This is a genomic window from Streptomyces sp. NPDC014907 (assembly GCF_055562975.1).
This window is the reverse complement of sequence record NZ_JBVHEG010000001.1, coordinates 113,913-229,255: the sequence shown is the minus strand read 5'-3', so window position 1 is coordinate 229,255 and position 115,343 is coordinate 113,913. Positions and strand designations below refer to the sequence as shown.

The 115,343-nt window shown below is 72.8% G+C and carries 99 protein-coding genes and 5 tRNA genes (1 of these 104 only partly in view); 79 read left to right on the top strand and 25 right to left on the bottom strand.

The window, feature by feature from the left end:
* Window positions 1–46: 46 nt before the first annotated feature.
* The 7 genes from gatC (at window position 47) to ACZ3IL_RS00990 (ending at window position 9,038) form a co-directional block, all read left to right on the top strand.
* Complete coding sequence (gatC, locus tag ACZ3IL_RS01020) at window positions 47–343, top strand: Asp-tRNA(Asn)/Glu-tRNA(Gln) amidotransferase subunit GatC (RefSeq protein WP_467385457.1); 297 nt, start codon at window positions 47–49, stop codon at window positions 341–343.
* A gap of 6 nt (window positions 344–349) precedes the next feature.
* Entirely contained in the window at window positions 350–1,849 is a 1,500-nt protein-coding gene (gene gatA / locus ACZ3IL_RS01015) for an Asp-tRNA(Asn)/Glu-tRNA(Gln) amidotransferase subunit GatA (RefSeq protein ID WP_467385456.1), read from the top strand.
* Between the two features lie 5 nt (window positions 1,850–1,854).
* Window positions 1,855–2,088, top strand: coding sequence for a hypothetical protein (locus ACZ3IL_RS01010; protein WP_467386748.1), 234 nt, complete (start codon window positions 1,855–1,857; stop codon window positions 2,086–2,088).
* Between the two features lie 16 nt (window positions 2,089–2,104).
* Window positions 2,105–3,616 (top strand): Asp-tRNA(Asn)/Glu-tRNA(Gln) amidotransferase subunit GatB, encoded by a 1,512-nt coding sequence (gene gatB, locus ACZ3IL_RS01005; protein WP_467385455.1) that lies wholly within the window; start codon window positions 2,105–2,107, stop codon window positions 3,614–3,616.
* A gap of 361 nt (window positions 3,617–3,977) precedes the next feature.
* Complete coding sequence (locus tag ACZ3IL_RS01000; protein ID WP_467386746.1) at window positions 3,978–6,068, top strand: phosphocholine-specific phospholipase C; 2,091 nt, start codon at window positions 3,978–3,980, stop codon at window positions 6,066–6,068.
* Window positions 6,069–6,253: 185 nt separating this feature from the next.
* Window positions 6,254–8,491 (top strand): MMPL family transporter, encoded by a 2,238-nt coding sequence (locus tag ACZ3IL_RS00995; protein ID WP_467385454.1) that lies wholly within the window; start codon window positions 6,254–6,256, stop codon window positions 8,489–8,491.
* A complete protein-coding gene (locus ACZ3IL_RS00990; RefSeq protein WP_467385453.1) occupies window positions 8,469–9,038 on the top strand; it encodes a GNAT family N-acetyltransferase in 570 nt (189 codons plus the stop codon). The genes ACZ3IL_RS00995 and ACZ3IL_RS00990 overlap by 23 nt, the downstream gene beginning before the upstream one ends.
* A 126-nt stretch (window positions 9,039–9,164) precedes the next feature.
* Here ACZ3IL_RS00990 and ACZ3IL_RS00985 read toward each other — a convergent pair whose 3' ends face one another.
* The 3 genes from ACZ3IL_RS00985 to ACZ3IL_RS00975 all read right to left on the bottom strand — a co-directional run bounded on the left by ACZ3IL_RS00985 (window position 9,165) and on the right by ACZ3IL_RS00975 (window position 11,675).
* Window positions 9,165–9,383: a DUF6191 domain-containing protein gene (locus ACZ3IL_RS00985; protein WP_467385452.1), complete on the bottom strand. Its 219-nt coding sequence runs from the start codon at window positions 9,381–9,383 to the stop codon at window positions 9,165–9,167.
* Between the two features lie 14 nt (window positions 9,384–9,397).
* Window positions 9,398–10,525, bottom strand: a complete 1,128-nt coding sequence (locus tag ACZ3IL_RS00980) for a PQQ-dependent sugar dehydrogenase (RefSeq protein WP_467385451.1) — start codon at window positions 10,523–10,525, stop codon at window positions 9,398–9,400.
* A 139-nt stretch (window positions 10,526–10,664) separates the two neighbouring features.
* Window positions 10,665–11,675 carry an aldo/keto reductase gene (locus ACZ3IL_RS00975; protein WP_467385450.1) on the bottom strand — a complete coding sequence of 337 codons (1,011 nt, stop codon included), beginning with the start codon at window positions 11,673–11,675 and terminating at the stop codon, window positions 10,665–10,667.
* Between the two features lie 74 nt (window positions 11,676–11,749).
* On the opposite strand from ACZ3IL_RS00975, the gene ACZ3IL_RS00970 reads away from it, so the two are divergent.
* From ACZ3IL_RS00970 to ACZ3IL_RS00940, 7 genes are all read left to right on the top strand, one after another.
* The gene (locus ACZ3IL_RS00970; RefSeq protein ID WP_467385449.1) at window positions 11,750–12,712 is read left to right on the top strand and encodes a 2-hydroxyacid dehydrogenase; all 963 of its coding nucleotides are present in this window, start codon (window positions 11,750–11,752) and stop codon (window positions 12,710–12,712) included.
* A gap of 694 nt (window positions 12,713–13,406) precedes the next feature.
* Window positions 13,407–16,277 (top strand): putative bifunctional diguanylate cyclase/phosphodiesterase, encoded by a 2,871-nt coding sequence (locus ACZ3IL_RS00965; RefSeq protein WP_467385448.1) that lies wholly within the window; start codon window positions 13,407–13,409, stop codon window positions 16,275–16,277.
* Window positions 16,278–16,505: 228 nt separating this feature from the next.
* A complete protein-coding gene (locus ACZ3IL_RS00960; RefSeq protein ID WP_467385447.1) occupies window positions 16,506–18,353 on the top strand; it encodes an acetolactate synthase large subunit in 1,848 nt (615 codons plus the stop codon).
* A 38-nt stretch (window positions 18,354–18,391) separates the two neighbouring features.
* Window positions 18,392–18,919 carry an acetolactate synthase small subunit gene (gene ilvN / locus ACZ3IL_RS00955; RefSeq protein ID WP_388689154.1) on the top strand — a complete coding sequence of 176 codons (528 nt, stop codon included), beginning with the start codon at window positions 18,392–18,394 and terminating at the stop codon, window positions 18,917–18,919.
* A gap of 115 nt (window positions 18,920–19,034) precedes the next feature.
* The gene (gene ilvC / locus ACZ3IL_RS00950) at window positions 19,035–20,036 is read left to right on the top strand and encodes a ketol-acid reductoisomerase (RefSeq protein WP_467385446.1); all 1,002 of its coding nucleotides are present in this window, start codon (window positions 19,035–19,037) and stop codon (window positions 20,034–20,036) included.
* Between the two features lie 235 nt (window positions 20,037–20,271).
* Window positions 20,272–21,861 (top strand): phosphoglycerate dehydrogenase, encoded by a 1,590-nt coding sequence (gene serA / locus ACZ3IL_RS00945; RefSeq protein ID WP_467385445.1) that lies wholly within the window; start codon window positions 20,272–20,274, stop codon window positions 21,859–21,861.
* Between the two features lie 80 nt (window positions 21,862–21,941).
* Entirely contained in the window at window positions 21,942–22,517 is a 576-nt protein-coding gene (locus ACZ3IL_RS00940; protein WP_467385444.1) for a TetR/AcrR family transcriptional regulator, read from the top strand.
* A gap of 33 nt (window positions 22,518–22,550) precedes the next feature.
* Here the strand turns inward: ACZ3IL_RS00940 and ACZ3IL_RS00935 are convergent, their stop codons facing one another.
* From ACZ3IL_RS00935 to ACZ3IL_RS00925, 3 genes are read right to left on the bottom strand one after another with little or no spacing between them, the layout of a single operon-like run.
* Window positions 22,551–23,720: a DUF1266 domain-containing protein gene (locus ACZ3IL_RS00935; RefSeq protein WP_467385443.1), complete on the bottom strand. Its 1,170-nt coding sequence runs from the start codon at window positions 23,718–23,720 to the stop codon at window positions 22,551–22,553.
* On the bottom strand, window positions 23,717–24,865 hold the full coding sequence (locus ACZ3IL_RS00930) for a DUF1266 domain-containing protein (RefSeq protein WP_467385442.1): 1,149 nt from the start codon (window positions 24,863–24,865) through the stop codon (window positions 23,717–23,719). Before ACZ3IL_RS00930 ends, ACZ3IL_RS00935 begins: the two co-directional genes overlap by 4 nt.
* 38 nt (window positions 24,866–24,903) lie before the next feature.
* On the bottom strand, window positions 24,904–26,016 hold the full coding sequence (locus tag ACZ3IL_RS00925; protein ID WP_467385441.1) for a PucR family transcriptional regulator: 1,113 nt from the start codon (window positions 26,014–26,016) through the stop codon (window positions 24,904–24,906).
* Window positions 26,017–26,200: 184 nt separating this feature from the next.
* Here ACZ3IL_RS00925 and ACZ3IL_RS00920 point away from each other — a divergent pair, with 184 nt between their 5' ends.
* From ACZ3IL_RS00920 to ACZ3IL_RS00860, 13 genes are all read left to right on the top strand, one after another.
* Entirely contained in the window at window positions 26,201–27,127 is a 927-nt protein-coding gene (locus ACZ3IL_RS00920; RefSeq protein ID WP_467385440.1) for a proline dehydrogenase family protein, read from the top strand.
* 32 nt (window positions 27,128–27,159) lie between these two features.
* On the top strand, window positions 27,160–28,791 hold the full coding sequence (pruA, locus tag ACZ3IL_RS00915; RefSeq protein WP_467385439.1) for an L-glutamate gamma-semialdehyde dehydrogenase: 1,632 nt from the start codon (window positions 27,160–27,162) through the stop codon (window positions 28,789–28,791).
* 182 nt (window positions 28,792–28,973) lie between these two features.
* Entirely contained in the window at window positions 28,974–29,510 is a 537-nt protein-coding gene (locus tag ACZ3IL_RS00910; RefSeq protein ID WP_467385438.1) for a GNAT family N-acetyltransferase, read from the top strand.
* Window positions 29,511–29,875: 365 nt separating this feature from the next.
* Window positions 29,876–30,007 (top strand): hypothetical protein, encoded by a 132-nt coding sequence (locus ACZ3IL_RS00905; RefSeq protein ID WP_467385437.1) that lies wholly within the window; start codon window positions 29,876–29,878, stop codon window positions 30,005–30,007.
* Between the two features lie 80 nt (window positions 30,008–30,087).
* The gene (locus tag ACZ3IL_RS00900) at window positions 30,088–31,128 is read left to right on the top strand and encodes a 3-isopropylmalate dehydrogenase (RefSeq protein WP_467385436.1); all 1,041 of its coding nucleotides are present in this window, start codon (window positions 30,088–30,090) and stop codon (window positions 31,126–31,128) included.
* Window positions 31,129–31,388: 260 nt separating this feature from the next.
* On the top strand, window positions 31,389–32,477 hold the full coding sequence (locus tag ACZ3IL_RS00895; RefSeq protein WP_467385435.1) for a branched-chain amino acid aminotransferase: 1,089 nt from the start codon (window positions 31,389–31,391) through the stop codon (window positions 32,475–32,477).
* Between the two features lie 253 nt (window positions 32,478–32,730).
* Window positions 32,731–33,450, top strand: coding sequence for an urease subunit gamma (ureA, locus tag ACZ3IL_RS00890; RefSeq protein ID WP_467385434.1), 720 nt, complete (start codon window positions 32,731–32,733; stop codon window positions 33,448–33,450).
* Window positions 33,450–35,132, top strand: a complete 1,683-nt coding sequence (locus tag ACZ3IL_RS00885) for an urease subunit alpha (protein WP_467385433.1) — start codon at window positions 33,450–33,452, stop codon at window positions 35,130–35,132. The genes ureA and ACZ3IL_RS00885 overlap by 1 nt, the downstream gene beginning before the upstream one ends.
* Before the next feature lie 11 nt (window positions 35,133–35,143).
* Window positions 35,144–36,160 (top strand): agmatine deiminase family protein, encoded by a 1,017-nt coding sequence (locus tag ACZ3IL_RS00880; RefSeq protein ID WP_467385432.1) that lies wholly within the window; start codon window positions 35,144–35,146, stop codon window positions 36,158–36,160.
* Window positions 36,161–36,287: 127 nt separating this feature from the next.
* Window positions 36,288–36,833, top strand: coding sequence for a TetR/AcrR family transcriptional regulator (locus tag ACZ3IL_RS00875; RefSeq protein WP_467386744.1), 546 nt, complete (start codon window positions 36,288–36,290; stop codon window positions 36,831–36,833).
* Between the two features lie 75 nt (window positions 36,834–36,908).
* Window positions 36,909–38,237, top strand: coding sequence for an MFS transporter (locus ACZ3IL_RS00870; protein ID WP_467385431.1), 1,329 nt, complete (start codon window positions 36,909–36,911; stop codon window positions 38,235–38,237).
* Window positions 38,238–38,519: 282 nt separating this feature from the next.
* Window positions 38,520–40,136 (top strand): citramalate synthase, encoded by a 1,617-nt coding sequence (gene cimA / locus ACZ3IL_RS00865; protein ID WP_467386742.1) that lies wholly within the window; start codon window positions 38,520–38,522, stop codon window positions 40,134–40,136.
* Window positions 40,137–40,188: 52 nt separating this feature from the next.
* On the top strand, window positions 40,189–41,541 hold the full coding sequence (locus tag ACZ3IL_RS00860) for a hypothetical protein (RefSeq protein ID WP_467385430.1): 1,353 nt from the start codon (window positions 40,189–40,191) through the stop codon (window positions 41,539–41,541).
* 196 nt (window positions 41,542–41,737) lie between these two features.
* Here the strand turns inward: ACZ3IL_RS00860 and ACZ3IL_RS00855 are convergent, their stop codons facing one another.
* On the bottom strand, window positions 41,738–42,349 hold the full coding sequence (locus ACZ3IL_RS00855; protein WP_467385429.1) for a YceI family protein: 612 nt from the start codon (window positions 42,347–42,349) through the stop codon (window positions 41,738–41,740).
* Window positions 42,350–42,564: 215 nt separating this feature from the next.
* On the opposite strand from ACZ3IL_RS00855, the gene ACZ3IL_RS00850 reads away from it, so the two are divergent.
* From ACZ3IL_RS00850 to ACZ3IL_RS00835, 4 genes are all read left to right on the top strand, one after another.
* Entirely contained in the window at window positions 42,565–43,074 is a 510-nt protein-coding gene (locus ACZ3IL_RS00850; protein WP_467385428.1) for a hypothetical protein, read from the top strand.
* A 131-nt stretch (window positions 43,075–43,205) separates the two neighbouring features.
* Window positions 43,206–47,072: an endo-alpha-N-acetylgalactosaminidase family protein gene (locus ACZ3IL_RS00845; RefSeq protein WP_467385427.1), complete on the top strand. Its 3,867-nt coding sequence runs from the start codon at window positions 43,206–43,208 to the stop codon at window positions 47,070–47,072.
* A 282-nt stretch (window positions 47,073–47,354) separates the two neighbouring features.
* Window positions 47,355–48,938: an acyl-CoA carboxylase subunit beta gene (locus ACZ3IL_RS00840; protein WP_467385426.1), complete on the top strand. Its 1,584-nt coding sequence runs from the start codon at window positions 47,355–47,357 to the stop codon at window positions 48,936–48,938.
* Between the two features lie 68 nt (window positions 48,939–49,006).
* Window positions 49,007–49,204 (top strand): acyl-CoA carboxylase subunit epsilon, encoded by a 198-nt coding sequence (locus tag ACZ3IL_RS00835; protein WP_467385425.1) that lies wholly within the window; start codon window positions 49,007–49,009, stop codon window positions 49,202–49,204.
* 165 nt (window positions 49,205–49,369) lie between these two features.
* On the opposite strand, the gene ACZ3IL_RS00830 is transcribed toward ACZ3IL_RS00835, so the two are convergent.
* The 8 genes from ACZ3IL_RS00830 to ACZ3IL_RS00795 form a co-directional block, all read right to left on the bottom strand.
* A complete protein-coding gene (locus ACZ3IL_RS00830) occupies window positions 49,370–49,951 on the bottom strand; it encodes a GTP-binding protein (RefSeq protein WP_015036414.1) in 582 nt (193 codons plus the stop codon).
* Window positions 49,932–50,483 carry a DUF742 domain-containing protein gene (locus ACZ3IL_RS00825; RefSeq protein WP_467385424.1) on the bottom strand — a complete coding sequence of 184 codons (552 nt, stop codon included), beginning with the start codon at window positions 50,481–50,483 and terminating at the stop codon, window positions 49,932–49,934. The genes ACZ3IL_RS00830 and ACZ3IL_RS00825 overlap by 20 nt, the downstream gene beginning before the upstream one ends.
* 130 nt (window positions 50,484–50,613) lie before the next feature.
* Window positions 50,614–51,027, bottom strand: a complete 414-nt coding sequence (locus tag ACZ3IL_RS00820) for a roadblock/LC7 domain-containing protein (protein WP_026057603.1) — start codon at window positions 51,025–51,027, stop codon at window positions 50,614–50,616.
* A gap of 7 nt (window positions 51,028–51,034) precedes the next feature.
* Window positions 51,035–54,283: a nitrate- and nitrite sensing domain-containing protein gene (locus ACZ3IL_RS00815; protein ID WP_467385423.1), complete on the bottom strand. Its 3,249-nt coding sequence runs from the start codon at window positions 54,281–54,283 to the stop codon at window positions 51,035–51,037.
* 338 nt (window positions 54,284–54,621) lie between these two features.
* A complete protein-coding gene (locus ACZ3IL_RS00810) occupies window positions 54,622–55,203 on the bottom strand; it encodes a GTP-binding protein (RefSeq protein WP_116158662.1) in 582 nt (193 codons plus the stop codon).
* Entirely contained in the window at window positions 55,184–55,588 is a 405-nt protein-coding gene (locus ACZ3IL_RS00805) for a DUF742 domain-containing protein (protein WP_384120824.1), read from the bottom strand. The genes ACZ3IL_RS00810 and ACZ3IL_RS00805 overlap by 20 nt, the downstream gene beginning before the upstream one ends.
* 165 nt (window positions 55,589–55,753) lie before the next feature.
* A complete protein-coding gene (locus ACZ3IL_RS00800; RefSeq protein ID WP_030496942.1) occupies window positions 55,754–56,167 on the bottom strand; it encodes a roadblock/LC7 domain-containing protein in 414 nt (137 codons plus the stop codon).
* 9 nt (window positions 56,168–56,176) lie between these two features.
* Window positions 56,177–59,983: a sensor histidine kinase gene (locus tag ACZ3IL_RS00795; protein ID WP_467385422.1), complete on the bottom strand. Its 3,807-nt coding sequence runs from the start codon at window positions 59,981–59,983 to the stop codon at window positions 56,177–56,179.
* Between the two features lie 570 nt (window positions 59,984–60,553).
* Here ACZ3IL_RS00795 and ACZ3IL_RS00790 point away from each other — a divergent pair.
* The 9 genes from ACZ3IL_RS00790 to ACZ3IL_RS00750 all read left to right on the top strand — a co-directional run bounded on the left by ACZ3IL_RS00790 (window position 60,554) and on the right by ACZ3IL_RS00750 (window position 64,572).
* Window positions 60,554–60,757, top strand: a complete 204-nt coding sequence (locus ACZ3IL_RS00790) for a hypothetical protein (protein ID WP_467385421.1) — start codon at window positions 60,554–60,556, stop codon at window positions 60,755–60,757.
* 110 nt (window positions 60,758–60,867) lie between these two features.
* Entirely contained in the window at window positions 60,868–61,653 is a 786-nt protein-coding gene (locus tag ACZ3IL_RS00785; protein ID WP_467385420.1) for a fumarylacetoacetate hydrolase family protein, read from the top strand.
* Window positions 61,646–63,121: a glutamate--tRNA ligase gene (gltX, locus tag ACZ3IL_RS00780; protein WP_467385419.1), complete on the top strand. Its 1,476-nt coding sequence runs from the start codon at window positions 61,646–61,648 to the stop codon at window positions 63,119–63,121. Before ACZ3IL_RS00785 ends, gltX begins: the two co-directional genes overlap by 8 nt.
* Before the next feature lie 87 nt (window positions 63,122–63,208).
* On the top strand, window positions 63,209–63,931 hold the full coding sequence (locus ACZ3IL_RS00775) for an HAD family hydrolase (RefSeq protein ID WP_467385418.1): 723 nt from the start codon (window positions 63,209–63,211) through the stop codon (window positions 63,929–63,931).
* A 91-nt stretch (window positions 63,932–64,022) separates the two neighbouring features.
* A tRNA-Gln gene (locus ACZ3IL_RS00770) sits at window positions 64,023–64,094 on the top strand.
* 39 nt (window positions 64,095–64,133) lie between these two features.
* Window positions 64,134–64,206 (top strand) — tRNA-Glu (locus tag ACZ3IL_RS00765).
* Window positions 64,207–64,290: 84 nt separating this feature from the next.
* Window positions 64,291–64,366, top strand: a tRNA-Glu gene (locus ACZ3IL_RS00760).
* 19 nt (window positions 64,367–64,385) lie between these two features.
* Window positions 64,386–64,457 (top strand) — tRNA-Gln (locus tag ACZ3IL_RS00755).
* Between the two features lie 42 nt (window positions 64,458–64,499).
* A tRNA-Glu gene (locus tag ACZ3IL_RS00750) sits at window positions 64,500–64,572 on the top strand.
* 127 nt (window positions 64,573–64,699) lie between these two features.
* Here the strand turns inward: ACZ3IL_RS00750 and ndgR are convergent.
* Window positions 64,700–65,416, bottom strand: a complete 717-nt coding sequence (ndgR, locus tag ACZ3IL_RS00745; protein ID WP_189981172.1) for an IclR family transcriptional regulator NdgR — start codon at window positions 65,414–65,416, stop codon at window positions 64,700–64,702.
* Between the two features lie 140 nt (window positions 65,417–65,556).
* On the opposite strand from ndgR, the gene leuC reads away from it, so the two are divergent.
* The 4 genes from leuC (at window position 65,557) to ACZ3IL_RS00725 (ending at window position 68,772) form a co-directional block, all read left to right on the top strand.
* Window positions 65,557–66,981 carry a 3-isopropylmalate dehydratase large subunit gene (gene leuC / locus ACZ3IL_RS00740; RefSeq protein ID WP_467385417.1) on the top strand — a complete coding sequence of 475 codons (1,425 nt, stop codon included), beginning with the start codon at window positions 65,557–65,559 and terminating at the stop codon, window positions 66,979–66,981.
* 5 nt (window positions 66,982–66,986) lie between these two features.
* Window positions 66,987–67,580 (top strand): 3-isopropylmalate dehydratase small subunit, encoded by a 594-nt coding sequence (leuD, locus tag ACZ3IL_RS00735; protein ID WP_467385416.1) that lies wholly within the window; start codon window positions 66,987–66,989, stop codon window positions 67,578–67,580.
* Between the two features lie 104 nt (window positions 67,581–67,684).
* Complete coding sequence (locus ACZ3IL_RS00730) at window positions 67,685–67,912, top strand: SCO5555 family protein (protein WP_467385415.1); 228 nt, start codon at window positions 67,685–67,687, stop codon at window positions 67,910–67,912.
* A gap of 143 nt (window positions 67,913–68,055) precedes the next feature.
* Window positions 68,056–68,772: an HU family DNA-binding protein gene (locus ACZ3IL_RS00725; RefSeq protein WP_467385414.1), complete on the top strand. Its 717-nt coding sequence runs from the start codon at window positions 68,056–68,058 to the stop codon at window positions 68,770–68,772.
* Between the two features lie 75 nt (window positions 68,773–68,847).
* Here the strand turns inward: ACZ3IL_RS00725 and ACZ3IL_RS00720 are convergent, their stop codons facing one another.
* Both ACZ3IL_RS00720 and cofC read right to left on the bottom strand, forming a co-directional pair.
* Complete coding sequence (locus ACZ3IL_RS00720) at window positions 68,848–69,057, bottom strand: hypothetical protein (protein ID WP_467385413.1); 210 nt, start codon at window positions 69,055–69,057, stop codon at window positions 68,848–68,850.
* A 10-nt stretch (window positions 69,058–69,067) separates the two neighbouring features.
* Window positions 69,068–69,715 carry a 2-phospho-L-lactate guanylyltransferase gene (gene cofC / locus ACZ3IL_RS00715; RefSeq protein ID WP_467385412.1) on the bottom strand — a complete coding sequence of 216 codons (648 nt, stop codon included), beginning with the start codon at window positions 69,713–69,715 and terminating at the stop codon, window positions 69,068–69,070.
* A 125-nt stretch (window positions 69,716–69,840) separates the two neighbouring features.
* On the opposite strand from cofC, the gene ACZ3IL_RS00710 reads away from it, so the two are divergent.
* The 3 genes from ACZ3IL_RS00710 (at window position 69,841) to ACZ3IL_RS00700 (ending at window position 72,808) form a co-directional block, all read left to right on the top strand.
* Window positions 69,841–70,593 (top strand): lysophospholipid acyltransferase family protein, encoded by a 753-nt coding sequence (locus ACZ3IL_RS00710; RefSeq protein WP_467385411.1) that lies wholly within the window; start codon window positions 69,841–69,843, stop codon window positions 70,591–70,593.
* A complete protein-coding gene (locus tag ACZ3IL_RS00705; RefSeq protein ID WP_467385410.1) occupies window positions 70,590–71,591 on the top strand; it encodes an NAD(P)H-dependent glycerol-3-phosphate dehydrogenase in 1,002 nt (333 codons plus the stop codon). The genes ACZ3IL_RS00710 and ACZ3IL_RS00705 overlap by 4 nt, the downstream gene beginning before the upstream one ends.
* Before the next feature lie 77 nt (window positions 71,592–71,668).
* On the top strand, window positions 71,669–72,808 hold the full coding sequence (locus ACZ3IL_RS00700) for a D-alanine--D-alanine ligase family protein (RefSeq protein WP_467385409.1): 1,140 nt from the start codon (window positions 71,669–71,671) through the stop codon (window positions 72,806–72,808).
* Window positions 72,809–72,875: 67 nt separating this feature from the next.
* Here the strand turns inward: ACZ3IL_RS00700 and ACZ3IL_RS00695 are convergent, their stop codons facing one another.
* Window positions 72,876–73,373 carry a DUF3515 domain-containing protein gene (locus ACZ3IL_RS00695; protein ID WP_467385408.1) on the bottom strand — a complete coding sequence of 166 codons (498 nt, stop codon included), beginning with the start codon at window positions 73,371–73,373 and terminating at the stop codon, window positions 72,876–72,878.
* A 20-nt stretch (window positions 73,374–73,393) separates the two neighbouring features.
* A complete protein-coding gene (locus ACZ3IL_RS00690; protein WP_467385407.1) occupies window positions 73,394–73,627 on the bottom strand; it encodes an Lrp/AsnC family transcriptional regulator in 234 nt (77 codons plus the stop codon).
* Window positions 73,628–73,860: 233 nt separating this feature from the next.
* Between ACZ3IL_RS00690 and ACZ3IL_RS00685 the strand changes: the two genes are divergently transcribed.
* Together ACZ3IL_RS00685 and thiD are read left to right on the top strand one after the other, a co-directional pair.
* Complete coding sequence (locus ACZ3IL_RS00685) at window positions 73,861–74,823, top strand: thiamine-phosphate kinase (RefSeq protein ID WP_467385406.1); 963 nt, start codon at window positions 73,861–73,863, stop codon at window positions 74,821–74,823.
* Entirely contained in the window at window positions 74,820–75,614 is a 795-nt protein-coding gene (gene thiD, locus ACZ3IL_RS00680; protein WP_467385405.1) for a bifunctional hydroxymethylpyrimidine kinase/phosphomethylpyrimidine kinase, read from the top strand. The genes ACZ3IL_RS00685 and thiD overlap by 4 nt, the downstream gene beginning before the upstream one ends.
* A gap of 136 nt (window positions 75,615–75,750) precedes the next feature.
* On the opposite strand, the gene rpmB is transcribed toward thiD, so the two are convergent.
* Window positions 75,751–75,936, bottom strand: coding sequence for a 50S ribosomal protein L28 (gene rpmB, locus ACZ3IL_RS00675; RefSeq protein WP_003957616.1), 186 nt, complete (start codon window positions 75,934–75,936; stop codon window positions 75,751–75,753).
* Window positions 75,937–76,079: 143 nt separating this feature from the next.
* On the opposite strand from rpmB, the gene ACZ3IL_RS00670 reads away from it, so the two are divergent.
* From ACZ3IL_RS00670 to mutM, 9 genes are all read left to right on the top strand, one after another.
* Window positions 76,080–77,786 (top strand): DAK2 domain-containing protein, encoded by a 1,707-nt coding sequence (locus ACZ3IL_RS00670; protein WP_467385404.1) that lies wholly within the window; start codon window positions 76,080–76,082, stop codon window positions 77,784–77,786.
* Between the two features lie 69 nt (window positions 77,787–77,855).
* Window positions 77,856–81,059 carry a helicase-related protein gene (locus ACZ3IL_RS00665; RefSeq protein WP_467385403.1) on the top strand — a complete coding sequence of 1,068 codons (3,204 nt, stop codon included), beginning with the start codon at window positions 77,856–77,858 and terminating at the stop codon, window positions 81,057–81,059.
* Between the two features lie 67 nt (window positions 81,060–81,126).
* The gene (rsmD, locus tag ACZ3IL_RS00660) at window positions 81,127–81,711 is read left to right on the top strand and encodes a 16S rRNA (guanine(966)-N(2))-methyltransferase RsmD (protein WP_467385402.1); all 585 of its coding nucleotides are present in this window, start codon (window positions 81,127–81,129) and stop codon (window positions 81,709–81,711) included.
* A 26-nt stretch (window positions 81,712–81,737) separates the two neighbouring features.
* Window positions 81,738–82,217 (top strand): pantetheine-phosphate adenylyltransferase, encoded by a 480-nt coding sequence (gene coaD / locus ACZ3IL_RS00655; RefSeq protein ID WP_467386740.1) that lies wholly within the window; start codon window positions 81,738–81,740, stop codon window positions 82,215–82,217.
* Between the two features lie 111 nt (window positions 82,218–82,328).
* Entirely contained in the window at window positions 82,329–83,390 is a 1,062-nt protein-coding gene (locus ACZ3IL_RS00650) for an ATP synthase F0 subunit B (protein WP_467385401.1), read from the top strand.
* 170 nt (window positions 83,391–83,560) lie between these two features.
* Window positions 83,561–84,181: a YceD family protein gene (locus tag ACZ3IL_RS00645; RefSeq protein ID WP_467385400.1), complete on the top strand. Its 621-nt coding sequence runs from the start codon at window positions 83,561–83,563 to the stop codon at window positions 84,179–84,181.
* A gap of 2 nt (window positions 84,182–84,183) precedes the next feature.
* Entirely contained in the window at window positions 84,184–84,357 is a 174-nt protein-coding gene (rpmF, locus tag ACZ3IL_RS00640) for a 50S ribosomal protein L32 (protein WP_015036448.1), read from the top strand.
* Between the two features lie 20 nt (window positions 84,358–84,377).
* A complete protein-coding gene (gene rnc, locus ACZ3IL_RS00635; protein ID WP_467385399.1) occupies window positions 84,378–85,184 on the top strand; it encodes a ribonuclease III in 807 nt (268 codons plus the stop codon).
* Window positions 85,185–85,333: 149 nt separating this feature from the next.
* Window positions 85,334–86,197: a bifunctional DNA-formamidopyrimidine glycosylase/DNA-(apurinic or apyrimidinic site) lyase gene (mutM, locus tag ACZ3IL_RS00630; protein ID WP_467385398.1), complete on the top strand. Its 864-nt coding sequence runs from the start codon at window positions 85,334–85,336 to the stop codon at window positions 86,195–86,197.
* A gap of 130 nt (window positions 86,198–86,327) precedes the next feature.
* On the opposite strand, the gene ACZ3IL_RS00625 is transcribed toward mutM, so the two are convergent.
* Together ACZ3IL_RS00625 and ACZ3IL_RS00620 are read right to left on the bottom strand one after the other, a co-directional pair.
* Complete coding sequence (locus tag ACZ3IL_RS00625) at window positions 86,328–87,020, bottom strand: HAD family hydrolase (protein ID WP_467385397.1); 693 nt, start codon at window positions 87,018–87,020, stop codon at window positions 86,328–86,330.
* 259 nt (window positions 87,021–87,279) lie between these two features.
* Window positions 87,280–88,266: a CAP domain-containing protein gene (locus ACZ3IL_RS00620; protein WP_467385396.1), complete on the bottom strand. Its 987-nt coding sequence runs from the start codon at window positions 88,264–88,266 to the stop codon at window positions 87,280–87,282.
* Window positions 88,267–88,435: 169 nt separating this feature from the next.
* Between ACZ3IL_RS00620 and ACZ3IL_RS00615 the strand changes: the two genes are divergently transcribed.
* From ACZ3IL_RS00615 to ftsY, 5 genes are all read left to right on the top strand, one after another.
* Window positions 88,436–88,717: an acylphosphatase gene (locus ACZ3IL_RS00615; RefSeq protein ID WP_125662739.1), complete on the top strand. Its 282-nt coding sequence runs from the start codon at window positions 88,436–88,438 to the stop codon at window positions 88,715–88,717.
* Between the two features lie 388 nt (window positions 88,718–89,105).
* Window positions 89,106–89,324, top strand: a complete 219-nt coding sequence (locus ACZ3IL_RS00610; protein ID WP_467385395.1) for a hypothetical protein — start codon at window positions 89,106–89,108, stop codon at window positions 89,322–89,324.
* Window positions 89,325–89,551: 227 nt separating this feature from the next.
* Complete coding sequence (smc, locus tag ACZ3IL_RS00605; protein ID WP_467385394.1) at window positions 89,552–93,097, top strand: chromosome segregation protein SMC; 3,546 nt, start codon at window positions 89,552–89,554, stop codon at window positions 93,095–93,097.
* Between the two features lie 214 nt (window positions 93,098–93,311).
* Window positions 93,312–94,745 carry a sugar porter family MFS transporter gene (locus ACZ3IL_RS00600; RefSeq protein ID WP_467385393.1) on the top strand — a complete coding sequence of 478 codons (1,434 nt, stop codon included), beginning with the start codon at window positions 93,312–93,314 and terminating at the stop codon, window positions 94,743–94,745.
* A 191-nt stretch (window positions 94,746–94,936) separates the two neighbouring features.
* Window positions 94,937–96,163 (top strand): signal recognition particle-docking protein FtsY, encoded by a 1,227-nt coding sequence (ftsY, locus tag ACZ3IL_RS00595; RefSeq protein ID WP_467385392.1) that lies wholly within the window; start codon window positions 94,937–94,939, stop codon window positions 96,161–96,163.
* A gap of 75 nt (window positions 96,164–96,238) precedes the next feature.
* On the opposite strand, the gene ACZ3IL_RS00590 is transcribed toward ftsY, so the two are convergent.
* Window positions 96,239–96,892, bottom strand: coding sequence for a bifunctional DNA primase/polymerase (locus tag ACZ3IL_RS00590; protein ID WP_467385391.1), 654 nt, complete (start codon window positions 96,890–96,892; stop codon window positions 96,239–96,241).
* Window positions 96,893–97,317: 425 nt separating this feature from the next.
* Here ACZ3IL_RS00590 and nsdA point away from each other — a divergent pair, with 425 nt between their 5' ends.
* The 6 genes from nsdA (at window position 97,318) to ftsH (ending at window position 107,330) form a co-directional block, all read left to right on the top strand.
* Window positions 97,318–98,790 carry a transcriptional repressor NsdA gene (nsdA, locus tag ACZ3IL_RS00585; RefSeq protein WP_467385390.1) on the top strand — a complete coding sequence of 491 codons (1,473 nt, stop codon included), beginning with the start codon at window positions 97,318–97,320 and terminating at the stop codon, window positions 98,788–98,790.
* A 353-nt stretch (window positions 98,791–99,143) separates the two neighbouring features.
* Window positions 99,144–100,484: an ammonium transporter gene (locus tag ACZ3IL_RS00580; RefSeq protein WP_467385389.1), complete on the top strand. Its 1,341-nt coding sequence runs from the start codon at window positions 99,144–99,146 to the stop codon at window positions 100,482–100,484.
* The gene (locus ACZ3IL_RS00575) at window positions 100,481–100,819 is read left to right on the top strand and encodes a P-II family nitrogen regulator (protein ID WP_467385388.1); all 339 of its coding nucleotides are present in this window, start codon (window positions 100,481–100,483) and stop codon (window positions 100,817–100,819) included. The genes ACZ3IL_RS00580 and ACZ3IL_RS00575 overlap by 4 nt, the downstream gene beginning before the upstream one ends.
* Before the next feature lie 31 nt (window positions 100,820–100,850).
* Window positions 100,851–103,352: a [protein-PII] uridylyltransferase gene (locus tag ACZ3IL_RS00570; RefSeq protein ID WP_467385387.1), complete on the top strand. Its 2,502-nt coding sequence runs from the start codon at window positions 100,851–100,853 to the stop codon at window positions 103,350–103,352.
* A 331-nt stretch (window positions 103,353–103,683) separates the two neighbouring features.
* Window positions 103,684–105,237, top strand: coding sequence for a signal recognition particle protein (gene ffh / locus ACZ3IL_RS00565; RefSeq protein ID WP_467385386.1), 1,554 nt, complete (start codon window positions 103,684–103,686; stop codon window positions 105,235–105,237).
* 134 nt (window positions 105,238–105,371) lie between these two features.
* Window positions 105,372–107,330: an ATP-dependent zinc metalloprotease FtsH gene (ftsH, locus tag ACZ3IL_RS00560; protein WP_467385385.1), complete on the top strand. Its 1,959-nt coding sequence runs from the start codon at window positions 105,372–105,374 to the stop codon at window positions 107,328–107,330.
* 79 nt (window positions 107,331–107,409) lie between these two features.
* Here ftsH and ACZ3IL_RS00555 read toward each other — a convergent pair whose 3' ends face one another.
* On the bottom strand, window positions 107,410–108,135 hold the full coding sequence (locus ACZ3IL_RS00555) for a class I SAM-dependent methyltransferase (protein WP_467385384.1): 726 nt from the start codon (window positions 108,133–108,135) through the stop codon (window positions 107,410–107,412).
* Window positions 108,136–108,510: 375 nt separating this feature from the next.
* On the opposite strand from ACZ3IL_RS00555, the gene ACZ3IL_RS00550 reads away from it, so the two are divergent.
* The 10 genes from ACZ3IL_RS00550 to lepB (ACZ3IL_RS00505) all read left to right on the top strand — a co-directional run.
* A complete protein-coding gene (locus tag ACZ3IL_RS00550) occupies window positions 108,511–109,104 on the top strand; it encodes a hypothetical protein (RefSeq protein WP_467385383.1) in 594 nt (197 codons plus the stop codon).
* Between the two features lie 154 nt (window positions 109,105–109,258).
* Window positions 109,259–109,702, top strand: a complete 444-nt coding sequence (gene rpsP, locus ACZ3IL_RS00545; RefSeq protein ID WP_467385382.1) for a 30S ribosomal protein S16 — start codon at window positions 109,259–109,261, stop codon at window positions 109,700–109,702.
* 2 nt (window positions 109,703–109,704) lie between these two features.
* Window positions 109,705–109,944 carry an RNA-binding protein gene (locus tag ACZ3IL_RS00540; protein WP_055473602.1) on the top strand — a complete coding sequence of 80 codons (240 nt, stop codon included), beginning with the start codon at window positions 109,705–109,707 and terminating at the stop codon, window positions 109,942–109,944.
* Between the two features lie 109 nt (window positions 109,945–110,053).
* Window positions 110,054–110,659, top strand: a complete 606-nt coding sequence (rimM, locus tag ACZ3IL_RS00535) for a ribosome maturation factor RimM (RefSeq protein WP_467385381.1) — start codon at window positions 110,054–110,056, stop codon at window positions 110,657–110,659.
* Window positions 110,656–111,477 (top strand): tRNA (guanosine(37)-N1)-methyltransferase TrmD, encoded by an 822-nt coding sequence (gene trmD / locus ACZ3IL_RS00530; RefSeq protein WP_467385380.1) that lies wholly within the window; start codon window positions 110,656–110,658, stop codon window positions 111,475–111,477. Before rimM ends, trmD begins: the two co-directional genes overlap by 4 nt.
* Before the next feature lie 128 nt (window positions 111,478–111,605).
* On the top strand, window positions 111,606–111,956 hold the full coding sequence (gene rplS, locus ACZ3IL_RS00525; protein ID WP_030223083.1) for a 50S ribosomal protein L19: 351 nt from the start codon (window positions 111,606–111,608) through the stop codon (window positions 111,954–111,956).
* Window positions 111,957–112,025: 69 nt separating this feature from the next.
* Entirely contained in the window at window positions 112,026–112,928 is a 903-nt protein-coding gene (gene lepB, locus ACZ3IL_RS00520; RefSeq protein WP_467385379.1) for a signal peptidase I, read from the top strand.
* On the top strand, window positions 112,921–113,904 hold the full coding sequence (gene lepB, locus ACZ3IL_RS00515) for a signal peptidase I (RefSeq protein ID WP_467385378.1): 984 nt from the start codon (window positions 112,921–112,923) through the stop codon (window positions 113,902–113,904). The genes lepB (ACZ3IL_RS00520) and lepB (ACZ3IL_RS00515) overlap by 8 nt, the downstream gene beginning before the upstream one ends.
* Window positions 113,873–114,817 carry a signal peptidase I gene (lepB, locus tag ACZ3IL_RS00510; RefSeq protein ID WP_467386738.1) on the top strand — a complete coding sequence of 315 codons (945 nt, stop codon included), beginning with the start codon at window positions 113,873–113,875 and terminating at the stop codon, window positions 114,815–114,817. Before lepB (ACZ3IL_RS00515) ends, lepB (ACZ3IL_RS00510) begins: the two co-directional genes overlap by 32 nt.
* Before the next feature lie 53 nt (window positions 114,818–114,870).
* On the top strand, window positions 114,871–115,343 hold the 5' portion of the coding sequence (gene lepB / locus ACZ3IL_RS00505) for a signal peptidase I (RefSeq protein ID WP_467385377.1). Its footprint extends 292 nt past the window's final position; the window shows 473 of its 765 coding nt (coding positions 1–473); the start codon lies at window positions 114,871–114,873; its stop codon lies off the right edge, out of view.

Sequence of the window (115,343 nt, the reverse complement as noted above, 5' to 3'; positions counted from 1 at the left end):
CCCTAGGATGGTCCGACACCATCAAGCTCACCCCGTGAGGAACCGCATGCCTGGCATCACGCGCGAGGAGGTCGCCCACCTCGCCCGGCTGGCGCGTCTGGAGCTGCGGAGCGAAGAACTCGACCACTTCGCCGGTCAGCTCGACGACATCATCGGCGCGGTCGCCCGCGTCTCCGAGGTCGCCGACCAAGACGTACCCCCGACCTCCCACCCGCTGCCGCTGACCAACGTCATGCGCGCGGACGAGGTCCGTCCGTCGCTCACCCCCGAGCAGGCGCTCTCCGGCGCCCCGGCCCAGGAGCAGCGGCGTTTCAAGGTGCCGCAGATCCTGGGGGAGGACTAACAAGCCATGACGGACACCACCATCATCAAGCTCACCGCGGCCGAGATCGCCGGGAGGATCGCCTCCGGCGAGCTGACCGCCGTCGAGGTCACCGAGGCCCACCTCGCCCGCATCGAGGCCGTGGACGAGAAGGTCCACGCCTTCCTGCACGTGGACCGCGAGGGCGCCCTCGCCCAGGCCCGCGCCGTGGACGAGAAGCGCGCGCGGGGCGAGAAGCTCGGCCCGCTCGCGGGCGTGCCGCTCGCGCTCAAGGACATCTTCACCACCGCCGGCATCCCGACGACCGTCGGTTCGAAGATGCTGGAGGGCTGGATCCCGCCGTACGACGCGACCCTGGTCAAGAACCTGAAGGCCGCCGACGTCGTCATCCTCGGCAAGACCAACATGGACGAGTTCGCGATGGGCTCCTCCACCGAGAACAGCGCCTACGGCCCGACCGGCAACCCCTGGGACCTGACCCGCATCCCCGGCGGCTCCGGCGGCGGCTCGTCGGCCGCCCTCGCCGCGTACGAGGCCCCCCTCGCCATCGGCACGGACACCGGCGGTTCCATCCGCCAGCCCGCCGCCGTCACCGGCACCGTCGGCGTCAAGCCGACCTACGGCGCGGTCTCCCGCTACGGCATGGTGGCCTTCTCCTCCTCCCTCGACCAGGGCGGCCCCTGCGCCCGCACGGTCCTGGACGCGGCCCTGCTGCACGAGGCGATCGCCGGGCACGACCCGCTCGACTCCACCTCCATCGACGCCCCGGTTCCGCCGGTCGTCGAGGCCGCCCGCAACGGCTCGGTCGCCGGCATGCGCGTCGGCGTCGTCAAGCAGTTCCGGGGCGAGGGCTACCAGGCCGGCGTCGTGCAGCGCTTCGACGAGTCCGTCGAACTGCTGAAGTCGCTGGGCGCCGAGGTCGTCGAGGTGGACTGCCCGACCTTCGACCTGGCCCTCTCGGCGTACTACCTGATCGCGCCGTCCGAGTGCTCTTCCAACCTGGCCCGCTTCGACGCCATGCGCTACGGCCTGCGGGTCGGCGACGACGGCACCCGGTCCGCCGAGGACGTCACCGCCCTCACCCGCGAGGCCGGCTTCGGCGACGAGGTCAAGCGCCGGATCATCCTCGGCACGTACGCGCTCAGCTCCGGCTACTACGACGCGTACTACGGCTCCGCCCAGAAGGTCCGCACCCTCATCACCCGCGAGTTCGAGAAGGCCTTCGAGGAGGTGGACGTGATCGTCTCCCCGACGACCCCCACCACGGCCTTCGCGATCGGCGAGCGCGCCGACGACCCGATGGCCATGTACCTCGCGGACCTGTGCACCATCCCGACCAACCTGGCCGGCAACGCCGCCATGTCGCTGCCCTGCGGCCTCGCGCCCGAGGACGGCCTGCCGGTCGGTCTGCAGATCATCGCCCCCGCCATGAAGGACGACCGGCTCTACAGGGTCGGCGCCGCCGTCGAGGCCGCCTTCGTGGAAAAGTGGGGACACCCGCTGCTCGAGGAGGCTCCGTCGCTGTGAGTGCCATGGCAAAGAAGGCCAAGAACTTCAAGAAGTCGAAGACCGGCGTCTACGTCTCGCTGGCCACCACCGCCTTCGGTGCCGTCAGCGTCGCCAAGCAGGCGAAGCTGGCCCGCCACGACGGCGACACCCTGCGGCTCATCGACGCCGCGGTGTCCGCCGCCGCCATCGTTACCGGCCTGGCGATCCTCTACCGGGAGCTCAAGCGCCTGGGCGACGACGACGTCCTGCTGGGCTGAGAGGGAAAGTCTCACCGTGACTGTCACTGAACTGCTGTCGTACGAAGCGGCGCTCGCCGAGTACGACCCCGTCATGGGCCTGGAGGTCCATGTCGAACTCGGCACCCGGACGAAGATGTTCTGCGGCTGTTCGACCGAGCTGGGCGCGGAGCCGAACTCGCAGACCTGCCCGACCTGCCTCGGCCTGCCCGGCTCGCTCCCGGTCGTCAACGCGATCGGCGTCGAGTCCGCGATCAAGATCGGCCTCGCGCTGAACTGCGAGATCGCCGAGTGGTGCCGCTTCGCCCGGAAGAACTACTTCTATCCGGACATGCCGAAGAACTTCCAGACCTCCCAGTACGACGAGCCGATCGCCTTCGACGGCTACCTGGACGTCCAGCTGGAGGACGGCGAGGTCTTCCGCGTGGAGATCGAGCGCGCCCACATGGAGGAGGACACCGGCAAGTCCACCCACATCGGCGGCGCGACGGGCCGCATCCACGGCGCCTCGCACTCGCTGCTCGACTACAACCGGGCCGGCATCCCGCTCATCGAGATCGTCACCAAGCCCATCGAGGGCGCGGGCGAGCGGGCCCCCGAGGTCGCCAAGGCGTACGTCGCCGAGCTGCGCGAGCTGATCCGCGCCCTGGGCGTCTCCGAGGCGCGCATGGACAAGGGCCAGATGCGCTGCGACGTGAACCTGTCGCTGCGCCCGAACGGCACGAAGACCTTCGGCACCCGCTCGGAGACGAAGAACGTCAACTCGCTCCGTTCGGTGGAGCGCGCGGCGCGCTTCGAGATCCAGCGCCACGCGGCCGTCCTGTCCTCCGGCGGGACGATCGTGCAGGAGACCCGTCACTTCCACGAGGACGACGGCACCACCACCTCCGGCCGCATCAAGGACAACGCCGAGGACTACCGCTACTTCCCCGAGCCGGACCTGGTGCCGGTGGCCCCCTCCCGCGAGTGGGTCGAGGAGCTGCGGAAGGGCCTTCCCGAGCTGCCGCGCGTGCGCCGCAACCGGCTGCGCGAGGAGTGGGGCGTCTCCGAGGTGGAGATGCAGGCCATCCTCAACGCGGGCGCGGTCGACCCGATCGTCGCCACGACCGAGGCGGGCGCGGACGCGGCCTCGGCCCGCAAGTGGTGGATGGGCGAGCTGGCCCGCAACGCCAACGAGCGGGGCGTCTCCCTGGAGGAGCTGCCGATCACCCCGGCGGACGTGGCCCGGGTCTCGGCCCTGGTGGCCGCCGGCGACCTCAACGACAAGCTGGCCCGCCAGGTCATCGAGGGCGTCCTCGCCGGCGAGGGCACCCCGGACGAGGTCGTCGAGAAGCGCGGTCTGAAGGTCGTCTCCGACGACGGCGCGCTCGGCGCGGCGGTCGAGGAGGCCATCGCGGGCAACGCGGCGATCGCGGACAAGATCCGCGGCGGCAAGGTCGCGGCGGTCGGCGCCCTGGTCGGCGCGGTCATGAAGGCCACCCGCGGTCAGGCGGACGCGGCGAAGGTCAAGGACCTGATCCTGGAGAAGCTGGGCGTCTCCGAGGGCTGATCCCCTTCTCGTACGGCCGCGAGGGCGGCGTCCCGGTGTGGGTCACCGGGGCGCCGCCCCCGTCGTTCCACGGCTCCGGCGCGCGGTGTGCTTCCGCGCCCCGTTCCGTACGGCGGAGGAGCCGGCCGGGCCCCGGGAGCGGGGCCCCGGGCCGCTCTCCGTCTCCCGGGGCCCGTGGCGGACGGCGGAAGAGTGCCGCGGCGAATGGCCGGAAATCGCTTGGATTCCCGTCACGTCCCCTTGGACGTTCACCACCGCGCCTCCGCCGGGTCTTCTCTCCGTCATCCCGTCTCACTAGCGTCCCCGGCGAACCACCCAATGGCTCGAAGGAGAACCATTGGCCGTCGACTGGAGGTCGGTCTTGTCGTCCGAGATGTCCCGCAGAAGGCTTTTCGCGCTGGGCGGAGGCGCCCTCGGTGCCGCCGCGGCCGGATCGCTGCTGCCGCCGTCGCTGCAGGCCGCGATGGCGGCGGAGCCCCACTCCGGAGGCCTTTCGGCGGTCCGGCACGTGGTGATCCTGATGCAGGAGAACCGTTCCTTCGACCATTACTTCGGCACCCTCCGCGGCGTCCGCGGATTCGGCGACCGCAACGCCGTCGAGCTCCCCTCCGGCAAGCCGGTCTTCGAGCAGCCCGCCGGAGCCGGCGCGACCGTCCTCCCCTTCCCGATCCGCGACGCCGCCGAGGCCCAGAAGAAGGACCTCCAGTACATCGGGGACCTCGACCACTCCTGGGGCGGCGGCGCCAAGGCCTGGCGCGGCGGCTGGATGGACGGCTGGGTCTCGGCCAAGACCGCCGCCACCATGGCGTACTACGACCGGCGGGACATCCCCCTGCACTACGAACTCGCGGACACCTTCACCGTCTGCGACGCCTACCACTCGTCGATCCACACCTCGACCAGCCCCAACCGCAACCACCTCTGGTCCGGCTGGACCGGCCACGAGGCCGACGGCGCCCGGGCCGTGAGCAACGCCGCCTACGCCGAGGCCACCCACCCCGGCTACGGCTGGTCCACCTACGCCGAACGGCTCGAGGCCGCCGGGCGCAGCTGGAAGACGTACACCGAGTGGGAGAACTTCACCGACAACAACATCGAGTTCTTCACCACCTTCAAGAAGATCGCCCGCAAGGCGCTCGCCCGCACCGGCGGCCACACCTTCATGGAGTCCTTCTACGCCGCCGTGCGCGGGACGAAGGACCCCGCCGAGCGGACCCGGCTCCTCGGCCTGCTCGAAGAGGGCGTCGCGGAACTCACCGCGGCCGAGCGCTCCCTCTTCGAGCGCGGGCTCCGCCGCGTCGAGAGCGGAACCCTCGCCGACGCCTTCCGCGCCGACGTCGCCGCCGGGACCCTGCCCGAGGTCTCCTACCTCGTGCCCTCCGCGATCGACTCCGAGCACCCCGGCTCCTCCTCCCCGATCGCCTCCGCCACCCTCGTCTACAAGGTGCTCGACGCCCTCGGCTCCCATCCCGACGTCTGGCGCCACACCGTCGTCCTGATCAACTACGACGAGAACGACGGCTTCTTCGACCACGTCCCGCCGCCCGTCCCGCCCGCCGACGACACGGACGAGCGCTGGCAGGGACAGCCCACCGGCCTCGGCATCCGCGTCCCGCTGCTCGTCGTCTCCCCCTGGTCGGTCGGCGGCTACGTCTGCTCCGAGACCTTCGACCACACCTCCGTGATCCGCTTCCTGGAGAAGCTCACCGGAGTCCGCGAGCCCAACATCACCCCCTGGCGCCGGACCGTCACCGGCGACCTCACCTCCGCCTTCGACTTCCGCCGGGGCCACCGGCAGCCCGAGGTCGAGCAGCCCGGCCCGGTCCCGCCGTTCACCGGCCGCTGGCGGCCCCGGCCGCCGGCCGTGCAGCGGATGCCCGTCCAGGAGCCGGGCCTCCGCCCCGCCCGCCCCCTGCCGTACCAGCCGGACGCCGACGCCACGGTCCGCGCCGGCTCCGTACGGGTCGCGCTCAGCAACCGGGGCAGGGCGAGCGCGCACTTCGCCCTCTACCCGTACGCGGGCGAGTTCGACGTCCCGCAGCACAAGGACGTCAAGGGCGCGGGGGAGTGGACCGTCCCCGTGCCGGGCGACCGCTACCGCTTCACGATCACCGGTCCCAACGGCTTCCGCCGCGAGTTCGAGGGGCCCGCGGCGGGCGGCGCCGAACTGGCCACCCGGATCGACCACCGCGACCGCGACCTGCACCTCACCGTGCGGAACACCGGCTCCGCGCCGCTCTCCTTCACGGTCCGGCCGCTCGGGTACGTGGACGAGGAGGACCTCGCGGACTGGACCCGGACCGTCACCGTGAAGCCCGGGAAGACCCGCACCGTCGTCCACTCGGCCGCCGACGCGCACGGCTGGTACGACGTCGAGGTGACCGCTCCCGGAGGCTTCCGCCGCCGCGTCATGGGCCACATCGAGAACGGCCGCGCCAGCGTCTCCGGCTGAGAGCGCGGAGAGCCGGGGCGCGCGGGGCTGAGGCCCCCGCGCCCCGGTGGGCGACATCCCTGTGACCATCGACACGAAAGGGACAAACGATCACGTTTGGCTGGGAGAGTGGGCGCACGTAGGTCACGCGTTCTTTTCGGGCCGTTCCCGGGAAAGATCCACGAGCCACCCAGGGAGCACGTCCTTTGGCAGCCATCGCCCGGTGGTGCGTCCGGCACCGCCTCGTCGTCGTCCTCCTCTGGCTCCTCGCCCTCGGCGGGACCGGCACCGGCGCGATCCTCGCGGGGAACGCCTACTCCAACGACTACGAGGTCCCCGGCACCGAGTCCGGCCGCGCCACCGCCCTCCTCGAACGCGGCTTCCACGGCCTCGGCGGCGACGAGGACACCATCGTCTGGCACACCGAACGGGGCAGCGTCCGCGCCGACGCCGTCCAGGAGCGCATGACCGGTGTGCTCCGCGAGGTCGCCGGCCTGCCCGGCGTCGCCGCCGTCACCTCCCCCTACGGGGAGACGGCGGGACGGATCAGCGAGGACGGACGCACCGCCTACGCCACCGTCACCTTCGAGGAACAGGCCGACGACATCCCCGAGGGGCAGGCGAAGGCCGTCGTCGACACCGCCGGGGCCGCCGCGACCGACGGCCTCCAGGTGGAGCTGGGCGGCTCCGCCGTCGCCCTCACCGAAGCCCCGGGCGGACACCTCGCGGAGGTCGTCGGCGTCGCCGTCGCGGCCGTCGTCCTCTTCCTCGCCTTCGGCTCGCTCGCCGCCTCCGCGCTCCCCATCGCCACCGCGCTCGTCGGCGTCGGCATCGCGTACTCCGGGATCGTGCTGCTCGGCCACCTGATGACCGTCGCGGACTTCGCCCCCATGCTCGGCATGCTCGTGGGCCTCGGCGTCGGCATCGACTACGCGCTCTTCATCGTGACCCGGCACCGCAAGGGCCTCAAACACGGCCTGTCCGTCGCCGGGGCCGCCGAGACCGCCGTCGCCACCACCGGCCGGGCCGTCGTCTTCGCCGGCGCCACCGTCTGCATCGCCCTGCTCGGCATGCTGATCCTGCGCCTTGGCTTCCTCAACGGCGTCGCCGTCGCCGCCTCCCTCACCGTCGTCCTCACGGTCGCCGCCTCCGTCACGCTCCTCCCGGCGCTGCTCTCCCTGATCGGCACCCGCGCCCTGTCCCGGCGCGAGCGCCGGACGCTCGCCGCGCACGGACCGCGGCCCGAACTGCCCACCGGGTTCGCCGCCCGCTGGTCCGCCTTCGTCGAACGGCACCCCAAGCTCCTCGGGTCCGCCGCCGCCGTCGTCATGGCGGTCCTGGCGCTGCCCACCCTCTCGCTCCACCTGGGCACCTCCGACCAGGGCAACGGCCCGGCCACCACGACCACCCGCAAGGCCTACGACCTGCTCGCCGACGGCTTCGGGCCCGGCGTCAACGGCCCGCTCACCCTCGTCGCCGCACTCGACGGCGCCGACGACCGGGTCGCCCTGGACCGGCTCCCGGCCGTCCTCTCCGCGACCCGGGGCGTCGCGGGCGTCTCCCCGGTCACGTACAACGGCCCCGGCGACACCGCCGTCCTCACCGTCGTCCCCGACTCCCCGCCGCAGTCGGAGGCGACCAGCGACCTGGTCGACCGGCTGCGCCGGGACGTCCTGCCGAGGGCCGGGGCGGGCACCTCCCTCGACGTGAACGTGGGCGGCGTCACCGCCTCCTACGACGACTTCGCCGGGATCATCGTCGGCAAGCTGCCGCTCTTCGTCGGCGTCGTCATCGCCCTCGGCTGCCTGCTGCTCCTGCTCGCCTTCCGCTCGGTCGGCATCCCGCTCAAGGCCGCCGCCATGAACGTCATGGCCGTCGCCGGGGCCTTCGGCGTCGTCGTGGCGGTCTTCCAGTGGGGCTGGGGCAGCGAACTCCTCGGCCTCGGCAGCGCCGGACCGATCGAGCCCTTCCTCCCCGTGATCATGGTCTCCGTCCTCTTCGGACTCTCCATGGACTACCAGGTCTTCCTGGTCAGCCGGATGTACGAGGAGTGGCTGGAGACCGGCGACAACCGGCGGGCGGTCCGGGTCGGCCTCGCCGAGACCAGCCGGGTGATCAACTCCGCCGCCGTCATCATGATCTCCGTCTTCCTGGCGTTCGTGCTCTCCGGCGACCGGGTGGTCGCGATGTTCGGCATCGCGCTGGCCGCCGCCGTCGCCCTCGACGCCTTCGTGCTCCGCACCCTCCTCGTCCCCGCCCTCATGCACCTGCTCGGCGGCGCCAACTGGTGGCTGCCGAAGCGGCTCGACCGCCTGCTGCCCCGGATCAGCATCGAACCGCCGGAGTGCCGGGCCACCGCCGACGCGCGTGCGAAGATCCCCGGGCAGCACGTGACGGTCCCGGAAACGGAGGAGAACGAGGATGTTCGCGATATCGCTGGGTGACGACGGCGCCGAACTGCGGCCCCTGGAGCCCTGGCGGGCCGAGGAGTTCCTGGCCCACATGGACCGGGGCCGGGAGTACATCGGACAGCACATCGGGCTGCCGGACGTCGTCACGGACCTGGACTCCGCCCGCTCCTTCCTCCGCGCGTACGCCGAGAAGACCGCGAACGACGCCGGGCGCCTCTACGGCATCTGGAGCGGGGGCACCCTCGTCGGCGGCGTCATGTTCCGGACCATGGACGTGGCCCAGGGCACCGCCGAGGCGGGCTGCTGGCTGGAACCGGCCGCCGCCGGGAAGGGCCTGGTCACACGGGCCTGCCGGGTCATCATCGACTGGGCGGTCGAGGAGCGCGGCATCCACCGCGTCGAGTGGTACGCCTCCACGAAGAACGGGTCGAGCACCGCCGTCGCCCGCCGCCTCGGCATGACGAAGGAGGGCGTCCTGCGCGAGAACTACCTGTACCGGGGCACGCGCACGGACACCGAGATCTGGGCGGTCCTGGCGCCGGAGTGGCGCGCGGCGAAGGCGGAGCGGGCGGGGGCGTGACCCCCGGCGGGTGACCGCCGGCGACCCGATCCGGCCCGATCCGGCCCGACCCGATCCGGCCCGACCCGATCCGGCCGGGCCCGATCCGGCCCGGCCGGGTCGCCGGGCGGCACTGCCGCGCCGTCGTCAGGCGGCGTCCCCGCGCGCCTCCTCCGGCCCGCCGGCGGAGTCCCCCGGCGCCTCCGCGCGGGGCACCCGTATCGTCACCCGGCCCGACCGCAGGTCTATCGGCCCCCGGCCCGGGTCCGCGTCCCCCGCGTCCTCCCGGGTCAGGGCGAGCCTCCGCCGCTCCTCCTCGGTGTGCTGCCGGCCGGGTGCGAACAGCTCCGCCATGGGACCGAACACGGCCACCGCCTTCCTCACTCCGCCCGGAGGCGGAGAATCCTGTCGTCGCCGGGCCCGGGCGTCCCCCGGGTGTCGGTCTCGCCGGTCACCAGCAGGAGCCGGTCGCCGCCCGTCGCGAGGACGGTCCGCAGGCGGCCGTACTCACCCTCCAGGAACGCCCGGGGCTCCCCGGAACGTTCCGCGCCCGAGAGAGGCACCCGCCACAGCCGCTCGCCCCGGAGCCCGGCCAGCCAGATCGCGCCCCGCGCGTACGCGATCCCGCTCGGGGACGCCTCCGAGGTCGGCCACTGGGCCACCGGGTCCGTGAACCCCTTCCTCCCGGCCCGCCCCTCGGCCTCCGGCCAGCCGTAGTTCCGCCCGGCCTCGATCAGGTTCAGCTCGTCCCAGGCGTTCTGGCCGAACTCGGCCGCCCACAGCCGCCCGTCCGCGTCCCAGGCGAGCCCCTGCACGTTCCGGTGCCCGTACGAGTGGACGACCGAACCGGGGAAGGGATTGCCCGGCGCGGGCTTCCCCTCCGGCGTCATCCGCAGGATCTTCCCGCCCAGCGACCCCCGGTCCTGCGCCAGACCGGTCCGCCCGGTCTCGCCCGTCCCCGCGTACAGCATCCCGTCCGGCCCGAACGCGATCCGCCCGCCGTTGTGCGTGAACCCCTTGGGAATGCCGGTCAGGACCGGCTCCGGCGGGCCGAGCCGGTCACCGGCCCCGCCCCCGTACCGCATGCGCACGATCCGGTTGTCCGAGGAGGCCGTCAGGTACGCGTACACCCAGCCCTCCCGGACGGCCAGGCCCAGCAGCCCGCCCTCACCGCCCGGCACGACCCCCGGCACCTCGCCGAGGGACGTCTGCGCGCCGGTCCGCCCGTCGATCCGGGTCACCGTCCGCTCGTCCCGCGACGAGACCAGCAGATCGCCGCCGGGCAGCTCGGCGAGCCCCCACGGCGACTTCAGGCCCCCGGTGAGCGTCCCGGTCACCGTCACCCGGCCGGCCGGGGGCGCGGCGGTGCCGGGGGAGACGGGGGAGGAGGACGGGACCGGCGCCGTCGGGGCCGCACCCGGCCGCTCCTCCGCGCCGCCCGGGGAGCAGCCCGCCGCCAGGACCAGCACGGCGGCGGCCAGGGCCCTCACGGCACCAGGACGGTTCATCGGCACGATCCCCTTCGACGGGTCGGGCGGCGGCACCACTCCACGGCGGCACCCCGCCCCACGGCGGCACCCCGCCCCACGGGGGCGTCCCCACTCCTGTGAACACCGTCCGCCCCGGCGTGGTTCCCGCCGGGGCGGTTCAGTCCCAGGACCCCCGGGGCGCCGGGAGCGCCGCGATCTCCGCCAGGTCCCCCGGCGTCAGCCGCAGCGAGGCCGCCCCCGCGTTCTCCACCGCCCACCGCTCCCGCTTCGTCCCCGGCACCGGCACGACGTGCCGGCCGCGGCCGAGGACCCACGCGAGCGCCACCTGGGCCGGGGTGACGTCCGCCCCGTGCCGCGCGGCCACCCGCCGCAGCCCCGCCACGAGCGGCTGGTTCGCCGCCATCATCTCCGCCGTGAACCGGGGGTGCCGGGCGCGCGGATCGTCCGGCTCGAACCCGCTGCCCGGGGTCAGCGTCCCGGTCAGGAAGCCGCTCCCCAGCGGCATCGCCGCCAGGAAGCCGACGCCCCGGGCGGCGCACCAGGGCAGCAGCCGGACCAGGGCCTCCTGCGACCACACCGACAGCTCGGCCTCCACCGCCGCCACCGGGAAGACCTGCTGGACGCGCTCCAGCTGCCGGATCGTTCCCTCGTAGCCGTCGCGGTCCGCGCCGGACGCGCCCCGGCGCGCCGTCCGGGCGCCGACGGCGCACAGGCCGAGCGCCCGCACCTTGCCCGCCGACACCAGCTCGGCCATCGCGCCCCAGGTCTCCTCGACCGGCACCTCCGGGTCCGCGCGGTGCAACTGGTACAGGTCGATGACGTCGGTCTGGAGCCGCCGCAGCGAGGCGTCGCAGGCCCGGCGCACGTACCCCGGGCGCCCGTTGGCGACCACGTGCTGGTCGCCGACGAGCAGCCCGCACTTCGTCGAGACGAAGGCGTCGGCCCGGCGCTCCTTCAACACCCGCCCCAGCAGCAGCTCGTTGGTGAACGGGCCGTACATGTCCGCGGTGTCCAGCAGGCTCGTCCCGGCGTCCAGGGCCGCGTGCACGGTCCGCAGCGAGCGGTCGCCCCGCTGCTGCGAACGGCTGTACGCCCAGTTCATCGGCATGCACCCCAGGCCGATCGCGCCCACGTCGAGCGCCGTCGCCCCGATAGTCCTGCGCTCCACCTGCCGGTACCCCTCCCTGTGCCGCCCCCAAAGTAACCAATGACACCCGGGATTCTTCGCATAGCCTCCCGGACATGAGATGCGAAGACACGACCGCTGACGTGTGGCTTCCGATTCCCGCGGACGAGATCGAGGGTCTCCCCGGGCCGGGCGGGTCGGGCCTGAACTACCTTTTCTGGGACGGCGGGACGGAGTTCCCGGCCGATCCGGCGCGCTGCGCCTTCTACGTCGTCCCGTACATGAAGGGCCCGGAGATCGCCGTCCGGCCGCTGGCCGGGATGGGGGCGGTCCGGGTGGTGCAGACCCTGTCGGCGGGCACCGACCACGTCACCCCCGGCCTCGGGTCGCTGCGGCCGGGGGTCGCCCTGTGCAACGCGAAGGGCGTGCACGAGGCCAGCACCGCCGAACTGACCCTCGCCCTGATCCTGGCCTCGCTGCGCGGCCTTCCCGGCTTCGTGCGCGGCCAGGACGCCGAGGAGTGGCGGGCCGGCTTCTACCCGGCGCTCGCCGACAGGTCCGTCCTGATCGTCGGGTACGGCTCGATCGGCGCCGCCGTCGAGGACCGGCTCGCGCCCTTCGAGTGCGCGCGGGTGGTGCGCGTCGCGCGCTCCGCGCGCACCACGGAGCGCGGGGAGGTCCACGCCCTGGCCGACCTGCCGGCCCTCCTCCCGGACGCGGACGTGGTCGTCCTCACCACGCCGCTCACGCCCGCCACCCGGCACCTGGCCGACGCGGGCTTCCTCGCCCGGATGAAGGACGGGGCGCTCCTCGTCAACGTCGCCCGCGGACCGGTCGTCGACACGGACGCCCTGCTCCGGGAGGTCGGGAGCGGCCGGATCACGGCGGCGCTCGACGTGACCGACCCGGAGCCGCTGCCGGCCGGACACCCGCTGTGGCACGCCCCCGGCGTCCTGATCAGCCCCCACGTGGGGGGCTCCACCTCGGCCTTCATGCCCCGGGCGAAGCGGCTGATCGCGGCGCAGCTGCGGCGGTTCGCGGCCGGCGAGGAACTGGCCAACGTCGTCCTCACCACCTAGGAGCCGCGGGCACGACCGCCCGCCCGCGGGACCGCCCGCGGGCACGACCGCCCGCAGGCACGACCGCCCGCAGGCACGACCGCCCGTACGCGCGACCACCCGTACGCGGGACCACCCGCACGCGCGAGCGTCCGCGCGGCGCTCGCCCTCCTCCGGCCGATACCGCCTTCCGGGTGATACCGCCGCCCCGGACGCAACCGGTGTCCGGGGCGGCGCCGTCTTCCGGACGCGTCCCCGGTTCGTGTCGCGCGCGGACTCCGAGCGGTCACGGAGAGTACTGCAAACCTGTCCCTGCGTGACCAACCTGGTGTATCGTCCCGGACCGGGGGACTGCGTCGAGTACGGGCTGACGCCGGGGAGCGAAGTGACGGGCCATCAGATTTCGAGGGGGGCCACGGGTGGAGCACGGCCGAAAGACCGGCGATCCGGCACGGCGCCGTCGTCCGGAGACCTTCAGCACCTCGCCGCCGGCCTCGTGCGCCCGGTCCCGGACCAGACGGCACCGCACCGCCCGTCAGGCCCCCCGGGACCGCCGCGCGCCGGAGGGGACGCCGTGGCCGGCGGCCCCCCGCTCCCGGACCGCGCCGCCACCGGCCCCCGCGGCCGCGACGGGCACGCCCCCGGAACCGACGGCGCGCCGCCGGCCCGGCCGCACGGCCCGGCGGGCCGTGCCGACGCGGCACCGGAGCGCCCGGTGAACGCGCCCGGGGCCGTCCTCGCCCGCCGCCCCGACGGCGGCGGCGCCCCCGGCGCCCGGGAGCCCGAGCGTCCCGGCACCGGGACGGTCGCCGCCCAGATCTCCCTGGGACTCCTCTGCGCGGGATACACGACCGGCGCCTCCCTCGGCTGGGGCTCGCCCGAACTCGCCCTCTTCATGGGCGACTTCGGGCTGAGCGCCGCCGCGCTCGCCGCCGCGGTCTCCTGCTTCCTCTACGCCCGCGCCCGCCGGGGCAGCGCCCGCCCGGCCTGGCTGCTCTTCGCCTTCTCCTCGCTCATGGCCGCCCTCGGGAACGCGGTGTGGGGCTGGTACGAGCTCGTCCTCCGCGTCGAGGTGCCGGACTTCTCGGTCGCCAACCTCTTCTTCCTGCTCTTCGCGCCGCCCGCCGTCGTCGGCCTGCTCGTCCTGGCCAAGAGGCCCGCCAACCGGGCCGGCTGGCTCTGCCTGGCGCTCGACACCTGGCTCATCGGCGGCTCCCTGCTCACGCTCTCCTGGAGCCTGGCCCTCGCCCGCACCGCCCACGTCGAGGGCGAGTCCGTCGCCCGGGCGGCGCTCTCGCTCGCGTACCCCCTGCTCGACATCGTCCTCGTCAGCATGGTGCTGGTGCTGCACTTCCGGCGCTCGCAGACGAACCGCTCCGCGACCAACACCGCGATCGCCGCCCTCGCCCTCACCGTCCTGTGCGACGCCCTCTTCACCTCGCCGCTGTTCCGCGAGAACTACGCGTCGGGCCAGCTCCTCGACGCCGGCTGGTTCGCCGGCTCCCTGCTGCTGGCCTACGCGCCCTGGGGCGCGCGCCGCCTCCCGGCCGGCGCGGACGCCGCGGACGGCCCGGAGCTGCCCGGCCGTCCGGTCGCCGGCTCGCTCGCGGCCCTCACCCCGTACCTCGCCGCCGCCGTCTGCACCCTCGGCATCCTCTACAACGTGGTCGAGGGGCGCCGGGTCGACCGCGTCGTCGTCCTGACCGGCTGCACGGTGGTCCTCGCCCTGGTCGTGCGCCAGGGCATCATGCTCCTCGACAATATCGCCCTCACCCACGAACTGGCCCAGAAGGAGAACCACTTCCGGTCGCTCGTGCAGGGCTCCAGCGACGTGATCATGATCGCCGCGCCGAACGGCACGCTCCACTACGTCAGCCCGGCCGCCTCCGGCGTGTACGGGCGGGACGCCGAGGAACTCGTCGGCACCGAGCTCGCCGCCCTCATCCACCCCGACGACCTCGGCGCCGTCGTCCACGAGGTGCGGCGGTTCCTGGCCGCCTCGCCCGCCGAGGAGCCCACCACCCGGATCGAGTGCCGCTTCCGCTCCGGCCACGGGCGCACCTCCCGCCCGGGCGAGCCCGGGGGCGGAGGGGAGTGGCTCAACGTGGAGTCGACCGTCAACCGGCACCACGGCGGCCTGATCTTCAACAGCCGGGACGTCACCGAGCGCGTACGGCTCCAGGCGCAGCTGCAGCACAACGCCGAGCACGACCCGCTCACCGACCTGCCCAACCGGGCCCTCTTCACCCGGCGGGTCCGGCAGGCGCTCGGCGGCCGGCGCTCCTCCGACCCGGGCGCCGCCGTGCTCTTCATCGACCTCGACGGCTTCAAGGCGGTCAACGACCGCCTCGGCCACCAGGCCGGCGACGACCTCCTCGTCCAGGCCGCCCGCCGCCTCCAGGACTCCGTGCGGGCCGGGGACACCGCCGCCCGGCTCGGCGGCGACGAGTTCGCCGCCCTCATCCTCGGCGACGGCGGCCACGACCGGGCGGCCCGCCGCGACCAGGTCCAGGAGATCGCCGACCGGCTCCGGCTCACGCTCTCCCGGCCCTACCGCCTGGACGGCGGCCAGGAGGTGCGGGTCGCCGCCTCCATCGGGGTCGCCTTCGCCGAGCCCGGCATCGAGGCCGGCGACCTCCTGCGCAACGCCGACCTCGCCATGTACCGGGCCAAGGCCGGCGGCAAGGACCGCGTCGAGCTCTACGTCCCCCAGATGCAGGCCGAGGTCGTCCGGCGGACGGAGCTGGCCGCCCGGCTGCGCACGGCCCTCCACGACGGCGAGTTCGCCCTGCTCCACCAGCCGGTCGTCGACCTCGCCACCGGCCGCGTCGCCGCCGTCAGCGCCCAGGCCCGCTGGCGCTCCGCCCAGGGCATCCTCTTCACCCCCGCCGAGTACCTGCGGGTCACCGACGACGGCGAACGCACCGCCGAGCTGGGCCGCTGGCTCCTCGAAGAGGCCGTGGAACAGGCCGCCGAACGGGCGGGAATCGGCCATCGCACGCCCGTCGCCATCCGCCTCTCCGCCCGCCGCCTCCTGGACCGCTCCCTGCCGCTCGGATCGATCGAGTCCCTGCTGACCCGGCACGGGCTGCCGTCCGGCTCGCTGATCGTCGAGCTGGCCGACAGCGATTCCCGGACCCCGCTGGACGAACTGGAGCGGCGCCTGGTCGCCCTGCGCAGGCTCGGCGTGCGGATCGCGCTCGACGGCTTCGGCAGCGGCCACGTGGCCGTCGACGCCCTGCGGCGGCTCCCCGTGGACATACTGAAGCTGGACCGGGTGCTGGTCGAGGGCGTCGTCGAGTCCGCCCGGCTCCGCAAGATCACGCGAGGGGTGCTCCGGATCGCCGGCGACCTCGGGATGCTGACCGTCGCCGACGGCGCCGACGTGCCGGAGCAGGTCGCCGCCCTGCGCGCCATGGGCTGCACCCACGCCCAGGGCATGGCCTTCTCGGGCCCGCTGGACGAGTACCGGCTGCGCAGGGCGCTCGTCCGGGACGAGTACCCGCTGCCCGGGGCGGTCCCCGTCCCTGTCGGGAACCGGCCCCCGATCCGCCCACATGATGAGACGCCCGTCCCACCCGCTTGACAGTGGAGAGGGGTGAGGGAGAGGGTCAGTGCCATGCGCACCCGAATTCTCGTACTTGGAAAGCGCGTCGGCTGAAGCAGGGTCACCGTAGGCCCGGCTTAGAACGCACCCGACGCGCTCCCCTCGCTTGCCTCACGGCACGAGGGGTTTTTTGTTGCACCGGCTCCCCCCGAAGTCGCCGCAAAACCTCGCAAAACACTTCGCACAAACCCTCTGCCTCGAGAAGAGATGCTGATGACCGAGCAGGCCACCGGGCACCATCCGCAGCCGCGGCCCCGTAACGGCGCGCTGCCCACCGCCGTCGAGCACGTCACGGGAGCGCAGTCCCTCATCCGTTCTCTCGAGGAAGTGGGCGTCGACACCGTCTTCGGCATCCCCGGCGGCGCGATCCTCCCCGCCTACGACCCGATGATGGACTCGCGGAGGGTGCGCCACATCCTGGTCCGCCACGAGCAGGGCGCGGGGCACGCGGCCACCGGCTACGCCCAGGCGACCGGCAAGGTCGGCGTCTGCATGGCGACCTCGGGGCCCGGCGCGACGAACCTGGTCACCCCCATCGCGGACGCGCACATGGACTCCGTCCCGCTCGTCGCGATCACCGGTCAGGTCGCCTCCAAGGCCATCGGCACGGACGCCTTCCAGGAGGCGGACATCTGCGGCATCACGATGCCGATCACCAAGCACAACTTCCTGGTCACCAAGGCCGAGGACATCCCGCGGACGATCGCCGAGGCCTTCCACATCGCCTCCACCGGCCGGCCCGGCCCGGTCCTGGTCGACATCGCCAAGGACGCCCTCCAGGCGAAGACCACCTTCAGCTGGCCGCCCCAGGCCGACCTGCCCGGCTACCGCCCGGTGACCAAGCCGCACGCCAAGCAGATCCGCGAGGCCGCCAAGCTGATCAGCGCCGCCCGGCGGCCCGTCCTGTACGTCGGCGGCGGCGTCATCAAGGCCGGCGCCACCGCCGAGCTGAAGATCCTCGCCGAGCTCACCGGCGCCCCGGTCACCACCACCCTGATGGCCCTCGGCGCCTTCCCCGACAGCCACCCGCTGCACGTGGGGATGCCGGGCATGCACGGCGCGGTCACCGCCGTCACCGCGCTGCAGAAGGCCGACCTGATCGTGGCCCTCGGCGCCCGGTTCGACGACCGCGTCACCGGCAAGCTCGACAGCTTCGCCCCGTACGCCAAGATCGTCCACGCGGACATCGACCCGGCCGAGATCGGCAAGAACCGCACCGCCGACGTGCCGATCGTCGGCGACGCCCGCGAGGTCATCGCCGATCTGGTCCAGGCCGTCCAGGCCGAGCACAGCGAGGGCAACAAGGGTGACTACACCGCGTGGTGGAGCGACCTGAACCGCTGGCGCGAGACCTACCCGCTCGGCTACGACCTGCCGGAGGACGGCAGCCTCTCGCCGCAGCAGGTCATCCAGCGCATCGGGCAGCTCGCCCCGGAGGGCACGATCTTCGCCGCCGGCGTCGGCCAGCACCAGATGTGGGCCGCCCACTTCATCGACTACGAGCAGCCCGCCACCTGGCTCAACTCCGGCGGCGCCGGGACGATGGGGTACGCGGTCCCCGCCGCGATGGGCGCCAAGGCCGGCCTGCCCGACCGCCCGGTCTGGGCCATCGACGGCGACGGCTGCTTCCAGATGACCAATCAGGAGCTGACCACCTGCGCCCTGAACAACATCCCGATCAAGGTCGCCATCATCAACAACGGCGCCCTCGGGATGGTCCGCCAGTGGCAGACCCTCTTCTACAACCAGCGCTACTCCAACACCGTCCTGCACTCCGGCCCGGACGACCTCAAGGCGAACAGGGGCACCCGCGTCCCCGACTTCGTCAAGCTCTCCGAGGCCATGGGCTGTGCCGCCCTGCGCTGTGAGGACCCGGCCGACCTGGACAAGGTCATCGCCGAGGCCAACGCCATCAACGACCGCCCGGTCGTGGTCGACTTCATCGTCCACGAGGACGCCCAGGTCTGGCCGATGGTCGCCGCCGGCACCTCCAACGACGAGGTCATGGCGGCCCGGGGCGTGCGCCCCGACTTCGGCGACGGCGAAGACGACTGAGTACGCAGAGCGACAGCGACAAGGAAGAGACCCACGACATGTCCACCAAGCACACGCTCTCCGTCCTCGTCGAGAACACGCCCGGCATCCTCGCCCGGATCGCCGCCCTGTTCTCCCGCCGCGGCTTCAACATCGACTCGCTCGCCGTGGGCGTCACCGAGCACCCCGACATCTCCCGCATCACCATCGTGGTCAGTGTCGAGGACCTGCCCCTGGAGCAGGTGACCAAGCAGCTCAACAAGCTGGTCAACGTCCTGAAGATCGTCGAACTCGAGCCCGGCGCCGCGATCCAGCGCGAGCTCGTCCTGGTGAAGGTCCGCGCCGACAACGAGACCCGCTCCCAGATCGTCGAGATCGTGCAGCTGTTCCGCGCCAAGACCGTGGACGTCTCGCCCGAGGCGGTCACCATCGAGGCCACCGGTTCGAGCGACAAGCTCGACGCGATGCTCAAGATGCTGGAGCAGTTCGGCGTCAAGGAGCTCGTGCAGTCCGGCACGATCGCCATAGGGCGCGGCGCCCGGTCCATCACGGACCGGTCGCTGCGGGCCCTCGACCGCAGCGCCTGAGGGGTCCCGCCGGCCGCCGGGCGCGTCCGGTGGTCCGATTGACGAGACCCGACAACCTTCCCCCCGCTCCCCGCCGTACGGTGGGACGCAACACCAGCACATCAAGGAGATCCCAGTGGCCGAGCTGTTCTACGACGACGACGCCGACCTGTCCATCATCCAGGGCCGCAAGGTCGCGGTGATCGGTTACGGCAGCCAGGGCCACGCCCACGCGCTGTCGCTCCGTGACTCCGGTGTCGACGTCCGCGTCGGTCTGCAGGAGGGTTCGAAGTCCAAGGCCAAGGCGGAGGAGCAGGGTCTGCGGGTCGTCTCCGTCGCCGAGGCGGCGGCCGAGGCCGACCTCATCATGATCCTGACCCCGGACCCGATCCAGGCCCAGGTCTACGAGGAGTCCATCAAGGAGCACCTGAAGGAGGGCGACGCGCTCTTCTTCGGTCACGGCCTGAACATCCGTTACGGCTTCATCCAGGTGCCCGAGGGCATCGACGTCGCCCTGGTCGCCCCGAAGGGCCCGGGCCACCTGGTCCGCCGCCAGTACGAGGAGGGCCGCGGCGTCCCGTGCATCGCGGCCGTCGAGCAGGACGCCACCGGCAACGCCTTCGCGCTGGCGCTCTCGTACGCCAAGGGCATCGGCGGCACCCGCGCCGGCGTCATCAAGACGACCTTCACCGAGGAGACCGAGACCGACCTCTTCGGCGAGCAGGCCGTCCTCTGCGGCGGCACCGCCGCCCTGGTCAAGGCCGGCTTCGAGACCCTGACCGAGGCCGGCTACCAGCCGGAGATCGCGTACTTCGAGTGCCTGCACGAGCTGAAGCTGATCGTGGACCTCATGTACGAGGGCGGCCTGGAGAAGATGCGCTGGTCGGTCTCCGAGACCGCCGAGTGGGGCGACTACGTCACCGGCCCGCGGATCATCACCGACGCCACCAAGGCCGAGATGAAGAAGGTCCTCGCGGAGATCCAGGACGGCACCTTCGCCAAGGAGTGGATGGCCGAGTACCACGGCGGCCTGAAGAAGTACAACGAGTACAAGACCCAGGACGAGAACCACCTCCTGGAGACCACCGGCAAGGAGCTGCGCAAGCTCATGAGCTGGGTGAACGACGAGGAGGCGTAAGCCTTCCGGCGAGGGGCCGGACCACGTGTCCGGCCCCTCGCCGCATCGTTGGACACACTGTCCAACCCGGACGGGTGATCCTGCCGACGAGGCGCGTGAACCGTGCCCGCGCACCACTACACTTCTCCACAACATACGCGTCAGGCCCACAGCGTCGTGCGCTTTCACGCGGCAAGCCCCTCCACCGCCTGCGGCCGTCGGGACGGCCGTCCGCACTGGACCTGTGAGGACTCACGTGAGCTCGAAACCTGTCGTACTCATCGCTGAAGAGCTGTCGCCCGCCACCGTCGACGCGCTGGGACCGGACTTCGAGATCCGGCACTGCAACGGCGCCGACCGCGCGGAACTGATCCCCGCCATCGCGGACGTGGACGCGATCCTGGTCCGTTCCGCGACCAAGGTCGACGCCGAGGCCATCGCCGCCGCGAACAGGCTGCGGGTCGTCGCCCGCGCCGGCGTGGGCCTGGACAACGTGGACGTCTCCGCCGCCACCAAGGCCGGCGTGATGGTCGTCAACGCCCCGACGTCGAACATTGTCACCGCCGCGGAGCTCGCGTGCGGTCTGCTCGTCGCCACCGCGCGCAACATCCCGCAGGCCAACACGGCGCTGAAGAACGGCGAGTGGAAGCGCTCCAAGTACACGGGCGTCGAGCTGAGCGAGAAGACCCTCGGCGTCGTCGGCCTCGGCCGCATCGGCGTCCTGGTCGCCCAGCGCATGTCGGCCTTCGGCATGAAGATCGTCGCGTACGACCCCTACGTGCAGCCCGCCCGCGCCGCCCAGATGGGGGTGAAGCTGCTGACCCTGGACGAGCTCCTGGAGGTCGCGGACTTCATCACCGTCCACCTGCCGAAGACCCCGGAGACCCTCGGTCTCATCGGCGACGAGGCGCTGCGCAGGGTCAAGCCCTCCGTCCGGATCGTCAACGCCGCGCGCGGCGGGATCGTGGACGAGGCGGCGCTGTACTCGGCGATCAAGGAGGGCCGGGTCGCGGGCGCGGGCCTCGACGTGTACGCCAAGGAGCCCTGCACGGACTCCCCGCTCTTCGAGCTCGACCAGGTCGTCTGCACCCCGCACCTCGGCGCCTCCACGGACGAGGCCCAGGAGAAGGCCGGCATCGCCGTCGCCAGGTCGGTGCGCCTGGCGCTCGCCGGCGAGCTGGTCCCGGACGCGGTCAACGTCCAGGGCGGCGTCATCGCGGAGGACGTGAAGCCGGGGCTGCCGCTCGCGGAGAAGCTCGGCCGGATCTTCACCGCCCTCGCGGGCGAGGTCGCGGCCCGGCTCGACGTCGAGGTCTACGGCGAGATCACCCAGCACGACGTCAAGGTGCTCGAACTCTCCGCGCTCAAGGGCGTGTTCGAGGACGTCGTCGACGAGACCGTGTCGTACGTCAACGCCCCCCTGTTCGCGCAGGAGCGCGGTGTCGAGGTGCGCCTGACGACCAGCTCCGAGTCGCCCGACCACCGCAACGTGGTCACCGTGCGCGGCACCCTCGCGAGCGGCGAGGAGGTCTCGGTCTCCGGCACCCTCGCCGGTCCCAAGCACCTCCAGAAGATCGTCGCGGTCGGGGAGTACGACGTGGACCTGGCGCTCGCCGACCACATGGTCGTGCTGCGCTACGAGGACCGTCCCGGCGTCGTCGGCACGGTCGGCCGCATCCTGGGCGAGGCCGGCCTGAACATCGCGGGCATGCAGGTCTCCCGCGCGGAGGAGGGCGGCGAGGCGCTCGTCGTCCTCACCGTGGACGACACGGTGCCGGCGCCGGTGCTCGCGGAGATCTCGGCGGAGATCGGCGCCAACTCGGCCCGCTCGGTCAACCTGGTCTGACGCGCGTCCCGCTCCACCCCGTACCCGGTCGCCATACGGTCGTCTTACACGACTGTCTAGCGGCCGGGTACAGTGCGGTCATGGGACACAGGGAAGACCTGCTCGAAGGCGCCAAGCGCTGCCTCCTGGAGAAGGGGTACGGGCGGACCACCGCGCGCGACATCGTCGCCGCCTCGGGCACCAACCTCGCCTCCATCGGCTACCACTACGGCTCCAAGGACGCCCTGCTCCAGCAGGCCTTCCTGGCCCTCACCGAGGAATGGGGCGACCGGATCGGCCCGTCGGAGCCCGCCGGACGCGAACTCCCGGCCGATCCTTACGGACGCTTCCACGCCGTCTGGGAGCGGATCATCGCGGAGGCCGGGGCGAGCCGCCCGGTCTGGAAGCTCCAGACCGAGGTCGTCACGCGGCTCGACGACGACGAGCGGCTGCGCGAGGCGATCAGGGAACCGCAGCGGGAGGGCCGGCTCGGCATGGCCGAGGGCCTCCTCGGCATCGACCCGGAGAAGGACCCGGAGAAGGCCCGGGTGGCCGGACTGCTCTGCCAGGCGCTGGCCGCCGGGGTGATGATCCAGTGGATGGTCGACCCGGAGACGGCCCCGAGCGCCGACGACCTCACCGAGGGGCTCAGGGTGCTGATGGGGGAGGACGGCTGACGGGGCGCCGGGTCCGCGGCCGGGGCGGGTGCCTCAGCGCCAGGGGAGGTGCTTCCAGGGGCTGCCCTCGTGTCCGGTGAGGACGCGGTGGCCGGTGACGTTCTCCTCGTACCAGGAGCCGTACTCCTCCCCGTCGAACCGCAGCACCCTGCCCAGCGCGTACCCCGCCGAGAAGTCCTCCCAGGACCCGTAGGCCGCTCTGCTCAGCGCGCCCGCGTGGACGACGGCCTGCTCGGCCTCGTGCGGGGTGCAGAACCGGGCCGACAGGCCCCAGCGGGCCATGTTCACCGCCCGGCCGTAGTCGTACGCCACCGTCTTGTGCACGTGTCCCTCCGGGGGCAGGAGCCCGTCGGCGCGGAACCGGGCCTCGTAGCGCAGGATCCGGCGCACCAGCTCCTCGACGTGCCGCACCGAGGCCGGGCTCGCGCCCAGGTCCTGCGCGTGCCCGGCGGCCGTCTCCCGCCACTCGTCGGGCGACGGCACCGTCCCCCGCCCGGTCCGCAGCTCCTCGCGGACCCGGAGGGCGAAGTCCGGCTCCGGCGGGCTGTTGCGTCCGTCCAGCAGCGCGTCCAGCTGCTTCCGCCAACCCGCCCGGTCGGTGACGCCCCAGGAGTCGCGGAGCGTCTCCAGCTCGTCGGTGTACCCCGTGTAGACCGAGCCGACGTCGTTCCACGGCACCCCGTTGCCGAACGCCAGGTGGGCGCCGCAGGCGAGGCCGAAGGCCAGCGGGCCGTGCAGGGGGCCGTGGCGCAGGGCGGTGAAACGGTTGCCCGGCCCCCGTTCCTTCTCGGCGTACGCGCGCAGCCACCACGCGCGGTGCTCCGGCGCGGCGGGCAGCAGCAGCCGCCCGGGGGTCCCGTCGTTGACCGCGAGGAGCACCCGCGGATCGCCCCAGCGGAACTCGGCGATCCACCGGAGGTGGACCTGGTGGAACACCCAGTCCGGATGCCAGGGCGGCAGCACGCCCCGGGTGAGGACGGGGCGGACGAAGAGGTCCCTCGCCACCTGCCGGGGACGCCAGTAGACCGTGTCGGGCCGCGCGTCCACCTCCGCCTTGGGGGCGGCGATGAAGAGTTCGGCCTCGGCGAGGACGCGGATCTGCTCCGTGACGTCGCCGCGCAGCGCTGCCTCGTGGAGCGCCTGCTCCGTCTCGGACGGGGGGATCCACGGGGCGGGGGAGGGGGAAGGGTGCGGGAGGCTCATGACCACGGGATGTTCCGGTAGGGGCTCGAAGGGGTCCGGGTGAGGACGTGGTGGAGGGCGACGGACTCCCGGTACAGCGCCTCGGTGCCGTCCCCGTCGAAGTGGATCAGCCGGGCGAGCAGATAGCCGAGCGAGAACGCCTCCCACGAGTCGTACGCCCGCCGGGCGGGTTCGGCGACGCTCAGCACGGACCACTCCGCCTCCGGGGGATCGCAGTACCGCGCGCCGAGCGCCAGCCGGACGACGTTCACGGCGCGGCCGTGGTCGAAGGCGGCGAGGGTGTCGACCCGGCCGTCCGGCGGAAGGAGGCCGTCGGCGCGGAACCGGGCCTCGTAGTGGACGATCCGGCGCAGGAATTCCGCGGCCTCGGCCCGGTGCCCGCCGTGAAGGCCGTCCCGCTCGGACGCGGCGGCGACCGCCGCCGCCCACTGCTCCTCGGTGGGGGCGCCGCCCAGTCGTGCGGCGAGGCGGCGCCGGACACCCAGGACGGACTCGGGAACCCGGCCGACGAGACGGGCGGCGATCAGGGTCCGCAGCGTCTCCCGGAAACCCGCCCGGTGGTGGACGGCCCAGGGACGGCGCAGCCGGGCCACGTCGGTGGGGTAGTCCTCGTACTGCGCGCCGAGCCCGTTCCACACCAGGCCGTTGAGCACGGCGAGGTGCGCGCCGAGCGCGAGGGCCCGCGCGACCGGTCCGTGCAGGTGCCCGCCGGCGTGGGTCAGCAGGCGCAGCCGCGCGGGCCCGCCGCCCCGCAGGCCCGCCTCCCGCCAGGCGCGCCGGTCGGCGGCCCCGGCGGGCAGGGTGGCCTCGAAGGGGGTGTCCGGATTGACCGCGAGCCACCACCCGTCGTGCGGCCACGAACCGGCGAGCGCGTCCAGGGTGGTCTGCCGGAACACCCAGTCCGGGTGCCACGGCGGCAGCATGCCCTCGGTCAGCACCGGCACGACGGTGCGGCGGCCGGTCCTGTCGCGCCGGTGGGGGAGGAACGCCCCGAGGCCCGGTGTGTCGGCGTGCAGCCGTGCGACGAGTACGTACAGCCGCGTCCGCCCGAGGGCGTCCAGGACGGCTCCCCGGTCCCCGCGTGCCCCGGCCTCGTGCAACAGCCGCTCGGTGTGCGTCGGCGGCACCTGACTCCCCGTGTTCACGGGGGGATCCTACAAATCGTTCCGGCGGGCCCGGACGCCTACAGCCGGGCCGACTTCAGGGACATGTGGAGCAGGAGCCGGTCCTCGCCGTCGTCCAGGTCCAGGCCGGTGAGCTGTTCGACCCGGGACAGCCGGTAGTACAGGGTCTGGCGGTGGATGCCCAGGGCCTGCGCCGTGCGGCCCGCCTGGCCCGCGTTGTCGAGGAACGCCTCGGCGGTGCGGGCCAGTTCGGTGTGGGCGGGGGCGAGCAGCGGTGCGACGGCGGGGTCGACCTCGGGGTGGTAGAGCGCCGCGAGCAGGCGGTACGGGCCGATCCCGGCCCACTCGGCGACGGGACCGAGCTTCGGCTGCGCCGTCGCGGCGCGGGCCGCCGTGCTCGCCTCCCGCCAGGCCGCCGGGAGTTCCGCGAGGCCCCGGCGCGGGGTCGCGATCCCGGCCGGCGCGTCCCCCCGCAGCCGTTCGGCGGCCGTGCGCGCGGGGGAGAGGTCCTCGGCCGTGCGCAACCGCACGAGGACGGCGAGGGAGGCGTTCTCGGGGAGCGCGGTGACCGCGGACACGCCGGGGACCGCGCGGAACGAGGGGGCGTCGCCCCGCCAGGGCGTCACGCAGACGACGGTGTGCAGGCCGTCGGCGCCGGGGCCGAGGGCCGCCCGGAGCGCCGCGACCGCCATGTCGCCCTGCCAGCCCCGGCCGGCGGTCAGCACCGCGGCGAGCCCGCGCGAGAGGTCGGCGTCCGCGCGCTCCTCGTCGGCGAGGAGGTCGCCGATCCGGGCGGCGACCTCCATCGCGGCCGCGAGCCGGGCGGGGGCGGGGCCGGGCTCGGCGTCGAGCAGCCAGACGTACCCGAGGACGACGCCCCGGTGGCGTACGGGCAGGCAGAGGCGGTCGCGGAACACCCCGGCGTCCGGGGCGGCAGGGATGCGGACCGGGCCCTCCGCCCGGGTGATGCCGAAGCCCTCGAACCAGGCGCGGACCGCCGGGGTCGACTTCCGGGTCAGGATCGACCGCGTCCGGACGGGGTCCATCGCGGTGTCGTCGTCGCTGTCGTGGGCGCCGAAGGCGATCAGGCCGAAATCGCGGTTCTCCAGCGTCGCCGGGGCGCCGAGCAGCGCGGAGATCTCGTCCACCAGTTCCTGGTAATCGCCCTTCACGACGCCATTCTCGCACCCTTTCAGACATGTGTATGAGGCCCCGGGCACGGATGCGTGACAGCTGTAGATGGCGGACGATCGGAGCGATCCGTAGGTTTCACGGTGGTTCTTCGCGCTGTTCCCGGTCCGTTACGCATGAGCGGGTACGGCCCCCTTCGTCACCCTGTCCTTCTGGAGGTCCCCCGTGCTGGGTCCCGTGATCCTCGCCGCGTCGCGCAGCGACAAGATGCGCCGTTTCGTGTCGGCCGCCCCCGGGACCAAGCAGGTCGTGGCGCGCTTCATCGCCGGCGAGACGGTCGACGACGTCGTCCCGATCGTGCGGGAGCTGGGCGAGCGCGGCCTGGAGGTCACCCTCGACGTCGTCGGCGAGGACATCACCACCGTCGAGCAGTCGTACGCCGCCCGGGACGCCTACCTGGAGCTGATCGGCCGCCTGGAGGAGCTGGGCCTCGGCGAGCGCGCCGAGATGTCCGTGAAGCTGTCGATGTTCGGCCAGTCCCTGGAGGACGGCCACGAGCTGGCGCTCTCCAACGTCCGGCCCGTCGTCGAGGCCGCCGCCCGGATCGGCACCACCGTCACCCTGGACGCCGAGGACCACACCACCCTCGACTCGATGTTCGCCATCCACGAGGAGCTGCGGAAGGACTTCCCGCAGACCGGCTGCGTCATCCAGGCGTACCTCTTCCGCACCGAGGACGACGCCCGCCGCCTCGCCGCGAACGGCTCCCGCGTCCGGATCGTGAAGGGCGCCTACAAGGAGCCCGCCTCCGTCGCGATCCAGGAGAAGCCGGAGATCGACAAGGCGTACGTCCGGATCATGAAGATCCTGATGGAGGGCTCCGGCTACCCGATGATCGGGTCCCACGACCCGCGCCTGATCTCCATCGGCCAGGAGCTGGCCCGCCGCGCCGGGCGCAAACTGGACGAGTACGAGTTCCAGATGCTGTACGGCATCCGGGGCGAGGAGCAGAACCGCCTCGCCGCCGAGGGACACCGCATGCGCGTGTACACCGCGTACGGCACGGACTGGTACGGCTACTTCATGCGCCGCCTGGCGGAGAAGCCGGCCAACCTCCTCTTCTTCGCCCGCTCCATCCTCACCAAGGGCTGAGCCCCCACCCCTCAGAAGGAGTATCGAGACTCATGGACGCTGTGACCCAGGTCCCCACTCCCGTCAACGAGCCGGTGCACGGCTACGCCCCCGGCTCCCCCGAGCGCGCCCGGCTGGAGGCCAAGCTCAAGGAGCTGGCCGGCAACCCGCGCGAGCTGCCGATGACCATCGGCGGCGTGAAGCGCATGGGCGGCGGCGAGGAGTTCAAGGTCGTCCAGCCGCACAACCACAAGGCCGTCCTCGGCACCTTCCGGGGCGCCACCCGGCAGGACGCCCAGGACGCGATCGACGCGGCCCTGGCCGCCGCCCCGGCCTGGCGCGCGATGTCCTTCGACGACCGCGCCGCGATCATCCTGCGCGCCGCCGAGCTGCTCGCGGGTCCGTGGCGCGAGACGCTGGCCGCGTCCACCATGCTCGGCCAGTCCAAGACCGCCCAGCAGGCCGAGATCGACACCCCGTGCGAGCTCGTCGACTTCTGGCGCTTCAACGTCGCGTACGCCCGCCAGATCCTGGCCGAGCAGCCGCCGGCCAACTCGCCGGGCGTCTGGAACCGTCTGGACCACCGCCCGCTCGAGGGCTTCGTCTACGCGATCACGCCGTTCAACTTCACGGCCATCGCGGGCAACCTGCCCACCGCCCCCGCCCTCATGGGCAACGTGGTGGTCTGGAAGCCGTCCCCGACGCAGACCCACGCCGCCGTGCTCCTCATGGAACTCCTGGAGGAGGCCGGCCTGCCGAAGGGCGTCATCAACCTGGTGACCGGCGACGGCATCGCCGTCTCCGAGGTGGCCCTGAACCACCGCGACCTGGCCGGCATCCACTTCACCGGCTCGACCAAGACCTTCCAGCACCTGTGGAAGACGGTCGGCAACAACATCGAGAACTACCGCTCGTACCCGCGGATCGTCGGCGAGACCGGCGGCAAGGACTTCGTCGTCGCCCACCCCAGCGCCGACCGCGCGATCCTGAAGACCGCCCTGACCCGCGGCTCCTTCGAGTACCAGGGCCAGAAGTGCTCGGCGTCCTCGCGCGCGTACATCCCGGCCTCGATCTGGAACGACGGCTTCAAGGAGGAGTTCGCGGCCGAGGTCGACGGCATCAGGATGGGTGACGTCACCGACCTGTCGAACTTCATCGGCGCCGTCATCGACGACCGCTCGTTCGCCAAGAACAAGGCGGCGATCGACCGCGCCAAGTCCGACCCGAGCTGCACGATCGTCGCCGGCGGCACCTACGACGACTCGGTGGGCTGGTTCGTCCGCCCGACCGTCATCGAGTGCACCGACCCGGAGAACGAGGTCTTCACGACCGAGTACTTCGGCCCGATCCTCGCCGTGCACGTCTACGACGACGAGAAGTACGACGAGATGCTGGCCCAGATGGAGTCGGTCTCGGACTACGCGCTCACCGGTTCGGTCATCGCGAACGACCGCGCCGCCGCCGCGCACACGATGGAGAAGCTCCGCTACGCCGCGGGCAACTTCTACATCAACGACAAGTCGACCGGCGCCGTCGTCGGCCAGCAGCCCTTCGGCGGCGGCCGCGCCTCCGGCACCAACGACAAGGCGGGCGCCCCGCAGAACCTGACGCGCTGGACGCTGACCCGCGCGATCAAGGAGACGCTGGTCCCGCCGACCGAGTACGGCTACCCGCACATGGGCTGACGCCCACCGCCGCGCGAGCGGCCCCGATCACCGCCCCCGTCCCCGGCCCCCCGACCGGAGACGGGGGCGGTTCTCATGCGGGGCCGTCCGGGCCGCCCGCTCGCCCGCCCGCCCCGGACGGACGGACACCGGGGGAGAGCGGATGCCCGGGGGAGGCCGGGCGTCCGTGGGAGGGTGGGCGCATGACCGTGAGGACCGCCCCCACCCACGAACTCGGCGCCGCCCGGCTCCGCTCCGTGCGCGCGATGCTCGACGCCGCCTTCGGCGGCGACTTCTCCGACGACGACTGGGACCACGCCCTCGGCGGCGTCCACGCCTGGGTCGAGGACGAGCGGGGGATCGCCGCCCACGGCGCAGTCGTCCTCCGCCGGGCCCTCCACCGGGGCCGCTCGCACCGCGTCGGATACGTCGAGGCGGTCGCCGTCCGGGCGGACCTGCGCCGCCGGGGGCTCGGCGGGGCGGTCATGGCCGGGCTGGAGCGGGTGATCGACGGGACGTACGCCTTCGGGGCGCTCGGCGCCTCGGAGGAGGGGGCCGCGCTCTACCGGGCGCGCGGCTGGCGGGTCTGGGAGGGGCGCCTCGAAGCGCTCTCCCCCGCGGGGACCGTCCGCCTCGCGGAGGAGGAGGGGAACGTCCTCCTCCGTCCGGCGCGCGGCCGGGACCTGCCGGACCCCGCCGCGCCGCTGGTCTTCGACTGGCGGGACGGCGACGTGATGTGAGACGGGAGGGGCCGGGCGGACGCCTCCGGTCCCGTGCCGGGACGTGACTCCGCGTGCCCCGCCGTCTCAGATAGTAGGAAGTCCGAGTAATTGTGGAGACAGCGGCGGCATCCTGTCCTAGCTTTGTAGGAGCCGAACGTCTCGCTCCATCAGCGAACGGCGGTCGAGAGCGCGACGCCTCCGTGCAGGCAACCCCTGCGGCGGCGCTCCCCGCCCCTTCCGGCACCTTCGATCACCACCGATCCCCGCGCGTCACCGGCCTCCGCCGGCCGGCACGGCCCCGAGGCCGCCGGCCGTCACCGGCCGCCGTGCGACGCGCGGAGCCCGCACGCCGGATCACCACTGATCTCGAGGAGTCGATCCCCATGGCCGCACAGACCGCCCGCCGCGTCCGCCACTCCGCCGCCCGCCCCGCCGACGACGCCCGCCAGAACGCCGCCGCCGCCCTCCAGCGCGCCCTCGACCGCCGTGACAACGGCGGCTCCACCGGCCACTGACGTCCACGCCCCACCCGGCCCGTTCGTCCACATGGTGGACGTAACGTGTCAGACGGTGGGACGGCCAGTAGGGTGCCGACATGTCTCACAGCATCGATCTCGCAGTCATTCCCGGCGACGGCATCGGCCGGGAGGTCGTGGCCCAGGGCCTCAAGGTCCTCGCGGCCGTCCTTCCCCAGGACGTGAAGCTGGAGACCGAGGAGTACGACTTCGGCGCCAGGCGCTACCACGCCACCGGTGAGACCCTCACCGACGCCGACCTCGACTCCCTCAAGAAGCACGACGCCATCCTGCTCGGCGCCATCGGCGACCCGTCGGTGCCCTCCGGGGTCCTGGAGCGCGGCTTCCTCCTGAAGCTCCGCTTCGCCTTCGACCACCACGTGAACCTGCGCCCCTCGAAGCTGCTCCCCGGCGTGGCGACCCCGCTCGCCGGGCAGCCCGAGATCGACTTCGTCGTGGTCCGCGAGGGCACCGAGGGCCCGTACACGGGCAACGGCGGCACCATCCGCAAGGGCACCCCGCACGAGGTCGCCACCGAGGTCTCGGTCAACACCGCCTTCGGCGTCGAGCGCGTGGTCCGGGACGCCTTCGCCCGTGCCCAGGCCCGCCCGCGCAAGAAGCTCACGCTGGTCCACAAGAACAACGTGCTGACCTTCGCCGGCCACCTCTGGACGGACACGTTCCACCGCGTGGCCACCGAGTTCCCCGAGGTCACCACCGACTACCTGCACGTCGACGCCGCGACGATCTTCCTCGTCACCGACCCGGCCCGCTTCGACGTGATCGTCACCGACAACCTCTTCGGCGACATCATCACCGACCTCGCCGCGGCCGTCTCCGGCGGCATCGGCGTCGCCGCCTCGGGCAACATCAACCCGAGCGGCGCGTTCCCGTCCATGTTCGAGCCGGTCCACGGCTCCGCGCCGGACATCGCGGGACAGGGCAAGGCCGACCCCACGGCCACCGTCCTCTCCGTCGCCCTCCTCCTGCGCCACCTCGGCCACGAAGCCGAGGCCGTCCGCGTCGAGGAGGCCGTCGCCGCCGACCTCACCGAGCGCGGAGACGCGATCCGCACCACGGACGAGATCGGCGACGCGCTCGCCGCGCGAGTAGCGAGCTGACCCGCGCCGACTGACACCAGACAGCAGCCGCCGGGTCGCACAGCGCCCGGCGGCCGCCCCTCGCGCGGTCACCGGGAGCGCACCCTCTGCACTCCGGACCGCGCGCACCCGTTTCCCGAGCCGGTCCCCGCGGGCGATAATCGAACGCGGGGCCGCGGCATGCGGGCATGCCCGGGCGTCCACCCCGTCGGGGACGGCAGTCTCCGGCGGTGGCGTACGCGCGCGGTCCTCCCCACACGACCGGTGAAGGACACGCACTCATGACGACGCCCACGATCGAGCTCAAGCCCTCCTCCAGCCCCCTGTCCGACGCGGAGCGCGAGGCCGTCCTGGCCAATCCGGGATTCGGCCGCCACTTCACCGACCACATGGTCACCATCCGGTGGACCGAGGGCCGCGGCTGGCACGACGCCCAGCTCGTCCCCTACGGCCCCCTCGCGCTCGACCCCGCCACCAACGTCCTGCACTACGCGCAGGAGATCTTCGAGGGCCTGAAGGCCTACCGCCGCCCGGACGGCTCGGTCGCCAGCTTCCGCCCCGACGCCAACGCGCGCCGCTTCCAGGCCTCCGCCCGCCGCCTGGCCATGCCGGAGCTGCCCGTCGAGACCTTCGTCGAGGCCTGCGACGTCCTCGTCCGGCACGACAAGGCGTGGGTCCCGGAGCACGGCGGCGAGGCCTCCCTCTACCTGCGCCCCTTCATGATCGCGACCGAGGTCGGCCTCGGTGTCCGCCCGGCCAACGAGTACCTCTTCGTCGTGATCGCCTCCCCGGCCGGCCCGTACTTCCCCGGCGGCGTGAAGCCCGTCTCCATCTGGCTCTCCGAGAACCGCGTCCGCGCCGTCCCCGGCGGCATGGGCGACGCCAAGACCGGCGGCAACTACGCGGCCTCCCTGCTCGCGCAGGCCGAGGCGGCGGAGAAGGGCTGTGACCAGGTCGCCTACCTCGACGCCGTGGAGCACAAGTGGGTCGAGGAGCTCGGCGGCATGAACCTGTACTTCGTGTACGGGAACAAGCTGGTCACCCCCGCCCTCACCGGTTCGCTGCTCGCCGGCGTCACCCGTGACTCGCTGCTCGCGCTGGCCGCCGACCTCGGCCTGGAGGCCGAGGAGGGCCGCGTCTCCATCGACCAGTGGCAGGCCGACAGCGCCAACGGCACCCTCACCGAGGTCTTCGCCTGCGGCACCGCCGCCGTCATCACCCCGGTCGGCAGGGTCAAGTCCGAGCGCGGCGAGTGGACCCAGTCGGGCGGCGAGCCCGGCGCGGTCACCATGAAGCTGCGCGAGGCGCTCCTCGCCCTGCAGACCGGCAAGGCCCAGGACACCCACGGCTGGATGCACGAGCTGGGCTGAAGCGTGTGCCGGACGTCCCGCCCGCCCTCCGGGCGGACGGCACCGCTTCCGGCACCCCCCTGTGAACCGGCCGGACCCCGCTGTCCGCCGGCACTCCCGGGCCCCCGGAACCCTCGCGGTTCCGGGGGCCCGGACGCGTTCCGGGCCCCGCGCGACCGCCGTTCGATGTGACCTGTGTCTTTCCCCCGCGTCACTTCTTGGAACCCGCCGGTTCACCATTTAGAGTGACGCTCAAACAGGAGGTGTTTGGGACGTGCGACTGACTCCCACGGAACGCGACCGGCTGCTGCTCTTCAGCGCCGCCGAGCTCGCCCGCGCCCGCCGGGCCCGCGGACTGAGGCTCAACGTGCCCGAGGCGACCGCGCTCGTCGCGGACACGGTCTGCGAAGCGGCCCGTGACGGCAGGCGGCTCGCCGAGGCGATCGAGGCCGCCCGCTCCGTCCTCGGGCCCGACGACGTCCTCCCCGGCGTCGCTGACGTCGTCACCGAGGTCCACGTCGAGGCCGTCTTCGACGACGGCTCCCGCCTCGCGGTCGTCTCCGACCCGATCGGCGGGGGAGGCCTCGGCGCGGAGGCGCCCGGCGCGCTCCTCCCCGGCCCCGGCCACCCGGAGTCCGCGCCCGCGCTCACCCTCCACGTGCGGAACACCGCGACCGTCCCGGTCAGCGTCACCTCCCACTTCCACTTCTTCGAGGTCAACCCGCGTCTCGACTTCGACCGGGCCGCCGCCTACGGCATGCGGCTCGCCATCCCGGCCGGCGCCTCCTTCCGCTTCGACCCGGGCGGCGAGGCCGAGGTCGGCCTGGTGCCCATCGGCGGCGCGCGCGTCGCCGTGGGCTTCGCGGGCCTGGTCGACGGCCCGCTGGACGCGCCCGGCGCGAAGGAGGAGGCCCTGCGGCGCGCGGCCGCCTGCGGCTACCTGGGAACCGGGAGCGGGAACGCCGGCGGGACCGAGAGCGGAGACGAGAACTGATGGACCCCTACGAGTACGCCTCCGTGCACGGCCCCCGCGCCGGCGACCGGGTCGTCCTGGGCGACTCCGGTCTCGTCGTCCGGGTCGAGTCGGACTCCCAGAAGCCGGGCGACGAGTTCCTGGCCGGCTTCGGCAAGACCGCCCGCGACGGCCTGCACCTGAAGGCCGCCGCCGTCCGCGACACCTGCGACGTCGTCATCAGCAACGTCCTGGTCGTCGACGCCGTCCAGGGCATCCGCAAGGTCTCCATCGGCATCCGCGAGGGCCGGATCCACGCCATCGGCAGGGCCGGCAACCCCGACACCCTCGACGGCGTCGACGTCGTCGTCGGCACCGGGACGTCGATCGTCTCCGGCGAGGGCCTCATCGCCACGGCCGGCGCCGTCGACACCCACGTCCACCTCCTCTCGCCCCGGATCATGGAGGCCTCGCTCGCCAGCGGCGTCACCACCGTCATCGGCCAGGAGTTCGGCCCCGTCTGGGGCGTCGGCGTCAACTCGCCCTGGGCGCTGCGGCACGCCTTCAACGCCTTCGACGCCTGGCCGGTCAACATCGGCTTCCTCGCCCGCGGCTCGTCCTCCGACCCCGCCCCCCTGGTCGAGGCCCTGGCCGAGGGCGGCGCGTCCGGCTTCAAGGTCCACGAGGACATGGGCGCCCACACCCGCGCCCTCGACACCGCCCTGCGCGTCGCCGAGGAGCACGACGTCCAGGTCGCCCTGCACAGCGACGGCCTCAACGAGTGCCTGTCGGTCGAGGACACCCTGCGGGTCCTCGAAGGGCGCACGATCCACGCCTTCCACATCGAGGGCTGCGGCGGCGGACACGTGCCCAACGTCCTGAAGATGGCGGGCGTGCCGAACGTCATCGGCTCCTCCACCAACCCCACCCTGCCCTTCGGCCGCGACGCGGTCGCCGAGCACTACGGGATGATCGTCTCCGTCCACGACCTGAAGACCGACCTCCCCGGCGACGCCGCCATGGCGCGCGACCGGATCAGGGCCGGGACGATGGGCGCGGAGGACGTCCTGCACGACCTCGGGGCGATCGGGATCACCTCCTCCGACGCGCAGGGGATGGGAAGGGCCGGCGAGACCGTGCGCCGGACCTTCGCCATGGCCGGGAAGATGAAGGCCGAGCTGGGCCCCCTGGAGGGCGACGGCGCGCACGACGACAACGCGCGCGTGCTGCGCTACATGGCCAAGCTGACCATCAACCCGGCGATCGCCCACGGCCTCGCCCACGAGATCGGCTCGATCGAGCCCGGCAAGCTCGCGGACATCGTGCTGTGGCGGCCCGAGTTCTTCGGCGCCAAGCCGCAGCTCGTCCTCAAGGCGGGCTTCCCCGCCTACGGGGTCGTGGGCGACCCGAACGCCGCCACCGACACCTGTGAACCGCTGGTCCTCGGGCCGCAGTTCGGCGCGCACGGCGCCACGGCCGCCGACATCTCCGTGGCGTTCGTCGCGCAGGCCGCCGTGGACCTCGGCGCCGACCGCATGCCGACCCGCCGTCGGCGCGTCGCCGTGCGCGACACGCGCGGCATCGGCCCGGCCGACCTGCGGCTCAACTCCCGCGTCGGTGACGTCCAGGTCGACGACCGGACCGGTCTCGTCTCGCTCGACGGCTCCCCGATCCGTTCCGAGGCGGTCGAATCCGTCTCCCTCAACCGCCTCTACTTCCTCTAGGACCCGTGATCATGACGTACCGCATGCCCGCCGAGTGGACGCCGCACGAGCGCACCTGGATGGCCTGGCCCGGCCCCAACCCCACCTTCACCGACGACGGGGAGCTGGCGGCCGCCCGCGCCGCCTGGGCGTCGGTGGCCCGCGCCGTGCGCCGCTTCGAACCGGTGACGATGGTCGTCGCCCCCGGTGACGCGGAGGGCGCCCGCGCGCTCCTCGGCGACGACGTCGAGCTGGTCGAGCGCGACCTCGACGACGCCTGGATGCGGGACATCGGCCCGACCTTCGTCACGGACGGCACGGGGCTCGCGGCCGTGGACTGGGTGTTCAACGGCTGGGGCGCCCAGGACTGGGCGCGCTGGGAGCACGACTCCAAGATCGCCCGCCACGTGGCGGACCTCGCGGAGGTGCCCGTCCTGTCCTCCCCGCTCGTCAACGAGGGCGGCGCGATCCACGTGGACGGCGAGGGAACGGTTCTGCTGACCGACACCGTCCAGCTCGGCGCCGGCCGCAACCCCGGATGGACCCGCGAGCAGGTCGAGGCCGAGATCCACGCCAAGCTCGGCACCAGCAGGGCGATCTGGCTCCCGCACGGCCTCACCGCCGACTACGACACGTACGGCACCCAGGGGCACGTCGACATCGTCGCCGCCTTCGCCCGCCCCGGCACGGTCCTCGTCCACAGCCAGCAGGACCCCTCCCACCCCGACCACGAGCGCTCCCGGACGCACGCGGAGGTCCTGCGCGCGGCCACCGACGCCCGGGGCCTCCCCCTGGAGGTCATCGAGATCCCGGCCCCCACCGTCCTCAAGGACGAGGAGGGCGACTGGGTCGACTACTCCTACATCAACCACTACCTCTGCAACGGCGCCGTGATCCTCTGCGCCTTCGACGACCCCCACGACGAGCTCGCCGCCGAGATCTTCCGCCGCCTCTTCCCGGAGCGCGAGGTCGTCCTGGTCGACGCGCGCGCGATCTTCGCGGCCGGGGGCGGCATCCACTGCATCACCCAGCAGCAGCCGGCCGTGTGAGCGGCCCGGACTCCACGGGCCCGTCATCGGGTAGAACATACGAGTGAGTCAGAGCAGCAGTCCGTCCTCCCCGCCCCGCCGCCGCAACCAGGCCGCCCCGCCCCGCGAGGAGGTGCTGGCCACCGCCATGGAGACCATCGCCGAGCGGGGGCTCGACGGGCTCACCATGGCCGGCCTCGGGCGGCAGGTGGGAATGAGCAGCGGACACCTGCTCTACTACTTCCGCACCAAGGACGAGCTGCTGCTCCAGGCCCTGGAGTGGAGCGAGGGGCGGCTCGGGGCCCGGCGCGGCGCCCTCCTCTCGGGGCCGGGGACCGCGCGCGAGCGGCTCGACGGGTACGTGGACCTGTACGTGCCCACCGGGCCGCGCGACCCGCACTGGACGCTCTGGCTGGAGGTCTGGAACCGCTCGCAGAACGCCGACGCCGACGCCCGCGCCCGCCAGGCCGCCATCGAGGGGGCCTGGCACCGGGACCTGGTGGCGATCCTGGCCGAGGGGGTCGCGCGCGGGGAGTTCCGGCCGGTCGACCCGGACCGGTTCGCCACCCGGACGCGCGCCCTGCTCGACGGTTTCAGCGTGCACGTCGCCGTCGGGCTCCCGGGCACGGGGCGGGAACAGGTGCTCGACCACGTCGGGGAGTTCATCGAGCAGGACCTGCTCGCGCGACCGTAACGCACGCAAGTCCACAGGATCGTTGCCCCGCGCGCCCTTGTCGGCCGGCCGGGGGTTCCGGCACGGTTCCTCTTCATGGGACGAGAGCACTGGAAGAAGATCTGGGTCGGTTCCGCGGGCAACATGGTCGAGTGGTTCGACTGGTTCGTGTACGCGAGCTTCGCCCCCTACTTCGCGGGCGCCTTCTTCCCCGAGGGCAACGACACCGCCAAGCTCATGAACACCGCCGGCATCTTCGCCGTCGGCTTCTTCATGCGCCCGGTCGGCGGCTGGCTCCTCGGCCGCGTGGGCGACCGCAAGGGGCGCAAGGCGGCCCTCACCCTCACCGTCACGCTGATGTCCGCCTCCGCCGTCCTGATCGCCGTCGCCCCGACCTACGCGGTGGCCGGCTACGGCGGCGCCGCCGTCCTCCTGGTCGCCCGGCTCCTCCAGGGCCTCTCCGTGGGCGGCGAGTACGCGGCCAGCGCCACCTACCTCACCGAGGCCTCCGCCCCCGAGCACCGGGGCTTCGCCTCCAGCTTCCAGTACGTGTCGATGACCGCGGGCCAGGTCCTCGGCCTCGGCCTGCTGCTCCTGCTCCAGCACACCCTGTCCGACGGGGCCCTGCACGCCTGGGGCTGGCGCGTCCCCTTCGTCGCCGGCGCCCTCGGCGCGGCCGTCGTCTTCTACCTGCGCCGCACCATGCTGGAGACCGAGGTCTACGAGGAGAGCGCCGGAGACGGCGTCGAGCGGGGACAGCAGGGCACGCTCAGGGCCCTCTGGGCCCACCGCCGCGAGGCCTTCCTCGTCGTCGCGCTCACCATGGGCGGGACCGTGGCGTACTACACGTACACCACCTACCTCACCAAGTACCTCTCCCACTCCGCCGGGCTGCCCAAGCGGACCGCCACCCTGGTCTCCTTCTGCGCCCTGATCGTCTTCGCCTGCCTCCAGCCGCTCGCCGGCCGGCTCTCCGACCGGATCGGGCGCCGCCCCCTCCTCATCACCTTCGCCGTGGGCTCCACCCTCCTCACCGTGCCGATCATGGCGATGCTCAAGCACGCGGGATCGTTCTGGCCCGCCCTCGGCCTCTCCCTGCTCGCGCTCGTCGTCGTCACCGGCTACACCTCGATCAACGCCTGCGTGAAGGCCGAACTCTTCCCGACCGGCGTCCGGGCCCTCGGCGTCGCGCTCCCGTACGCCGTCGCCAACGCGCTCTTCGGCGGCACCGCCGAGTACGTGGCCCTCTGGTTCAAGGACGCGGGCATCGAGTCGGGCTTCTCCTGGTACGTGGCCGGCTGCGCGGCCGTCTCCCTGGTCGTCTACCTGACGATGCGCGAGACGCGGGACATCGACCTGGGCCGGGCCGGCGGGCACGACGCCGCCGCGTCCGGCCGGAAACGGGACGGCCTGCCCGTATCGTGAGATCCCCGCGCCACCGCGCCGTCCGCTGTGTCACACTTCCGGCGTGCTCGCTACCACGATGATTATCGGCAGCGGCGCGCCGGTCCGCAGTGGCCGCTGACGCGTGGAACGACCCCCACGCAGGCGGACGCCGTGCCCCAGACCCGCGCGCAGACCTCTCGCACCCGCGAGGGGTTTTTTCGTTTTCCGGCCCCACCCGCGCCGGCGACGGACGCCGCGCGGGAACGGGGGCAGGTGGAGCCAGACATTCCGGAGCCACATCCGACAGGAGCCATGACAGCCATGACCACGGAGAACGCCGGGGGTTCGCGCCCCGACGACAGTTTCCACGTCTTCGACACGACGCTGCGCGACGGGGCGCAGCGCGAGGGCATCAACCTCACCGTCGCGGACAAGCTGACCATCGCCCGGCACCTCGACGACTTCGGCGTGGGCTTCATCGAGGGCGGCTGGCCCGGTGCCAACCCGCGCGACACGGAGTTCTTCGCCCGCGCCCGCCAGGAGATCGTCTTCAGGAACGCGCAGCTGGTCGCCTTCGGCGCCACCCGCAGGCCCGGCGGCACCGCCGCCGAGGACCCGCAGGTCAAGGCGCTCCTGGACTCCGGCGCCCCGGTCGTCACCCTCGTCGCCAAGTCGCACGACCGGCACGTCGAACTGGCCCTGCGCACCACCCTCGAAGAGAACCTGGAGATGGTCCGCGACACCGTCTCCCACCTGCGCGAGCAGGGCCGCCGGGTCTTCGTCGACTGCGAGCACTTCTTCGACGGCTACAAGGCCGACCCGGACTACGCCAAGGCCGTCGTCCGCGCCGCCCACGAGGCCGGCGCCGACGTCGTCGTCCTCTGCGACACCAACGGCGGCATGCTCCCCGCCCAGATCCAGGCCGTCGTCTCCACGGTCCTCGCCGACACCGGCGCGCGCCTCGGCATCCACGCCCAGGACGACACCGGCTGCGCCGTCGCCAACACCCTCGCCGCCGTCGACGCGGGCGCCACCCACGTCCAGTGCACCGCCAACGGCTACGGCGAACGGGTCGGCAACGCCAACCTCTTCCCCGTCGTCGCCGCCCTGGAGCTCAAGTACGGCAAGCGGGTGCTGCCCGACGGCGCCCTCGCCGAGACGACCCGCGTCTCGCACGCCATCGCCGAGGTCGTCAACCTCACCCCCTCCACCCACCAGCCGTACGTGGGCGTCTCCGCCTTCGCCCACAAGGCCGGGCTCCACGCCTCCGCGATCAAGGTCGATCCCGACCTGTACCAGCACATCGACCCCGAGCTGGTCGGCAACACCATGCGGATGCTCGTCTCCGACATGGCCGGCCGCGCCTCCATCGAGCTCAAGGGCAAGGAGCTGGGCGTCGACCTGGGCGGCGACCGCGCGCTCGTCGGCCGGGTCGTGGAACGGGTCAAGGAGCGCGAACTCCAGGGCTACACGTACGAGGCCGCCGACGCCTCCTTCGAACTGCTCCTGCGCGAGGAGGCCGAGGGCCGGGCCCGCCGCTACTTCCGCACGGAGTCCTGGCGGGCGATCGTCGAGAACCGCCCCGACGGCACCCACGCCAACGAGGCCACCGTGAAGCTCTGGGCCAAGGGCGAGCGGATCGTCGCCACCGCCGAGGGCAACGGCCCGGTCAACGCCCTGGACCGGGCCATGCGGGTGGCCCTGGAGCGGATCTACCCGCAGCTCGCCAAGTTCGAGCTGACCGACTACAAGGTCCGCATCCTGGAGGGCCGCCACGGCACCGAGTCCACGACCCGGGTCCTGGTCACCACCAGCGACGGCGACGGCGAGTGGTCCACGGTCGGCGTCGGCGAGAACGTCATCGCCGCCTCCTGGCAGGCCCTGGAGGACGCCTTCACCTACGGCCTGCTGCGCGCGGGGCTCGACCCCGCCGAGTAGCCGCGTTCGGCCCGCTATGTCCTGTTCGGTGCCGTTCGGGTAGCGTCGACGTATGAGGACCAGGCCGTTCGCCCGCCCGGCGGCCCTCGGCGGGCTGCTCCTGCTGCTGCTCCTGGTCCTGGTGCCCGCCGCGGGCGCCGGGACCACGGGCGTGTCCGACGCGGCCGCCGCCCTGAGACGGGGCCCGGTCTACGTCGACCCCGGCGCCGCCGGCCAGCTCCCGAAGGCCGACGCGGACGCCCTCGCGCGGAAGATCGAGGACGCGGACAAGCCGCTCTTCGTGGCCGTGCTGCCCGCGAACGCGCAGTTCCCGCCGCGGGGGCTCATCGAGGCCCTGCGGGCCCGGACCGGCGCCACCGGCCTGTACGCCGTGCGGCTCGGTGACCGGTTCGACGCCGGGACCGACCGCTCCGTGATGTCCCCGGCGGCCGTCCGGAGCCTCGCCGCCTCCGTCCGCGCCCCGGGCACGGACGCGGCCACCGAGCTGAACGCCTTCGCCGACCAGGCCCTGCCCGTCATGCGCGGCTCCGCCCCCGCCTCCTGGGGGTCCGGGGAGAGCGGCTCCGGAGTGCCGGTCGCCGGGCTCGCCGTCCTCGGCGGCGTCGTCGTCGCGGGCGGCGCGGGCGCCTACGCCGTCGTCCGCCGCAACCGGCTCCGCGGGGAGGCCGAGGAGCGGGCCGCCCTGGAGAAGCTCCGGGTCGTCGTCGACGAGGACATCACCGCCTTCGGCGAGGAGCTCGACCGCCTCGACTTCCATCCCGCCGAGGCCGGCGCCGACGACGCCATGCGCGGCGACTACGAGCGCGCCCTCGACGCGTACGACCGGGCCAAGTCCCTCATGGGGGCCGCCACCCGTCCGCACGACGTGCGCGGGGTGACGGAGGCCCTGGAGGACGGCCGCTTCTCCCTCGCCGTCCTGGCCGCCCGCCGCGAGCACCGCCCGCTGCCCGAGCGGCGCGCCCCCTGCTTCTTCGACCCGCGCCACGGCCCCTCCACCGAGGACCGCGTCTGGACCCCGGCCGGCGGCGCCGCCCGCGAGGTCCCGGTCTGCGCCGCCGACGCGGCCCGCCTGGACGACGGCCTCGACCCCGCCGCCCGCACGGTCGACACCGGCTCCGGCCGCCGCCCCTACTGGGAGGCGGGGCCCGCCTACGGCCCCTGGGCCGGCGGCTACTTCGGCGGCGGTCTGCTCCCCGGCCTCCTCATGGGCACCGTCCTCGGCTCCGTGCTCTCCACCCCGGCCCACGCCTCCGAGTACGGCGGGGACGGTTTCCAGGGCGGGGGCTTCGACCCGGGCGGCGGCTTCGACGGCGGCGGTGGCTTCGACGGGGGCGGCGGTTTCGACGGAGGGGGCGGCGGGGACTTCGGGGGAGGCGGAGGCTTCGACGGGGGCGGCGGCTTCTAGGCCGCCCCGGCTCCCGTTCCCGGCCCCGGCGCCCGTTCCGGGTGCCCGGTCCCGGCGCCCGAGCCCGGCGCCCGGTCCCGTTTCCCGTCCCCGCGCCCTTTCCCGGCCTCCGGAACGCCGAGCGCCCGCCGTCCGCTGTACTGCCGCGGAGGGCGGGCGCGCTCGTGGTGCCGTACTGCCGTACGCCGGGGAGGGGTCAGGCGGCGTTCCTGATCGCGGAGATGTCGAAGTTCAGCCGGACCTTGTCGCTGACCATGACGCCACCGGTCTCCAGGGCGGCGTTCCAGGTCAGGCCCCACTCGGAGCGCAGGATCTCGGCGGAGCCCTCGAAGCCGACGCGCTCGTTGCCGTAGACGTCGGTGGCGGAGCCGTTGAACTCCAGGTCGATGGAGAGCGGCCGGGTGACGTCCTTGATGGTCAGGTCGCCGGTGATCCGGTAGGTGTCGCCGCCCAGCCGCTCGGCCTTCGTGGAGCGGAAGGTCATCAGCGGGAACCGCTCGGCGTCGAAGAAGTCGGCGCCGCGCAGGTGGTTGTCGCGGTCGGCGATGCCGGTGTCGACGGAGGCGATCCGCACGTCGATCGAGGCGGTGGAGGCACCCGGGTCCGTCCCGTCCAGCTTCAGCGCGCCCTCGTGCTCGGCGAAGGTGCCGCGGACGTTGGTGACCATGGCGTGGCGCACGGTGAAGCCGATGCTGCTGTGGGCGGGGTCGATGGTGTAGTCGCCGGTCAGGGCGGCCAGGGCCGGGTCGACCGGGAGGGCGGCGACGGCGGTGGCGGACTCGGTGTTCTTGCGGCCGAAGAGACCCATGACTGCTCCTTGCTCGGAATTGGTTGAACCTTCAACGAGAACGACTGTAGCCCCCTTCTGTTCAATATTCAACATCTGGGGAGGATGTCCGCCCGGAAGTCCCGGGAAAAGTGCGAGGCCCCCTTCCGGACGCGCGTAGAACTGCGGCACCATCTCCCTGCGCCACCTGCACCGCCGTCCCCACCCCCTCACGGTCACCCGCAGGAGGAACCCCCATGAAGCTCCGCTCCGTCCTGACCGCCCTCGCCCTCGTCCTCGGCGCCCTCTTCGCGCCCGGCGTCGGCGTCCTCGTCTCCGCCGGCGAGGCCCACGCGGTCACCAAGATCAGCCACTCCACCGCGACCTCGATGTTCCGGTCGTCCGGGATCACCTGGTCCTCGTCCGGCAACTGCTCGGACCGTTACAACTCCACCTGCACGTCCTTCGAGCAGCTCAACCTCGCCACCGCCCAGGGCGCCCAGACGCTCAGGAGCGCCAGCGGCTGCGCCCTCAACATCACGGGCGGCACCGAGACCGGGCACGCGAGCGGCACGTACTCCCACTGGAACGGCTACAAGCTGGACTTCAGCAAGTACACCTGCCTCGGGAGCTACATCAAGAACACGTTCACCTACATCGGCGTGCGGGGCGACGGGGCCCCGCAGTGGAAGTCCGGCGCGGGCAACGTCTACGCCGACGAGGGCAACCACTGGGACGTGACCTTCTACAACTGCGGCGGCTGCTGACCCGGGAGGAAGACCGCCGGGAGCCCCCTCCGGAGTCCGCTTGGACTAACCGGAGGGGGTTCTTGGACTGGAGGGGCCCCCGCGGCGCGATCCCGTTGACGGTGCGGCCGGGCCGGGGCCAACTGGTGCGCATGCCCCTCCCTCACCCCCGAAGGACCCGTGCGGCCTGCGCGCTCGCCGTGGCCTCGTCCACCGTCCTCGCCCTGGCGGGACCGGCCCTGGCCGACGTCCGGACACCGCTCGCCGCCCCCTCCGCCGGAGCCGCGGCGGACCCCGCCGAACACGCCGTCCTCACCTCCGGCCTGCTCTCCGTGGCCGTGGCGAAGGACTTCCCCCGCGTCCTCTCGTACACCGACCGCGCGAGCGGCGCCCGCCTCCTCGGCAGCACGGCCCCGGTCACCCAGGTGGTCCTCAACGGCACCGCCCGCACCGTCCGGACCAAGGGCGCCCCCGTCCTGTCCCGCGCCTCCGCCGCGTACACCCTGGTCTTCCCCGACCTGCCCGGCGTCGAGATCGACGCGCGGCTGAGCGTGGACGGCCGGGCCACCACCTTCCGGGTCACCGCCGTCCGCGACACCGAGGCCCTCCGCGTCGGGACCCTCGACATACCCGGCCACGACCTGGTCTCCGTGGGCTCGTCGGACGCCGGTGCCGCGACCGCCTTCACCCGGCTCGACCCGGACTCCACCCGCACCGCCGACGTCTTCGCGCGGATCACGGACGCCACCCCGGCCGAGGCGAACCCGGCCGGCGCCTCCTACGCGATCGTCAGCACCGACGGCCTCGCCGCCGCCGTCGAGTCCAACTCCAGCTACGACAAGCCCTCCGGCGCCTCCGCCCGCGACGGCGCCCGCTTCTGGCACCAGGCCCGCAGGAGCGGCGCCGAGACCCGCGTCGGCGTCTGGTCGGGCCAGTGGACCTACCGCGGCGAGGGCGCCCCGGAGCCCGAGAGCGGCGACGCCCTGCCCTGGGCCAAGGTCGTCGTCACCCCCGACGCCAACGGCGACGGCACCACCGACTGGCAGGACGGCGCCGTCGCCTTCCGCACCATCGGGATCAAGGCCCCCGGCAGCGAGGAGACGCCCGGCCGGGTCGTCGCCCACATCCCGTTCAACTTCGCCTCCCAGGCCACCCACCCCTTCCTGCGCACCCTGGACGACGTCAAGCGGGTCTCGCTCGCGACCGACGGACTCGGCCAGTTCGCGCTGCTCAAGGGGTACGGCTCCGAGGGCCACGACTCCGCCCACCCCGACTACGGCGGCAACTACAACAAGCGGGCCGGCGGCCTCGCCGACCTCAACGCCCTCCTGCGCGAGGGCAAGAAGTGGAACGCCGGCTTCGGCGTCCACGTGAACGCCACCGAGGCGTACCCCGAGGCGAAGAACTTCAGCGAGACCCTGGTCGACAGGACCAAGCCCGGCTGGAACTGGCTCAACCAGAGCTACTACATCGACCAGCGCCGCGACATCAACAGCGGCGACCTCGCCCGCCGCTTCCAGCAGCTCCGCGACGAGACCGACCCCAACCTCTCCACGCTCTACATCGACGTCTACTACACGCACGGCTGGATCGCCGACAAGACGATGCGAGCGGTGCGGGCGCAGGGCTGGAACGTCGCCACCGAGTGGGCGGACAAGTTCGAGCGCTCCTCCCTCTGGTCCCACTGGGCCAACGACCTCGACTACGGCGGCGCCACCAACAAGGGCCTCAACTCGCAGATCATCCGCTTCATCCGCAACGGCGAGAAGGACGTCTGGAACGACCACCCCGTCCTCGGCCAGACCGCCCTGGTCGACTTCGAGGGCTGGACCGGCGAGACCGACTGGAACGCCTTCACCGCCAACGTCTGGCAGCGCAACCTGCCCGCCAAGTACCTCCAGCGGCAGCGGATCACCCGCTGGAACGGCGACGACATCACCTTCACCGGCGGCGTCCGCGGCACCGTCGAGAACGGCCGCCGCACCTTCTACGAGAACGGCCGCAAGGTCCTCGACGGCAAGGGCTACCTGCTCCCCTGGGACGGCGGGAAGAAGCTCTACCACTACAACGAGACCGGCGGGACGACCCGTTGGCAGGTCCCGTCCGGAGCCCGCTCGTACACCGTGTACCGGCTCACCGACAACGGGCGCGTGAAGACCGCCACCGTGCGGCCCGCCGGCGGGTGGATCACCCTCGACGCCGCCGCCGGACAGGCCTACGTCCTCCACCCCGGCGGGGCCCCCGCCCAGGCCGACCCGCGGTGGGGCCGGGGCACCCCGGTGAAGGACCCCGGCTTCAACGACGCGAAGCTCGCCGGCTGGACGAAGACCGGCGCCGTCGCCCGTGACACCGACGAGCGGGGGCGCAACAGCGCGAGGCTCACCGGCACCGCCGCCGCCGAACTGCGGCAGCGGATCACCGGCCTCACCCCCGGCAAGCGGTACACCGCCTCCGCGCTGATCGAGGTCGAACCCGGGAAGACCCGTCCGACGACCCTCTCCGCGGGCGGCGCGTCCGTCACCGTCGAGCGCTCCCCGCTCCAGGACCGGGTCGCCGCCTCCGACTGGAACGGCACCCGCTTCCAGCGCGCCAAGGTCACCTTCACCGCACCCGCCCGCGGCACCGTCCTGGCGGTCCGCGCGGCGCCCGGCAGCGCGGCGGCCGTCCGCGTGGACGACGTCCGGGTCGTCGCCAACGACCCCGCCACCAGGGCCGGCACCACGGCGTACGAGGACTTCGAGGCCGTCGACCAGGGCTGGGGCCCCTTCCTCAAGGGCGACTCCGGCGGCACCACCGACCCCCGCACCCACATCGCCCAGCTCCACGCCCCGTACACCCGGGCCGGCTGGAACGGGAAGCTCGTGGACGACGTCCTCGGCGGTGCCGAGTCCCTGAAGTCGCACGACGAGAACAACGGCCTCGTCTACCGGACCGCCCCCTGGACCGTCCCGATGAAGGACGGCCACCGCTACCGCGTCGCGTACGACTACCAGTCCAGCCACGCGGGCGCCTACGAGTGGGTCACCGGCTACGACCGCGCGAACGGCACCGGGGCGGTCGAGACCCGGCGCACCCCGATCGGGCAGCAGCGCACCACCGGGCACTTCGCCGAGACCGTCACGGCGGGCTGCGGCGACACCTGGACCGGTCTGCGCAAGCGCGCCGACGCCCCCGACGGCGCCGACTTCGTCCTCGACGGGTTCACCGTCACCGACCTCGGCCCGGCCCCCGGGGCCGCCGCCTGCGGCACCCTCGCCGTCACCGCGCCCGGGACCCTGGAGCCCGGCCGCCCGAACCGGGTCGACGTCACCTTCGCCAACGACGAGGCCGCCGGGGCCACCGGGGCCCGCGCCGCGCTGGACCTCCCGGCCGGCTGGACCGCCGAGCCGGCCGGGCCCGTCGCCCTCGGCACCGTCGCGCCGGGCGGGAAGGCCACCGCCACCTGGCAGGTCACCCCGCCGGTGGACGCGGCCCACCGTCCGTACCCGCTGAACGCCTCCCTCGCGTACGCCGTCGGCGGGAGCGCCCGGGAGCTGACCGCCACCACCACCGTCCGCACCCTGCCCCCGCCGCCCGCCGCCGACACCTGGGCGAGCGACCACGACTGGACCTCGGCCACCAACGGCTGGGGCCCCGTCGAGCGCGACCTCTCCAACGGGGAGACCGGCACCGGGGACGGCTCCCCGCTGCGGATCGGGGGAGTGGCCCACGCCAAGGGCCTGGGCACCCACGCCCCCTCCACCGTCCGCTACTACCTCGGCGGCCGGTGCACCTCCCTCACCGCCGTGGTCGGTGTGGACGACGTCCAGACCAGCCGGGGCAGCGTCCGGTTCGCGGTGCTCGCGGACGGCGCGGAGAAGGTGAGGTCCCCGGTCCTGAGGGCCACCGACCCCGGCTGGGAGCTGACCGCCGACGTCACCGGCGCGGCCTACGTCGACCTGGTGGCCGACGACGCCGGCGACGGCAACGGCAACGACCACGCGGACTGGGGCAGCGCCCGCTTCCACTGCGGAGGCTGACCCGCGCGGGGGTCGTACGAGGGGGGACGGGCGGCGCCCGGGGAGCGTGTCTCCCCGGGCGCCGCCCGCGTCCCGCCGGGCTCTCCCGGAGGGCCGGGCGCCGCCCGCCGACGCGGCGCCCCCGGCGGGGCTCATGGAGGAACCCCACAACCGTGAGGGGGGTCCGGCTGTTGACTCGGGCCGAACGCGTCACCGTTCTGTCCGGCCCCACCAGGAATCGACACGCGAGACTGTACGGAGTGGACGGCGCAGTTTTCTTGTCCGGCTTCGTAGGGTCGGTACATGACCGTTGTGGACCAGATCCCGAGCGAGCCCGCTGACGCCCGTGGCCGAGTGGCCGAGCTGCACGTCCTGCGCGAGCAGGCGCTGCGGGGCCCCAGTGAGAAGGCGACCGAGGCGCAGCACGCGAAGGGCAAGCTGACGGCGCGCGAGCGCATCGAGCTGCTGCTCGACCCTGGTTCCTTCAACGAGGTCGAGCAGCTGCGCCGGCACCGCGCGCAGGGCTTCGGCCTGGAGGCGAAGAAGCCCTACACCGACGGTGTGATCACCGGCTGGGGCACGGTCGAGGGCCGCACGGTCTTCGTCTACGCGCACGACTTCCGGATCTTCGGCGGCGCGCTCGGCGAAGCCCACGCGACCAAGATCCACAAGATCATGGACATGGCCATCGCGGCCGGCGCCCCGCTGGTCTCCCTGAACGACGGCGCCGGCGCCCGCATCCAGGAGGGCGTCTCCGCCCTCGCCGGCTACGGCGGCATCTTCCAGCGCAACACCCGCGCGAGCGGGGTGATCCCGCAGATCTCGGTCATGCTCGGCCCCTGCGCCGGCGGCGCGGCCTACAGCCCGGCGCTGACCGACTTCGTCTTCATGGTCCGCGAGACCTCGCAGATGTTCATCACCGGCCCGGACGTCGTCAAGGCGGTCACCGGCGAGGAGATCACCCAGAACGGCCTCGGCGGCGCCGACGTGCACGCCGAGACCTCCGGCGTCGCGCACTTCGCGTACGACGACGAGGAGACCTGCATCGCGGAGGTCCGCTACCTCCTGTCGATGCTCCCGCAGAACAACCGCGAGAACCCGCCGGCCGTGCCCTCCGAGGACCCGGCGGACCGCCGCTCCGAGGTCCTGCTCGACCTGGTCCCGGCCGACGGCAACCGCCCGTACGACATGCACAAGGTCATCGAGGAGCTCGTCGACGACGGCGACTACCTGGAGGTCCACGAGCGCTGGGCCCGCAACATCATCTGCGCCCTCGCCCGCCTGGACGGCCAGGTCGTCGGCATCGTCGCCAACCAGCCCCAGTCGCTGGCCGGCGTCCTGGACATCGAGGCCTCCGAGAAGGCCGCCCGCTTCGTGCAGATGTGCGACGCCTTCAACATCCCGATCATCACCCTTCTGGACGTCCCCGGCTTCCTTCCGGGGGTCGACCAGGAGCACGGTGGGATCATCCGGCACGGCGCCAAGCTGCTGTACGCCTACTGCAACGCGACCGTGCCCCGGATCAGCCTGATCCTGCGCAAGGCCTACGGCGGCGCCTACATCGTCATGGACAGCCAGTCCATCGGCGCCGACCTGACGTACGCCTGGCCCACCAACGAAATCGCGGTCATGGGCGCCGAGGGAGCCGCCAACGTGATCTTCCGCAAGCAGATCGCGGAGGCGGAGGACCCCGACGCCGTGCGCGCCCGCATGGTCAAGGAGTACAAGGCCGAGCTGATGCACCCGTACTACGCGGCCGAGCGCGGTCTGGTCGACGACGTCATCGACCCCGCCGACACCCGCCGGGTGCTCGTCAGGTCCCTCGCGATGCTCCGCACCAAGCACGCCGATCTGCCGTCCCGCAAGCACGGCAACCCGCCCCAGTAGACCTTCGCCCTCCGCACGCTCCGGAGCCCCCGCCGGGCCCCGGAGCCCCAGCAAGAGGAGTCATCCCCATGACCACTCCCGCCAACCTGCTCCGCGTCGAGAAGGGCCACGCCGACCCCGAGGAGCTGGCCGCCATCACCGCGGTGCTGCTCGCCCGCGCGGCCGCCCGTCCCGCCGACGCCACCGCCCGCCACGGCCGCACCGCGGCCGGCTGGCGCCGCCTGGAGCGCGAGCACGGCTTCCGCGCCCCGCACAGCTGGCGCTGAACCCGCCCCGGCCCGCACGGGGCCGCGGGAGGGCGTACGACGGACAGAGGGCCGGAACCCGGTGTCACACCGGGTTCCGGCCCTTCCGCGTGGTCCGGAACGACGCCGGAGGCCGCGTTCCCCTCCCCCGGGAACGCGGCCTCCGGCACGAACGCCTGGGGACAGCTACCGCAGTCGTGCCATGAGGGCGTGTTCGACGAGGGTGATGAGGGCGCTCTTGGCGTCGGCGCGGTGGCGGGCGTCGGTGGTGATGATGGGGGTGTCGGGGCCGATCTGGAGGGCTTCGCGTACTTCTTCGGGCTGGTAGGGCTGGTTTCCGTCGAAGCCGTTGAGGGCGATGACGAAGGGGAGGCCCGAGTTCTCGAAGTAGTCGACGGCGGGGAAGCAGTCGGCGAGGCGGCGGGTGTCGACGAGGACGACGGCGCCGATGGCACCCCGCACCAGGTCGTCCCACATGAACCAGAACCGGTCCTGTCCGGGGGTGCCGAACAGGTACAGGATCAGGTCCTGGTCGAGGGTGATGCGGCCGAAGTCCATGGCGACGGTCGTCGTCGTCTTGTCGCCGGTGTGGGTGAGGTCGTCGATCCCCGCCGAGGCGGAGGTCATGACGGCTTCGGTACGCAGCGGGTTGATCTCCGAGACGGCGCCGACGAACGTGGTCTTGCCCACGCCGAAGCCACCCGCCACCACGATCTTCGCGCTGGTGGTTGAACGGGCCGCGCCGCCGCTAGAGCTTGCGAAGTCCACTGAGCACCCTTTCGAGCAGTGTCACGTCTGGCTGACCGCCGGCGGCCTCGTCGCCGCCGGGCTGGTGGATGGCGACGAGCCCGGCCTCCGCCAGGTCGGCGACGAGGATTCGGGCGACGCCGAGGGGGATGGAGAGAAGTGCCGAGATCTCCGCGACCGACTTGATCTCGAAGCACAGCCGGCAGATCCGCTGGTGCTCGGGCAACTGCCCCTGCAGCCGGGACGGATCGGCCGTGGTGCTGACCAGCGCCTCGATGGCGAGCTGGTAGCGCGGCCGCGTCCGGCCGCCGGTCATCGCGTACGGACGCACCAGCGGGTTGTGCCCGCCGGAGCCGCCCGAGGAGGACGGACCGCGCGAGGAACTCGGCGAACCGGCGGGGGACGTCGGGGCCTGGGGGTGCCCGTAGTACTGCGGCGCGCCCTGCCCGTTCGGGGCGGAGGGAAAGTCGAACCGGTTCCGGGCGGGGTCGCCCAGCGGTGCCTGGTGCGGGTCGTAACCGTTGTAGGGGCTCGCGCCCGGGGGTGTTCCCACGTTTCCTCCTCCGACTGCCTCGCGGTCCATGTCCCTTGGAGCCGCGCCACCGCACCCTACGGGGCGGTGGCGCGAAACGCACGGCCTGTCTGTTGGTTGAGAAGACTTCCCTCGGCCGGGAAGAGTTCACTCAGTTGAGAAGGCTGCCCTGGAGTTCCGCCCGGAGATCGGGGGTCAGGACGGTGCCGGCCCGGTCGACCAGCAGCGCCATCTCGTAGCCCACGAGGCCGATGTCCGCCTCGGGGTGGGCGAGCACGGCCAGCGAGGAGCCGTCCGAGATCGACATGATGAAGAGGAAGCCGCGCTCCATCTCCACCACGGTCTGGTTGACCGCACCGCCCTCGAAGATCCGGGACGCGCCCGCGGTCAGCGAGGTCAGTCCGGAGGCGACGGCCGCCAGCTGGTCGGCGCGGTCGCGGGGGAAGCCCTCGGACATCGCCAGCAGGAGTCCGTCGGCGGAGACCACCACGGTGTGGGACACCCCGGGGGTGTTGTCCACGAAGTTGGTGATCAACCAGTTCAGATTCTGCGCCGCCTGGCTCATGCTCACACTAACGCTCCTGGTTGTAGGTACTGCCCGGGCCGAGGCCCGATCCGTTCGTGTCCGTCCCCGCGTTGCGTCCCTGCTGGACGCCCCGGCGCAGGTTGCTCAACCTGCCCCGGACGTCCTCGGGGGCGCGGGAGACCTGGGGGCCGCCCTGCGGGGTCTGTTCGGCCGTGCCCTCGACCAGGTTGGCCTTCGGGACCCGCCGGGGGAGACCGGACGAGGTGACCCCGCCCGCCTTCGGCTCCTTGAGCTTCCCGGCCCGCTGCCAGCGCTCGTCGTTGGTCGAGCGCCAGTCGTCGGGACCGTCGGCTTCGTTCTGCTGCTGTTCCGGCTGCGAGGCCTCGGCCCGCTGCGCCGCCGGGGCGACGCTGCCGCGGCGCGGCAGGCCGGCGCCGGTCAGCGCGTGGCCGGCGTCCGGAGCGGAACCCGGGGTCGGACCCGGACGGTCGAAGCCTACGCGGTCGGCGGCCTGTTCGGGAGCGGCCGGAGCAGATTCCGGTTCCGCTCCGTACTCCTGTGCGTAGTCGTTCCGGTAGGCGTTCTGATCCGGCCACTCCGCCTGGTGGGACTGGGGATCGAACGTATTTCCATACGCCTGGTGTTCGGTTCCCTGGGCATCGTACGGGGCTTCCGCATAGCCGGACTGCGGATACGCCTCGTAACCCGGCTGCGGTGCCCCGTAGCCGCCGTCGGCGTACCCCTCCTGCTGCGGGTACCCGGCCGCGTACTCCTGGCCGTACTCCTGGGGCTGCGGCTGGGGCTGCCCGTACTCCTGCGCCGGAGCGTACTCCGCCGCGTACTCCTGGCCCCCGGGGGTCTGCTCCCGGCCGTACTCCTGCTCCTGGGGCGCCCGGCCGTACTCCTCCGTCCGCTCCGTCTCGTCGCGGAAGAGGGGCCGCTCGTCCTCCTGGGCCCGGCCGCCGAGCGCGGCACGCCGGCTCTCGTGCCGCACCGAACGGTCGACCGGGGCGGAGGGGCGCTCCTCCCCGGACGGCTGCTGCTCGTAGCGAGAGTCGTCGAAGCCGAGGTCGGCCGCGGTCAGCGCCGGCTGCGCCGAACCGCCCTCGAAGGCGTTCTGCTGCTGCTGTTCCGGAATGATCTGGGAGACGGTGAAGTCGTCGTGGACCGGCTGCTCGCCGCCGCCGCCGTGCGTGATCGCGTCCGGCAGCATGACCAGCGAGGTCGTTCCGGCCTGCTCGCCCGAGGGGCGGAGCTGGACCCGGATGCCGTGCCGGTCGGCCAGCCGGCCGACCACGAAGAGGCCCATGCGCTGCGAGACGGCGGCGTCCACGGTCGGCGGGTTGGCCAGCTTGTGGTTGATGTCCGCGAAGTCCTCGGCCGTGAGGCCGATGCCCTTGTCGTGGATCTCCACCATCACGCGGCCGTCGGGGAGACGGGTCGCGGTGACGCGCACCTTGGTCTGCGGGGAGGAGAACGTGGTGGCGTTCTCCAGCAGCTCGGCGAGCAGGTGCACGAGGTCGGTCACGGCCTGGCCGTGGATCTCGGCCTCCGGGACGCCCGCCAGCTCGATGCGCTCGTACTGCTCCACCTCGGAGGAGGCGGCGCGCATGACGTCGACCAGCGGGACCGGCTGGTCCCAGCGGCGGCCCGGCTCCTCGCCGGCGAGGACGAGGAGGTTCTCGCCGTTGCGGCGCATGCGGGTCGCCAGGTGGTCCAGCTTGAAGAGGTTCTCCAGCTGGTCCGGGTCGGCCTCGTTGTTCTCCAGGTCCGTGATGAGGGTCAGCTGGCCCTCGATCAGCGACTGGTTGCGGCGCGAGAGGTTGGTGAAGATCGCGTTGACGTTGCCGCGGAGCATGGCCTGTTCGGCGGCGAGCCGGACGGCCTCGCGGTGGACCTGGTCGAAGGCGCGGGCGACCTCGCCGATCTCGTCCCGGGAGTCGATCGGGATGGGCTGCACCCGGGTGTCGACCCGGCCCGGCTCGGTGCGGGAGAGCTGGTCGACCAGCATCGGCAGGCGCTGCTCGGCGATGCCGAAGGCGGCGGTCCGCAGCGCCCGCATCGAGCGGCTCATCTGGCGGGCCATCATCCCCGCCAGGACGAACGCCGCGAGCAGGGCGACGACCACGACGGCGCCGTTCAGCCAGGCGTCCGTCTTGGCGTCGTCGGAGATCTGGGCGGCCTCGGCCACGGCCTTGTCGACGAGGGACTTCTCGACCTCGCTGTAGCCCGAGAACTTGGCGGTGGCGACCGCCGTCCACGTCTCCTGCGTGATGCCCCTGGCCTTCAGGGCGGCGATGCCGTCCGGGCCCTTGGCGGTGCCGATCGCGGAGGCCATGCCCGAGTAGAAGGTGCCGTCCTTGCCCTTGGGCGGCACGGCGTCGGCGCCCTGCGCCTCCCTGGCGCCCTCGGCGGCCTTGGAGGCCATGACCTTCTTGAGGAGTTCGACGTCCTCGGGTATGCCGCCGGAGCTGAACTCGCCGAGGGCGATCTGCTCCAGGTAGTTGTACGAGTTGAACGCCACGGACTGCTGGGCGAAGACCGCCTCGCTCCGGCTGGGCCGGACGAGGAGCTGGGTGCCGATGGACCGCTGGAGGGACTCGGCGCCCTTGGCGAGCTGGATCGCGTAGACGCTGCGGCCGTAGCTGGTGATGTTGCCGGTGCCCAGGCCGAGCTCGTTGGAGAACTCGGTGAGGTAGTGCTGGACGCCGGTGTACGCGAGCTGGGTGTTCACCGGGTCGTAGGAGCGGGCGTACGCGTCCTTGCGCAGCGCGTCGAGCTTCGGCTCCTCGTCCTTGAACAGACGCAGCCGGCGCTCCAGGCCCTGGCCCGAGGGCAGGTTCTTGGCGGCCTCGGCGAACTTGGCCCGGGCGGCGTCGGTCGTGGCGTACGCCTGCTGGACCTCGGTGCTCCTGCGGTCCTCCGGGGTCCTCGCGAGCAGCAGCGGAGCGGCGGTGAGGTCCCGCTCGTTGAGCAGGGCGGTGCTGTACTCCGAGGCGGCGCGCACGATGAGCGCCGTCTTCTCGGCGTCCTGGGCCTCCTGCCAGGTGTCGATCGACCCCTTGACCTGGAAGCCGCCCATGACGAGGCCGACGAGCACGGGTATGAGGAGGATCGCGTTCAGACGGGTGGGCACCCGCCAGTTGCGGGGCGACAGCTTGCTGGAACTTCCCTCGGTCGCCTCGACGGGCGGCGGCGTCACCGGCGCGTCCGCGGGCGGCACCGCCGTGCGTGACGGCGGCGTGAAGTTGCCCCGCGTCTCCTGCTCCGCGGAGCTTTCCTTGCTTCGCCTCACTCGACCAACAACCTCTCGGCGTCGGCACCTACGTTGTGCCGGTGTTTCGTTCAGGGCCGTACTACTCGGGAGTTCATGAATTGCAGCACGTGAAGGGGGTCCCTTCCAAACACCGGGAGGCGGCCGCTTCCCGCGGCCCGGACCGAGAATAAAACGGGCATAAAGAGCGAGCCCCGCCAAATGGCGGGGCTCAGGTGAGCACAGCGGCACCGACCGGATGCGTCGGGTGTCCGTGGCGCCCCAATTCTCTGTCGAAATGTTATGAACATGAGGACGGCCGTGTCGAACGACACAGACCGCCCCGGCGGGAGCGCGGGACAACCGCCCGGCCCGTCCCCCTACTTGAGCCGCGCCATGAGGGCGTGTTCGACGAGGGTGATGAGGGCGCTCTTGGCGTCGGCGCGGTGGCGGGCGTCGGTGGTGATGATGGGGGTGTCGGGGCCGATCTGGAGGGCTTCGCGTACTTCTTCGGGCTGGTAGGGCTGGTTTCCGTCGAAGCCGTTGAGGGCGATGACGAAGGGGAGGCCCGAGTTCTCGAAGTAGTCGACGGCGGGGAAGCAGTCGGCGAGGCGGCGGGTGTCGACGAGGACGACGGCGCCGATGGCACCCCGCACCAGGTCGTCCCACATGAACCAGAACCGGTCCTGTCCGGGGGTGCCGAACAGGTACAGGATCAGGTCCTGGTCGAGGGTGATGCGGCCGAAGTCCATGGCGACGGTCGTCGTCGTCTTGCCACCCGTGTGGGTGAGGTCGTCGATCCCCGCCGAGGCGGAGGTCATGACGGCCTCGGTACGCAGCGGGTTGATCTCCGAGACGGCACCGACGAACGTGGTCTTGCCCACGCCGAAGCCACCCGCCACCACGATCTTCGCGCTGGTGGTCGACCGGGCGGCACCGCCACTAGAGCTTGCGAAGTCCACTGAGCACCCTTTCGAGCAGAGTCACGTCCGGCGTACCGCCGGTCTCTCCGTTGCCCGGCTGGTGGATCGCCACCATGCCGGCCTCCGCCAGGTCGGCGACGAGGATACGGGCGACGCCGAGGGGCATCGACAGGAGGGCCGACACCTCGGCCACCGACTTGACCTCACGGCACAGGTGGCAGATCCGCTGGTGCTCGGGAAGGAGCGTGGCGAGGTGCGCCGGGTCGGCCGTGGTGCTGACCAGCGCCTCGATGGCGAGCTGGTAGCGCGGCCGGGTCCGGCCGCCGGTCATCGCGTACGGACGCACCAGCGGCTGGTCGCCCTCGTATCCGTACTCGTCGACTGAGGAGCCGTACGGATCGTGAGAGGCGGGGGGCGGGGTCATGAATCCTCCGGGCGTGACAGCAAGGCTTCTGCCGTCTGATGGGGCCGGTGGGGGGCCGGATGGGGCGGCCGGACGGTGAACGGTGCCCAGGGCGGTACGGAGGGGCGTACCGCCCTGTCGGTCATTCGGGGCGGGGGTCGGTCGGGCGTCCGGGTACGGACACCGCTAGTGGAGCAGACTGCCCTGGAGCTCCGCGCGGAGGTCCGGGGTGAGCACGCTGCCGGCCCGGTCGACCAGCAGCGCCATCTCGTAGCCCACGAGGCCGATGTCGCACTCGGGATGGGCGAGCACGGCCAGCGAGGAGCCGTCCGAGACGGACATGAGGAAGAGGAAGCCGCGCTCCATCTCCACCACGGTCTGTGCGACGGGGCCCCCCTCGAAGATCCGGGACGCACCCGCGGTCAGCGAGGTCAGTCCGGACGCGACCGCCGCCAGCTGGTCGGCGCGGTCGCGGGGGAATCCTTCCGACATGGCCAGCAGGAGTCCGTCGGCGGAGACCACCACCGTGTGGGACACCCCGGGGGTGTTGTCCACGAAGTTGGTGATCAACCAGTTCAGATTCTGCGCCGCCTGGCTCATCGCGTTCAACTAACGCTCCTGCTGATGGTTCGGACCGAGGTGGAAGCTACCCGTGGTCGAGTTGCCCGCCTGCCGGCCCTGCTGGATGCCGCGGCGCAGATTGGTGAGCCGGCCGCGGACGTCGTCGGGTGCACGCGAGACCTGGGGGCCGGCCGTGTGGGCCTGCTCCTGTGCGGTCCCGGGTACGAGGTTGGCCTTCGGCACGCGCCGGGGGAGGCCGGAGGTGGTGACGCCGCCGGCCGCGGGCTTGCGCACCCGCTCGGCCTGACGCACCAGCTCGTCGTTGGGCGAGGTCCGCCAGGCGGCCCCGCCGGTCTGCCGGCCGCCGTCGGCGGCCTGGTCGCCGGCCGGCCCGGAGGCCGGAGCGGACGTCTGCTGCACGACCGGGACCGGCGCCGTCTGCGCCGGGTCCTGGGCCTGGCCGGGGGCCTGGGCCTGCTCCTGGTGGAACCAGTTGGTCTCCAGGTTGTCGTACAGCGGCGTACGGCCGTCGCCCGCGCCACCCGCCGGAGGCAGGGCCTCCGGACGGCGCGGCTGCTGGAGCTGCTGCGGCTGCTGCCGGACCGGCTCGGCCGGGCGCGGGGCGCCGAAGTCGTCACCGGGCCGCTGGAGCGGCGCCGGAGCCTGCTGGGGCTGCTGCTGGGGCTGCTGCGGCACGAACGGCTGCCGGCCGAACTGCTGCCCGCCGTCCTGGTACCCCTGGTATCCCTGGGGGGCCTGCGGCTGCTGCGGGGCCTGGGCCTGCTGCGGCGCGCCGAGGTCGGGACGGGCGAACTGCCCCGTGGAGCCCGGGCCCTGCGGGGCGCCGAAGTCCGGACGCGGGAACTGGGCCGTCGACGCCGGGTCCTGCCCGCCGTCCTGGTACCCCTGGGGGGCCTGCGGCTGCTGCGGGGCCTGGGCCTGCTGCGGCGCGCCGAAGTCGGGGCGGGCGAACTGCCCCGTGGAGCCGGGGCCCTGCGGAGCCGCGAACCGGCCCGTGGTCTCCGGGTCCTCGTGGCCGCGCGGGGCGTCCGGCAGGGACGCCTCCTGCCGCGGGTACCGCGCCTGCTCGTCGCCCCAGCTCGCGGCCTGCGGGCGCTGCGGCCGGGGAGCGCCGCCGGGCAGCTCGGCGCGCGGGAAGTCGTACCCGCCCTGCTGGTTGCCCTGGTTGCCCTGGGGGGCCTGCGGCTGCTGCTGCGGGCCCGGCCCGGCCTGCGGGGCGTTCCGGTTGCCCCACACGTCCGTGCGGGACGGGATGGCGCTCGCGGCGCCACCGATGAGACCACCCCCGCCGGGCCCCGGACGCAGGGCGTCGGGGGACTGGGGAGCCTGCGGCATCCGGCCGGTCTGCTCCAGCTGCGCGTTCTGCGGCTGCGGAGCGCGGGTCCGCTGCGCGTCCTGCGGACCGCCGGCGAGCGGCGAACCGTCACGGGCGGGCAGCGCGGCCCGCGGGCCGCCCGTACCGACCTGACCGCGCGCGGCACCCGTGCCGAGCCTGCCGGCCGGCGCGCCGCCCGGGCCCGGACGTCCGCCGCCGGGACCACCGGCCGCGCCGGGGCCGCCGGGCAGCCGGCCGCCCGGGGCGGAGGCGCCCGGAGGCATCGCGCCCTGGCCGCCGGCGCCCGGCTTGGGCATCGGCTTCTTGCCGCCCTGGGCGACGTCGACCGGGAGCATGACGAGCGCGGTGGTGCCGCCGGAGTCGGAGGGACGGAGCTGGATGCGGATGCCGTGTCGCAGGGACAGGCGGCCGACCACGAACAGACCCATGCGGCGGGAGACGGAGACGTCCACGGTGGGCGGCGAGGCCAGCCGCTCGTTGATCGCCGCCAGGTCCTCGGGGGAGAGGCCGATGCCGGTGTCGTGGATCTCGACGAGCACGCGCCCGTCGGGCAGCGCGTGGCCGGTGACCCGGACCTTCGTCTGGGGGGAGGAGAACGAGGTGGCGTTCTCCAGCAGCTCGGCGAGGAGGTGCACGAGGTCGTTGACGACCCGGCCGGCTACCTCGGTCGCCGGGACCGCGGCCAGTTCGATGCGCTCGTACTGCTCCACCTCGGAGGCGGCGGCGCGGAGCACGTCGACCAGCGGGACCGGGCGGGTCCAGCGGCGGCCCGGCTCCTCGCCGGCGAGGACGAGGAGGTTCTCGCCGTTCCGGCGCATGCGGGTCGCGAGGTGGTCGAGCTTGAACAGCGAGGAGAGCTGGTCCGGGTCGGCCTCGCGGGACTCCAGCTCGGAGATGAGCGAGAGCTGGCGCTGGATGAGGCCCTGGGAACGGCGCGAGAGGTTGGTGAACATCGCGTTGACGTTGCCCCGGAGGAGGGCCTGCTCGGCGGCGAGGCGGACGGCCTCGCGGTGCACCTCGTCGAAGGCCGCGGCCACCTTGCCGATCTCGTCCCGGGAGTGCACGCCGACGGACTCGACGGAGGTGTCGACGTCCTGCGGGTCGGACTCGGAGAGCTGCTTGACGAGCTCGGGCAGGCGTTCCTGGGCGACCTTGGTCGCGGTGTCCTGGAGCCGGCGCAGCGAGCGGATCATGGACCGGGCCACGACGAAGGCGCCGATGAGCGAGACGCCGAGGACGAGGAGGATCAGCGCACCGTTGATGATGGCCTCGCGCTGCGACTCCTGGCGCAGCTCGCGGGCCATGCCCTCCATGTCGCCGAGCAGACCGCTCTCGATGCGGTTCATGGCGGTGATCTTGGTGCCGTACTCGTCGGTGAAGTTCAGGTGACCGCGCTTGACGCTCTCCCGCATCGCGTTGTCGGTGTTCAGCACGCGCTCGGCGTACTTGTCGGCGGCGATGATCGACGGGTTGCCCCGGTTCAGGGTCGCGGTCAGCTCGTCGGCGTCGCCGCCGGTCGACTCGTAGATCGCCTGGAAGGTCTTGAGCTCGACGCCCTCACTGTTGAGCGCGGCCTCGCCGTAGAGGCGGTCGCCCTGCGCGATCTGCCCGGAGGTCTTGTCGCTCGGGGGCAGCGCCGCCGCGATGATCGCCTGCTGGATGGAGGCGTACTCCTTGGCGGACGAGAACGCGGCGAGCGCGCGGGTCCGCTTGATCATCTCGGGGTTGCTGGTCGCCTGCGCCATGTCCTGGGACAGGCTCAGGAGCGAGCGGATGAGGCGGCTGTACGCCTCGACCGTCACCGAGTGGGAGACGCCCTTCTCGTAGGCGCTGCTCCGGATGGAGTGGAGGTCGGTGACCTGCGAGGCGATCTGGCTGACGTTCTGCCGGATGCTGCGCAGCGCCTCGTCGCCGTCGGCGGTCGGGATCTCCTCGGTGGCGGTGAGGAAGGCCTTGTACTCGAGGTCCGTCTTCCGGCGCGGGTTGGAGACCTGGTAGTCGCTGCTGGGGCGGCCGTTGGCCAGCGGACCGGCGGACAGGTCGCGCTCGGTCTGGAGGGCCTGCGCGAGGTCGGTCGCCTCACGGGTCAGCTTGGTCAGCAGCTGCATGTGGTCGAGCTGCTCCATGTCCTGGAGCGACTCGTTGATGCGGATGGCGCCCAGGGAGGTCGCCGCGACCACGGGCAGGGTGAGGAGCGCGACCAGGCGCGTGGAGATGCGCCAGTTGCGAAGGGCTATTCGGGGGCCGACCCCGTTGTCGGCGTTCCCGGTCCGGGAACCGGGGGGAGCGGCGGACGGGTCGGCCGGAGCGGCCGCGGCGCCCGCGCGACGGCCGCCGTCACCGCCCTCGCCGGACGGTCCCTGACCCTGGTTCGGGGTGTGCGGGGCCGAGGGACCGCGGTCGGTCCCGGCACGCGGTTCCTGCTCCGCCGGAGCATCCGCTCGGCCCTGGCGGGCCTGGGGAGACCCCGAGCCATCCCTCTTGAAACGTCCCTGCACTAGCGTCGCAACCTCTGGACCAGGCGCCCTTCCGGATGAACGGAGAGGGCGGTGTCGGCGTCGTCGGGGGGCGTGGAGCACCCCAGGTGGTCGTCGGTGACCGGCGCAGTTCCCCCTTCTCCCCGCCACTCGGCCGGCGCTGCGTTGCGCCCCCTGCGCGCCGGCTTGAAACCCGCGGCGGTGCGTGGAATTCCAGCACAGTGGCGGATCTCCAACAAGGGCCGCGTGTCGCGCCGGGAGAGGTATGACAACGCGTGCGCAAAGGATCACCCCTTGTAGAAAAGGAGCAGGGATTATTCGGACCTTTCCGCCCCAATGGTCTGGCATCCCCGTGTGTCCCAGTCGGCATGATCGGGAGCGGAATAGATCGTTCAGTGGCGTAATGTCCCTTTCGCGGCCGATCGGACACCGTCCGTAATGCCCGGAAACTCCCCTCATAGGTGAGCAAACTCACACCGCAATCGATGTCTTGGCCATGCATCTGAAGGGAAACGCGTGTTTAGCCTGACGTTTTACGTCCCCGCGCGCCCGCCCGGGCGCCCGTCCCAGAACAAGGTCTGAGTCACCGCGATGAAGAAGACGACGCTCCGCACCACGGCCAACCCCCGCCGCTCCACCCTCGTCCACCTCACGGACGCCGCACAGCTCGGCCGGGGCGCCCGGCCGGAGTACGCGGTGGAGCTGCCCGGCCGGACGGCCAACCCGCGCCGCACCGTCCTCATGAAGGCCCCGGCCCCGTACGAGCCCGCCCCGTACGCGGCCGCCTCCCGCTAGCGCCCGCCCCCGCCGGCCCGCACGCCCCGCGCCGCCCCGGGGCGGCCCCCCGCCGCGTTAGCCTGGAGCGTCAGACTCCAGCCAGTACCAAGTGAGGGGCGACAGCACTCGTGCGCATCGCCAGATTCTCCATCGACGGCAATGTGGCCTTCGGCGCGGTCGAGGGCGAGGGAACCGTCGAGTCCGGCGGCCTCGTGCTCGACATCATCAAGGGCATCCCGTACACCGACTTCGAGCTCAGCGGCACCAAGGTCCCGCTGAGCAAGGTGCGGCTCCTGCCGCCGGTGCTCCCCAACAAGGTCGTGGCCATCGGCCGCAACTACGCCGAGCACGCCGCCGAACTCGGCAACGAGGTCCCCGAGGTCCCCGTCGCCTTCTTCAAGCCCACCACCTCGGTGATCGGCTCCGGCGACGCCATCGAGTACCCCTCCTTCTCCAGCGAGCTGCACCACGAGGCCGAACTGGCCGTGGTGATCGGCCGCATGTGCCGCGAGGTGCCCCGGGAGCGCGTCAGGGACGTGATCTTCGGCTACACCTGCGCCAACGACGTCACCGCCCGCGACGCGCAGCGGCGCGAGAAGCAGTGGGCGCGCGCCAAGGGCTTCGACACCTCCTGCCCCCTGGGGCCCTGGGTGGAGACCGACCTCGATCCGGGCGACCTCACCGTCCAGGCCACGGTCAACGGCGAACAGCGCCAGCTCGGCCGCACGAGCGACATGGTCCGCTCCGTCGAGGACCTGGTGGTCCACATCACCGAGGCCATGACGCTGCTCCCCGGCGACGTCATCCTCACCGGCACCCCCGCCGGGGTCGGACCCCTCAACGTCGGCGACGAGGTCGCCGTCACCATCGAAGGCATCGGCACTCTCACCAATAAGGTGATCAAGCGTGGCTAACGCGAAAATCCGCGTCCGTTTCTGTCCCTCGCCGACCGGCAACCCCCACGTGGGCCTGGTCCGCACCGCCCTCTTCAACTGGGCCTTCGCCCGGCACAACCAGGGCACCATGGTCTTCCGCATCGAGGACACCGACGCCGCGCGCGACTCCGAGGAGTCGTACGACCAGCTCCTCGACTCGCTGAAGTGGCTCGGCCTCGACTGGGACGAGGGCCCGGAGGTCGGCGGCCCGCACGCCCCGTACCGCCAGTCGCAGCGGATGGACCTCTACAAGGACGTCGCGGACAGGCTGCTCGCCGGCGGCTACGCGTATCCCTGCTACTGCACCACCGAGGAGCTCGACGAGCGCCGCGAGGCCGCCCGCGCCGCCGGCCGCCCCTCCGGCTACGACGGCCACTGCCGCGACCTCACCGGTGAGCGGAAGGCCGCGTACGAGGCCGAGGGCCGCACGCCGATCGTCCGCTTCCGGATGCCCGACGAGCCGATCACCTTCACCGACCTGGTCCGCGGCGAACTCACCTTCACCCCGGAGAACGTGCCCGACTACGGCATCCTCCGGGCCAACGGCGCCCCGCTCTACACCCTGGTCAACCCGGTCGACGACGCCCTCATGGAGATCACCCACGTCCTGCGCGGCGAGGACCTGCTCTCCTCCACCCCGCGCCAGATCGCGCTCTACAAGGCGCTGATCGAGCTGGGCGTCGCCAAGGAGATCCCCGCCTTCGGCCACCTGCCCTACGTGATGGGCGAGGGCAACAAGAAGCTCTCCAAGCGCGACCCGCAGGCCTCCCTCAACGTCTACCGGGAGCGCGGCTTCCTCCCGGAGGGCCTGCTGAACTACCTCTCGCTCCTCGGCTGGTCCTTCTCGGCCGACCAGGACATCTTCACCGTCGAGCAGATGGTCGAGAAGTTCGACATCGCTGACGTCAACGCCAACCCGGCCCGCTTCGACCTCAAGAAGGCCGAGTCGATCAACGCCGACCACATCCGCATGCTGGACGTGAAGGCGTTCGCCGAGGCGTGCGAGCCCTGGCTGCGCGCCCCGCACGCCCCCTGGGCGCCGGAGGACTTCGACCGGGCCGCCTGGGAGGCCATCGCGCCGTACGCCCAGACCCGCCTGACCGTCCTCTCGGACATCACGGCCAACGTCGACTTCCTCTTCCTGGACGAGCCGGTCTTCGACCGGGCCTCGTGGGACAAGGCGATGAAGGGCGAGCCCGCCGCGCTCCTCACCACCGCCCGGGAGAAGCTCGCGGACGCCGACTGGAGCGACCCCGAGTCCCTCAAGGGCGCCGTCCTGGCCGCCGGCGAGGCCCACGGCCTCAAGCTCGGCAAGGCCCAGGCCCCGGTCCGCGTCGCGGTCACCGGCCGCACGGTCGGCCTGCCGCTCTTCGAGTCGCTGCAGATCCTCGGCAGGGAGAAGACCCTGGCCCGCGTCGACGCGGCGCTGGCGAAGCTCGCCGCGTAGGCGTCACCCCGGCGTACGGGACGGAGGGCGGCGACCGGAACGGGTCGCCGCCCTCCGGCGCGTCCCCGCCGTCGGTACCGTGGCCCCATGACCATCCGGGCGGTCCTCTGGGACATCGACGACACGATCTTCGACTACGCCGCCGCCGACACGGCCGGCATGCGCGGCCACCTCGCGGCCGAGGGACTGCTGGAGGGCTTCGGCACGGTGGAGGCGGCCCTCGACCGGTGGCGGGAGCTGACCGCCTTCCACTGGCGCCGCTTCGAGCGGGAGGGTGGCGACTTCCTGGACCAGCGGCGCGACCGGGTCCGGGACTTCCTGGACAGGCCGGGGCTGACCGCCGCCGAGGCCGACGCCTGGTTCGACCGGTACGTCGTCCACTACGAGGCGGCCTGGGCGCTCTTCCCCGACACCGTGCCCGTGCTCGACCTCCTGGCCCGTGACTACCGTCACGCGGTCCTGTCGAACTCCAGCATCCGCAACCAGGAGCGCAAGCTCCGGGTCCTGGGCGTCCGGGACCGTTTCGAGGCCGTCCTGTGCGCCGCCGAACTGGGCGTGGCGAAGCCGGCCCCGGAGGCCTTCCACGCGGCCTGCGACGCCCTCGGCCTGCCCCCGCACCAGGTGGCGTACGTCGGGGACCAGCCGGACATCGACGCCCGGGGCGCGGTGGAGGCGGGGCTGCGGGGCGTCTGGCTGGACCGCGCGGGCCTCGGCGGCAGGCCCGAGCTGCACCGGATCACGGACCTCCACCAGCTCCCGGACCTGCTCCGCCGGGATACCCGTTTTGGAGCGCGGTCCACCTTCGGGTAATGTTCTTCCTGCGCCGAGGGGAGCGAGCCGAAAGGCGAGAACCCGGAAAGCGCAAGCCGAGCAAGATCCCCGGACGGGGACGTTGCCCCGGTGGCCTATGGTGTAATTGGCAGCACGACTGATTCTGGTTCAGTTAGTCTTGGTTCGAGTCCAGGTAGGCCAGCTCGCAGAGCTCATCTGCATCGTGGATCTCATCCACAAAGCCCCCGTTGTGTAGCGGCCTAGCACGCTGCCCTCTCAAGGCAGTAGCGCCGGTTCGAATCCGGTCGGGGGTACTGATCCATCCTGCGGAACACCTGGGTAGCTCCCGGTGTCTACGCGGTGACATCACCCGGCTCCGGCCGGGTGGGATCGCTAGGGCCCCCGTTGTGTAGCGGCCTAGCACGCCGCCCTCTCAAGGCGGTAGCGCCGGTTCGAATCCGGTCGGGGGTACCAACTGGTTCTAAACCACCAGTGGCCTATGGTGTAATTGGCAGCACGACTGATTCTGGTTCAGTTAGTCTTGGTTCGAGTCCAGGTAGGCCAGCGCAGTGACATCATGCGATTCCGTCGCGTGAATCCATATCTTGCCCCCGTTGTGTAGCGGCCTAGCACGCCGCCCTCTCAAGGCGGTAGCGCCGGTTCGAATCCGGTCGGGGGTACGAGACGAAGAAGCCCTTCCCTTCGGGGGAGGGCTTCTTCGCTGTCCGGCGGCCGTACGGCCCCGCGCGATTCCGGCCCACCGCTGCGGCGTTGGAGCGGTGGGCCGGGACGTACGGGGGGCGGGGGTCAGCCGTTGCGGCGCAGCGCCTCGGAGAGGCGGGCGGCGGCGTCGATGACCGCCTGGGCGTGCATGCGGCCCGGGTGGCGGGTCAGGCGCTCGATGGGGCCCGAGACCGAGACGGCGGCCACCACCCGGTTCGAGGGGCCGCGCACGGGCGCGGAGACGGACGCGACGCCCGGCTCCCGCTCGCCGATCGACTGGGCCCAGCCGCGCCGCCGCACGCCCGACAGGGCCGTCGCGGTGAAGCGGGCGCCCTGGAGGCCGCGGTGCAGCCGCTCGGGCTCCTCCCAGGCCATCAGGATCTGCGCCGACGAGCCGGCCTTCATCGTCAGCGTCGAACCGACCGGGACGGTGTCCCGGAGGCCCGAGAGCCGCTCGGCCGCCGCCACGCAGATGCGCATGTCGCCCTGGCGGCGGTAGAGCTGGGCGCTCTCGCCGGTGACGTCGCGCAGGTGGGTGAGCACCGGGCCCGCGGTCGCGAGCAGCCGGTCCTCGCCGGCCGCGGCGGCGAGCTCCGCGAGGCGCGGTCCGAGGATGAACCGGCCCTGCATGTCACGCGCCACCATCCGGTGGTGTTCCAGTGCCACGGCGAGACGATGTGCCGTGGGCCGTGCGAGTCCCGTCGCCGCGACCAGTCCTGCGAGGGTGGCCGGACCGGACTCCAGGGCGCCCAGGACAAGGGCTGCCTTGTCGAGAACGCCTACGCCGCTAGAGTTGTCCATGCAACGATATTCGCGTCTCACTCTGTGAAACGCAAGTTCAATTTCCCGGGGAACTTGTCACTCTGGTGGGGCGGCCGCACAACGGCCCGCGCAACGGGTTTCTAGTTGTGCCGACGCAGACGTCGGCCGGAGGGAAAGCGATGGGTAGGACACTCGCGGAGAAGGTCTGGGACGACCACGTCGTCCGGCGCGCCGAGGGCGAGCCCGACCTCCTCTTCATCGATCTGCACCTGCTGCACGAGGTGACCAGCCCCCAGGCCTTCGACGGCCTGCGCCAGAACGGCCGGCAGGTGCGGCGCCTCGACCTCACCATCGCCACCGAGGACCACAACACCCCCACCCTCGACATCGACAAGCCGATCGCGGACCCCGTCTCCCGCGCCCAGCTGGAAACCCTGCGCAAGAACTGCGCCGAGTTCGGCGTCCGGCTGCACCCGCTGGGCGACGTCGAGCAGGGCGTCGTCCACGTCGTGGGACCGCAGCTGGGCCTGACCCAGCCCGGCACCACCGTGGTCTGCGGCGACTCGCACACCTCCACCCACGGCGCCTTCGGCGCGCTGGCGTTCGGCATCGGCACCAGCCAGGTCGAGCACGTCCTCGCCACCCAGACGCTCCCGCTCGCCCGCCCGAAGACCATGGCCGTCACCGTGGACGGCGAACTGCCCGAGGACGTCACCGCCAAGGACCTGATCCTGGCGATCATCGCGAAGATCGGCACCGGCGGCGGCCAGGGCTACATCCTGGAGTACCGGGGCTCCGCCATCGAGAAGCTCTCGATGGAGGCCCGGATGACCATCTGCAACATGTCCATCGAGGCCGGCGCCCGCGCGGGCATGATCGCCCCCGACGAGACCACCTTCGCCTACCTGAAGGGCCGCGCCCACGCCCCCGAGGGCGAGGACTGGGACGCCGCCGTCGCGTACTGGAAGACCCTGAGGTCCGACGAGGACGCGGTCTTCGACGCCGAGGTCGTCGTCGACGCGGCCTCGCTGGCCCCCTTCGTCACCTGGGGCACCAACCCCGGCCAGGGCGCGCCGCTTTCGTCGAACGTCCCCGACCCGGCCTCGTACGAGGACGCCTCGGAGCGCCTCGCCGCGGAAAAGGCCCTGGAGTACATGGGGTTGACCGCCGGGCAGCCGCTGCGCGACATCAGGGTCGACACCGTCTTCGTGGGCTCCTGCACCAACGGGCGCATCGAGGACCTGCGCAACGCGGCCTCGCTCCTGGAGGGCCGCAAGGTCGCCGACGGGGTCCGCATGCTGGTCGTCCCCGGCTCGGTCCGGGTCGCCCTCCAGGCCGTCGAGGAGGGCCTGGACAAGGTCTTCAAGGAGGCCGGCGCCGAATGGCGGCACGCGGGCTGCTCGATGTGCCTCGGCATGAACCCCGACCAGCTGGCTCCCGGCGAGCGCTCCGCGTCCACCTCCAACCGCAACTTCGAGGGCCGGCAGGGCAAGGGCGGCCGGACCCACCTGGTCTCGCCCCAGGTCGCCGCCGCCACCGCCGTACTGGGCCATCTGGCCTCTCCGGCCGATCTGTCCGACGTCGCCACTCCCGCGGGGGTCTAGGAACCATGGAAGCTTTCACCACCCACACCGGCCGGGCCGTCCCGCTGCGCCGCAGCAACGTCGACACCGACCAGATCATCCCCGCCCACTGGCTGAAGAAGGTCACCCGCGACGGCTTCGAGGACGGTCTCTTCGAGGCGTGGCGCAAGGACCCCGAGTTCGTCCTCAACCGCCCCGAGCGGCAGGGCGCCACGGTCCTGGTCGCCGGCCCCGACTTCGGCACCGGCTCCTCCCGCGAGCACGCCGTCTGGGCGCTCCAGAACTACGGCTTCCAGGCCGTGATCTCCTCCCGCTTCGCCGACATCTTCCGCGGCAACTCGCTGAAGAACGGCCTGCTGACGGTCGTCCTCCCGCAGGAGACGGTGGACGCCCTCTGGGAGCTGACCGAGGCCGACCCGACCGCCGAGGTCACCGTCGACCTGGAGCGCCGCAAGGTCCTGGCCGCCGGGATCGACGCCGACTTCGAGCTCGACGAGAACGCCCGCTGGCGTCTGCTGAACGGGCTCGACGACATCAGCCTCACCCTTCAGAACGAAGCCGACATCGCGGCCTACGAGGCGGCGAGGCCGTCCTTCAAACCCCGTACAATTACGGTCTGAGCAGCGCTTTTCCACGACTGCGCCCCCCACCGCCCGGTGGGGGGCGCAGCCGCTTGTTGAGACCCTGTCGGGCGACAACTCGCCCCAGATGGCACAATCGGTGCATGGAACGCGACAGCCAACTCGAGCTCTACGAGGCAGTCGCCGCCCGATTGAAGGAAGCGCACGCGACCGTGCGCTCACTGCAAGTCCCGGAGGGCGTAAGGATGGCGCTGTCCCGGAAGCTGCTGGTCGTGACGGCCGCGGCGAAGCACGATCTCAAGGACGCGGCGAGGCGTCTGGACCGGTTGATGAAGGACCTCGACGAGGGCCGATTCCCCGAGGACGACTGACACCAGGAACTCCGCAACGGCTCTTCCGCGTTGCGGCACTAGGGTGATTAGACCGTTTCGTGTTTGATTTGCGGTATATACATGCCTAACGTGCGAAAAAGCTTGAACACTTTCGTTCTGGCAATGTCTCCGAAGGGGAAGACGTGAACAAGGCGCAGCTCGTAGAAGCGATTGCCGACAAGATGGGCGGTCGCCAGCAGGCCGCCGAAGCCGTCGACCACGTGCTCGACGCCATCGTGCGGGCCGTGGTCGCCGGCGACCGGGTCTCCGTCACGGGATTCGGCTCGTTCGAGAAGGTCGACCGGCCGGCCCGCTACGCCCGCAACCCGCAGACCGGCGAGCGGGTCCGCGTGAAGAAGACCTCCGTCCCCCGCTTCCGCGCCGGTCAGGGCTTCAAGGACCTGGTCAGCGGCTCGAAGAAGCTCCCCAAGGGCGGCGAGGTCTCCGTCAAGAAGGCCCCCAAGGGCAGCCTCACCGGCGGCGCCTCCGCGACCGTGAAGAAGGCCGCCGCCAAGAAGGCCACCACCGCCAAGAAGGCCGCCGCGAAGAAGGCGACCCCGGCGAAGAAGACCGCGACCACCGCCGCCGCCGCGAAGAAGACGACGCCCGCGAAGAGGACCGCGACCACCACCGCCGCCGCGAAGAAGGCGACCCCGGCGAAGAAGACCGCCACCACCGCCGCCGCGAAGAAGAGCTCGGCCGCCGCCAAGAAGACCACCACCGCCGCGGCCAAGAAGACCACCAAGGCCACGGCCAAGAAGACCGCCCCGGCCGCGAAGAAGACCGCGGCGACGACGGCGCCCGCCAAGAAGACGACGGCGCGCAAGACCACCGCCAAGAAGACCGCCGCCAAGAAGTAGGACGTGCGGGAACGATCCGCCGGGCCGGGCTCCCCACGGGGAGCCCGGCCCGCGGCGCGTCCGGCGCCTCCCGGATCAGAACGTCTGGAGCGTCACCAGCGTGATGCGCGGACCGGCCCCCGGGCCGCCCGGCTCCGTCTCGATCCGTACGCGCTGCCCCGGACGCAGCAGCCTCAGCCCGCCCGCCTCGAAGGCCTCCGCCCCGAACTCCACGGGGGTGCCGTCGTCGAGCAGCACACTGCCGCTGCGGGTCTCGGGGTCGTACGTGAACGCGGTCGCCTGCATGGGCCGCAGCCTATCCGGCCGCCCGCAGCCACCGGGCGGCCGTCCGCGGCCCGAGCCCCAGCTCCCCGGCCTCCGCCAGGTCCTCCCCGGTGTCCACGTCCCGGCGCACGGAATCCACCCCGGCGAGCCTGATTTCCGCCGCCCCCGACGACAAATGCCGCAGCCTCGACGCGCCCCCGAATGCCGGTTCCAATTCCACCCCCGGCGACGCCGAGAGGAATGTCGTACCGATTTCGGCGGCGTCCGCGAGAAATGCCCTCGGAAATGCCCGCGCGGCGTCCAGGACCCGGGCGAGCTCCGCCGGGCGCAGCGCCGGGAGGTCCGCGCCGAGCGCCGCCACGCGCGCGTGCGGCCGCCGGGCCCGCACGGTCCGCGCCCCGTGCGCGAGCGCCGCGTTGAGCCCCGCCGCCGGGGCGTCCGGCACGATCCGCGCGCCCAGCGCCGCCAGGGCCGCGCCCGCCGCCGGATCGTCGGTGACGACCGCCACCTCCCGCACCCGCGCGCACTCCAGCGCCGCCCCCACGGTGTCCTCGGCGAACGCGAGCGCCAGCCGGGGGCGCAGCCGCGCGCCCGCCGCCGGGGCCAGTCTGCTCTTCGCCAGGGCAAGGGGTTTCAGGGGTACGACGAGGGACCAGCGGTCGTCGGCGTCGGTGTTCATCACGGACCATTCTGTCCCGCCCACGCGGCTCGCCGGAGGGGCCGGGGCGTACGGTGTCCTCGACAGACCAGGAGCATGGGGCGACACTGACCCCCTGCCAGCCAGTCCCGGAGAAAGGTGTCCGCGTGCCCCGCCGCAGAATCGGCTTCTGGTACCGCCTCGCGGCGGTCATCGTCAAACCCCCCATGACGGTTCTGTTCAAGCGGGACTGGCGCGGCACCGAACACATTCCCGCCGAGGGCGGATTCATCACCGCCGTGAACCACAACTCCTATCTGGACCCGCTCTCCTACGCGCACTACCAGTACAACACCGGCCGCGTCCCCCGCTTCCTCGCCAAGGCGGCCCTCTTCAGGGGCTCCTTCGTCGGCATGATGCTCCGCGGCACCGGGCAGATCCCCGTCTACCGCGAGACGACCAACGCGCTGGACGCCTTCCGCGCCGCCGTCGACGCCATCGAACGCGGCGAGTGCGTCGCCTTCTACCCCGAGGGCACCCTGACCCGCGACCCCGCGATGTGGCCCATGGCGGGCAAGACCGGAGCCGCCCGCGTCGCGCTGCTCACCAAGGCCCCCGTCGTCCCGGTGGCCCAGTGGGGCGCCAACCTCGCGATGCCGCCGTACGCCAAGGAGAACAGGCTCAGGCTGTTCCCCCGCAAGACGCTGATCGTGCAGGCCGGCCCGCCGGTGGACCTCTCCCGCTTCCACGGCCTGGAGCCGACGCCCGAGGTGCTCCGCGAGGCGACCGAGACCATCATGGCCGCCATCACCGCCCTCCTGGAGGAGATCCGCGGCGAGAAGGCGCCCGCCGAACCGTACGACCACCGCAGGGCCCGCCTCGCGCAGCGCCGCAAGGCCGCCGAGGGAGGCGCCAAGTGACCAGGGCCGCCGTCTTCGGCAACGGCTCCTGGGGCACCGCCTTCGGCATGGTGCTCGCCGACGCGGGCTGCGAGGTGAGCCTCTGGGGCCGCCGCGCGGAACTCGCGGAGGAGATCAACGCCACCCGGACCAACCCCGACTACCTGCCGGGGGTCGAACTCCCCCGGGGGATCACGGCCACCGCCGACCCGGCCGAGGCCGCCGCCGGCGCCGACTTCACCGTCCTGGTCGTCCCCTCGCAGACCCTCCGGGGCAACCTCGCCGCCTGGACGCCGCTCCTCGCCCCCGGCACGGTCCTCGTCTCGCTCATGAAGGGCGTCGAACTCGGCACCGCCAAGCGGATGAGCGAGGTCATCACCGAGGTCGCGGACGTGCCCGCCGAACGCGTCGCCGTCCTCACCGGCCCCAACCTGGCCAAGGAGATCGCCGCGCGGCAGCCCGCCGCCGCCGTCGCCGCCTGCGTCGACGAGACGGTCGCCCAGCGGCTCCAGACCGCCTGTCTGACCCCGTACTTCCGCCCGTACACCAACACCGACGTGGTGGGCTGCGAGCTGGGCGGCGCCGTCAAGAACGTCATCGGCCTCGCCGTCGGCATCGCCAACGGCATGGGGCTCGGCGACAACTCCAAGGCCACGCTCATCACCCGCGGCCTCGCCGAGACCACCCGCCTCGGCCTCGCCATGGGCGCCGACCCGCTCACCTTCTCCGGTCTCGCGGGCCTCGGCGACCTCGTCGCCACCTGCTCCTCCCCGCTCTCCCGGAACAACACCTTCGGCACCAACCTCGGCCGGGGGATGACCCTCCAGGAGACCGTCGCGGCCACCCGGCAGACCGCCGAGGGCGTCAAGTCCTGCGAGTCGGTGCTCGATCTGGGCCGCCGCCACGGCGTCGACATGCCCATCACCGAGACGGTCGTCTCGATCGTCCACGAGGGCAAGCCGCCGGTCGTCGCCCTCAAGGAGCTGATGTCGCGCTCGGCGAAGCCCGAACGCCGCTGAGCCGGACGGGCCGGGCGGCCGGGCCGCCCGGCGGGGCGCTCAGGAGTTCGGGTGCCGCAAGGTACTCTCGTCGCGATATGAGCGAGAACACCCAGAGCCCCCGCAAGCCCCGCGTGGCCGTCGTCTTCGGCGGACGCAGCTCCGAGCACGCCATCTCCGTCGTCACGGCCGGCGCCGTCCTGAGCGCCATCGACCGGGACAAGTACGACGTGCTGCCCATCGGCATCACGACGGACGGGCGCTGGGCGCTCACCGCCGACGCCCCGGAGCGGATGGCCATCACCGACCGGGCCCTGCCGAACGTCGCCGAGCTGGCCGAGAGCGAGCGGGGCGGTGTCGTCCTCTCCGTGGACCCGGCCAACCGCGAGGTCGTCCTCGCCGAACCCGGCGCCGTGCCGCGCGCCCTCGGCGAGGTCGACGTGGTCTTCCCGGTGCTGCACGGCCCGTACGGCGAGGACGGCACCCTCCAGGGCCTCCTGGAACTCTCCGGCGTCCCCTACGTCGGCGCGGGCGTCCTCGCCTCCGCCGTCGGCCAGGACAAGGAGTACATGAAGCGGGTCTTCGTCTCCTTCGGCCTCCCGGTCGGCCCGTACGAGGTCGTCCGGCCGCGCGAGTGGGAGCAGAACCCGGCCGCCGCCCGCAAGAAGATCGTGGAGTTCGCCGCCGAACACGGCTGGCCGCTCTTCGTGAAGCCCGCCCGCGGCGGCTCCTCCGTGGGCATCACCAAGGTCGACGACCTCTCCGGCCTGGACGAGGCCGTCGAGGAGGCCCGTCGCCACGACCCCAAGATCATCGTGGAGGCGCTGGTCCGGGGCCGCGAGATCGAGTGCGGCGTCCTGGAGTTCGAGGACGGTCCGCGCGCCAGCGTGCCCGCCGAGATCCCGCCCGTCACCGACCACGACTTCTACGACTTCGAGGCGAAGTACATCGACGCGGCCTCCGGCATCGTGCCCGCCCCCCTCGGGGACGAGGCCACCGCCGAGATCCAGCGGCTCGCCGTCGCCGCCTACGAGGCCGTGTCCTGCGAGGGCCTGGTCCGCGCCGACTTCTTCCTCACCGAGGACGGCGACTTCGTCATCAACGAGATCAACACCATGCCGGGCTTCACGCCCATCTCCATGTACCCGCGCATGTGGCGGGAGAGCGGCGTGGACTACCCCGAGCTGGTCGACCGGCTCCTCCAGGCCGCCCTGAACCGCTCCACCGGCCTGCGCTAGCCGGTCCGCCCCCGGGAGCCGGACGCGCACCTCGCGCGGCCGGCTCCCGGGGCGCGTCCGGACGGCGTCAGGAGCACTCGGGTTCCAGCGCGCACGGGACCGTCGCGGCCACGGGCGCGGCGAGAGCGGCGAGCGGCCCCGCGTCGTGCTCGTACCGCCGGTCGAGGCTCACCTCGACGTACGTCCTCCGGTACACCGAGGTGAAACGGGGCCCGGAACCCTCCGGCCGTTCCAGCATCCACCGCACGCCGTTCGCGGAGACGCCCTGCGCCTTCGCGTCGCTCATCTTTTCGGGCCGGGGGACCCCGCAGCGCAGTACGATCGCACCGTCGCCCCACCCGGCGGTCAACTCGGAGCCGGGCTCCGGGTCACTCCGTTCCAGCCCCGCCACGGTGTCGGGCAGCTCCTTCGCCAGCGCCTGGCAGAGGGCGGCCTCCGCCGCCGGAGGGCTGGGGACCGCGACGGACGCCCGGCCGTCCGACGGGGAACAGCCGGCGGACGCCAGCAGCAGCACGGCGGCCGAGACGACGACGGGCAGGCCGGAGGGCCGGTGGGAAGAGGTCACCGGCCAAGCGTAGACGGGGGCTACAGATGAACGACCGGGCAGGTGAGGGTGCGTGTGATGCCGTCCACTTGCTGGACCCTGGCGACCACCATGCGGCCCAGCTCGTCGACCGTGTCCGCCTGCGCGCGCACGATGACGTCGTACGGACCGGTCACGTCTTCCGCCTGGATCACCCCCGGAATCTTGGAGATGGTGTCGGCGACGGCCGACGCCTTGCCCACCTCGGTCTGGATGAGGATGTACGCCTGTACCACGGAACCTCCAGGGCGACCACGAGGATCTTGTGGGAGAAAGGGACGCCACGGTACCGCGTCACCACGGGCCGCGGGGAGACCCGCGCGTTCCGGGGCGTCCGGGGCGTGGCCCGCACAGGACAGAAGTTGACGGTCTACATGACGGTACCCAGCACGGTGACGGCCCGCGACCCGCGGCGCGCCCAGGCGCGCCCCCGCCCGCCGGCCGGCACGAACACACGAGGTGAGACGCGGTGAAGGGCACAGTCGGAGAGCTGGGCGAGTTCGGGCTCATCAGAGAGCTCACGTCCCGGCTCACCTCCACCCCGGCGGTACGGATCGGGCCCGGCGACGACGCCGCGGTCGTCTCCGCCCCCGACCGGCGCGTGGTGGCCAGCACGGACATCCTCCTCGAAGGACGTCACTTCCGCCGCGACTGGTCGACGGCGTACGACGTCGGCCGCAAGGCCGCCGCGCAGAACCTCGCCGACATCGCCGCCATGGGCGCGGTCCCCACCGCCCTCCTCCTCGGCCTCGTCGTCCCCGCCGAGCTCCCCGTCACCTGGCCCACCGAACTCATGGACGGCCTGCGCGACGAGTGCCAGGTCGCGGGCGCGGCCGTGGTCGGCGGCGACGTCGTGCGCGGCGACACGATCATGGTCTCCATCACCGCCCTGGGCGACCTGCGCAACCACGACCCGGTCACCCGGGGCGGCGCCCAGCCCGGCGACGTCGTCGCCTACACCGGCTGGCTCGGCTGGTCCGCCGCCGGATACGCGGTCCTCTCCCGGGGCTTCCGCTCCCCGCGCGCCTTCGTCGAGGCCCACCGCAGGCCCGAACCCCCGTACCACGCGGGCCCGGCCGCCGCCGCACTCGGCGCCACCGCCATGTGCGACGTCAGCGACGGCCTCATCGCCGACCTCGGCCACATCGCCGAGGCCAGCAAGGTCCGGATCGACCTGCGGTCCGGACTCATCGACATCCCCACCCAGATGCACGACATCGGGCAGGCCGTCGGCGTGGACCCCCTGCAGTGGGTGCTCACCGGAGGGGAGGACCACGCCATCGTCGCCACCTTCCCGCCGGACGTGAAGCTCCCCGCCCGCTGGAAGGTCATCGGGGAGGTCCTCAACCCCTCCGCGCTGCCCCAGGTCACCGTGGACGGAGCGCCCTGGCACGCGGCCGGCGGCTGGGACCACTTCGGCGAGACCGAATGAGGCCGCCGCTCGTCCTCACCGTCGCCGGCTCCGACTCCGGCGGCGGCGCCGGAATCCAGGCCGACCTGAAGACCATGCTCGCGCTCGGCGTCCACGGCATGAGCGTCCTCACCGCCGTCACCGCCCAGAACTCCCGGGGCGTCCAGGGCGTCTGGGAACTGCCGGTGGAGGCCGTGCGCGCCCAGTACCGGGCCGTCGTCGACGACATCGGCGTCCAGGCCGTCAAGACCGGCATGCTGGCCTCCGCCCCGCTGGTGGAGGCCGTCGCGGAACTCCTCGGGGGCACCGACGCGCCCGTGGTCGTCGACCCGGTCGGCGTCTCCAAGCACGGCGACCCGCTCCTCGCCGCGTCCGCGCTCGACGCCGTGCGCACGAGGCTCCTGCCCCGCGCCACCGTGGCCACGCCCAACCTGGACGAGGTGACGCAGCTCATAGACGTGCACGTCGTGTACGAGAGCGACATGAGGACCGCCGCCGAGGGCGTCCTGTCGTACGGGCCGGAGTGGGTGCTGATCAAGGGCGGGCACCTGCCCACGGGCCGGGAGGCCGTGGACCTGCTCACCGACGGCGAGGAGGAGCACTGGCTGCGCGCCCCGCGCCACGACAACCGGCACACCCACGGCACGGGCTGCACGCTCGCCTCCGCCATCGCCTCCGGACTCGCCAGGGGCCTGACGGTGCCGGAGGCCGTACGGGAGGCCAAGGAGTACGTGACCGGGGCCATCGGCGCCGGATTCGCCCTGGGCGCGGGCATAGGCCCGGTCGACCACGGCTGGCGGTTCAGGGACTGAGGGGCCCCGGAAGCGGTCGTGGCCGGTGGCACGACCGCTTCCGGTCCTGTTTCCGGGCAAGGCAAAAGGCCGGTTCACCTGAGTGAACCGGCCTTTCAAGGCAACCGCAGGGCTGCGCTACGACGGAACGTCGCGGTTAGCGCGAGACCTTGCCGGCCTTGATGCACGAGGTGCAGACGTTGAGCCGCTTCGGCGTCCGACCGACCACGGCACGCACGCGCTGGATGTTCGGGTTCCAGCGACGGGACGTACGGCGGTGCGAGTGCGAAATGTTGTTGCCGAAGCCCGGCCCCTTGCCGCAGACGTCGCAGTTGGCAGCCACGGGTCACTCCAAAGACTTCAGATTTACAGTGAAAACCGGCGCACCGGAATCAGGAGTCTGAAGTGGCTTGCCGGGGAACGGCCCGGTTTGAACCGGGCAACCGAAGCAGCATACAACGACTGCTTCCGTGCAACGAAACTACCATGGTCTCCGCCGCTCTCGTCCCGGGCCCCGGTCACCCGCGGGACACCCCCGGTCTACCCTGCGGTGATCCCACCGCCGAAGGAGGACCCCCGTTGTCGCGAGCCCTTCAGCCCGACGAGGAGCTCGTCGAGCTCGACGCCGAAGCGGTCCGGAGCTGGTGCGCGCGGGCCCTCGACGCCCTCGGCCGGGAACGCGAGGAGATCGACGCGATCAACGTCTACCCCGTCGCGGACGGGGACACCGGCACCAACCTCTACCTGACGGCGGAAGCCGCCCACCGGGCCGTCGAGGCGGTCTTCGCCGCCTCCGTCCCGGACACCGCGGAGACCGTACGGGCCATGGCCCACGGAGCCCTCCTCGGCGCCCGCGGCAACTCCGGGACCATCTTCTCCCAGCTCCTGCGCGGCATGGCGGCCGTCCTCGCGCGCGGCCGCGACGGCGACCACCTCGCCCGCGCCCTCGCCGAGGCCGCGCGGGCGGCCCGGGAGGCCGTCGCCCACCCGGTGGAGGGCACCATCCTCACGGTGGCGAGCGCCGCCGCCGGGGCGTGCGCGGCGGGCGGCGGACTGGTGGAGGTGGCCCGCGACGCCCACGAGGGCGCCAGGACCGCCCTCGCGGCGACCCCGGGCCAGCTGGACGTCCTCGGACGCGCCGGAGTCGTGGACGCCGGCGGCCGGGGCCTGGTGACCGTCCTCGGCGCCCTCCTGGAGACCGTCACCGGCCGGACCCCGCCCGACCCCGGGACCGCGCCGCTCCCGCCGGCCGCCCCCCCGGAGGTGTGCGCCGGCGACGACGGCCCCGCCTACGAGGTGATCTACCTCCTGGAGGCCGACGACGCGGCCGTCGAACTGCTGCGCTCCCGCCTCGACGCCCTGGGCGAGTCCCTGGTCGTCGTCGGCGGCGACGGGCTCTGGAACGTCCACGTGCACGTGGACGACGCCGGCGCCGCCGTCGAGGCGGGCGTCGAGGCCGGCCGGCCGCACCGCATCCGGATCACCCACTTCGCCACCGCCGCCGCGCACGCCCCGGCCCCCGGGGAGCGCGCCCGGCGCGCGGTCGTCGCCGTCGTCCCCGGCGAGGGCCTCGCCGGGCTCTGCGCCGGAGCGGGCGCGACCACGGTGCGGACCCGCCCCGGGGAACCGCCCACCGAGGACGAGCTCGCCGAGGCCGTACGGCGGGCGCACGCGCGCGAGGTCGTCCTCCTGCCCAACGACGCCGACCTGCGCAAGACCGCCGCGGCCGCCGCCGAACGCGTCCGGGCCGAGGGCGTCCGCGTCGCCCTCATCCCCACCCGGGCCGCCGTCCAGGGCATCGCCGCCCTCGCCGTCCACGAACCCGGCCGGAGCTTCGACGAGGACGTCGTCGCCATGACGGCCGCCGCCGGAGCCACCCGCTACGCCGAACTCGCCGTCGCCGAACACCGCTCCTTCACCTCGGCCGGCGTCTGCCAGGCCGGCGACGTCCTCGGCCTCATCGAGGGCGACGTCGCCGTCATCGGCGAGGACCTCACCGAGACCGCCCGCACCGTCCTGGACCGGATGCTCTCGGCCGGGGGCGAACTCGTCACCCTCGTCGTCGCCGACGACACCCCGCCCGGCCTCGCCGCCGACCTCGAACGCCACGTCCGCCACGGCCACCTGGCCGTCGACACCACCACGTACCACGCGGGCGCGGGGGCCCCGCCGCTGCTCATCGGGGTGGAATAGGCCCCGCCGGGCCCCCGGACGGGCGGCCGTCCGCGCCCCGCGCCCCGGCTGTCGGTCCCGTGGTGTGCAATGGAACGCGTGCCCGCGCTCGACGAACCACTCAAGAAGTCCCTCGGCCCCGCCACCGCCAAGGTCATGGCCGAGGCGCTCGACCTGCACACGGTCGGGGACCTGCTCCACCACTACCCCCGCCGGTACGCCGAGCGGGGGGAGCTGACCACCCTCTCCGACCTGCCGCTCGACGAGCACGTCACGGTGGTCGCGCAGGTCGCCGACGCCCGCGTCCTCACCTTCAACGGCGCCAAGGGGCAGGGCCGGCGGCTGGAGGTCACCATCACCGACGGCAGCGGCCGCGTCCAGCTCGTCTTCTTCGGCAAGGGCGTCCACAAGCCGCACAAGGACCTGCTGCCCGGCACCCGCGCGATGTTCGCCGGCAAGGTCTCGCTCTTCAACCGGCGCCTCCAGCTCGCCCACCCGTCGTACGAACTCCTCCGCGGCGACCCCGGGGAGGCCGTGGACACCTGGGCCGGCGCCCTCATCCCGATCTACCCGGCCACCGCCAAGCTGGAGTCCTGGAAGGTCGCCAAGGCCGTCGACGCCGTCCTGCCGAGCGCCGCCGACGCGGTCGACCCCCTCCCGGACGCCCTGCGCGAGGGCCGCGGCCTCGCCGAACTGCCCGACGCCCTGCGGATGATCCACCGGCCCCGCACCAAGGCCGACATCGCCGCCGCCCGGGAACGGCTCAAGTGGGACGAGGCCTTCGTCCTCCAGGTCGCCCTCGCCCGCCGCCGGCACGCCGACACCCAGCTGCCCGCCGTCCCCCGCAGGCCCGTTCCCGGCGGCATCCTCGACGCCTTCGACGCCAAGCTCCCCTTCACCCTCACCGACGGCCAGAAGAAGGTCTCCGAGGAGATCTTCGGCGACCTCGCCACCGACCACCCCATGCACCGCCTCCTCCAGGGCGAGGTCGGAAGCGGGAAGGCCCAGCCCCTGGACTCCCTGGTGCTCACTCCCGCGGGTTTCCGGCGCATGGGCGACATGCGCGTGGGCGACGAGGTGATCGTGCCCACGGGGGACGTCGCCCTCGTCGACGGCGTGTTCCCCCAGGGGGAGCGGGACGTATGGAGCGTCGTCCTGTCCGACGGAAGCTCCGTGCAGTGCGACGACGAGCACCTGTGGATCGTCGGGACGAGCCGCGGATGGCACGGCGGCCGGCCCCCCGAGGTGATGACCACGAGGGAGATCCGCCACGACCTGCACAAGGCGGACGGGTCGCCGAAGTGGTACCTCCCCGTCGCGACCCCGGTCGACCTGGGGAGCGATGCCACGCTGCCGCTCGACCCCTACCTGCTCGGCGCGCTCCTGGGCGACGGTTCGTTCCGCCACGACCTGCGGTTGTCCACGACGGACGCGGAGATCCGCGACGCCGTCGCGGACGTCGTGGCTCCGGATTGCCGGCTCGTTCCCGTCGCCGGTTCCCCTTGCGACTACACCATCCAGTCGGCGCGACGCGCGGGCGGCGTGCGCAACCCGGTCGTCCAAGCCCTGCGAGAGCTGGGTCTCTGGGGTCTTCCGCCGCACGACAAGTTCGTTCCCGAGCAGTTCAGGAACACTTCGATCAAGTCACGCCTGGCTCTCCTGCAAGGGCTGCTGGACACCGACGGCACCGTGGGCGAGGACGGCACGAGCGTGTCCCTCCGCACGGTTTCGCCCAGGCTCGCGGAGGACGTCGCCTGGCTCGTGCGCTCCCTCGGAGGAAGGGCACGTGTCCTGCCGGAGGAGGCGTTCCTCGACGTCTCGGTGGCGCTTCCGGAGGAGTACCCGCCGTTCCGGTCGACGCGCAAGGCGGAGCGAACGGGCCCACGGCCGGAACACAACACCTTCAGGCGCGGGATCCGCGCGGTCGAGCACGTCGGACGGAAGCCCGTCCAGTGCATCAGCGTCGCCCACTCCGATCACGCCTACGTGACCGATCACTTCACCGTCACTCACAACACCATGGTCGCCCTGCGCGCCATGCTCGCCGTCGTGGACGCCGGGGGACAGGCCGCGATGCTCGCGCCCACCGAGGTCCTCGCCCAGCAGCACCACCGCTCCGTCACCGAGATGATGGGCGAGCTGGCCGAGGGCGGGATGCTCGGCGGGGCCGACCGCGCCACCAAGGTGGTCCTGCTCACCGGTTCCATGGGCACCGCCGCCCGCCGCCGGGCCCTGCTCGACCTGGTCACCGGCGAGGCCGGGATCGTCATCGGCACGCACGCGCTGATCGAGGACAAGGTGCGGTTCCACGACCTCGGCCTGGTGGTCGTCGACGAGCAGCACCGCTTCGGCGTCGAGCAGCGCGACGCCCTGCGCGGCAAGGGGAAGCAGCCCCCGCACCTCCTCGTCATGACCGCGACGCCCATCCCCCGCACGGTCGCCATGACCGTCTTCGGCGACCTGGAGACCTCCGTCCTCGACCAGCTCCCCGCCGGCCGCTCCCCGATCGCCAGCCACGTCGTCCCCGCCGCCGACAAGCCGCACTTCCTCGCGCGCGCGTGGGAACGCGTCCGCGAGGAGGTGGAGAACGGCCACCAGGCGTACGTGGTCTGCCCCCGCATCGGGGACGAGGAGGACCGGAAGAAGACGAAGGCCCCCGCCGGGGACGAGGCGGAGAAGCGGCCCCCGCTCGCCGTCCTCGACGTCGCCGAGAAGCTGGGCGCGGGCCCCCTCGCGGGACTGCGGATCGCCGTCCTGCACGGCCGCATGCACCCCGACGACAAGGACGACGTCATGCGCCGCTTCGCCGCCGGCGACCTCGACGTCCTCGTCGCCACCACCGTCATCGAGGTCGGCGTCAACGTCCCCAACGCCACCGCCATGGTGATCATGGACGCCGACCGCTTCGGCGTCTCCCAGCTCCACCAGCTCCGCGGCCGCGTCGGACGGGGCTCCGCCCCGGGCCTCTGCCTCCTCGTCACCGAGATGCCCGAGGCGAGCCCCGCCCGGCAGCGCCTCGGCGCCGTCGCCTCCACCCTCGACGGCTTCGAGCTCTCCCGGATCGACCTCGAACAGCGGCGCGAGGGGGACGTCCTCGGCCAGGCCCAGTCCGGCGTCCGCTCCTCCCTGCGGGTCCTCGCCGTCATCGAGGACGAGGAGGTCATCGCCGCGGCCCGCGAGGAGGCCACCGCCCTCGTCCTCGCCGATCCGGGCCTCACCGCCCACCCGGGCCTGCGGACCGCCCTCGACGCCCTCCTCGACGAGGAGCGGGAGGAGTACCTGGAGAAGGGCTGACGGCGGCACGGGACGGACGGCCATAAGCTGGTGCCCACGTGACAGGTTAGGGAATACGAGGACACCGATGACCCGCGTGATCGCCGGTACGGCCGGCGGGCGGCGCCTGGCCGTGCCGCCCGGAAACGGCACCCGCCCCACCTCCGACCGGGCGCGCGAGGGCCTCTTCTCCACCTGGGAGGCGTTCCTCGGCACCCTGGAGGGGACCAGGGTCGCCGACCTGTACGCGGGTTCCGGGGCCGTCGGCCTGGAGGCGCTCTCCCGGGGCGCCGTCCACGCCCTCCTCGTCGAGGCCGACCCCCGCGCCGCGAAGACGATCCGGGACAACATTCGCTCGATCGGCCTGGCCGGCGCGGAGCTGCGCACCGGCAGGGCCGAGCAGATCGTGACCGGACCCGCCCCCGCCGACCCGTACGACCTGGTCTTCCTCGACCCGCCGTACGCCGTCGAGGACGCCGGACTCCGCGAGATCCTCCTCACACTGCGCTCGGGCGGCTGGTTGCGCGAGGATGCCCTCGTCACCGTGGAGCGCAGTACCAGGGGCGGGGAATTCGGCTGGCCGGCCGGTTTCGAGCCGCTGCGGGCCCGTCGTTACGGCGAGGGAACGTTTTGGTACGGTCGCGCCGCTTCCCCGTGCGAAGACGCACGATGACCGGACCGGAGAGCGAGGGACCCACGTTGCGCCGCGCCGTCTGTCCGGGGTCGTTCGACCCCATCACCAACGGACACCTCGACATCATCGCCCGCGCCTCCAAGCTGTACGACGTCGTACACGTGGCCGTGATGATCAACCAGTCGAAGAAAGGTCTCTTCACGGTCGACGAACGGATCGAGCTGATCCGCGAGGTCACCGCGGACCTCGGCAACGTCGTCGTCGAGTCCTTCCGGGGCCTTCTCGTCGACTTCTGCAAGCAGCGCGACATCCCCGCCATCGTCAAGGGGCTGCGCGCGGTCAGCGACTTCGACTACGAGCTGCAGATGGCCCAGATGAACAACGGCCTCTCGGGGGTGGAGACCCTGTTCGTCCCCACCAACCCGACCTACAGCTTCCTCTCCTCCTCCCTGGTCAAGGAGGTCGCGGCCTGGGGCGGAGACGTCTCCCACCTGGTCCCGCCCCTGGTCCTCGGCCGGCTGACCGAGCGGCTGGCGGAGAGGTGACGCGCGGCCACCGCCGCTGACGCTCCGTCACCCGGTGTCGGACGGACGCCGACTGGCCGTACAGTCGGACCCGTCCGTCTCCAACCGGCTGTAGAGAGTGGCGAGCACCAGGTGGACGTGCAGAAGAAGCTCGATGAGATCGTGGCGACCGTACGGAGCGCCCGCTCCATGCCCATGTCGGCATCCTGCGTGGTCAACCGCGCCGAGCTGCTCGCCCTGCTCGAAGAGGTGCGGGAGGCCCTGCCCGGCTCCCTCGCCCAGGCCCGGGAGCTGATCGGCGACCGGGAGCAGATGGTCGAGCAGGCGCGCCGCGAGGCCGAGCGGATCATCGAGGCCGCCCACGCCGAACGCGGCTCGCTCGTCTCCGACACCCAGATCGCCCGGGAGTCCCAGGAGGAGGCCGACCGCATCCTCTCCGAGGCCCGCCGCGAGGCCGAGGAGATCCGGGCCGAGGCCGACGACTACGTCGACTCCAAGCTCGCCAACTTCGAGGTCGTCCTCAACAAGACCATCGGCTCCGTCGAGCGGGGCCGCGAGAAGCTCCTCGGCCGCGACCCGGACGCCGGCCCGGACGGGTACGCCGACGGGGACCCCTCCGGGTACGGCGCCGACCCGCGGACGCCGGACCGGCGGACGGCCGAGGCCGACGAGTTCATCACCGCCAAGCTGGGCGCCTTCGAGGCGGTCCTCGGCAAGACCCTGGAGGCCGTCGGCCGGGGCAGGCAGAAGCTGCACGGCCGGATCGCCACCGACGACCTCGGCGAGCACATGGCCGCCCAGGACGGCCTCTCCGGCGCGGTCCACACCAGTGACGCCGACTACCTGGCCGGGCTCGCGGAACTCTCCGACCCCGCGCCGGCCCAGCCCCCGGCCCCCCGGCAGCCGCAGCAGGCCGACCCCTACGGGTACCCGCAGCAGCCGCAGCACCAGCCGGACGCCTACGCGGCCTACCAGCAGGTCCAGCAGCCCGACCCGTACGCGTACCAGCAGCCGCAGCAGGCCGACCCGTACGGGTACCAGCAGCAGGACCCCTACGCGTACCAGCAGCCCGCCCCGCCGGCCCACGAGCCCCAGGGGAACGCCGCTCTCGAGGAGACCAGCTTCTTCGACACGAGCATGATCGACCTGGAGCAGCTGCGCCGGTACGAGCAGCAGTACGAACAGGGGCGGTAAGGGCCGGACGGCCCGGATTGGGCCCTGGGCGAAGCGTCCAGTATCCTGGCTCTTCGGTCGCGCGTATCCCGCGATCTCCGCTGCCCACGGTCGGCAGCCTCCCCACGACGCAGAACGAATCGAAAGCAGGAAGAGCCCTGAGTACGCGCCTCGACCACCGCGACCCCCTCGTGTTCGACACGCACGAGCTGGGGCGGCGTCCTGGTGCCCTGCAGCGGATCTCGCGATCGGTCGAGGCCCCCGCGGCCCTGGGCGTCGAAGGAGTGATCGGAGTGCCCGAGGGCTCTCCGGTCGACATCGATCTCCGTCTTGAGTCGGTCATGGAAGGGGTGCTCGTCACAGGCACCGCCCGTGCATCGGCCGAGGGGGAGTGCGTAAGGTGTCTGGAGCCCGTCGAGCTGGAGCTCGACGTGGACTTCCAGGAGATGTTCTCGTACCCCGACTCCGACGACCGGGGCCGCTCCAGGGCGGCCGCGGACGACGAGGCCGAGGAAGGCGAGGACATGATCCCCCTCGAGGACGGCATGTTCGACCTCGAACCCGTGCTGCGTGATGCGGTGGTGCTCGCACTGCCGATGCAGCCGGTGTGCCGGGAGGACTGTGCGGGTCTGTGCTCCGAATGCGGAGCCGATCTGAACGAGAACCCGGACCACCACCACGACGCCGTCGACATCCGTTGGGCGGCACTGCAGGGACTCGCCGGTTCGCTGGGAACCGATGAGAAGGACAACATGAGCGGCAAAGCCTCTGACGGGGACGTCCGAAGCGCCGCCGAGAAGCAGGAGAAGTAGCCGTGGCTGTTCCGAAGCGGAAGATGTCGCGCAGCAACACGCGCCACCGCCGGTCGCAGTGGAAGGCTGCGGTCCCCACCCTGGTTTCGTGTGAGCGTTGCCAGGAGCCGAAGCTGCAGCACATCGCGTGCCCGAGCTGCGGCACCTACAACAAGCGCCAGGTCCTCTCGGTCTGATTGGGCTGGTGAGAGGCGCAATGTCTGAGTCCCGCAAGACGGACGACAAGACGGACCATGCCTCGTCCCACACGCTCCTGGAAGGGCGGCTCGGCTATCGGCTCGAGTCCGCCCTTCTGGTGCGTGCGCTGACCCACCGTTCGTACGCGTACGAGAACGGCGGTCTGCCCACCAACGAGCGGCTGGAGTTCCTCGGGGACTCCGTGCTCGGCCTGGTGGTCACCGACACGCTGTACCGCACCCACCCCGACCTGCCCGAAGGCCAGCTGGCCAAACTGCGGGCCGCGGTGGTCAACTCTCGTGCGCTGGCGGACGTGGGGCGCGGCCTCGAACTCGGCTCCTTCGTCCGGCTCGGCCGGGGCGAAGAGGGCACGGGCGGCCGGGACAAGGCGTCCATCCTCGCCGACACCCTCGAAGCGGTGATCGGCGCGGTCTATCTCGACCAGGGCCTCGAAGCGGCGTCCGAGCTGGTGCACCGGCTCTTCGACCCGCTGATCGAGAAGTCCTCGAACCTCGGTGCCGGACTGGACTGGAAGACCAGCCTCCAGGAACTCACCGCGGCCGAGGGCCTGGGCGTTCCGGAGTACCTCGTCTCCGAGGAGGGCCCGGACCACGAGAAGACCTTCACCGCTGCCGCCCGCGTCGGTGGTGTCTCGTACGGCACCGGCACCGGCCGCAGCAAGAAGGAAGCGGAACAGCAGGCGGCGGAATCCGCGTGGCGCGCGATCCGCGCGGCCGCGGACGAGCGCGTGGCGGCGGCGAAGGCCGCGGCCGAGGCGGGAGCGGTCGCCGACTCCTCTCCTGCCGGGGACCGGGCTTCGGCCTGACCCCCCGCCCCCTTCGCTTCCCCGCTTTCCGGGAACCCCGCCCACGGGCGGGGTTCCCGTCTTTTCCCGTGCCGTCCGCACGGCAGTAGGGTTGACCCGGCTGTCGGGGGAACAGCGACGCAACGGCCGAGAAGTCCGGAGGAACACCCGTGCCCGAACTGCCCGAGGTCGAGGTCGTACGACGCGGTCTGGAACGCTGGACCGCCGGACGGACCGTGGCCGGGGTCGAGGTCCTGCACCCCAGGGCCGTCCGCCGCCACGTGGCGGGCGGCGAGGACTTCGCGGCCCGGCTCGAAGGGCAGCGGTTCGAGGGCGCGCGGCGGCGCGGCAAGTACCTCTGGCTGCCGCTGGCCGGCACCGGGACGGCCGTCCTCGGCCACCTGGGCATGAGCGGCCAGCTGCTCGTCCGGCCGCACGACGCCGCCGACGAGAAGCACCTGCGGATCAGGGTCCGCTTCGACGACGACGCCGGGACCGAACTCCGCTTCGTCGACCAGCGCACCTTCGGCGGCCTCTCCCTCCACGACCAGAGCCCCGACGGGCTCCCCGACGTCATCGCGCACATCGCCCGCGACCCGCTGGACCCGGCGTTCGACGACGCCGCCTTCCAGAGCGCCCTGCGCCTGCGCCGCACGACGGTCAAGCGGGCGCTCCTGGACCAGTCGCTGATCAGCGGCGTCGGCAACATCTACGCGGACGAGGCGCTCTGGCGTTCCCGGCTGCACTACGACCGGCCGACCGCCACCCTGACCCGGACGCGCTCGGCCGAACTCCTCGGGCACGTCCGCGACGTGATGAACGCGGCGCTCGCCGCCGGCGGCACCAGCTTCGACAGCCTGTACGTCAACGTCAACGGCGAGTCCGGTTACTTCGACCGCTCGCTCGACGCCTACGGGCGCGAGGACGAGCCCTGCCGACGCTGCGGCACCCCGATGCGGCGCCGGCCCTGGATGAACAGGTCCAGCTACTTCTGCCCGCGCTGCCAGCGTCCGCCGCGCCCGGTCACGGTCTGACCGGACGCCCGCCGCGGGTGCCCACGGTCTGACCGGACGCCCACCGCGCGTGCCCACGGTCTGACCGGGCGTCCGCCGCGCGGTCACGGCCCGGCCGGGCGCCCGCCGTGCGCGGTCACGGCCCGGCCGGTCAGTCCGCGGTCAGCACGTCGGCGACGGTGCCCATGTCCGCCACGACGGCGTCGGCCCCCGCCTCGGCGAAGAGGCCGGCCTCGCGGGGCCCGTCGGCGTAGCCGATCACCGTCGTGCCCGCCCTGTGGGCGGCCCGGACGTCGTCGGGCGAGTCACCGATCAGGACGCAGTTGGTGACGTCCATGTGCGTCTCCTCGGCCGCGGTGATGAGCGGGAACGGATTGGGCCTCATCAGGTGCGGCCTTCCGGCCGGGCGGCCGACGACCTCGGCGACGTACTCCGCCAGCCCGTGCGCCTCCAGGAAGCGCCGGACGCACTCGGCCGAGTTGTCGCTCACCACCGCGACCACCCGGCCCGAGGCGTTCGCCGCCCGGAGGGCCGCCACCGCCCCCGGCTTCGGCGGCCCGGCCACCGCGACGGCCTCGATCTCCGCCGCCGTCAGGGCCGTCTCCACCTCCCGGCCCAGTTCGGCGTCCGTCTCGTACGCGATGCGCAGGACTTCGAACGGGTCGCCGGTCCCCGCTGCCTTCGCGCCCGCGTCCGGGTTCCCGGCCGCGACGAGCGCGGCGAGCCGCCCGGCGATCCCGGAGGAGGGGAGACCGGCGAACACGTCGCACAGGGGGCCGTCGAAGTCGAAGACGAGCACGCGCGCGTTGGCCAGGATCTCGATGAGTCGGTCGTCGTGCGTCAAGGTCGCAGTCCTTTCGGGGGTGTCTCCCGGGCGCTGTGTGTCCGGCTCGGCCCGCCCCGGGCGACGGCTTCGGCGTGCCGCATCGGCTGCTACCCGCAGAACGCCGCCTTATGGGCACCCGCGCCCGGTGCGGACGACGCCGGCGGCCCTCCGTGCCGTCGCGTACCCGCGCGGCGGGTGCGGCGCGGGCCGCCCCGGAGACCGCTCACGGCGCCGGGACGGCCCCTACCGGAAGGCAGGGCTCTGACCTGTGGGAACCTCAGTAGCCGAAGTCCTCGGTCCACCAGGGGCCGCCGTCACCGAAGTGGACGCCGACGCCCATGACCTTGAAGTCGCAGTTCAGGATGTTGGCGCGGTGGCCGTCGCTGTTCATCCAGGACTCCATCACGGCCGCCGCGTCCGCCTGGCCGCGGGCGATGTTCTCGCCGGCCAGGGTCGTGACGCCCGCCTTCTGCGCCCGTGCCCACGGCGTGTTCCCGTCCGGGTCCGTGTGGTCGAAGAACCCGCGGGCGGCCATGTCCGCGCTGAACGCGCCCGCCAGCGACGCGAGCCGCGCGTCCGCGCGCACGGGGGTGCAGCCCACCCGGGCGCGCTCGGCGTTCACCAGGCGCAGGACCTCCGCCTCGGCGGCGTCGCCCCGGCCGGCGGTGGAGGTCGCCCGCGCCGGTGCCTCGACGGCCGGTTCCGGCTTCGGCGCGGGCGCCTTCGTGGAGGGGGCGGCCTTCGGCGCGGGCTTCGCGCCCGCCGTCCGCACGGGCTTCGGCTTCACGGGCTTCCGCACGGGAGCCGGGGCCGAGGTCCTGGCCGGCCCGGGGGACGCCGTGGCCGGCGCCGACTTCGGAGCCGGCTTCCCGGACGGCGTCGCCGGGGGAGTCGTCGCCGGGGCCGCAGGGGAGGCGGACCTGCCGTCCTCGCCCGCTCCCGCGCGCGTGCCCGGACGCGCGGTCCGGGTCCCGCCCGCGCCGGCCGGGGTCTCGGTGGCTCCGCCCTGCGTCGTCAGCCGGGGGGCCTGCCGGGACCGCACCTGCTGCTCGGCCGCCGTGTCGGGGCTCCCGACCGTGAACGTGTCCCCGCCGGGCAGGAGACCCGAGGCGACGGCGGCCGCGCCGACCGCGACCGCCGCGGAGGCGCCGAGCAGGCCGGTGCGCACGGAACGCCCCCGGCGGGCGCCCCGGTACCGGCGGCCCGCACCGGTGGACTGGTCCTCCGCGGCGGGTGCGGCGCCGGAGCGACGGTGGCGTCCCATCTCCTCTGCCCTCCTGCTGGTCTTTGCTGATCTTTGCTGCCGGTACCGTTGGGGAACGACGGCCGAACGGCGCGCGCCCGAACGGGTGAGGCGTGTTCGTCGGGACTGTACGCGATGAGAAGCCGGGGCCGATGTGCTGATCCGGTGACCTCCCCGCTACCGTGCAGCCATGAGCGACGACGTACGGATGACCGCCTGGGTGCGCGGCCGGGTACAGGGAGTGGGCTTCCGCTGGTTCACCAGGGCAAACGCCCTGGAGATCGGCGGTCTGGTGGGCTTCGCCCTCAACCTCGACGACGGCCGGGTCCAGGTGGTGGCCGAGGGGCCGCGTGAGAATTGCCACCGTCTGCTCGACTGGCTCCACTCCGACGACACGCCCGGGCGCGTGGACGGAGTCACGGAGATCTGGGACACCCCGCGCGGGGGTTACGAGGGCTTCGCCATCCGCTGACGATCACCCTCCGGCACCGTTCTCCGTGACCGGGAGGAGCGCCGGGCGGACGGCCGGTAACAGGCGTGTGAAGGGGAAAGCGCCTGGTGGTTGCCAAGGAACGCCGACCGTGGAAGGCTGCCGGGAGAGAGTGATCGCGACGCCCCGGGGCGCCGGGTCGAGAGGCACCGCCGCTCCCGCAGCGGCCGTGAACTCCCCGGTCGTCCCCCGGCAGGGGCGTGATCGTGTTGACCGTCAAACTTTTTGGTGAGACTCTGGAAGCCCCGCGCACCTCAGCTGTTCGGCAGCGGAACCGGCACGACACGCAGTACTGCCGTACACCGCGGGTGCGAATCCCTCACGACCCACACCGCTTCGGTCGGTCACTCATTGTGGAGGACCATCCATCATGGCAAAGGCGCTTCTCGGATACGTCGGCGGCTCCGACCCGCGACTCCTCGCCGAGATGCGACGGCTTCAGCAGCGCGTTCAGGACCTCGAGTCCGAGCTGGTGCGAATCCAGTCGGAGAACGACGCGCTCGCCGCTGCCGCCGCCCAGCAGCAGGGAGAGTCGCTGCTGGACAGCATCGACCTCGACGTACCCCAGGCGGAGCCTGCGCTCACCTGACGGCCCAGCCCCGAGGGGCCAGGTGGGAAACGCTCGGACCGGTACGACCGGCCACGACACAGAGCCGGCCGCAAGGCTCGACACGCGCCGGCCGGCCACACAAGGGACGCTTCGGCGTCCCTTCTTGTTTCCACCCCTTCTTTCCCCCGCGTCCACCCCCTCCTCACCCGGGGATCTGCCCTGCCCGTTCACGGGCGAAACGCGCGGGCCCCGGTAGAGTCCCCGACGTGCACCTCAAGGCCCTGACGCTCCGCGGATTCAAGTCGTTCGCCTCGGCCACCACACTGAGGTTCGAGCCCGGGATCACCTGTGTCGTCGGCCCCAACGGTTCGGGCAAGTCCAACGTCGTGGACGCCCTCTCCTGGGTCATGGGCGAACAGGGCGCCAAGTCGCTGCGCGGCGGCAAGATGGAGGACGTCATCTTCGCCGGCACGACCGGGCGCCCCCCGCTGGGCCGCGCCGAGGTCTCGCTGACCATCGACAACTCCGACGGCGCCCTGCCCATCGACTACGCCGAGGTCACCCTCACCCGGATCATGTTCCGCGGCGGCAGCAGCGAGTACCAGATCAACGGCGACACCTGCCGGCTGCTCGACTTCCAGGACCTGCTCTCCGACTCCGGCATCGGGCGGGAGATGCACGTCATCGTCGGGCAGGGACAGCTCGACTCCGTGCTGCACGCCGACCCGATGGGGCGCCGCGCCTTCATCGAGGAGGCCGCGGGCGTCCTCAAGCACCGCAAGCGCAAGGAGAAGGCGCTGCGGAAGCTGGACGCGATGCAGGCCAACCTCGCGCGCGTGCAGGACCTCACCGACGAACTGCGCCGCCGGCTCAAGCCGCTCGGCCGGCAGGCCGCCGTCGCCCGCCGCGCCGCCGTCATCCAGGCCGACCTGCGCGACGCGCGCCTCCGCCTCCTCGCCGACGACCTCGTACGTCTCCGGGCCGCCCTCGCCGCCGAGGTCGCCGACGAAGCGGCCCTGCTCGCACGCAAGGAGACCACCGAGAACGACCTGCGCGCCGCCCTCGCGCGGGAGGCCGCCCTGGAGGCGGAGGCCCGCGCCCTCGTGCCCCGCCTGGAACGCGCCCAGCAGAGCCGGTACGACCTCTCCCGGCTCGCCGAACGCGTCCGCGGCACCGTCTCCCTGGCCGACGCGCGCGTGAAGAGCGCCACCGCCGCGCCCGACGGGGAACGGCGCGGCCGGGACCCCGAGGACCTGGAACGCGAGGCGGCCCGCGTCCGCGAGCAGGAGGCCGAGCTCGAAGCGGCCCTGGAGGAGGCCGAGCGCGCCCTGGAGGACGCCGTCGCCCGCCGCGCCGGCCTCGAACGGGAGCTGGCGGACGAGGAACGCCGCCTCAAGGACGCGGCCCGCGCCCTCGCCGACCGGCGCGAGGGCCTCGCCCGGCTCCACGGCCGGGCCGACGCGGCCCGCTCGCGCGCCGCCGCCGCCCGGGCCGAGATCGACCGGCTCGCCGCGGCCCGGGACGAGGCCGCGGACCGGGCCGCCGCCGCCCGGGAGGAGTACGAGCGGCTCAGGGCCGAGGTCGACGGGCTCGAAGCGGAGGACTCCGAGCACGCCGGACGCCACGAGGCCGCCCGCCGTGAACTGGCCGCCGCCGAGACCGCGCTCGCCGCGGCCCGCGACGCCCTCGACACCGCCGAACGCGACCGCGCCGCGACCCGGGCCCGCCACGACACCCTCGCCCTCGGACTGCGCCGCAAGGACGGCACGGGCGCCCTCCTCACCGCCGGGATCGCCGGAGTCCTCGGCCCGGCGGCCGACCTCCTCGCCGTCACCCCGGGATACGAGGCGGCCGTCGCCGCCGCCCTCGGCGCCGCCGCCGACGCGGTCGCCGCCGGGCCCGCCGCCGCCGCCGAGGCCCTCCGCCTGCTGCGCAAACAGGACGCGGGCCGCGCCTCCCTGCTCCTGACCGGAGCGCGGGACCCGGAACCCGGACCGCGGGGACCCGCGCCCGGCGGACGCCCGTACGCCGCCGATCTGGTCCGGGGGCCCGCCGACCTCATGGGCGCCGTCCGCCGGCTGCTCGCCGGGGTCGTCGTCGTGGAGGACCTGGACGAGGCCGCCGAACTGGTCAGGACCCGACCCGGGCTGACCGCCGTCACCACCGAGGGGGACCTGCTCGGGGCGCACTTCGCGCACGGCGGTTCCGCCGGCGCCCCCAGCCTCCTCGAAGTACGGGCCTCGGTGGCCGAGGCCGCCGCCGAACTCGACGCACTGGACGCGCGGTGCGAGGAGCTGACGGCCGCGCGGCGGGAGGCCGCCGAGCGGCACCGGGCCGCCGCCGCGCTCGTCGAGGAGCTCGACGCCCGCCGCCGTACCGCCGAGCGCGAGAAGTCCGGTGTCGCCCAGCGGCTCGGGCGGCTCGCCGGACAGGCCGGGGGAGCGGCGGAGGAGGCCGAGCGGGCCGCGGCGGCCGCCGCCCGCGCCCAGGAGGCGCTGGAGAACGCCACCGCCGACGCCGAGGAACTGGCCGAACGGCTCCTGGTGGCCCGGGAGGCGGCCGGGGAGGACGGGGACGAGGGACCGGACACCTCCGTACGCGACCGGCTCGCGGTCGAGGGCTCCCTCGCGCGCCAGGCCGAGATGGAGGCGCGGCTCCAGGTCCGCACCCACGAGGAGCGGGTCAGGGGGCTCGCCGGGCGGGCCGACTCCCTCGACCGGGCCGCCCGCGCCGAACGGGAGGCGCGCGCGCGTGCCGAACGGCACCGGGCCCGGCTCCGCCACGAGGCGCGGGTCGCGGGCGCGGTCGCCGCCGGGGCCCGGACGCTCCTGGCCCACGTCGAGGTCTCGCTGGCCCGCGCCGAACGGGAACGGGAGGTCGCCGAGGCGGCCAGGGCCGACCGGGAGCAGGGGCTCACGGCGGCCCGCGCCCGGGGCCGGGAACTCAAGGCCGACCTGGACAGGCTGACCGACTCCGTCCACCGGGGCGAGGTCCTCGGCGCCGAGAAGCGGCTGCGGATCGAGCAGCTCGAAGCCAGGGCCCTGGAGGAGTTCGGCGTGGAGGCGACCGTCCTGGTCGCCGAGTACGGCCCCGACCAGCCCGTCCCGCCGCCGCCCGCCGTCGAGGGGGAGGAGGACGATCCGGCCGCCCGGCCGCGGCCGTTCGTCCGTTCGGAGCAGGAGAAGCGACTGAAGGCGGCCGAACGGGCGTACCACCAGCTCGGCAAGGTGAACCCGCTGGCCCTGGAGGAGTTCGCGGCCCTGGAGGAGCGGCACGCCTTCCTCTCGGAGCAGCTGGAGGACCTGAGGAAGACCCGCTCCGACCTCCTTCAGGTCGTGAAGGAGGTCGACCTGCGGGTCGAGCAGGTCTTCACCGAGGCGTACCGGGACACGGCCCGCGAGTTCGAGGGCGTCTTCTCGCGGCTCTTCCCCGGCGGCGAGGGCCGGCTGGTCCTCACGGACCCGGACTCCATGCTCACCACCGGCGTCGAGGTGGAGGCCCGCCCGCCGGGCAAGAAGGTCAAGCGGCTCTCGCTGCTCTCGGGGGGCGAGCGTTCCCTGACGGCGGTGGCGCTGCTCGTCTCGATCTTCAAGGCCAGGCCCAGCCCGTTCTACGTGATGGACGAGGTGGAGGCGGCGCTCGACGACACCAACCTCCAGCGGCTGATCGGGCTCATGCGGGAACTCCGGGAGTCCTCGCAGCTGATCGTGATCACCCATCAGAAGCGGACGATGGAGATCGCGGACGCGCTGTACGGCGTTTCCATGCGGGGCGACGGGGTATCCAAGGTCATCAGCCAGAGGCTGCGCTAGCGACTCGGTCAGAGTGCGCTTTCAAGACTTGAACTTATACAGCGATGTTTTTTCTTCAGGACGGTCGGGGGGGAGTTTTGACTTCGAAAGTTGAATGCATAGTCTCTGCAACGTTGCTTCTCCCTTCAAGTGGTGGGCGGCGTGAAGTTGTGCCCCACTGGAAGGGCTTGTCCCCTCTGCCCCGACGACGCTGCCGGAGCCCCCAGGAGCCCATGTGACCAGCACCGATCCGGCGCACACGCCGCCGTCCTCCGAAGGCCGGGCCGCCCACCCGGACCACCTCGGCCACGTCATCTTCATCACGGCCTCCGCCGCCATGGGGGGCTTCCTCTTCGGATACGACAGCTCCGTCATCAACGGCGCCGTCGAGGCGATCCGCCACCGCTACGACATCGGCTCCGGCACCCTGGCCCAGGTCATCGCCATCGCCCTGATCGGCTGCGCCGTCGGCGCAGCCACCGCGGGCCGGATCGCCGACCGCATCGGCCGCATCCGCTGCATGCAGATCGCCGCCGTCCTCTTCACCGTCAGCGCCATCGGCTCGGCCCTGCCCTTCGCCCTGTGGGACCTGGCCTTCTGGCGGATCATCGGCGGCTTCGCGATCGGCATGGCCTCCGTCATCGGCCCCGCCTACATCGCCGAGGTCGCCCCCGCCGCCTACCGGGGCCGGCTCGGCTCCTTCCAGCAGGCCGCCATCGTCATCGGCATCGCCATCTCCCAGCTGGTCAACTACGGCATCCTCCAGCTCGCCGACGGCGACCAGCGCGGCAAGATCGGCGGCCTGGAGGCCTGGCAGTGGATGCTCGGCGTGATGGTCGTCCCCTCGCTCCTCTACGGCCTGCTCTCCTTCGCGATCCCCGAGTCCCCCCGCTTCCTCATCTCCGTCGGCAAGGACGAGAAGGCCAAGGAGGTCCTCGCCGAGGTCGAGGGCAAGGGCGTGAACCTGGACCACCGCGTGGACGAGATCAAGCAGGCCATGCGGCGCGAGCACAAGTCGAAGTTCAGCGACCTGTTCGTCCCCGGCAGCCGCTTCAGGCTGCTGCCCATCGTCTGGGTCGGCATCGGCCTCTCGGTCTTCCAGCAGCTCGTCGGCATCAACGTCGCGTTCTACTACTCCGCGACCCTCTGGCAGTCCGTCGGCATCGACCCGTCCGGCTCGTTCCTCTACTCGTTCACCACGTCGATCATCAACATCATCGGCACCGTGATCGCCATGGTCCTGGTCGACCGGGTCGGCCGCAGGCCCCTCGCCCTCGTCGGCTCCGCCGGCATGGCGATCGCCCTCGCCTTCGAGGCCTGGGCGTTCTCCGCCGACCTCGTCGACGGCAAGCTCCCCACCACCCAGGGCGTCGTGGCCCTCGTCGCCGCCCACGTCTTCGTGCTCTTCTTCGCCCTCTCGTGGGGCGTGGTGGTCTGGGTCTTCCTCGGCGAGATGTTCCCCAACCGCATCCGCGCCGCCGCCCTCGGCGTCGCCGCCTGCGCGCAGTGGATCGCCAACTGGGCCATCACGGTCAGCTTCCCGTCCCTGTCGGACTGGAACCTCTCCGGCACCTACATCATCTACACGGTCTTCGCCGTGCTCTCGATCCCCTTCGTGCTCCGGTACGTCAAGGAGACCAAGGGCAAGGCGTTGGAGGAGATGGGCTGATCCCCGCTGCCCCGCTCCTCGTCCACGGAGACCGCCCCGGTCCGAGGCCCCGCGCCCGGACCGGGGCGGTCCGCCGCTCCCGGGCCCCGGCCGGCCGCACCGCCGAACGGCGGACCGCCCCCGCCCGCGGGAGCGCGCCCCCGCCGGGAGAACGGGGGACGCGCGCGGGGTGACGCCATACTGGACCCGTTATGGAACTCATCCTTGCTGTAGTCATCGCTCTGGTCGTCGTGGTCGCCGTGACGAGCGGGCTCGTGGTCAGCGGCCGCAAGAAGAAGCAGCTGCCGCCCGCCGAGCCGCCGTCCGCCCCGCCGACCATCACCGCTCCGCCCGCCGAGCCGCGCGTCGGCGAGGAGGCGGAGACGCCGCGGGAAGAACCACGCCGCACGGTCGAGGAGGTCCGGCTCCCCACGGCCGAGGAGGCCACCGGGACGCCGACCGCGGTCGAGGACCCCGTCGTCGCCGAACCCCCGGCCCCCGAGATCGAGGTCCCCGAGCCCACCGCGGGCCGTCTCGTACGGCTCCGGGCCCGCCTCGCCCGCTCCCAGAACTCCCTCGGCAAGGGACTGCTCACCCTCCTGTCCCGCGAGCACCTCGACGAGGACACCTGGGAGGAGATCGAGGAGACCCTGCTCACCGCAGACGTCGGCGTCGCCCCCACCCAGGAACTGGTCGAGCGGCTGCGCGAGCGGGTGCGGGTGCTCGGCACCCGCACCCCCGAAGAGCTGCGCGGCCTGCTCCGCGAGGAGCTGATCGCCCTCCTCGGCCCCGACCTCGACCGCGCGGTCAGGACCGAGAGCCCCACCGACGTCCCCGGCGTCGTGATGGTCGTCGGCGTCAACGGCACCGGCAAGACCACCACCACCGGCAAGCTGGCCCGCGTCCTCGTCGCCGACGGCAAGTCCGTCGTCCTCGGCGCGGCCGACACCTTCCGCGCCGCCGCGGCCGACCAGCTCCAGACCTGGGGCGAGCGCGTCGGTGCCCGCACGATCCGGGGCCCGGAGGGCGGCGACCCGGCGTCCATCGCCTTCGACGCGGTCAAGGAGGGCATCGCGGAGAAGGCCGACGTCGTCCTCATCGACACCGCCGGCCGGCTCCACACCAAGACCGGTCTCATGGACGAGCTCGGCAAGGTCAAGCGCGTCGTGGAGAAGCACGGCCCGCTGGACGAGGTCCTGCTCGTCCTCGACGCCACCACCGGCCAGAACGGCCTGATCCAGGCCCGCGTCTTCGCCGAGGTCGTCGACATCACCGGCATCGTCCTGACCAAGCTCGACGGCACCGCCAAGGGCGGCATCGTCGTCGCCGTCCAGCGCGAGCTGGGCGTCCCGGTGAAGCTGATCGGCCTGGGCGAGGGCCCGGACGACCTGGCCCCCTTCGAGCCGGGCGCCTTCGTGGACGCCCTGATCGGCGACTGAACCACCGCGCCGCGCACGCGTGAAGGGCCCCGCCACCTCTCGTGGCCGGGGCCCTCCGCGTATGCGCGCCGGACGTCAGAAGCGCGTGCGGTGGCAGATGTACGCCAGGGTGCCGAGCAGCAGCCGCGCCTGCGGCGGCGCGCCCGCCGTGTCGAGCGTCGGGGGCCGCAGCCAGCGCACCGGCCCGAGGCCCCCCAGGTCGGACGGAGGAGCGGTGACGTACGTGCCGGGGCCCAGTCCGCGCAGGTCGAGTCCGGCGTCGTCCCAGCCCATCCGGTACAGCAGCCGGGGCAGTTCGGCCGCGGCCCCGGGCGCCACGAAGAACCGCGCCCGTCCGGTCGGCGTCGCGCACACCGGGCCCAGCGGCAGCCCCATGCGCTCCAGCCGGACCAGGGCCCGCCGGCCCGCGGCCTCCGCCACCTCGATCACGTCGAAGGCCCGGCCCACCGGCAGCAGCAGCGCCGCGCCCGGGTACTCCGACCACGCCTTCACGGCGTCGTCCAGGGCGGCGCCCGCCGGGACCGGTTCCGCGAAGGAGAGGGGGTGCGCCCCGGGGGCCGCGCACGCCGGGTCCCCGCAGGAGCACCGGCCGGAGACGGCCCGCGCGCCCGGGACCACGTCCCAGCCCCACAGCCCGGTGTACTCCGCCACCGCTGTGCACTCCGTGGTGCGTACGCGGCGGCGTGCGCCGGACCGCATCTCACGAATGCCGCCGATCGTGAAACCCATGTCCCCTCCAACGGGTCGAGCGCGCCGGTGGTTACGACCCGGAGCCCTCCCGTCACCCTTCGTCACGCCCTGGCGCCGGGGTGGCGCACGGCCGTGCGGGGGGTGGTGCGGACCGGGACGCGCGCCTCTCCGCGCATCCGTCCGGCGAGTCGGGTCGTCGCACGTCAAGTGAAGCGCGTCGCAAGGGAAGTGGGTTCATCCGAAGGGGTGGCGAATGGTGGCGTTTCTTGAATTCCCCTCGTAGAGGGGCGATCGTGGGGTTACTTTCGGTACTCGAAACCGCAGGGGCGCGGCGCACGCGTGAGTATGCCGGAGGCAACCCGGTTTTCCGTTCGAACGAGGGCGAACGCCGGACGGGAGCCGCGGGAGACGGCATCCTGGCAGGGGTTCGCACGACAGACGATCAGGTGAATGGGGGCGTTCCAGTGGGCGGCAACGGCGCAGACGGTACGACTGCCGGGAAGCGCCCGAACGAGCGGCTCGGCTCGTGGTTCGTGCGCAGCGGCTGGTCCAAGGGCGAACTGGCGCGCCAGGTGAACCGCAGGGCGCGCCAGATGGGCGCGCACCACATCTCCACCGACACCTCGCGCGTGCGCCGCTGGCTCGACGGCGAGCAGCCGCGCGAACCCATCCCGCGCATCCTCTCCGAACTCTTCTCCGAGCGGTTCGGCTCCGTCGTCGCCGTCGAGGACCTCGGCCTGCGCACGGCCCACCAGGCGCCCTCCGTCGCCGGCGTCGACCTGCCCTGGGCGGGCCCCCAGACCGTCGCCCTGCTCAGCGAGTTCTCCCGCAGCGACCTCATGCTCGCCCGCCGGGGCTTCCTCGGCTCCTCGCTCTCCCTCGCCGCGGGACCCGCCCTCGTCGAACCGATGCAGCGCTGGCTCGTCCCCACCCCCGCGGCCGAGCGCCCCGAGGTCCCCGCCGACGCCCACCGCCCCCACCGGCTCTCCGAGGTCGAACTCAACCTCCTGGAGTCCACCACCTCGATGTTCCGCAAGTGGGACGCCCAGTGCGGCGGCGGACTGCGCCGCAAGGCCGTCGTCGGACAGCTCCACGAGGTCACCGACCTCCTCCAGGAGCACCAGCCCGCCGCCGTCTCCAAGCGCCTCTTCACCTGCGCCGCCGAACTCGCCGAACTCGCGGGCTGGATGAGCTACGACGTCGGTCTCCAGCCCACCGCCCAGAAGTACTTCGTGCTCGCCCTGCACGCGGCCAAGGAGGCCGGGGACAAGCCCCTCGGCTCGTACATCCTCTCCTCCATGAGCCGCCAGATGATCCACCTCGGCCGGCCCGACGACGCCCTCGAACTCATCCACCTCGCCCAGTACGGCAGCCGGGACTGCGCCACCGCCCGGACCCAGGCCATGCTGTACGCGATGGAGGCCCGCGCCTACGCCAACATGGGCCAGCCCTCCAAGTGCAAGCGGGCCGTCCGGATGGCCGAGGACACCTTCGCCGACGCCGGCCTCGACGGCGAACCCGAGCCCGACTGGATCGGCTTCTTCTCCGAGGCCGAGCTCAACGGCGAGAACTCCCACTCCTACCGGGACCTCGCCTACGTCGCCGGACGCTCCCCGACGTACGCCTCGCTCGCCGAGCCCCTCATGGAACGGGCCGTCGACCTCTTCGAGAAGGACACCGAGCACCAGCGGTCGTACGCCCTCAACCTCATCGGCCTGGCCACCGTCCACCTCCTCAAGCGCGAGCCCGAGCAGTCCGTCGTCCTCGCCGAGAAGGCCCTCGGCGTCGCCCGCAGCATCCGCTCCGAACGGGTCAACACCCGGCTCCGCAAGACCGTCGACCACGCCGCCCGCACCTACAGCGACGTCGCCGAGGTCGTCCAGCTCACCGACCGGCTCACCCAGCTCCTCCCCGAGGCGGCCGCCGAAGCGGTCTGACCCTCCCCGCCGGGCCCCACGGGGCCCGCACCGACCCCGGCCGCGCCGGGCGTCCCGTACCACCCGACTCGGCTCCCCCGCCGCACGGTCACACGGACGCCCGACGCGGCCGGTTCGCGTCCCCCGGCCGCCCGTGCGCCGCCGTACGCGCGGAGAGTACACCGTTACCCGTCCGTGACCAGCGTGTTCACGGTCACGTAACACGAACCGCCCCTTCGTCACCGGTCCGAAACACCGGGGGGCACCCGCGGAAACCGCGCTGCGCGAATCTCTGGCCCATAACCGGCCAGTTTCCGCGGCCGGCCACTCCCCGGCCCCGCCCCGCACAGGCCGCATCCGACGAGGAGACGCCGATGGCACCAGCCGTCACGACCCTGGCCGCAGACGCTCCCGAGCTGTCCGCCGCCAACACCGGGTTCATGCTCATCTGCTCCGCCCTGGTCATGCTGATGACCCCGGCACTCGCCTTCTTCTACGGAGGCATGGTCCGCGTCAAGTCCACCCTCAACATGCTGATGATGAGCTTCGTCAGCCTCGGGATCGTCACGGTCCTGTGGGTGCTCTACGGCTTCAGCCTCGCCTTCGGCACCGACACGGGCTCGGTCGTCGGATGGTCCTCCGACTACGCCGGCCTCGGCGGCATCGGGATCACCGAGCTGTGGGACGGCTACACCGTCCCCGTCTACGTCTTCGCCGTCTTCCAGCTCATGTTCGCGGTCATCACCCCCGCCCTCATCAGCGGCGCCCTCGCCGACCGCGTCAAGTTCACCGCCTGGGCCCTCTTCGTCACCCTGTGGGCCACGATCGTGTACTTCCCCGTCGCCCACTGGGTCTGGGGCTCCGGCGGCTGGCTCTTCGAGATGGGCGTCATCGACTTCGCCGGCGGCACCGCCGTCCACATCAACGCCGGCGCCGCCGCCCTCGGCGTCATCCTCGTCATCGGCAAGCGCGTCGGCTTCAAGAAGGACCCGATGCGCCCGCACAGCCTCCCGCTGGTCATGCTCGGCGCCGGACTCCTCTGGTTCGGCTGGTTCGGCTTCAACGCCGGCTCCTGGCTCGGCAACGACGACGGCGTCGGCGCCGTGATGTTCGTCAACACCCAGGTCGCCGCCGCCGCCGCCATGCTCGCCTGGCTCGCCTACGAGAAGATCCGCCACGGCGCCTCCACCACCCTCGGGGCCGCCTCCGGCGCCGTCGCCGGACTCGTCGCCATCACCCCCTCCGGCGGTGCCGTCAGCCCCCTCGGCGCGATCGTGGTCGGCGCCGTCGCCGGTCTCCTCTGCGCCATGGCCGTCGGCCTCAAGTACCGGTTCGGCTACGACGACTCCCTCGACGTCGTCGGCGTCCACCTCGTCGGCGGTGTCGTCGGCTCCCTCCTCGTCGGCCTCCTCGCCACCGGCGGCGTCCAGTCCGACGCCAAGGGCCTCTTCTACGGCGGCGGCCTCGAACAGCTCGGCAAGCAGGCGATCGGCGTCTTCGCCGTCCTCGCCTACTCCCTGATCGTCTCCGCGCTCCTCGCCCTCGCCATCGACAGGACGATGGGCATGCGGGTCGCCGAGGACGTCGAGGTCTCCGGCATCGACCAGGCCGAGCACGCCGAGACCGCGTACGACTTCAGCGGAGCCGGCGGCGGCGCCTCCCGCTCCGCGACCCCCGCCCCGGCCGTCACGCAGAACAAGAAGGTGGACGCATGAAGCTCATCACCGCGGTCGTGAAGCCGCACCGGCTCGACGAGATCAAGGAGGCCCTCCAGGCGTTCGGCGTCCACGGACTCACCGTCACCGAGGCCAGCGGCTACGGCCGCCAGCGCGGCCACACCGAGGTCTACCGGGGCGCCGAGTACACCGTCGACCTCGTCCCCAAGGTCCGCGTCGAGGTCCTGGTGGAGGACGAGGACGCCGAACAGCTCATCGACGTCGTCGTCAAGGCCGCCCGGACCGGCAAGATCGGGGACGGCAAGGTGTGGAGCGTGCCGGTCGAGACCGCCGTGCGGGTCCGCACCGGCGAACGCGGACCGGACGCGCTGTAGGCGTCCGCGGGCACACGTGAGGAGCCGCCGGGTGACGAACCCCGAATCCAGCAAGCGGAACGAAGACGCGGACCCCGGCGGTCACGCGGCGGCCCGGCTGCTCCTCCTCCGGCAGGAGGAGCGGTCCGGACCGCCGCGCCGCGCCGCCCTCGCCCGCCTCACCGACGACTGGCTGACCGGCCTCTTCGCCGCCGCCGCGCCGCCCCCCGGCACCGCCCTCGTCGCCGTCGGCGGCTACGGCCGCTCCGAACTCTCCCCCCGCAGCGACCTCGACCTCGTCCTGCTCCACGACGGCACCGCCGGCGGGACCGCGATCGCCGCCCTCGCCGACCGGATCTGGTACCCGGTGTGGGACGCCGGCCTCGCCCTCGACCACTCCGTCCGCACCCCCGCCGAAGCCCGCGCCACCGCGGGCAAGGACCTCAGGGCCCACCTCGGCCTCCTCGACGCCCGCCCCCTCGCCGGGGACGCCGGACTCGTCACGGCCCTGCGCGCCACCGTCCTCGCCGACTGGCGCGACCGGGCGCCCCAACGCCTCCCCGAACTCGGCGCCCTCTGCCGCGAGCGCGCCGAACGCGCGGGAGAGCTGCGGTTCCTCCTCGAACCCGACCTCAAGGAGGCCCGCGGCGGACTGCGCGACGCCCAGACCCTCCGGGCCGTCGCCGCCTCCTGGCTCGCCGACGCCCCCCGCGAAGGACTCGACCGCGCCCGCCGGTGCCTCCTCGACGCCCGCGACGCCCTCCACCTGACCACCGGCCGCGCCACCGACCGGCTCGCCCTCCAGGACCAGGACGCCGTCGCCGCCGAACTCGGCCTCCCCGACGCCGACGCCCTGCTCCGCGAGGTGTACGAGGCCGCCCGGACCGTCTCGTACGCCGCCGACGTCACCTGGCGCGAGGTCCACCGCGTCCTCAAGGCCCGTTCCGCCCGCCCGCGCCTCCGGTCCCTCCTCCGCGGCCGGCCCGGAGCCGGCCGGACCGGGGACGCCCGGGCCGGCGGCACGCCCCCGGCCGAGCGCACGCCGCTCGCCGAAGGCGTCGTGGAGATGGACGGGGAGGCCGTCCTCGCCCGCACCGCCCGGCCCGAACGCGACCCCGTCCTCACCCTGCGCGCCGCCGCCGCGGCCGCCCGGTCCGGACTCCCGCTCTCCCCGCACGCCGTCCGCCGCCTCGCCGCCACCGCCAAGCCCCTGCCGGTGCCCTGGCCCGCCGAGGCACGCGAGGAACTCGTCACCCTCCTCGGCGCGGGAGAGGCCACCGTCCCCGTCTGGGAGGCGCTGGAGGCCGAAGGCCTCGTCACCCGGCTCCTCCCCGGCTGGGAACGCGTCCGCTGCCGGCCCCAGCGCAACCCCGTCCACACCTGGACCGTCGACCGCCACCTCGTCGAGACCGCCGTACGGGCCTCCTCGCTCACCCGCCGCGTCGGCCGCCCCGACCTCCTCCTCGTCGCCGCGCTCCTCCACGACATCGGCAAGGGCCGGCCCGGCGACCACTCCGTCGCGGGAGAGGCCGTCGCCCGCGACCTCGCCGCCCGCATCGGCTTCGGCCGCGCGGACGCCGCCACCGTCGCCACCGTCGTCCGCCACCACCTCCTCCTGGTCGAGACCGCCACCCGGCGCGACCTCGACGACCCCGCCACCGTCCACTCCGTCGCCACCGCCGTCGGCACCCTCGGGACCCTGGAACTCCTGCACGCCCTCACCGAGGCCGACGCCCTCGCCACCGGTCCCGCCGCCTGGTCCTCCTGGCGCGCCTCGCTCGTCGCCGACCTGGTCGGACGGGTCGCGGGCGTCCTCGCGGGCGAGCCCCTGCCCGACCCCGAGGCCGCCGCCCCCAGCGCCGAACAGGAACGCCTCGCCGTCGAGGCCCTGCGCACCGGCGGACCCGTCCTCGCCCTCCACACCCGCGCCGAGGGGCGGACGGAGGGCGACGAGGACGACACGGTCCCGGAACCCGTCGGCGTCGAACTCGTCATCGCCCTGCCCGACCGGCCCGGCGTCCTGCCCGCCGTCGCCGGCGTCCTCGCCCTGCACCGCCTCACCGTCCGCGCCGCCGACCTGCGGGCCGCCGAACTCCCCCCGGGCCTCGGCCCCGGTCCCGGCCCCGGCCCCGTCCTCGTCCTCGACTGGCGCGTCGCCGCCGAGTACGGCTCCCTGCCCGAGGCCGCCCGGCTCCGCGCCGACCTCGTCCGCGCCCTCGACGGCTCCCTCGACGTCCCCGCCCGCCTCGCCGCACGCGAAGCGGCCCACCCCCGGCGGCGCGGCCCCGCCGCCCCGCCGCCCCGCGTCACCGTCGCCGCCGCCGGCTCCCGCCTCGCCACCGTCATCGAAGTCCGCGCCCAGGACGCCCCCGGCCTCCTCCACCGCATCGGCCGCGCCCTGGAGGGGGCGGCGGTGCGGGTCAGGAGCGCGCACGTCTCCACGCTGGGCGCCAACGCCGTCGACACCCTGTACGTGACCCGGCCGGACGGCTCCCTGCTGCCGCCGGAGGAGGCGGCGGACCTGGCGAAGGCGCTGGAGGCGGCGCTGGGGTGACCCGGAGGGCACCGCCCGCCGGGCACGGGACGCTCCCCGCGCGAACGGGGCGACCCCGCCGGGTCGTCACGGGTTCCCCGGCTCCCTGGAACGCTCCCGCGCGAACGGGGCGACCGCCTTCGCGATCCAGCGGCGCGAGGACAGGCCGGACGCCCCGCGCGAGCGGAGGCGGTCCGGCGACCGCACGAGCGAGCCGCCCGGGAATCCGCGGTCTCCGCGCCCGCGGGGCGCGCCCGCCCGTCCGATCCGGTGGGCGGGGGTGATTCCTTTGCCGGGCCGGATACCCTGGAGGGCGATTCTCCGCCCCCGACCTCAAGGACCGACGAGCGCCGTGTTCGATACTCTCTCCGACCGCCTGAGCGCGACCTTCAAGAACCTCCGGGGCAAGGGTCGCCTTTCCGAGCAGGACATCGACAGCGCGGCCCGGGAAATCCGTATCGCCCTCCTCGAGGCCGACGTCGCCCTGCCGGTCGTGCGCGCGTTCATCCGGAACGTCAAGGAACGGGCCCTCGGTGCCGAGGTCTCCAAGGCCCTGAATCCGAGCCAGCAGGTCATCAAGATCGTCAATGACGAGCTGGTCGGAATCCTGGGCGGCGAGACCCGCCGCCTCCGGTTCGCCAAGGCCGCGCCCACCGTGATCATGCTCGCCGGTCTCCAGGGCGCGGGCAAGACCACCCTCGCCGGAAAGCTCGGCCTCTGGCTCAAGGGCCAGGGCCACTCCCCGCTGCTCGTCGCCTGCGACCTCCAGCGCCCCAACGCCGTCAACCAGCTCTCCGTCGTCGCCGACCGCGCCGGCGTGGCCTTCTACGGTCCCCAGCCGGGCAACGGCGTCGGCGACCCGGTCCAGGTCGCCAAGGACTCGATCGAGTACGCGCGCACCAAGCTCTACGACGTCGTCATCGTCGACACCGCCGGCCGCCTCGGCATCGACCAGGAGCTGATGCGGCAGGCCGCGGACATCCGCGACGCCGTCAGCCCCGACGAGATCCTCTTCGTCGTCGACGCCATGATCGGCCAGGACGCGGTCAACACCGCCGAGGCCTTCCGCGACGGCGTCGGCTTCGACGGCGTCGTGCTCTCCAAGCTCGACGGCGACGCCCGCGGCGGTGCCGCGCTCTCCATCGCGCACGTCACCGGCAAGCAGATCATGTTCGCCTCCAACGGCGAGAAGCTGGACGAGTTCGACGCGTTCCACCCGGACCGCATGGCGTCCCGCATCCTCGGCATGGGCGACATGCTCTCCCTCATCGAGAAGGCCCAGCAGACCTTCGACGAGGAAGAGGCCGCCAAGATGGCCTCGAAGCTCGCGTCGAAGAAGGGCCAGGAGTTCACGCTCGACGACTTCCTGGCCCAGATGGAGCAGGTCCGCAAGATGGGCTCGATCTCCAAGCTCCTCGGGATGCTCCCCGGCATGGCCCAGATGAAGGAGCAGATCAACAACATCGACGAGCGGGACGTCGACCGCACGGCCGCCATCATCAAGTCGATGACCCCGGCCGAGCGCCAGGACCCGACCATCATCAACGGCTCCCGCCGCGCCCGCATCGCCAAGGGCTCCGGCGTCGAGGTCAGCGCGGTCAAGGGCCTGGTCGAGCGGTTCTTCGAGGCCCGCAAGATGATGTCCCGCATGGCCCAGGGCGGCGGCATGCCGGGGATGCCCGGGATTCCCGGCATGGGCGGCGGTCCCGGCCGGCAGAAGAAGCAGGTCAAGCAGGCCAAGGGCAAGCGCAAGAGCGGCAACCCGATGAAGCGGAAGGCCGAGGAGCAGGCCGCCGCCGAGCGCCGCGAGCAGGCCCAGCAGGGCGGCGCCTTCGGTCTGCCCGGGGCGGGCCAGACCCCGAAGGACTTCGAGCTGCCGGACGAGTTCAAGAAGTTCATGAGCTGACCGGGGCGTGAGGAGAGGGGCCCGGGGCGGTGCGAAACCGCCCCGGGCCCCTCTTCATCCCTCCGGACCGCCCGCGATGCCCGGTTCCTCCCGCTCTCCGATACTGGGGCCACCGCCGCCCCGAGGAGAGTCACGTGGCCGACCCCGCACCCCCGAGCGACCGGACCGACCAGCCCTGGCGCTCGGAAGGGGCCCCGCCGCCCCCGGCGCCGAGGAAACGGATGCCGGGCGGCTGGGGCGGACTGATCCTCACCGCGCTCGTCGTGTACCTGATCACCAACATCGTCCTGTCGTTCTTCAACGACGGCGACGGCCCGACGATCTCGTACACCGAGTTCGACCGGCAGGTCGCCGCCGGGAACGTCACCAAGATCTACTCCAAGGGCGACGCGATCCAGGGACAGCTCAGGAACAAGCAGCCCGTCCCCGACGGCGAGGGCGACTACACCACGTTCACCACCCAGCGGCCCGCCTTCGCCGACGACGGCCTGTGGGCGCAGCTCACCAAGCGGAACGTCGTCGTCACCGCCGAGCCGGTCGTCCAGGAGCGCAGTTTCCTCGCCAACCTCCTCCTCTCGCTCGCCCCGATGCTGCTGCTCGTCCTGCTCTGGGTGTTCATCGCCCGCCGGATGAGCGCGGGCATGGGCGGCGCCGGCGGCATGCTGGGCCGCAAACAGCCGCCCAGACCGGTGGAGCTGGAGACCGGGAGGCGCACCACCTTCGCCGACGTCGCCGGCATCGACGAGGTCGAGGGCGAACTCAACGACGTCGTCGACTTCCTCAAGAACCCGGACGCCTACCGGGCGATGGGCGCCAAGATGCCCCGCGGCGTGCTCCTCGCCGGGCCTCCAGGCACCGGCAAGACCCTCCTCGCACGGGCCGTCGCGGGCGAGGCGGGGGTGCCGTTCTTCTCGGCCTCCGCCTCCGGGTTCATCGAGATGATCGTGGGCGTGGGCGCCTCCCGGGTGCGGGAGCTGTTCTCCGAGGCCCGCAAGGTCGCCCCGGCGATCGTCTTCATCGACGAGATCGACACCATCGGCCGGGCCAGGGGCGGCGGTTCGGGCATGGGCGGTCACGACGAGCGCGAGCAGACCCTCAACCAGATCCTCACCGAGATGGACGGCTTCACCGGTTCCGAGGGGGTCGTCGTCCTCGCCGCCACCAACCGCGCCGACGTCCTCGACCCCGCCCTCACCCGGCCCGGCCGCTTCGACCGGATCGTCCACGTCAACCCGCCGGACCGGGGCGGGCGCGAGGCCATCCTGCGCATCCACACCCGCCGGATTCCGCTCGCCGAGGACGTCGACCTGGAGCAGGTGGCCCGCGCGACCCCCGGCATGACCGGCGCGGAGCTGGCCAACCTCGCCAACGAGGCCGCGCTCCTCGCGGTCAAGCGCGAGCGGAAGGCCGTCACGCGGACCGACCTGTCCGACGCCCTGGAGAAGGTCCAGCTCGGCGCGGAACGGCCGCTCGTGATGCCGGAGGAGGAACGGCGGCGGACCGCGTACCACGAGAGCGGCCACGCCCTGCTCGGCATGCTCCAGCCCGGCGCCGACCCGGTCCGCAAGATCACCATCGTGCCGCGCGGCCGGGCCCTCGGCGTCACCCTCTCGACCCCGGACGCCGACAAGTACGCCTACACCGAGGAGTACCTGCGCGGCCGGATCATCGGGGCCCTCGGTGGGATGGCGGCCGAGCAGGTCGTCTTCGGCACGGTCACCACCGGCGCCGAGAGCGACCTGGAGCAGGTCACCGGCATCGCCCGGGGCATGGCGGGCCGGTGGGGGATGAGCGAACGCGTCGGCCGCCTCACCGCCGTCCCGGGCGACCCCCAGCAGGCGTACGGCCTGTCGGCGGCCCCCGCGACCCTCGACACCGTCGACCGGGAGATGCGGCGGATCGTCGACGAGTGCTACGAGGTCGCGCTGCGGCGGCTCGCCGACCACCGCGACAAGCTGGACGCCCTGGCCGGGGCCCTCCTGGCGAACGAGACCCTGGAGGAGGACGCGGCCTACCGCGCGGCGGGCATCGCCCGCCCGGCCCCGGGCCCCGAGCCGGGCGTGGGGCCGAACCCCGAGCCGCCGGGGGCGTGACGGGGGAGGGGCCCGGGGGCGGGCGGCCGCGTGCCGCCCGGTCGGCCGGGGAACGCCGGCGGACGGCGCGCGCCGTCCGTCAGGGGGTGCGGGCGACCACGTACCGGAAGACGTTGGGCATCCACACCGTCCCGTCCGGGCGGACGTACGGGGCGAGCGCCTCCTCGATCTCCTTCTCCACCTGCGAGGGGTCCGCCGCGCGGACCGCCTCGTCGAAGGCGCCCGTCGACAGCAGCCCCCGCACCGCGCTGGCTTCGTCCGCGTACCCGAAGGGGCAGGCCACCCGGCCCGCGCCCTCCCGCCGCAGCCCCGCCCCGGCCACCAGCGCGTCCAGGTCCGGCGCCGGCGCCGGACGGCGGTCCGAGAGCCGGGCCGCGACCCGCAGCACCGTCTCCGTGGCGCACCGCTCCGGCGGCCCCCACCCGGCGAGGACGACCGCCGTGCCGGAATGAGCCGTACGGGTGAGCACCGGCAGTTCCGGAAGAAGGGCGTCCGTCGCGTGGAAGGCCGTGATCACGTCGTACGGGGCGTACTCCGGCGGCCCGTGCGTGACCGCGACGTCCTCCGGCAGCCGCTCCCTGGCCAGCTCCACGCGCGCGTGGTCCCGGTCCGCGCCGGCCACCCGCGCGCCCCGCGCGGCCGCCATGAGGAGGGCCAGGCCCGAGCCGCAGCCGAGCCCGAGCACCCGGGAGCCCGCGCCCACGCCGAGACGGTCGTACACCGCCTCGTACAGCGGCACGAGCATCCGCTCCTGGATCTCGGCCCAGTCGCGCGCGGGGTGGTGCGGGACGAGCGTAGGTGTCATGAAAAGCGCCCCAATCCGTGTGCGGACGACGGCCCCCCGTAGTCAGGGAACTCCCCTTCCGGGGCCGCGTCCAGTGGTCGGGCCGCACCGATTCGCCCGGGGGAGGGGCGGTGTGCGCCCGCGCGCGCGGACCCTGTAATGTCCCCGCAACACTTCACGTCCGTCCCGCCCTTCCCGGCGGGGCGCGCGCACCCGGCCCGTGCGCCGGGGCGTATGCGCCGCTACGTACGGGCTTGGGGCCGCGCGGGCGTCTCCTCCGCAGATCGGCGTACTGGCCCTCGTCCGGACGCATCGGAGTCAACTGACGGGTAAGTGCAAAATATTTGGGATGCCCCGGAATGGAACCCGGGAGCGCTTCGGCTCGTTGTACCCGACGTGAGCACGACACCACCTGTTCTCGCCGCAGAGCTGGCACAGGCGTGGGCCGACATTCAGCGGCACCACCCCGAGCTGCCCGACCTTGCCGCGCCCGAATCCCTCATCGGAGAGTCCTCGTCCGCCTGCGGCGCCGAACTCTCCTTCGAACGACTCCTCCACGAGGCGGTCCACGGCATCGCCGCCGCCCGGGGCGTCCGCGACACCTCCCGCGCCGGCCGCTACCACAACCGCCGCTTCCTCGCGATCGCCGAGGAGATGGGTCTCGACCACCCCGAGGAGCCGCACGCCAGCAGCGGCTTCTCCCTGGTCACGCTCAACGCGGAGGCCAGGCGGCGCTACCGCCCCACCATCGAACGGCTCCAGCGCGCCCTCAAGGCCCACACGGTCGCCACCGCCGCCGACACCAAGCGCTCCTTCCGCGGACCGGCCGCCCGGCACGGGTCCTCGGGCGGCGGCGTCCGGGTCAAGGCCGTGTGCGACTGCGGGCGCAACGTGCGCGTGGTCCCCTCGGTGCTCGCCCAGGCGCCGATCGTCTGCGGCGGCTGCGGCAAACCCTTCCGCATCCCGGAGGCGGTGGGCGCCGCTCGCTGAGCCCCGGGCGTGTGGCACAATGGCTAGCTGTACTCGACAGTCGCACAGGACCCCTCTCTCCTCCGGCTGACGCGTCCATCGGGCATCCGAGTACCGCAACCCCACGTGGCATCTCAAGTGCCCAACCACGTCAAGACCAGGAGACACCACTCCAGTGGCAGTCAAGATCAAGCTCAAGCGCCTCGGCAAGATCCGCCAGCCGCACTACCGCATCGTCGTCGCCGACTCCCGCACCCGTCGTGACGGTCGCGCGATCGAGGAGATCGGCCTCTACCACCCGACGTACAACCCGTCGCGTATCGAGGTCGACTCCGAGCGTGCGCAGTACTGGCTGTCCGTCGGCGCCCAGCCGACCGAGCCGGTCCTCGCCATCCTCAAGCTCACCGGCGACTGGCAGAAGCACAAGGGCCTCCCGGCCCCCGAGAAGGCCCTGCTCGTCCCGGCCACCAAGGAGGCGAAGCGCGCCTCGTTCGACGAGTTCGCGAAGACCCTCGAGGCCGGCGACGACAAGGGTGAGGCCATCACCCCGAAGGCCAAGAAGGCCGACAAGAAGGCTGACGAGGCCGAGGCCGCGTCCACCGAGTCGACCGAGGCCTGATCATGCTCGAGGAGGCTCTCGAGCACCTCGTGAAGGGCATCGTCGACAACCCCGACGACGTACAGGTCGCCTCGCGCGACCTGCGCCGGGGGCGCGTGCTGGAGGTTCGGGTCCACCCCGAGGACCTCGGCAAGGTGATCGGCCGCAACGGCCGCACCGCGCGTGCGCTGCGCACCGTCGTGGGCGCCCTCGGCGGCCGCGGCATCCGCGTCGACCTCGTCGACGTGGACCAGGTCCGCTGAGCGGACCGACAAGCATCGTCTTGAGCAGTGCCGGCACGGGCCGGGGAGGGCTTACGAGCCCGCCCCGGCCCGTTGTCGTACCAGCCGTGTGACAGGAGAGTGGGAAGCAGTGCAGTTGGTAGTCGGGCGAATCGGTCGCGCCCACGGCATCAAGGGCGAGGTCACCGTCGAGGTGCGGACGGACGAGCCCGAGCTGAGGCTCGGCCCCGGCGCCGTCCTGCTCACCGACCCGGCCTCCACCGGGCCGCTGACCATCGAGAGCGGCCGGGTCCACAGCGGCAGGCTGTTGCTGCGCTTCGAGGGCGTCCGCGACCGCAACGGCGCCGAGGCCCTCCGCAACACCCTCCTCATCGCCGAGGTCGACCCCGAGGAGATGCCCGAGGAGGAGGACGAGTACTACGACCACCAGCTGATCGACCTCGACGTCGTCCTCGCCGACGGCACCGAGGTCGGCCGGATCACCGAGATCTCCCACCTGCCGTCCCAGGACCTCTTCATCGTCGAACGCCCCGACGGCACCGAGCTGATGATCCCCTTCGTCGGGGAGATCGTCACCGAGATCGACCTGGAGGAGCAGCGGGCCGTGATCGACCCGCCGCCCGGCCTGATCGACGACCGCGCCGAGATCGCCTCCGCCCGCGAGGAGTCCGGCCAGGAGTCCGGCGAGAAGGCGGGCGGGGATTCCGGCGACGAGTCCCGCGAGGGGGACGCGTGAGGCTCGACGTCGTCACGATCTTCCCCGAGTACCTCGAACCGCTGAACGTCTCCCTCGTCGGCAAGGCACGCGCGCGCGGACAGCTCGACGTCCACGTCCACGACCTGCGCGACTGGACGTACGATCGGCACAACACCGTCGACGACACCCCGTACGGCGGCGGCCCCGGCATGGTCATGAAGACCGGCCCCTGGGGCGACGCGCTCGACCAGACCCTCGCCGACGGGTACGAGGGCGGCGCCCACGGCCCGGTCCTCGTCGTCCCCACCCCCAGCGGCCGCCCCTTCACCCAGGAACTCGCCGTCGAGCTCTCCGAGCGGCCCTGGCTGATCTTCACCCCGGCCCGCTACGAGGGCATCGACCGCCGCGTCATGGACGAGTACGCGACCCGGATGCCGGTCTACGAGGTCTCCATCGGCGACTACGTCCTCGCCGGCGGCGAGGCCGCGGTCCTCGTCGTCACCGAGGCCGTCGCCCGCCTCCTGCCCGGTGTCCTCGGCAACGCCGAGTCCCACCGGGACGACTCCTTCGCCCCCGGGGCCATGGCCAACCTCCTGGAGGGCCCCGTCTACACCAAGCCCCCCGAGTGGCGCGGCCGGGGCATCCCCGACGTCCTCCTCAGCGGCCACCACGGGAAGATCGCCCGCTGGCGGCGCGACGAGGCCTTCCGCCGCACCGTCGCGCACCGGCCCGACCTCATCGAGCGCTGCGACCCCGCCGCCTTCGACAAGAAGGACCGGGAGATCCTCTCGATGATGGGATGGGCCCCCGAGCCCGGCGGCCGATTTTGGCGCAGGGTCGAGGACGTGGAAGAATAGGCCGCTGCCGTCCGTCCGGCGCGCGCCCCTGCCACAGGGGGAACGACGCCGCCAGGAGCGGACGGTCTCCGCAACCACTTCGAACGTACCGCTGATGACCTGTGGCATCAGCGAGGAAAGAGACCTCCATGGCCTCCCTGCTCGACCAGGTCAACGCGGCTTCGCTCCGCTCCGACCTCCCCGCCTTCCGCCCCGGCGACACCGTGAACGTCCACGTGCGCGTCATCGAGGGCAACCGCTCCCGCATCCAGCAGTTCAAGGGCGTCGTCATCCGCCGCCAGGGTTCGGGCGTCAGCGAGACCTTCACGGTCCGCAAGGTCTCGTTCTCCGTCGGCGTCGAGCGCACCTTCCCGGTCAACAGCCCGATCTTCGAGAAGATCGAGCTCGTGACCCGCGGTGACGTCCGTCGCGCCAAGCTCTACTACCTCCGCGAGCTGCGCGGCAAGGCCGCCAAGATCAAGGAGAAGCGCGACCGCTGAGCCCCGGCTCCCGGACCGCGCGACGCTCCGGGTTCCCCGCACAGGCAGGCCGGATAGGCTTTGCCGGCGATGGACACCGAAGCACAGCACACGGAGCGCGACCCCTCCTCCGGCACGGACTCCCGTACGGAGTCCGGCACGGAGGAGGGGTCGCGCTCCGTACGCGTTTCCGGGGACCCCGGGCCCGAACCGCCGCACCGGGCCGCGCCCTCCTGGCGCCGCACCGTCCTCGCGGGGGGCGCCTGCGTGGTCTTCCTGCTGCTCCTGAGCCACTTCGTGCTGCAGCCGTTCCTCATCCCCAGCCGCTCCATGGAGCCCACGCTCCGGGTCGGCGACCGGATCCTGGTGAACAAACTGGCCTACCGCTTCGGTGACGAGCCGCGCCGCGGCGACGTCGTCGTCTTCGACGGCACCGGCTCCTTCGTACGGGAGGAGCCGCGGAACGGCCCCCTCACGGGCCTCCTGCACGACGCGGCGGCCGCCCTCGGCCTCGCGGAACCCGACGAGACCGACTTCGTGAAGCGCGTCGTCGGCACCGGCGGCGACCGGGTGGTCTGCTGCGACGCGGACGGTCTGCTCACCGTCAACGGCGCCACCGTCGCGGAGCGGTACCTGATGCCGGGCGACCGGCCCTCCGCCGTGCCCTTCGACATCGTCGTCCCCCCGGGCCGGCTCTGGGTCATGGGCGACCACCGCGGCCAGTCCAGCGACTCCCGCGACCACCTGGGAGACCCCGGCGGCGGCATGGTCCCCGTCGACAGGGTCGTCGGCCGCGCCGACTGGATCGCCTGGCCCTTCGGCCGCTGGACCGGCGTGCCCGGCACCGACGCCTTCGACGCCGTACCGGCCGCGCCGGCCGGCGGACACGACACGGGAACGACCGCGCCCCCGACGCGCGCCGGGCGCGAGGAGCGGCCCGGCGGGGGAGCCGCCGGAGGGCGGACCGCCGACGGGACGGGGAGCCGTGGGTAGCCGGGGCCGGCGGGCCCGCGGGCCCCGCCACGCCCCGGACCGGGACCCCGCGCCGCCCGGCCGGGCCGAACGGCGCAGGCTCGCCCGCAAGGTCAAGCGGCGCCGGCGGCGCTCCGCCGTCCGGGAGATCCCCATCCTGGTCACGGTGGCCGTGCTCATCGCCCTCGTCCTCAAGACCTTCCTGGTCCAGGCGTTCGTCATCCCCTCCGGCTCCATGGAACAGACGATCCGCGTCCACGACCGGGTCCTCGTCGACAAGCTCACCCCCTGGTTCGGCTCCCGGCCCCGGCGCGGCGACGTCGTCGTCTTCGAGGACCCCGGCAACTGGCTCCAGCACGGGGACGCGCCGCCCGCCGACGACCCCGTCGGCGTCAAGCAGGTCAAGCAGGCCCTCACCTTCATCGGACTGCTGCCCTCGGCCGACGAGCAGGACCTCATCAAGCGGGTCGTCGGCGTCGGCGGGGACACCGTCCGCTGCTGCGGCGAGGACGGACGGCTCACCGTCAACGGCGTACCGCTGGACGAGCCGTACCTGCACCCCGGGAACCCGCCGTCCAGCATCCCCTTCGAGGTGAAGGTCCCCGAAGGGCGGATCTTCGTCCTCGGCGACCACCGCTCCGACTCGGCCGACTCCCGCTTCCACCTCGACGAGAAGGACCACGGCACCGTCGCGGAGGAACAGGTCGTCGGACGCGCCGTGGTGATCGCCTGGCCCGTCGGCCACTGGCGGCGCCTGGAACAGCGGCGGACCTTCGAGGGCGTGCCGGACGCGCGTGCGGGCACCGGCAGGGCGTCCGGCCCGTCGCATAGTGTGTCCCAGCGGAATCTGAACGGATTGCCCGGACTCCCGACCCCTGCGGAACTTCTGCTCGTTATGGGAGTGGTGGGCCCGTCCCTCTGCCGGGGCGGGCGTTCTCACGGACTGAGGAGTGGATGTGGGGGATTTGGCCCTCGGCGCACGATCCGGACACGATGAGCCCGAGAAGAGGGCCGAAGAGGCCAGGGGCGACGAAGTGACGGGTGGCGACGTGACGGATGACGAGGTGTCGCACGGCGACGGCACGGCCGGTTCCGGCGACGGGGCGGACAGGACCGGCGACGGGACGTACGGGACCGGCGAGGGCCCCAGGAAGCAGCGCTCCTTCTGGAAGGAACTGCCCCTCCTCATCGGCGTCGCCCTGGTGCTCGCCCTGCTGATCAAGACCTTCCTGGTGCAGGCGTTCTCGATCCCCTCGGAATCGATGATGAACACCCTGAAGAAGGGCGACCGGGTCCTCGTCGACAAGCTCACCCCCTGGTTCGGCTCCGAGCCCGAGCGCGGCGAGGTCGTCGTCTTCCACGACCCGGGCGGCTGGCTGGAGACCGCGGAGACCCCCAAGCCGAACGTCGTGCAGAAGTTCCTCAGCTTCATCGGCCTCATGCCGTCCGCCGAGGAGAAGGACCTCATCAAGCGCGTCATCGCCGTCGGCGGTGACACCGTCTCGTGCAAGGAGGGCGGCAAGGTCGTCCTCAACGGCGTGCCGCTCGACGAGGCCTCCTACCTCTACCCCGGCTCCGTTCCCTGCCAGGACTCCTTCGGCCCGATCAAGGTCCCCGAGGGCCGCATCTGGGTCATGGGCGACAACCGCCAGAACTCCCTGGACTCCCGCTTCCACCAGGAGCTCCCCGGCGGCGGGACCGTCGCCGCCGACCAGGTCGTGGGCCGCGCCGTCGTCGTCGCCTGGCCCGTCACCCGCTGGGCCACGCTCCCCGTGCCCGGCATCTTCGACCAGCCCGCCCTCAACAAGGCCATGGGCGCCGCCCCGCTCGGCGCGGCGAGCCTCGCCGGCGCGCTCCCGCTGGTCCTGTGGCGCCGGAAGAAGCAGCTCGAACGGCATACCGCCGAGTAGAACCCCGCCGGTAGTGTGCCGTCCCGGACCGTCGACAGACCTCTGGGGTGCACATGAGCGGAACCATACGGACCAAGGGCGGCCACGGCCGTCTCGGCAGCGCGCTGTCGGGACTGGCCGTGGCCGTCGGCTGTGTGCTCTTCCTCGGCGGATTCGTCTGGGGCGCCCTGGTCTACCAGCCGTACACCGTCCCCACCGACTCCATGACCCCCACCCTCGACGTCGGCTCCAAGGTGCTCGCCGAACGCATCGACGGCGACGAGGTGAAGCGCGGCGACGTCGTCGTCTTCACCGACCCCCTCTGGGGCTCCTCGCCCATGGTCAAGCGGGTCGTGGCCGTGGGCGGCGACACCGTCGCCTGCTGCGACGGGAACGGCCGGCTCACCGTCGGCGGCAGGGGCGTCGACGAGCCGTACCTGGGGCCCGGACCCGGTGGCCGGACGGTCGCCTCCGGCCAGGAGTTCTCCGTGACCGTCCCCGCCGGCAACCTCTTCCTCCTCGGCGACGACCGGCACACCTCCCTCGA

Coding starts and splice junctions, on each gene's coding strand:
- ACZ3IL_RS00720 (WP_467385413.1), bottom strand. CDS start 69,057: ATGCAGGCGACCGCGTTCACGTACGACCCCGAGACCCGCAGCGGCAGT.
- ACZ3IL_RS00540 (WP_055473602.1), top strand. CDS start 109,705: ATGCTCGAGGAGGCTCTCGAGCACCTCGTGAAGGGCATCGTCGACAAC.
- ACZ3IL_RS00860 (WP_467385430.1), top strand. CDS start 40,189: ATGAGGACCAGGCCGTTCGCCCGCCCGGCGGCCCTCGGCGGGCTGCTC.
- ACZ3IL_RS00580 (WP_467385389.1), top strand. CDS start 99,144: ATGGCACCAGCCGTCACGACCCTGGCCGCAGACGCTCCCGAGCTGTCC.
- ACZ3IL_RS00665 (WP_467385403.1), top strand. CDS start 77,856: ATGGAACGCGTGCCCGCGCTCGACGAACCACTCAAGAAGTCCCTCGGC.
- ACZ3IL_RS00940 (WP_467385444.1), top strand. CDS start 21,942: ATGGGACACAGGGAAGACCTGCTCGAAGGCGCCAAGCGCTGCCTCCTG.
- ACZ3IL_RS00670 (WP_467385404.1), top strand. CDS start 76,080: ATGGTCTCCGCCGCTCTCGTCCCGGGCCCCGGTCACCCGCGGGACACC.
- thiD (WP_467385405.1), top strand. CDS start 74,820: ATGAGGCCGCCGCTCGTCCTCACCGTCGCCGGCTCCGACTCCGGCGGC.
- ACZ3IL_RS00885 (WP_467385433.1), top strand. CDS start 33,450: ATGGACCCCTACGAGTACGCCTCCGTGCACGGCCCCCGCGCCGGCGAC.
- ACZ3IL_RS00590 (WP_467385391.1), bottom strand. CDS start 96,892: ATGGGTTTCACGATCGGCGGCATTCGTGAGATGCGGTCCGGCGCACGC.
- ACZ3IL_RS00820 (WP_026057603.1), bottom strand. CDS start 51,027: ATGAGCCAGGCGGCGCAGAATCTGAACTGGTTGATCACCAACTTCGTG.
- ACZ3IL_RS00620 (WP_467385396.1), bottom strand. CDS start 88,266: ATGGGACGCCACCGTCGCTCCGGCGCCGCACCCGCCGCGGAGGACCAG.
- cimA (WP_467386742.1), top strand. CDS start 38,520: ATGACCACGGAGAACGCCGGGGGTTCGCGCCCCGACGACAGTTTCCAC.
- ACZ3IL_RS00935 (WP_467385443.1), bottom strand. CDS start 23,720: ATGAGCCTCCCGCACCCTTCCCCCTCCCCCGCCCCGTGGATCCCCCCG.
- ACZ3IL_RS01010 (WP_467386748.1), top strand. CDS start 1,855: ATGGCAAAGAAGGCCAAGAACTTCAAGAAGTCGAAGACCGGCGTCTAC.
- gatC (WP_467385457.1), top strand. CDS start 47: ATGCCTGGCATCACGCGCGAGGAGGTCGCCCACCTCGCCCGGCTGGCG.
- ACZ3IL_RS00905 (WP_467385437.1), top strand. CDS start 29,876: ATGGCCGCACAGACCGCCCGCCGCGTCCGCCACTCCGCCGCCCGCCCC.
- lepB (WP_467385379.1), top strand. CDS start 112,026: ATGGACACCGAAGCACAGCACACGGAGCGCGACCCCTCCTCCGGCACG.
- ACZ3IL_RS00845 (WP_467385427.1), top strand. CDS start 43,206: ATGCCCCTCCCTCACCCCCGAAGGACCCGTGCGGCCTGCGCGCTCGCC.
- ACZ3IL_RS00700 (WP_467385409.1), top strand. CDS start 71,669: ATGAGCGAGAACACCCAGAGCCCCCGCAAGCCCCGCGTGGCCGTCGTC.
- ACZ3IL_RS00805 (WP_384120824.1), bottom strand. CDS start 55,588: ATGACCCCGCCCCCCGCCTCTCACGATCCGTACGGCTCCTCAGTCGAC.
- ACZ3IL_RS00575 (WP_467385388.1), top strand. CDS start 100,481: ATGAAGCTCATCACCGCGGTCGTGAAGCCGCACCGGCTCGACGAGATC.
- ACZ3IL_RS00850 (WP_467385428.1), top strand. CDS start 42,565: ATGAAGCTCCGCTCCGTCCTGACCGCCCTCGCCCTCGTCCTCGGCGCC.
- ACZ3IL_RS00875 (WP_467386744.1), top strand. CDS start 36,288: ATGGAGACCATCGCCGAGCGGGGGCTCGACGGGCTCACCATGGCCGGC.
- cofC (WP_467385412.1), bottom strand. CDS start 69,715: ATGAACACCGACGCCGACGACCGCTGGTCCCTCGTCGTACCCCTGAAA.
- ACZ3IL_RS00910 (WP_467385438.1), top strand. CDS start 28,974: ATGACCGTGAGGACCGCCCCCACCCACGAACTCGGCGCCGCCCGGCTC.
- rplS (WP_030223083.1), top strand. CDS start 111,606: ATGGCCTCCCTGCTCGACCAGGTCAACGCGGCTTCGCTCCGCTCCGAC.
- ACZ3IL_RS00895 (WP_467385435.1), top strand. CDS start 31,389: ATGACGACGCCCACGATCGAGCTCAAGCCCTCCTCCAGCCCCCTGTCC.
- ACZ3IL_RS00730 (WP_467385415.1), top strand. CDS start 67,685: ATGGAACGCGACAGCCAACTCGAGCTCTACGAGGCAGTCGCCGCCCGA.
- ACZ3IL_RS00855 (WP_467385429.1), bottom strand. CDS start 42,349: ATGGGTCTCTTCGGCCGCAAGAACACCGAGTCCGCCACCGCCGTCGCC.
- ACZ3IL_RS00555 (WP_467385384.1), bottom strand. CDS start 108,135: ATGACACCTACGCTCGTCCCGCACCACCCCGCGCGCGACTGGGCCGAG.
- leuD (WP_467385416.1), top strand. CDS start 66,987: ATGGAAGCTTTCACCACCCACACCGGCCGGGCCGTCCCGCTGCGCCGC.
- ndgR (WP_189981172.1), bottom strand. CDS start 65,416: ATGGACAACTCTAGCGGCGTAGGCGTTCTCGACAAGGCAGCCCTTGTC.
- ftsY (WP_467385392.1), top strand. CDS start 94,937: ATGGAACTCATCCTTGCTGTAGTCATCGCTCTGGTCGTCGTGGTCGCC.
- rsmD (WP_467385402.1), top strand. CDS start 81,127: ATGACCCGCGTGATCGCCGGTACGGCCGGCGGGCGGCGCCTGGCCGTG.
- ACZ3IL_RS00990 (WP_467385453.1), top strand. CDS start 8,469: ATGTTCGCGATATCGCTGGGTGACGACGGCGCCGAACTGCGGCCCCTG.
- ACZ3IL_RS00790 (WP_467385421.1), top strand. CDS start 60,554: ATGAAGAAGACGACGCTCCGCACCACGGCCAACCCCCGCCGCTCCACC.
- ACZ3IL_RS00900 (WP_467385436.1), top strand. CDS start 30,088: ATGTCTCACAGCATCGATCTCGCAGTCATTCCCGGCGACGGCATCGGC.
- pruA (WP_467385439.1), top strand. CDS start 27,160: ATGGACGCTGTGACCCAGGTCCCCACTCCCGTCAACGAGCCGGTGCAC.
- ACZ3IL_RS00840 (WP_467385426.1), top strand. CDS start 47,355: ATGACCGTTGTGGACCAGATCCCGAGCGAGCCCGCTGACGCCCGTGGC.
- ACZ3IL_RS00970 (WP_467385449.1), top strand. CDS start 11,750: ATGAGATGCGAAGACACGACCGCTGACGTGTGGCTTCCGATTCCCGCG.
- ACZ3IL_RS00835 (WP_467385425.1), top strand. CDS start 49,007: ATGACCACTCCCGCCAACCTGCTCCGCGTCGAGAAGGGCCACGCCGAC.
- ACZ3IL_RS00980 (WP_467385451.1), bottom strand. CDS start 10,525: ATGAACCGTCCTGGTGCCGTGAGGGCCCTGGCCGCCGCCGTGCTGGTC.
- ACZ3IL_RS00610 (WP_467385395.1), top strand. CDS start 89,106: ATGGCAAAGGCGCTTCTCGGATACGTCGGCGGCTCCGACCCGCGACTC.
- ACZ3IL_RS00615 (WP_125662739.1), top strand. CDS start 88,436: ATGAGCGACGACGTACGGATGACCGCCTGGGTGCGCGGCCGGGTACAG.
- ACZ3IL_RS00775 (WP_467385418.1), top strand. CDS start 63,209: ATGACCATCCGGGCGGTCCTCTGGGACATCGACGACACGATCTTCGAC.
- gatA (WP_467385456.1), top strand. CDS start 350: ATGACGGACACCACCATCATCAAGCTCACCGCGGCCGAGATCGCCGGG.
- ACZ3IL_RS00880 (WP_467385432.1), top strand. CDS start 35,144: ATGACGTACCGCATGCCCGCCGAGTGGACGCCGCACGAGCGCACCTGG.
- rnc (WP_467385399.1), top strand. CDS start 84,378: ATGTCTGAGTCCCGCAAGACGGACGACAAGACGGACCATGCCTCGTCC.
- ACZ3IL_RS00870 (WP_467385431.1), top strand. CDS start 36,909: ATGGGACGAGAGCACTGGAAGAAGATCTGGGTCGGTTCCGCGGGCAAC.
- leuC (WP_467385417.1), top strand. CDS start 65,557: ATGGGTAGGACACTCGCGGAGAAGGTCTGGGACGACCACGTCGTCCGG.
- ilvN (WP_388689154.1), top strand. CDS start 18,392: ATGTCCACCAAGCACACGCTCTCCGTCCTCGTCGAGAACACGCCCGGC.
- ACZ3IL_RS00800 (WP_030496942.1), bottom strand. CDS start 56,167: ATGAGCCAGGCGGCGCAGAATCTGAACTGGTTGATCACCAACTTCGTG.
- ACZ3IL_RS00960 (WP_467385447.1), top strand. CDS start 16,506: ATGCTGATGACCGAGCAGGCCACCGGGCACCATCCGCAGCCGCGGCCC.